The organism is Stenotrophomonas sp. 8(2023) (assembly GCF_030345295.1).
GTDB classification, from domain to species: Bacteria; Pseudomonadota; Gammaproteobacteria; order Xanthomonadales; family Xanthomonadaceae; genus Stenotrophomonas; species Stenotrophomonas muris.
The window spans coordinates 428,921-541,121 of the sequence record NZ_CP128404.1 but is presented as its reverse complement, the minus strand read 5'-3'; the positions used below and the strand labels follow the sequence as shown (position 1 = coordinate 541,121).

109 protein-coding genes and 1 pseudogene (2 of these 110 cut by a window edge) are annotated in these 112,201 nt (G+C 66.0%); 49 read left to right on the top strand and 61 right to left on the bottom strand.

Annotated elements, in window-relative coordinates; genetic code table 11:
* Positions 1–413, bottom strand: partial view of a class I SAM-dependent methyltransferase gene (locus QP609_RS02515; RefSeq protein WP_014645816.1) — the 5' portion only. 379 nt of this gene lie to the left of the window's left edge; the window shows 413 of its 792 coding nt (coding positions 1–413); its start codon is at positions 411–413; its stop codon lies beyond the left edge, outside the window.
* Entirely contained in the window at positions 410–1,339 is a 930-nt protein-coding gene (locus QP609_RS02510; protein WP_014645815.1) for a LysR family transcriptional regulator, read from the bottom strand. Before QP609_RS02510 ends, QP609_RS02515 begins: the two co-directional genes overlap by 4 nt.
* A 108-nt stretch (positions 1,340–1,447) precedes the next feature.
* On the opposite strand from QP609_RS02510, the gene QP609_RS02505 reads away from it, so the two are divergent.
* Together QP609_RS02505 and QP609_RS02500 are read left to right on the top strand one after the other, a co-directional pair.
* On the top strand, positions 1,448–2,086 hold the full coding sequence (locus QP609_RS02505) for an NAD(P)H-binding protein (RefSeq protein ID WP_032959230.1): 639 nt from the start codon (positions 1,448–1,450) through the stop codon (positions 2,084–2,086).
* Between the two features lie 91 nt (positions 2,087–2,177).
* Complete coding sequence (locus QP609_RS02500; protein WP_197621167.1) at positions 2,178–3,089, top strand: MBL fold metallo-hydrolase; 912 nt, start codon at positions 2,178–2,180, stop codon at positions 3,087–3,089.
* Between the two features lie 250 nt (positions 3,090–3,339).
* Here the strand turns inward: QP609_RS02500 and dinB are convergent, their stop codons facing one another.
* Positions 3,340–4,434, bottom strand: a complete 1,095-nt coding sequence (gene dinB / locus QP609_RS02495; protein ID WP_069118103.1) for a DNA polymerase IV — start codon at positions 4,432–4,434, stop codon at positions 3,340–3,342.
* A 191-nt stretch (positions 4,435–4,625) separates the two neighbouring features.
* On the opposite strand from dinB, the gene fabA reads away from it, so the two are divergent.
* Positions 4,626–5,141, top strand: coding sequence for a 3-hydroxyacyl-[acyl-carrier-protein] dehydratase FabA (gene fabA, locus QP609_RS02490; RefSeq protein WP_014035851.1), 516 nt, complete (start codon positions 4,626–4,628; stop codon positions 5,139–5,141).
* Positions 5,141–6,349 (top strand): beta-ketoacyl-ACP synthase I, encoded by a 1,209-nt coding sequence (gene fabB / locus QP609_RS02485; protein WP_197621166.1) that lies wholly within the window; start codon positions 5,141–5,143, stop codon positions 6,347–6,349. The genes fabA and fabB overlap by 1 nt, the downstream gene beginning before the upstream one ends.
* A 95-nt stretch (positions 6,350–6,444) precedes the next feature.
* On the opposite strand, the gene QP609_RS02480 is transcribed toward fabB, so the two are convergent.
* Genes QP609_RS02480 through QP609_RS02470 form a run of 3 tightly spaced genes read right to left on the bottom strand, consistent with a single transcriptional unit; the run spans position 6,445 to position 8,887 of the window.
* Positions 6,445–7,128 (bottom strand): HAD family phosphatase, encoded by a 684-nt coding sequence (locus QP609_RS02480; RefSeq protein WP_046428651.1) that lies wholly within the window; start codon positions 7,126–7,128, stop codon positions 6,445–6,447.
* Positions 7,125–7,826: a pseudouridine synthase gene (locus QP609_RS02475; RefSeq protein ID WP_197605658.1), complete on the bottom strand. Its 702-nt coding sequence runs from the start codon at positions 7,824–7,826 to the stop codon at positions 7,125–7,127. Before QP609_RS02475 ends, QP609_RS02480 begins: the two co-directional genes overlap by 4 nt.
* On the bottom strand, positions 7,823–8,887 hold the full coding sequence (locus QP609_RS02470) for a class I SAM-dependent methyltransferase (protein WP_197621165.1): 1,065 nt from the start codon (positions 8,885–8,887) through the stop codon (positions 7,823–7,825). The genes QP609_RS02475 and QP609_RS02470 overlap by 4 nt, the downstream gene beginning before the upstream one ends.
* A gap of 157 nt (positions 8,888–9,044) precedes the next feature.
* On the opposite strand from QP609_RS02470, the gene QP609_RS02465 reads away from it, so the two are divergent.
* On the top strand, positions 9,045–9,308 hold the full coding sequence (locus QP609_RS02465) for a hypothetical protein (RefSeq protein WP_005407925.1): 264 nt from the start codon (positions 9,045–9,047) through the stop codon (positions 9,306–9,308).
* A gap of 70 nt (positions 9,309–9,378) precedes the next feature.
* Here QP609_RS02465 and QP609_RS02460 read toward each other — a convergent pair whose 3' ends face one another.
* Together QP609_RS02460 and QP609_RS02455 are read right to left on the bottom strand one after the other, a co-directional pair.
* Positions 9,379–9,672 (bottom strand): DUF3247 family protein, encoded by a 294-nt coding sequence (locus QP609_RS02460; protein WP_049441346.1) that lies wholly within the window; start codon positions 9,670–9,672, stop codon positions 9,379–9,381.
* Between the two features lie 43 nt (positions 9,673–9,715).
* Entirely contained in the window at positions 9,716–11,704 is a 1,989-nt protein-coding gene (locus tag QP609_RS02455; protein WP_014645806.1) for an ATP-binding protein, read from the bottom strand.
* A 244-nt stretch (positions 11,705–11,948) separates the two neighbouring features.
* Here QP609_RS02455 and QP609_RS02450 point away from each other — a divergent pair, with 244 nt between their 5' ends.
* Positions 11,949–12,515, top strand: a complete 567-nt coding sequence (locus QP609_RS02450) for a DUF3016 domain-containing protein (RefSeq protein ID WP_014645805.1) — start codon at positions 11,949–11,951, stop codon at positions 12,513–12,515.
* Between the two features lie 103 nt (positions 12,516–12,618).
* Here QP609_RS02450 and alr read toward each other — a convergent pair whose 3' ends face one another.
* A complete protein-coding gene (gene alr / locus QP609_RS02445; RefSeq protein WP_014645804.1) occupies positions 12,619–13,686 on the bottom strand; it encodes an alanine racemase in 1,068 nt (355 codons plus the stop codon).
* Positions 13,665–14,969 (bottom strand): D-amino acid dehydrogenase, encoded by a 1,305-nt coding sequence (locus QP609_RS02440; RefSeq protein ID WP_032959242.1) that lies wholly within the window; start codon positions 14,967–14,969, stop codon positions 13,665–13,667. Before QP609_RS02440 ends, alr begins: the two co-directional genes overlap by 22 nt.
* 149 nt (positions 14,970–15,118) lie before the next feature.
* On the opposite strand from QP609_RS02440, the gene QP609_RS02435 reads away from it, so the two are divergent.
* Positions 15,119–15,598 carry an Lrp/AsnC ligand binding domain-containing protein gene (locus QP609_RS02435; protein ID WP_004140558.1) on the top strand — a complete coding sequence of 160 codons (480 nt, stop codon included), beginning with the start codon at positions 15,119–15,121 and terminating at the stop codon, positions 15,596–15,598.
* Between the two features lie 110 nt (positions 15,599–15,708).
* On the opposite strand, the gene QP609_RS02430 is transcribed toward QP609_RS02435, so the two are convergent.
* Both QP609_RS02430 and QP609_RS02425 read right to left on the bottom strand, forming a co-directional pair.
* Positions 15,709–15,888, bottom strand: coding sequence for a lana protein (locus QP609_RS02430; protein WP_197621164.1), 180 nt, complete (start codon positions 15,886–15,888; stop codon positions 15,709–15,711).
* A 144-nt stretch (positions 15,889–16,032) separates the two neighbouring features.
* Complete coding sequence (locus tag QP609_RS02425) at positions 16,033–16,407, bottom strand: hypothetical protein (protein ID WP_014645801.1); 375 nt, start codon at positions 16,405–16,407, stop codon at positions 16,033–16,035.
* A 140-nt stretch (positions 16,408–16,547) separates the two neighbouring features.
* Between QP609_RS02425 and msrB the strand changes: the two genes are divergently transcribed.
* The 5 genes from msrB (at position 16,548) to QP609_RS02400 (ending at position 19,790) form a co-directional block, all read left to right on the top strand.
* Positions 16,548–17,015 carry a peptide-methionine (R)-S-oxide reductase MsrB gene (gene msrB / locus QP609_RS02420; RefSeq protein ID WP_005415117.1) on the top strand — a complete coding sequence of 156 codons (468 nt, stop codon included), beginning with the start codon at positions 16,548–16,550 and terminating at the stop codon, positions 17,013–17,015.
* 91 nt (positions 17,016–17,106) lie between these two features.
* Entirely contained in the window at positions 17,107–17,961 is an 855-nt protein-coding gene (motA, locus tag QP609_RS02415) for a flagellar motor stator protein MotA (protein WP_014645799.1), read from the top strand.
* Between the two features lie 3 nt (positions 17,962–17,964).
* A complete protein-coding gene (gene motB, locus QP609_RS02410; RefSeq protein ID WP_014645798.1) occupies positions 17,965–18,915 on the top strand; it encodes a flagellar motor protein MotB in 951 nt (316 codons plus the stop codon).
* Between the two features lie 97 nt (positions 18,916–19,012).
* Complete coding sequence (locus tag QP609_RS02405) at positions 19,013–19,501, top strand: hypothetical protein (protein WP_049408290.1); 489 nt, start codon at positions 19,013–19,015, stop codon at positions 19,499–19,501.
* 13 nt (positions 19,502–19,514) lie between these two features.
* Positions 19,515–19,790, top strand: a complete 276-nt coding sequence (locus tag QP609_RS02400) for a DUF4031 domain-containing protein (RefSeq protein WP_032959248.1) — start codon at positions 19,515–19,517, stop codon at positions 19,788–19,790.
* 55 nt (positions 19,791–19,845) lie between these two features.
* Here QP609_RS02400 and QP609_RS02395 read toward each other — a convergent pair whose 3' ends face one another.
* Complete coding sequence (locus tag QP609_RS02395; protein ID WP_014645796.1) at positions 19,846–20,388, bottom strand: hypothetical protein; 543 nt, start codon at positions 20,386–20,388, stop codon at positions 19,846–19,848.
* A 90-nt stretch (positions 20,389–20,478) separates the two neighbouring features.
* On the opposite strand from QP609_RS02395, the gene QP609_RS02390 reads away from it, so the two are divergent.
* Entirely contained in the window at positions 20,479–20,727 is a 249-nt protein-coding gene (locus QP609_RS02390; RefSeq protein ID WP_005415112.1) for a DUF3297 family protein, read from the top strand.
* Positions 20,728–20,874: 147 nt separating this feature from the next.
* Here the strand turns inward: QP609_RS02390 and QP609_RS02385 are convergent, their stop codons facing one another.
* From QP609_RS02385 to QP609_RS02375, 3 genes are all read right to left on the bottom strand, one after another.
* A complete protein-coding gene (locus QP609_RS02385) occupies positions 20,875–22,524 on the bottom strand; it encodes a Na+/H+ antiporter (protein ID WP_046428622.1) in 1,650 nt (549 codons plus the stop codon).
* A 117-nt stretch (positions 22,525–22,641) separates the two neighbouring features.
* Positions 22,642–23,430: a class III extradiol ring-cleavage dioxygenase gene (locus QP609_RS02380; protein WP_197621163.1), complete on the bottom strand. Its 789-nt coding sequence runs from the start codon at positions 23,428–23,430 to the stop codon at positions 22,642–22,644.
* A gap of 31 nt (positions 23,431–23,461) precedes the next feature.
* Complete coding sequence (locus tag QP609_RS02375) at positions 23,462–23,872, bottom strand: DoxX family protein (RefSeq protein WP_046428617.1); 411 nt, start codon at positions 23,870–23,872, stop codon at positions 23,462–23,464.
* A gap of 96 nt (positions 23,873–23,968) precedes the next feature.
* Here QP609_RS02375 and QP609_RS02370 point away from each other — a divergent pair, with 96 nt between their 5' ends.
* The gene (locus tag QP609_RS02370; protein WP_197621162.1) at positions 23,969–24,850 is read left to right on the top strand and encodes a LysR family transcriptional regulator; all 882 of its coding nucleotides are present in this window, start codon (positions 23,969–23,971) and stop codon (positions 24,848–24,850) included.
* A gap of 302 nt (positions 24,851–25,152) precedes the next feature.
* Here QP609_RS02370 and QP609_RS02365 read toward each other — a convergent pair whose 3' ends face one another.
* Entirely contained in the window at positions 25,153–28,215 is a 3,063-nt protein-coding gene (locus QP609_RS02365; RefSeq protein WP_046428611.1) for an EAL domain-containing protein, read from the bottom strand.
* 176 nt (positions 28,216–28,391) lie between these two features.
* Between QP609_RS02365 and QP609_RS02360 the strand changes: the two genes are divergently transcribed.
* Entirely contained in the window at positions 28,392–30,503 is a 2,112-nt protein-coding gene (locus tag QP609_RS02360) for a M13 family metallopeptidase (RefSeq protein ID WP_032959257.1), read from the top strand.
* Positions 30,504–30,783: 280 nt separating this feature from the next.
* On the opposite strand, the gene QP609_RS02355 is transcribed toward QP609_RS02360, so the two are convergent.
* Together QP609_RS02355 and QP609_RS02350 are read right to left on the bottom strand one after the other, a co-directional pair.
* Positions 30,784–31,956 (bottom strand): MFS transporter, encoded by a 1,173-nt coding sequence (locus QP609_RS02355; RefSeq protein WP_289213856.1) that lies wholly within the window; start codon positions 31,954–31,956, stop codon positions 30,784–30,786.
* The gene (locus tag QP609_RS02350; protein ID WP_197621160.1) at positions 31,953–33,167 is read right to left on the bottom strand and encodes an MFS transporter; all 1,215 of its coding nucleotides are present in this window, start codon (positions 33,165–33,167) and stop codon (positions 31,953–31,955) included. The genes QP609_RS02355 and QP609_RS02350 overlap by 4 nt, the downstream gene beginning before the upstream one ends.
* A 133-nt stretch (positions 33,168–33,300) precedes the next feature.
* Between QP609_RS02350 and QP609_RS02345 the strand changes: the two genes are divergently transcribed.
* A complete protein-coding gene (locus QP609_RS02345) occupies positions 33,301–33,888 on the top strand; it encodes a TetR family transcriptional regulator (protein ID WP_014645786.1) in 588 nt (195 codons plus the stop codon).
* Between the two features lie 111 nt (positions 33,889–33,999).
* On the opposite strand, the gene QP609_RS02340 is transcribed toward QP609_RS02345, so the two are convergent.
* The gene (locus tag QP609_RS02340; RefSeq protein ID WP_197621159.1) at positions 34,000–34,929 is read right to left on the bottom strand and encodes an oxygenase MpaB family protein; all 930 of its coding nucleotides are present in this window, start codon (positions 34,927–34,929) and stop codon (positions 34,000–34,002) included.
* A gap of 309 nt (positions 34,930–35,238) precedes the next feature.
* Here QP609_RS02340 and QP609_RS02335 point away from each other — a divergent pair, with 309 nt between their 5' ends.
* Entirely contained in the window at positions 35,239–35,853 is a 615-nt protein-coding gene (locus tag QP609_RS02335; protein WP_014645784.1) for a hypothetical protein, read from the top strand.
* A 39-nt stretch (positions 35,854–35,892) separates the two neighbouring features.
* On the opposite strand, the gene QP609_RS02330 is transcribed toward QP609_RS02335, so the two are convergent.
* From QP609_RS02330 to QP609_RS02270, 13 genes are all read right to left on the bottom strand, one after another.
* Positions 35,893–36,237, bottom strand: a complete 345-nt coding sequence (locus tag QP609_RS02330; RefSeq protein ID WP_014645783.1) for a hypothetical protein — start codon at positions 36,235–36,237, stop codon at positions 35,893–35,895.
* Positions 36,238–36,270: 33 nt separating this feature from the next.
* On the bottom strand, positions 36,271–37,041 hold the full coding sequence (locus QP609_RS02325) for a LytTR family DNA-binding domain-containing protein (protein ID WP_014645782.1): 771 nt from the start codon (positions 37,039–37,041) through the stop codon (positions 36,271–36,273).
* Positions 37,031–38,290, bottom strand: a complete 1,260-nt coding sequence (locus tag QP609_RS02320; protein ID WP_164166971.1) for a histidine kinase — start codon at positions 38,288–38,290, stop codon at positions 37,031–37,033. The genes QP609_RS02325 and QP609_RS02320 overlap by 11 nt, the downstream gene beginning before the upstream one ends.
* Positions 38,291–38,464: 174 nt before the next feature.
* Positions 38,465–40,114, bottom strand: coding sequence for a M28 family metallopeptidase (locus tag QP609_RS02315; protein ID WP_197621158.1), 1,650 nt, complete (start codon positions 40,112–40,114; stop codon positions 38,465–38,467).
* Positions 40,115–40,357: 243 nt separating this feature from the next.
* Positions 40,358–42,007 (bottom strand): CsgG/HfaB family protein, encoded by a 1,650-nt coding sequence (locus tag QP609_RS02310; protein WP_041863036.1) that lies wholly within the window; start codon positions 42,005–42,007, stop codon positions 40,358–40,360.
* 16 nt (positions 42,008–42,023) lie between these two features.
* Positions 42,024–42,710 (bottom strand): hypothetical protein, encoded by a 687-nt coding sequence (locus tag QP609_RS02305; RefSeq protein ID WP_049408541.1) that lies wholly within the window; start codon positions 42,708–42,710, stop codon positions 42,024–42,026.
* Between the two features lie 98 nt (positions 42,711–42,808).
* A complete protein-coding gene (locus tag QP609_RS02300; RefSeq protein WP_014645777.1) occupies positions 42,809–43,909 on the bottom strand; it encodes a hypothetical protein in 1,101 nt (366 codons plus the stop codon).
* A complete protein-coding gene (locus QP609_RS02295) occupies positions 43,900–45,096 on the bottom strand; it encodes a hypothetical protein (protein WP_111205906.1) in 1,197 nt (398 codons plus the stop codon). Before QP609_RS02295 ends, QP609_RS02300 begins: the two co-directional genes overlap by 10 nt.
* A 106-nt stretch (positions 45,097–45,202) precedes the next feature.
* A complete protein-coding gene (locus QP609_RS02290; protein ID WP_197621157.1) occupies positions 45,203–46,465 on the bottom strand; it encodes a sigma-70 family RNA polymerase sigma factor in 1,263 nt (420 codons plus the stop codon).
* Between the two features lie 45 nt (positions 46,466–46,510).
* Complete coding sequence (locus tag QP609_RS02285) at positions 46,511–46,867, bottom strand: DUF1428 domain-containing protein (RefSeq protein ID WP_197621156.1); 357 nt, start codon at positions 46,865–46,867, stop codon at positions 46,511–46,513.
* Between the two features lie 23 nt (positions 46,868–46,890).
* Positions 46,891–47,301, bottom strand: a complete 411-nt coding sequence (locus QP609_RS02280; protein WP_197621155.1) for a VOC family protein — start codon at positions 47,299–47,301, stop codon at positions 46,891–46,893.
* 36 nt (positions 47,302–47,337) lie between these two features.
* On the bottom strand, positions 47,338–47,760 hold the full coding sequence (locus QP609_RS02275) for a VOC family protein (RefSeq protein ID WP_014645772.1): 423 nt from the start codon (positions 47,758–47,760) through the stop codon (positions 47,338–47,340).
* A gap of 67 nt (positions 47,761–47,827) precedes the next feature.
* Positions 47,828–48,241 carry a YciI family protein gene (locus tag QP609_RS02270; RefSeq protein ID WP_197621154.1) on the bottom strand — a complete coding sequence of 138 codons (414 nt, stop codon included), beginning with the start codon at positions 48,239–48,241 and terminating at the stop codon, positions 47,828–47,830.
* Positions 48,242–48,952: 711 nt separating this feature from the next.
* Between QP609_RS02270 and QP609_RS02265 the strand changes: the two genes are divergently transcribed.
* On the top strand, positions 48,953–49,360 hold the full coding sequence (locus QP609_RS02265; RefSeq protein ID WP_012479004.1) for a YciI family protein: 408 nt from the start codon (positions 48,953–48,955) through the stop codon (positions 49,358–49,360).
* On the opposite strand, the gene QP609_RS02260 is transcribed toward QP609_RS02265, so the two are convergent.
* Complete coding sequence (locus tag QP609_RS02260) at positions 49,338–51,419, bottom strand: NHL repeat-containing protein (RefSeq protein ID WP_041863031.1); 2,082 nt, start codon at positions 51,417–51,419, stop codon at positions 49,338–49,340. The genes QP609_RS02265 and QP609_RS02260 overlap by 23 nt on opposite strands.
* A 165-nt stretch (positions 51,420–51,584) precedes the next feature.
* Here QP609_RS02260 and QP609_RS02255 point away from each other — a divergent pair, with 165 nt between their 5' ends.
* Positions 51,585–53,105: a hypothetical protein gene (locus tag QP609_RS02255; RefSeq protein WP_289213854.1), complete on the top strand. Its 1,521-nt coding sequence runs from the start codon at positions 51,585–51,587 to the stop codon at positions 53,103–53,105.
* 97 nt (positions 53,106–53,202) lie between these two features.
* On the opposite strand, the gene QP609_RS02250 is transcribed toward QP609_RS02255, so the two are convergent.
* Both QP609_RS02250 and cycA read right to left on the bottom strand, forming a co-directional pair.
* Positions 53,203–53,979 carry a lytic transglycosylase domain-containing protein gene (locus QP609_RS02250; protein WP_289213853.1) on the bottom strand — a complete coding sequence of 259 codons (777 nt, stop codon included), beginning with the start codon at positions 53,977–53,979 and terminating at the stop codon, positions 53,203–53,205.
* A 174-nt stretch (positions 53,980–54,153) separates the two neighbouring features.
* A complete protein-coding gene (gene cycA / locus QP609_RS02245) occupies positions 54,154–55,527 on the bottom strand; it encodes a D-serine/D-alanine/glycine transporter (protein WP_197621775.1) in 1,374 nt (457 codons plus the stop codon).
* Between the two features lie 230 nt (positions 55,528–55,757).
* Between cycA and QP609_RS02240 the strand changes: the two genes are divergently transcribed.
* Positions 55,758–57,374, top strand: coding sequence for an EAL domain-containing protein (locus QP609_RS02240; protein WP_197621776.1), 1,617 nt, complete (start codon positions 55,758–55,760; stop codon positions 57,372–57,374).
* Between the two features lie 218 nt (positions 57,375–57,592).
* On the opposite strand, the gene QP609_RS02235 is transcribed toward QP609_RS02240, so the two are convergent.
* Positions 57,593–58,777 (bottom strand): MFS transporter, encoded by a 1,185-nt coding sequence (locus QP609_RS02235; RefSeq protein WP_197621777.1) that lies wholly within the window; start codon positions 58,775–58,777, stop codon positions 57,593–57,595.
* Positions 58,774–59,952, bottom strand: a complete 1,179-nt coding sequence (locus QP609_RS02230; protein WP_014645764.1) for a serine hydrolase domain-containing protein — start codon at positions 59,950–59,952, stop codon at positions 58,774–58,776. The genes QP609_RS02235 and QP609_RS02230 overlap by 4 nt, the downstream gene beginning before the upstream one ends.
* 231 nt (positions 59,953–60,183) lie before the next feature.
* Here QP609_RS02230 and QP609_RS02225 point away from each other — a divergent pair, with 231 nt between their 5' ends.
* Together QP609_RS02225 and QP609_RS02220 are read left to right on the top strand one after the other, a co-directional pair.
* On the top strand, positions 60,184–61,083 hold the full coding sequence (locus tag QP609_RS02225) for a LysR family transcriptional regulator (RefSeq protein ID WP_014645763.1): 900 nt from the start codon (positions 60,184–60,186) through the stop codon (positions 61,081–61,083).
* A 210-nt stretch (positions 61,084–61,293) separates the two neighbouring features.
* Complete coding sequence (locus QP609_RS02220; protein WP_197621778.1) at positions 61,294–62,901, top strand: ATP-binding cassette domain-containing protein; 1,608 nt, start codon at positions 61,294–61,296, stop codon at positions 62,899–62,901.
* 186 nt (positions 62,902–63,087) lie between these two features.
* Here the strand turns inward: QP609_RS02220 and QP609_RS02215 are convergent, their stop codons facing one another.
* Positions 63,088–64,413, bottom strand: a complete 1,326-nt coding sequence (locus tag QP609_RS02215; RefSeq protein ID WP_014645761.1) for a GTP-binding protein — start codon at positions 64,411–64,413, stop codon at positions 63,088–63,090.
* 69 nt (positions 64,414–64,482) lie between these two features.
* Here QP609_RS02215 and QP609_RS02210 point away from each other — a divergent pair, with 69 nt between their 5' ends.
* Entirely contained in the window at positions 64,483–64,854 is a 372-nt protein-coding gene (locus QP609_RS02210) for a MerC domain-containing protein (RefSeq protein WP_046428559.1), read from the top strand.
* 76 nt (positions 64,855–64,930) lie between these two features.
* Here QP609_RS02210 and QP609_RS02205 read toward each other — a convergent pair whose 3' ends face one another.
* The gene (locus tag QP609_RS02205; protein WP_197621779.1) at positions 64,931–65,215 is read right to left on the bottom strand and encodes a metal-sensing transcriptional repressor; all 285 of its coding nucleotides are present in this window, start codon (positions 65,213–65,215) and stop codon (positions 64,931–64,933) included.
* A gap of 48 nt (positions 65,216–65,263) precedes the next feature.
* On the opposite strand from QP609_RS02205, the gene dmeF reads away from it, so the two are divergent.
* Complete coding sequence (gene dmeF, locus QP609_RS02200; protein ID WP_032961767.1) at positions 65,264–66,223, top strand: CDF family Co(II)/Ni(II) efflux transporter DmeF; 960 nt, start codon at positions 65,264–65,266, stop codon at positions 66,221–66,223.
* Between the two features lie 85 nt (positions 66,224–66,308).
* On the opposite strand, the pseudogene QP609_RS02195 reads toward dmeF, so the two are convergent.
* Positions 66,309–66,592 (bottom strand): annotated as a pseudogene (locus QP609_RS02195) (hypothetical protein).
* 90 nt (positions 66,593–66,682) lie between these two features.
* Here QP609_RS02195 and QP609_RS02190 point away from each other — a divergent pair.
* Both QP609_RS02190 and QP609_RS02185 read left to right on the top strand, forming a co-directional pair.
* Positions 66,683–67,099: a hypothetical protein gene (locus tag QP609_RS02190; protein WP_075076834.1), complete on the top strand. Its 417-nt coding sequence runs from the start codon at positions 66,683–66,685 to the stop codon at positions 67,097–67,099.
* Positions 67,100–67,242: 143 nt separating this feature from the next.
* Positions 67,243–68,085 (top strand): MnmC family methyltransferase, encoded by an 843-nt coding sequence (locus QP609_RS02185; RefSeq protein ID WP_262088281.1) that lies wholly within the window; start codon positions 67,243–67,245, stop codon positions 68,083–68,085.
* A gap of 3 nt (positions 68,086–68,088) precedes the next feature.
* Here QP609_RS02185 and QP609_RS02180 read toward each other — a convergent pair whose 3' ends face one another.
* Positions 68,089–69,057, bottom strand: a complete 969-nt coding sequence (locus tag QP609_RS02180) for a polysaccharide deacetylase family protein (protein ID WP_197621255.1) — start codon at positions 69,055–69,057, stop codon at positions 68,089–68,091.
* A 64-nt stretch (positions 69,058–69,121) separates the two neighbouring features.
* Positions 69,122–69,766, bottom strand: a complete 645-nt coding sequence (locus tag QP609_RS02175; protein WP_100449296.1) for a hypothetical protein — start codon at positions 69,764–69,766, stop codon at positions 69,122–69,124.
* 253 nt (positions 69,767–70,019) lie between these two features.
* Between QP609_RS02175 and QP609_RS02170 the strand changes: the two genes are divergently transcribed.
* A complete protein-coding gene (locus QP609_RS02170; protein ID WP_197621256.1) occupies positions 70,020–71,282 on the top strand; it encodes a hypothetical protein in 1,263 nt (420 codons plus the stop codon).
* A gap of 231 nt (positions 71,283–71,513) precedes the next feature.
* Here QP609_RS02170 and QP609_RS02165 read toward each other — a convergent pair whose 3' ends face one another.
* Complete coding sequence (locus QP609_RS02165) at positions 71,514–72,326, bottom strand: alpha/beta hydrolase (protein WP_197621257.1); 813 nt, start codon at positions 72,324–72,326, stop codon at positions 71,514–71,516.
* Positions 72,327–72,547: 221 nt separating this feature from the next.
* On the opposite strand from QP609_RS02165, the gene QP609_RS02160 reads away from it, so the two are divergent.
* Positions 72,548–73,027, top strand: coding sequence for a nuclear transport factor 2 family protein (locus QP609_RS02160; protein WP_075076838.1), 480 nt, complete (start codon positions 72,548–72,550; stop codon positions 73,025–73,027).
* 75 nt (positions 73,028–73,102) lie between these two features.
* A complete protein-coding gene (locus QP609_RS02155) occupies positions 73,103–73,519 on the top strand; it encodes an XVIPCD domain-containing protein (RefSeq protein WP_197621258.1) in 417 nt (138 codons plus the stop codon).
* Between the two features lie 41 nt (positions 73,520–73,560).
* On the opposite strand, the gene QP609_RS02150 is transcribed toward QP609_RS02155, so the two are convergent.
* The 6 genes from QP609_RS02150 to QP609_RS02125 all read right to left on the bottom strand — a co-directional run bounded on the left by QP609_RS02150 (position 73,561) and on the right by QP609_RS02125 (position 78,834).
* Positions 73,561–74,136, bottom strand: a complete 576-nt coding sequence (locus QP609_RS02150; RefSeq protein ID WP_197621282.1) for a hypothetical protein — start codon at positions 74,134–74,136, stop codon at positions 73,561–73,563.
* A 77-nt stretch (positions 74,137–74,213) separates the two neighbouring features.
* Complete coding sequence (locus QP609_RS02145) at positions 74,214–74,786, bottom strand: hypothetical protein (RefSeq protein ID WP_197621259.1); 573 nt, start codon at positions 74,784–74,786, stop codon at positions 74,214–74,216.
* Between the two features lie 143 nt (positions 74,787–74,929).
* Entirely contained in the window at positions 74,930–76,075 is a 1,146-nt protein-coding gene (locus QP609_RS02140; RefSeq protein ID WP_197621260.1) for a YncE family protein, read from the bottom strand.
* A gap of 184 nt (positions 76,076–76,259) precedes the next feature.
* Positions 76,260–77,273: an XVIPCD domain-containing protein gene (locus QP609_RS02135; protein WP_197621261.1), complete on the bottom strand. Its 1,014-nt coding sequence runs from the start codon at positions 77,271–77,273 to the stop codon at positions 76,260–76,262.
* A 2-nt stretch (positions 77,274–77,275) separates the two neighbouring features.
* The gene (locus tag QP609_RS02130) at positions 77,276–77,911 is read right to left on the bottom strand and encodes a hypothetical protein (protein WP_197621262.1); all 636 of its coding nucleotides are present in this window, start codon (positions 77,909–77,911) and stop codon (positions 77,276–77,278) included.
* Entirely contained in the window at positions 77,908–78,834 is a 927-nt protein-coding gene (locus tag QP609_RS02125; RefSeq protein WP_197621263.1) for an XVIPCD domain-containing protein, read from the bottom strand. The genes QP609_RS02130 and QP609_RS02125 overlap by 4 nt, the downstream gene beginning before the upstream one ends.
* Before the next feature lie 326 nt (positions 78,835–79,160).
* Here QP609_RS02125 and QP609_RS02120 point away from each other — a divergent pair, with 326 nt between their 5' ends.
* The 4 genes from QP609_RS02120 to QP609_RS02105 all read left to right on the top strand — a co-directional run bounded on the left by QP609_RS02120 (position 79,161) and on the right by QP609_RS02105 (position 82,134).
* Positions 79,161–79,922 carry a hypothetical protein gene (locus QP609_RS02120; protein ID WP_289213852.1) on the top strand — a complete coding sequence of 254 codons (762 nt, stop codon included), beginning with the start codon at positions 79,161–79,163 and terminating at the stop codon, positions 79,920–79,922.
* Between the two features lie 64 nt (positions 79,923–79,986).
* Positions 79,987–80,706: a hypothetical protein gene (locus QP609_RS02115; RefSeq protein WP_197621265.1), complete on the top strand. Its 720-nt coding sequence runs from the start codon at positions 79,987–79,989 to the stop codon at positions 80,704–80,706.
* Entirely contained in the window at positions 80,703–81,368 is a 666-nt protein-coding gene (locus tag QP609_RS02110; protein WP_197621266.1) for a hypothetical protein, read from the top strand. Before QP609_RS02115 ends, QP609_RS02110 begins: the two co-directional genes overlap by 4 nt.
* Positions 81,325–82,134: an XVIPCD domain-containing protein gene (locus tag QP609_RS02105; protein WP_289213851.1), complete on the top strand. Its 810-nt coding sequence runs from the start codon at positions 81,325–81,327 to the stop codon at positions 82,132–82,134. Before QP609_RS02110 ends, QP609_RS02105 begins: the two co-directional genes overlap by 44 nt.
* 188 nt (positions 82,135–82,322) lie before the next feature.
* On the opposite strand, the gene QP609_RS02100 is transcribed toward QP609_RS02105, so the two are convergent.
* The gene (locus QP609_RS02100) at positions 82,323–82,922 is read right to left on the bottom strand and encodes a hypothetical protein (protein ID WP_197621267.1); all 600 of its coding nucleotides are present in this window, start codon (positions 82,920–82,922) and stop codon (positions 82,323–82,325) included.
* A gap of 213 nt (positions 82,923–83,135) precedes the next feature.
* Here QP609_RS02100 and QP609_RS02095 point away from each other — a divergent pair, with 213 nt between their 5' ends.
* From QP609_RS02095 to QP609_RS02085, 3 genes are all read left to right on the top strand, one after another.
* The gene (locus tag QP609_RS02095) at positions 83,136–83,351 is read left to right on the top strand and encodes a hypothetical protein (RefSeq protein ID WP_197621268.1); all 216 of its coding nucleotides are present in this window, start codon (positions 83,136–83,138) and stop codon (positions 83,349–83,351) included.
* Positions 83,352–83,836: 485 nt separating this feature from the next.
* A complete protein-coding gene (locus QP609_RS02090; RefSeq protein WP_197621284.1) occupies positions 83,837–84,205 on the top strand; it encodes a hypothetical protein in 369 nt (122 codons plus the stop codon).
* Positions 84,206–84,305: 100 nt separating this feature from the next.
* A complete protein-coding gene (locus tag QP609_RS02085) occupies positions 84,306–84,659 on the top strand; it encodes a hypothetical protein (protein ID WP_197621269.1) in 354 nt (117 codons plus the stop codon).
* Between the two features lie 155 nt (positions 84,660–84,814).
* Here the strand turns inward: QP609_RS02085 and QP609_RS02080 are convergent, their stop codons facing one another.
* A complete protein-coding gene (locus tag QP609_RS02080; protein ID WP_152983901.1) occupies positions 84,815–85,318 on the bottom strand; it encodes a hypothetical protein in 504 nt (167 codons plus the stop codon).
* A 404-nt stretch (positions 85,319–85,722) separates the two neighbouring features.
* On the opposite strand from QP609_RS02080, the gene dcm reads away from it, so the two are divergent.
* Genes dcm through QP609_RS02065 form a run of 3 tightly spaced genes read left to right on the top strand, consistent with a single transcriptional unit; the run spans position 85,723 to position 88,763 of the window.
* Positions 85,723–86,973 carry a DNA (cytosine-5-)-methyltransferase gene (dcm, locus tag QP609_RS02075; protein ID WP_057494544.1) on the top strand — a complete coding sequence of 417 codons (1,251 nt, stop codon included), beginning with the start codon at positions 85,723–85,725 and terminating at the stop codon, positions 86,971–86,973.
* 41 nt (positions 86,974–87,014) lie between these two features.
* Complete coding sequence (locus tag QP609_RS02070) at positions 87,015–87,407, top strand: very short patch repair endonuclease (protein WP_289214008.1); 393 nt, start codon at positions 87,015–87,017, stop codon at positions 87,405–87,407.
* A gap of 18 nt (positions 87,408–87,425) precedes the next feature.
* Positions 87,426–88,763, top strand: coding sequence for a type II restriction endonuclease (locus QP609_RS02065; protein WP_197621271.1), 1,338 nt, complete (start codon positions 87,426–87,428; stop codon positions 88,761–88,763).
* An 881-nt stretch (positions 88,764–89,644) separates the two neighbouring features.
* On the opposite strand, the gene QP609_RS02060 is transcribed toward QP609_RS02065, so the two are convergent.
* The 5 genes from QP609_RS02060 to aceE form a co-directional block, all read right to left on the bottom strand.
* On the bottom strand, positions 89,645–90,571 hold the full coding sequence (locus tag QP609_RS02060; protein ID WP_197621272.1) for a hypothetical protein: 927 nt from the start codon (positions 90,569–90,571) through the stop codon (positions 89,645–89,647).
* On the bottom strand, positions 90,571–92,190 hold the full coding sequence (locus QP609_RS02055) for a hypothetical protein (protein WP_197621273.1): 1,620 nt from the start codon (positions 92,188–92,190) through the stop codon (positions 90,571–90,573). The genes QP609_RS02060 and QP609_RS02055 overlap by 1 nt, the downstream gene beginning before the upstream one ends.
* Positions 92,191–92,371: 181 nt before the next feature.
* The gene (locus QP609_RS02050; RefSeq protein WP_197621274.1) at positions 92,372–93,382 is read right to left on the bottom strand and encodes a PD-(D/E)XK motif protein; all 1,011 of its coding nucleotides are present in this window, start codon (positions 93,380–93,382) and stop codon (positions 92,372–92,374) included.
* Positions 93,369–96,029 (bottom strand): Z1 domain-containing protein, encoded by a 2,661-nt coding sequence (locus tag QP609_RS02045; protein WP_197621275.1) that lies wholly within the window; start codon positions 96,027–96,029, stop codon positions 93,369–93,371. Before QP609_RS02045 ends, QP609_RS02050 begins: the two co-directional genes overlap by 14 nt.
* Positions 96,030–96,370: 341 nt before the next feature.
* Positions 96,371–99,058, bottom strand: a complete 2,688-nt coding sequence (aceE, locus tag QP609_RS02040) for a pyruvate dehydrogenase (acetyl-transferring), homodimeric type (protein WP_053494867.1) — start codon at positions 99,056–99,058, stop codon at positions 96,371–96,373.
* Positions 99,059–99,602: 544 nt separating this feature from the next.
* On the opposite strand from aceE, the gene QP609_RS02035 reads away from it, so the two are divergent.
* Together QP609_RS02035 and QP609_RS02030 are read left to right on the top strand one after the other, a co-directional pair.
* Entirely contained in the window at positions 99,603–100,163 is a 561-nt protein-coding gene (locus QP609_RS02035) for a PadR family transcriptional regulator (RefSeq protein ID WP_197621276.1), read from the top strand.
* 60 nt (positions 100,164–100,223) lie between these two features.
* Entirely contained in the window at positions 100,224–101,021 is a 798-nt protein-coding gene (locus tag QP609_RS02030) for a siderophore-interacting protein (protein WP_197621277.1), read from the top strand.
* Positions 101,022–101,182: 161 nt separating this feature from the next.
* On the opposite strand, the gene QP609_RS02025 is transcribed toward QP609_RS02030, so the two are convergent.
* Positions 101,183–102,016 carry a hypothetical protein gene (locus tag QP609_RS02025; protein WP_197575396.1) on the bottom strand — a complete coding sequence of 278 codons (834 nt, stop codon included), beginning with the start codon at positions 102,014–102,016 and terminating at the stop codon, positions 101,183–101,185.
* A gap of 208 nt (positions 102,017–102,224) precedes the next feature.
* Between QP609_RS02025 and QP609_RS02020 the strand changes: the two genes are divergently transcribed.
* Complete coding sequence (locus QP609_RS02020; RefSeq protein WP_014645734.1) at positions 102,225–102,626, top strand: hypothetical protein; 402 nt, start codon at positions 102,225–102,227, stop codon at positions 102,624–102,626.
* Between the two features lie 157 nt (positions 102,627–102,783).
* Here QP609_RS02020 and QP609_RS02015 read toward each other — a convergent pair whose 3' ends face one another.
* Both QP609_RS02015 and QP609_RS02010 read right to left on the bottom strand, forming a co-directional pair.
* Positions 102,784–103,491 (bottom strand): YceI family protein, encoded by a 708-nt coding sequence (locus QP609_RS02015; RefSeq protein ID WP_005415047.1) that lies wholly within the window; start codon positions 103,489–103,491, stop codon positions 102,784–102,786.
* A gap of 86 nt (positions 103,492–103,577) precedes the next feature.
* Entirely contained in the window at positions 103,578–104,168 is a 591-nt protein-coding gene (locus QP609_RS02010) for a malonic semialdehyde reductase (protein WP_005415046.1), read from the bottom strand.
* Between the two features lie 126 nt (positions 104,169–104,294).
* On the opposite strand from QP609_RS02010, the gene QP609_RS02005 reads away from it, so the two are divergent.
* The 6 genes from QP609_RS02005 (at position 104,295) to QP609_RS01980 (ending at position 108,216) form a co-directional block, all read left to right on the top strand.
* Complete coding sequence (locus tag QP609_RS02005; protein WP_197621278.1) at positions 104,295–105,254, top strand: mitochondrial fission ELM1 family protein; 960 nt, start codon at positions 104,295–104,297, stop codon at positions 105,252–105,254.
* A 128-nt stretch (positions 105,255–105,382) separates the two neighbouring features.
* Entirely contained in the window at positions 105,383–105,610 is a 228-nt protein-coding gene (locus QP609_RS02000; protein WP_014645731.1) for a hypothetical protein, read from the top strand.
* A 48-nt stretch (positions 105,611–105,658) separates the two neighbouring features.
* On the top strand, positions 105,659–106,510 hold the full coding sequence (locus QP609_RS01995) for a DUF2145 domain-containing protein (protein ID WP_180835706.1): 852 nt from the start codon (positions 105,659–105,661) through the stop codon (positions 106,508–106,510).
* Between the two features lie 19 nt (positions 106,511–106,529).
* Positions 106,530–107,033, top strand: coding sequence for a hypothetical protein (locus QP609_RS01990; protein ID WP_014645729.1), 504 nt, complete (start codon positions 106,530–106,532; stop codon positions 107,031–107,033).
* A 31-nt stretch (positions 107,034–107,064) separates the two neighbouring features.
* Entirely contained in the window at positions 107,065–107,580 is a 516-nt protein-coding gene (locus QP609_RS01985) for a hypothetical protein (RefSeq protein WP_014645728.1), read from the top strand.
* Positions 107,581–107,655: 75 nt separating this feature from the next.
* Positions 107,656–108,216, top strand: a complete 561-nt coding sequence (locus tag QP609_RS01980) for a queuosine precursor transporter (RefSeq protein WP_014645727.1) — start codon at positions 107,656–107,658, stop codon at positions 108,214–108,216.
* Between the two features lie 211 nt (positions 108,217–108,427).
* Here the strand turns inward: QP609_RS01980 and glnE are convergent, their stop codons facing one another.
* The gene (gene glnE, locus QP609_RS01975) at positions 108,428–111,223 is read right to left on the bottom strand and encodes a bifunctional [glutamate--ammonia ligase]-adenylyl-L-tyrosine phosphorylase/[glutamate--ammonia-ligase] adenylyltransferase (protein ID WP_197621279.1); all 2,796 of its coding nucleotides are present in this window, start codon (positions 111,221–111,223) and stop codon (positions 108,428–108,430) included.
* 386 nt (positions 111,224–111,609) lie between these two features.
* Here glnE and QP609_RS01970 point away from each other — a divergent pair, with 386 nt between their 5' ends.
* Positions 111,610–112,201: the 5' portion of an acetyl-CoA hydrolase/transferase family protein gene (locus QP609_RS01970; RefSeq protein WP_197602883.1), read on the top strand. 923 nt of this gene lie beyond the right edge of the window; the window shows 592 of its 1,515 coding nt (coding positions 1–592); its start codon is at positions 111,610–111,612; its stop codon lies beyond the right edge, outside the window.

The following is a 112,201-nucleotide window of genomic DNA, read 5'->3' as shown; positions in this document are numbered from 1 at the left end:
TACAGGTTGGAGATCGGATGGAACACCACGTCGAAGCTGTCGTTGGCGAATACGTGCAGGTCGCGCATGTCGCCCTGCACCGTGCGCAGCTGCAGGCCATCGCGCGCCGCCACGCTGCGGTCCTGTTCCAGCTGCCCGTCGGAGAGATCGAACACGGTGACGTCGGCGCCCGCAGCGGCCAGCACCGGTGCCTGCTGGCCCCCGCCCGAGGCCAGGCACAGGATGCGGCGGCCACGCACATCGCCCAGCCAGTCCAATGGCAGCGCGCGTGGGGTCAGATGCACCTGCCAGCGGCCTTCGCGCGCGGCGGCAATGGTTGAACTTTCCACCGGGCGCGACCATTCGCGCACTTCGCTGGCCTGGCGGTCCCAGGCAGCACGGTTGTGGTCGATCAAGGCCTGTCCATGGTTCATGTGTTCTCCTTGCCCGGTGGGCGCCAATCCAGATCCTGGAAGGCCGGGCTGGCGAAACACTCGGCCAGGTAGTCCAGGAATCGCCGCATGATAGCGGGCTGCTGTCGCCGTGACGCGTACACGGCATGAATGCCGAGTTCGTCCAGGCTGAATTCGGGCAGCAGTTCGATCAGCTCGCCGGTACGCAGCAGCGGCGCCACCTGGTAGGTCGGCAGCATGGCGATACCGGCACCGGCCCGCACCGCCTCCAGCAGCAGCGAGGCCTCGTTGGCGCTGATGTTGCCGCCCACCGCCACCGACAGCGAACGGCCGTCTCGGTGCAGCTGCCACAGGCTCTTGCCGACGTAGTGGTGGGTCAGGCAGTTGTGCGCGGCCAGATGCTCGGGAGCAGTCGGCGTGCCGCGTGCCTGCAGGTAGGACGGCGTCGCGCACAGCACCGAGCGGCAGGTGGCCAGCCGCCGCGCGATCAGGCTGGGATCGATCTGGCGCGCGATGCGCACGGCCAGGTCCACCCGCTCCTCCACCAGGTTCACCGTGCGGTCGACCAGCAGCAGCTCGATGCGTGCCGCCGGATGGCGCGCAACAAAGCCGGCCACCGCCCGCGCCAGGTGGCTCTGCCCGAACGACACGCTGGCAGTCACCCGCAGCGTGCCATGCGGCTCGGGATCATCGCTGGCCAGCTCGCCCTGCAGTTCCTCGCCGATCGCCAGCATCTGCCGGAAGCGCGCCAGTGCCGCCTCGCCCGGGCCGGTCAGGCTGACCCGGCGCGTGGTCCGGTGCAGCAGGCGTGCGCCCAGCCAGCCCTCGACCTCAGCCAGGTAGCGGCTGACCATCGCCCGCGACATGTCCAGCACCTCTGCCGCCGCGGTCAGGCTGCCGCGCTCGGCCACCTCGACGAACACGGTCATGGCGGTCAATCGGTCCATATGCTCGATCCATGCAACAAACAAGCGCTTTATACGCTGTTTTTCGAGCGACTGCAGCGGCCTAGAGTGGCGCCATTCCCACCCCACAGCGCCCCACGGAGTCCTGCCATGAAGATCGCCCTCGTTGGTTCCACCGGCAACATCGGCCGCCAGATCGCCCGCCACGCGCTGGCCCGCGGCCACGAACTCACCGTCATCGTGCGCAGCGCGCAGGACCTCCCGGCCGAGCTGGCCGGTGCCCATCCGGTGATCGCCTCGCTGGATGACCAGGACGCGCTGGTTGCCGCCATCGCCGGCCACGACGTGCTCGCCAGTGCCTACGGCCCGCGCCCGGGCGATGACATCGGCCGCGTCGGCGAGGTCGCCGCGCAGCTGGCGGCTGCCGCGCGCAAGGCCGGCGTGCCGCGCCTGGTGGTGGTTGGCGGTGCCGGCAGCCTGGAAGTCGCACCCGGCGTGCAGCTGGTCGACACCCCCACCTTCCCGGAGGCCTACAAGCCGTACGCGCTGGCCCACCGCGAGGCGTTCAACCGCCTGCAGGCAGTGGACGACCTGGACTGGACCTTCTTCTCGCCGGCCGCCGAAATCGGCCCGGGTGAAGAGCGCGGCCAGTACCGCGTGCAGCCCAAGGCGTTCCTGGCCGATACCAGCGGCCACAGCCGCATCAGCTACGCCGACTATGGCGCGGCGTTCGTCGCCGAACTGGAAGCGCACGCGTATCCGAAGCAGATCATCACCGCAGCGTATTGATCCACGCACGTCCCATGTAGAGCCAAGCCCGCGCTCGGCTCTACGCGAACATGCAGCCGGGCATTGGCCCGGCTCTACACAAGGAATTCCCATGCGTACCGCTGCCCTGCTGCTTCCCCTCGCCCTGGCCGCCAGCTTCACCAGTGCGCCGCTGCTGGCCGCACCGGCCACCACGGCGCCGGCGGCGGCGACGAAATCCCAGCTGCACCTGCAGGCCTTCCATCCCGGCCCGCAGGCAATGTTCTCGGTGTCCTCGGTGCTGATCGAAGGCCGCCACGACGCGATCCTGGTCAATGCGCAGTTTGGTGCCAGCGATGCGCGCAAGCTGGTCGAGCTGATCCGCGCCAGCGGCAAGGAGCTGACCACGATCTACATCAGCCACGGCGATCCGGACTACTACTTCGGCCTGGCCACCCTGCAGGACGCCTTCCCGCAGGCACGCATCGTCGCCACCGCGCAGACCGTCGCCCACATCCAGCAGACCCAGGCCGGCAAGCTGGCCTACTGGGGACCGAAGATGGGTGCCGACGTGCCCGCGCGCATCGTGCTGCCGCAGGTGCTGGATGGCGATGCCCTGCAGCTGGAAGGCCAGCGCCTGCCGCTGATCGGCCTGGATGGCCCGACCCCGGACCGCACGGTGCTGTGGGTGCCGTCGCTGCGCGCGATCGTCGGTGGCATTCCGGTGGTCGCCGGCGAGCACGTGTGGATGGCCGACACGCAGACGCCGAAGTCGCACACCGACTGGCTGCAGACCCTGCAGCGGTTGCAGGCACTGAAGCCGAAGGTGGTGGTGCCGGGGCATTACGCGCCGGGTGCCGCACTGGATGCCAGTGCGCTGCGCTTCACTGCGGACTACATCCGCGCGTTCGATGTCGAGACGGCAAAGGCCAAGGACAGTGCGGCGCTGGTGAAAGCAATGCAGTCGCGCTACCCGAAGCTGGATGGCGTCGCATCGCTGGAGCTGAGCGCGAAGGTGGCCAAGGGCGAGATGCAGTGGCCTTAAGGTAAAGGGTTGTTTTGCAGGGCTGCGCCCTGCACCTGCTCAATGCAACGGCAACAGCTGGATATCTGTGGGTTGGCGGGGTGGGTCCGATGGCAGGGGACGCCGTGAACCCGTCCATGGAGGCTTGGTCGCGGCATCCATGCCGCTCACGCCCCCGCAACCGGACCCACCTCGCCTTCGACAGATCTCGGCAATCTGCTGGGGTCGGATCCCGTTGCTGCGCAACGGGCTCTGACCCCGCCTTTGCCGATCAGAGGGATGTGGAATCGCTCGGTCCGTGCTCGAACAATTCCCCCTGCACCACGGCCTCCTTTTCGCGGAACCCACCCAGCCCGACGCCGACCAGGCGGTAACGCGTCTCCGCCGGCAGGTCGACGCGGGCGCGCAGGGCCAGTGCGATGTCGCGTAGTTCTTCCATCGATTCCGGCGGGCGCTCCGGGGTGAAGCTGCGGGTGAGGATGCGGAACTGCGCGGTCTTCAGCTTCAGCACCACGGTGTGGCCGACGCGTTCGGTCTTGCGCGTGGCATTCCAGGTCTTCTCCGCCAGCTGCACGATCGCCTCGCCCAGGTCTTCCAGCAGCAGGTCCTCGGCAAAGGTGTCCTCCGAGGAGATCGACTGCACCTGCTGGTCCGGTTCCACCGGCCGCTCGTCGATGCCGCGTGCACGGTTGTACAGGCTGCGGCCGAAACTGCCGAACGCCTCTTCCAGGTCGACCAGGGACCACTGCCGCAGGTCGCCGCAGGTGACGATGCCACGCGCGGCAAGTTTGCCTTCCATCACCTTGCCGACGCCTGGCACCCGGTTCACCGGCAGCGGCAGCAGGAAGGCGTCCACCCGCTGCGGTGGAATCACGAACTGGCCATCGGGCTTGCGCCAGTCCGAAGCGATCTTGGCCAGGAACTTGTTCGGCGCGATCCCGGCTGAAGCGGTCAGGTTCGTCTCCTCGCGGATCTGCGCACGGATGGTGCGGGCGATGTCGGTGGCCAGTTCGATGCCGCTCTTCGGCTCGGTCACGTCCAGGTAGGCCTCGTCCAGCGACAACGGCTCGACCAGGTCGGTGTGGCGCAGGAAGATCTCGCGCACCTGGCGTGACACCGCCTTGTAACGTGCAAAGTCCGGCGGCACGAAGATCGCGTCCGGACACAGGCGTTCGGCGCGCAGCGCCGGCATCGCCGAACGCACGCCGAACACGCGTGCCTCGTAGGACGCCGCACACACCACCGAGCGCGCGCCGCGCCATGCCACAACCACCGGCTTGCCGCGCAGTGACGGATCGTCGCGCTGCTCCACCGACGCGTAGAACGCGTCCATGTCGACGTGGATGATCTTGCGCAGTCGGGTCATGTCAGGCGGAAAGGGCGGGGGCGTGCCGAACGGGCCACACGCCGAAGTATGGTCGTTGCACATCAACAGGATGCGCGTATTCCATTGAAAACACTACGGTTGCGTACGGTTGAAATGTTTGATCGGCGCAGTTTCCACGGGCATCCTCGAACGCTTGTTTCCCTGTTTCCCCGCTTCCAGGATTGTGCTTCATGACCCGTCTCCACGCGTTCAACCGCGAACAGCTGCTGGCCAGCGCACGCGGTGAACTGTTCGGCACCGCCGCCGGCCGTTTGCCCAACGATCCGATGCTGATGTTCGACCGCATCACCGACATCCACGAGGACGGCGGACCGCACGGCAAGGGCATGGTACGCGCCGAGCTGGATATCCGCCCGGACCTGTGGTTCTTCGGCTGCCACTTCATCGGCGACCCGGTGATGCCCGGCTGCCTGGGCCTGGACGCCATGTGGCAGCTGACCGGCTTCTTCCTGACCTGGCTGGGTGCCCCCGGCAAGGGCCGCGCACTCGGCTGCGGCGAGGTGAAGTTCACCGGCCAGGTACTGCCGGACGCCAAGCTCGTGCGCTACGAGATCGACATCAGCCGTGTCATCAACCGCAAGCTGGTGATGGCCCAGTCGGACGCCCGCATGTACGTGGATGACCGCGAAATCTACAGCGCGCGCGACCTGCGCGTCGGCCTGTTCACTGAAACCGGGAGCTTCTGATGCGTCGCGTCGTCATCACCGGCATGGGCATCACGTCCTGCCTCGGCAATGATCTGGATACCGTTTCGGCCGCGCTGCGCGAAGGGCGCTCGGGCATCACCGCCTTGGCCGACCATGCCGAAGCGGGCCTGCGCAGCCAGGTCGGCGGTCGCGTCGACCTCGATCTGGAGGCGCTGATCGACCGCAAGCAGAAGCGCTTCATGAGCGACGCGGCGGCCTTCGCTTACCTGTCCATGCGCGATGCCATCGCCGATGCCGGGCTCAGCCCCGAGCAGGTCAGCAACCTGCGCACCGGCCTGATCGCCGGTTCCGGCGGCGGCTCCAGCGAATGGCAGATCGGCGCGGTCGACCTGCTGCGCGAACGTGGCGTGCGCAAGGTCGGCCCGTACATGGTGCCGCGCACGATGTGCTCGACGGTCTCGGCCTGCCTGGCCACGGCCTACCAGATCAAGGGCGTCAGCTACTCGCTGTCGGCCGCCTGCGCGACCTCGGCGCACTGCATCGGCGCTGCCGCGGACATGATCCGCCACGGTGCGCAGGACATCATGTTCGCCGGTGGCGGTGAAGACCTGCACTGGTCGATGAGCGTGATGTTCGATGCGATGGGCGCGCTGTCGACCAGCTTCAACGAGACCCCGGCCAGCGCCTCGCGTCCGTACGACAAGGACCGCGACGGCTTCGTCATCGCCGGTGGCGGCGGCATGCTGGTGCTGGAGGACTACGACCACGCCGTTGCGCGTGGCGCGCGCATCCATGCCGAGCTGATCGGCTACGGCGTGACCTCCGATGGCGCCGACATGGTCGCGCCGTCCGGCGAGGGCGCGGTGCGCTGCATGAAGATGGCACTGCAGGGCGTCGATCGCCCGCTGGACTACCTCAACACCCACGGCACCTCGACCCCGCTGGGCGATGTCACCGAGCTCAACGCGATCCGTGAAGTGTTCGGCGATGCGGTACCACCGCTGTCCTCGACCAAGGCGCTGTCCGGCCATTCGCTGGGCGCGGCCAGCGTGCACGAGGCGATCTACTGCCTGCTGATGATGCGCGATGGCTTCGTCGCCGGTTCGGCCAACATCGGCGAGCTGGACCCGAAGGTGGAGAGCTTCCCGATCCTGCGCGAGAGCCGCGAGCAGAAGCTGGACACGGTGATGTCCAACAGCTTCGGCTTCGGTGGCACCAACGCTGCGCTGGTGTTCGCGCGGGTGTGATTGAACAGGTGTGCCGACCAACGGTCGGCACCCACCAGAAGATGTGGAGCCGAGCCCATGCCCGGCTCAGTGCCAACCAAGGTCGGCACCCACCGCTACTTCGGCAGCAGCGGCAGCAGCAGGGCGTGCGCGTCCACCAGCGAGCCGACGATGCGGTGGCCCAGTGCGCGCAGCTCTTCATCCGGATGCACCAGGTCCGGCACCTGGATCACGGTCATGCCGGCGGCCAGTGCGGCCCGCGTGCCGGCCGGTGAATCTTCCAGCGCCAGGCAACGTTCGGGCGCCTGGCCCAGCCGCTGCGCGGCCAGCAGGTAGATATCCGGCGCCGGCTTCGGCCGCGCCACATCACCACTGGTGATCACGGCATCGAAGTACGGCAGCAGGCCTGCGGCCGCCAACTTGCGGTTGGCGCGCGGCTGCCGCGTGGTGGTCGCCACCGCACGCGGTACCGCGTGCGCCTTCAGCAGCTCCAGCAGCTCCAGGATGCCCGGCCGCAGCGGCAGCCCGGTCTGCGTGCGTGCTTCGTACAGCTCATGGCAACGTGCCGCCACCGCGTCGATCAGGCTGTCTTCGATGCCCTGCGCGCGCAGCAACGCATGCGTATCGTGGTCGCCGAGGCCGACCATGCGCAGGAACACCGCTTCCTCCAGGCCCAGCCCGAATTCGTCGGCGGCCTCGCTCCAGCAGGCCAGCGAGACCCGCTCGCTGTCGATCATCAAACCGTCCATGTCGAAGATGACGGCGTCGGGCAGGAACGGCAGCGCAGCGAAGGGGGTCATGGAGCGAACAACGTATCCAGGTCGGTGGAAGTGAGCTGCCGCCATTGCCCTTCGTCCAGCCCCTGCAGGTCCAGCCCGCCGACGCGGCTGCGGTGCAGGGCCTGCACGTGGTTGCCGGTGGCGGCGAACATGCGGCGTACCTGATGGTAGCGGCCTTCATGCAGCACCAGGCGTGCGCGACGCGCCTCCAGCACTTCGAGTTCAGCCGGCAGCAGGGGCGTCTTCTCGGACTCCAGCATCAGCGTGCCGCTGGCGAACAACGCCACTTCGTCGCCGCGCAGGTCCTCGCTCAACTCGACTTCGTAGATCTTCGGCAGCTTCGACTTCGGCGAGATGATCCGGTGCAGCAGGCCGCCATCGTCGGTCAGCAGCAGCAGGCCACTGGTCTCGCGGTCGAGGCGGCCCACCGTGGACAGCACCGGATCACGGTCGCGGAAGCGCGGCGGCAGCAGGTCGTAGATCAGGCGGCCGGTGTCCTTGGTCGAACAGGTGTAGCCGGCGGGCTTGTGCAGCGCGATCGACAGCCCCACCGGCGGGTCCAGCGGCTCGCCATCGACGCGGATCGCCTCGTGCGGCACCTGGTCATCGGCGTACAGCACCTCACCGTCGGCGTCGGTGACGCGGCCTTCGCGGAACATCCACTGCACCTGCTTGCGGCTGCCATAGCCCAGGTTGGCGATGAGCTTGACCAGCTTCACTTGCCCTTCCCCTTCACTGCTTCAACCAGCTTGAAACCGTCGCGCTCGGCGACCACGCGCACCGCACCGAAGCTGTCGTTGAGGGTGTGCTCGTACGGCAGATGGCGGTTGGCCACCACGTACAGGCGCCCGCCCGGGCGCAGCGCCTGCGCGGCCACGGCGATGAAGCGCTGGCCGATGTCCGGGCGGTCGGCACGCGACGGCGTGTGGAACGGCGGGTTGCTGATGATGACGTCGTAGCCCGGCTCGATGCCGGCGGTGACGTCGCGCCACAGGAAGCGCAGCGGCAGCGCGCGCGGCGGCGGCGCCAGGTTCAGTTCGGCCAGGGCCAGCGCACGCTGCTCGGCCTCGTACAGGTCCAGCGCGGTGATCTTCGGGCAGCGTTCCAGCAGCTCGCGCGAGAGATAGCCGTAGCCGGCGCCAAGGTCGGCGGCGCGGCCGGCCAGGTCGGCCGGCAGGTGCTCGGCCAGCAGCGCCGATGCCGGATCGATGCGGTCCCAGGCGAACACGCCCGGGCGGCTCAGGAAGCGTCCGCCCATGATCGGGCGCACCGCATCCAGCGCCGACCAGCGCTTGGCCAGGTCGGCGTCGTGCTGGCCCTGCAGCGGGGCGGTCCAGTACACGCGGCAGTGGTTCTTGGTCAGGCAGCCGCCGAGACCGGCCAGCTGCTTGAGGTCGCCTTCACCGGAGCGCGCGCCTTCGTTGTTGGACTGGCAGGCGACGATACGGCCGCCCTCGGCGACCAGCGCCAGCGCGCGGGCGAACAGCGCACGGGCTTCTTCACGCTGGCGCGGCGGCAGCACCAGCACCAGCGGGTAACGGCCCTTGCCGGCCACATCGTCCAGCTGGCCGCTGACGGTCCAGCCGGCGGCCTGCTGCAGCGGCTGCGCGAACGGGGCAAAGCTCTGTTCGCAGTGCAGCTCGCGGTTGCCGGCCGCTTCGCGCAGCGGCCAGCCATCGCGGGCACGCAGGAAAGCCACCGGGCCCTCCGGCCAGCGCAGGGCGCCTGGGGAGAACGGCAGGAGCAGGGTCTGCAGGGGGGCGTCGTCGCTGGAGGCCATCGGCGCGGGTACTTCAAGCGTGAGGGCCGTCCATTGTACCGGCTTGGCCGGGCCGGCCCCGGCAGGCCGCTTTGCGAAACCCGAACGGGGCCTTGATCCGCCAGAAACATTGAAACGTTCAGGGTAGAGGCTCCCCCGGAAACCCAGGAGAACCTGCATGCGAGCCTTGTTCGTCGGTGGCGTGGTCGACAACAGTGAAATGGACCTGGAAGGCAGCCATCCGCCCGTGCACTACCCCGAGGACACCGGCGGCGGCCACTCGCGCTACCGGCTGCACCAGGTCGGCCATGGCGCCGATGGCAGCGTGGCCTACGCCGTCTACGGGGCACCGGACCTGGCCGATGACGAGGTGGCGAGGGTTGCAGAGGAGCGGGCGTACGCACGCCGATTCGAGGCGACGCCGACCCTGTTCGAGCATTGACACACCGGTAGCGCCCGAGCCCACACTCGGGCGACGGCGCAGCCGAGCGTGGGCTCGGCTCTACATCCGATCAAGGCGCCTTGGGTGGCAGGCGGTTGATGCTGGCGATTTCATCCAGCCACACGTGGTGCTGCTGCACCGGCGTGTCGTAGTCATCCAGGCGCAACTGGCCGTTGCTGCCTTCGTCGCCGGCCTCGTTGCGGTATTGCTGCACGGTTGGCCTCACCGCCACCGTGCCGAGCAGGCGACGGCCATCGTGCAGAATCAGTTCCACCTGCGTTTCACCTTCCAGCTGCGGCAGCAGGGCTTCCAGGCGCGCGATCTGCGCCGGATCGGTATGGATACGGGGAGCTATGCGGGACATCGGCGACCTCCTGCACGCAGGGTCACCGATCGGCCGTGAATGCTCAGTGCAGCGCGCTGTCCGCGCGGGGTACCTGCACCTTGCGCACCGCAGCCACCAGCTGCGCCACCGAGTACGGCTTGGCCACGTGTTCCTGGAAACCCGACGCCAGCGCACGGCGGCGGTCATCGGCACGCGCCAGCGCGGTGACGGCGACCGCGGGCAGGGTCGTGGCATCCACGCCCATGTCCTCGCGCAGCGTGCGCACCAGGCCATAACCATCCATGCCCGGCATGCCGATGTCGGTCAGCATCACGTGGTACTGCAGATGGCCGGTGTCGGCCAGCAACGCCAGCGCCTCACCGGCCGAACTGGCCGCCGATACGCTGGCGCCCTGCTCTTCCAGCATGCGCCGCAGGTACTCCAGCACTTCCGGCTGGTCTTCCACCGCCAGCACGTGCATGCCGCGCAGCGGATACGGCTCGACGATCACCGGTTCCAGGATCGGCCCGCTGATCACTTCGCGCAGCGGGCGCCGCTCGGCATCGGGAAGGTGCTGCGGCAGGCGCACGGTGAACGTAGCGCCATGGCCGTGCCCCTCGCTGGCCGCGGCGACCGTGCCGCCATGCAGTTCGACCAGCTGCTGCACGATCGCCAGGCCCAGTCCCAGTCCACCATGGCGCCGGGTGGTGGTGCCATCGGCCTGGCGGAAGCGGCTGAACAGGTGATTGAGGAATTCGGGTGCGATGCCATCACCGGTGTCGCGCACGGTGATCTCCCAGTGGTTGCCGTCGGCCCGCAGCTGCAGGTCGATGCGGCCTTCAGCCGGGGTGAACTTGATCGCGTTCGAGAGCAGGTTCCAGAACACCTGCTGCAGGCGCGTGGCATCGCCCAGCACCAGGCTCGGCTGTTCGGGCAGCTGCAGGTGCACGTCCAGTGCCTTGCCTTCGGCCACCAGTTCCTGCGCGCCGATGGCCTCGCCCAGCACCGTGCGCAGGTCCAGCACTTCCACCTCCAGCTGCACCTTGCCCAGCAGCATGCTGCTGAGGTCCAGCATGTCCGAGATCAGCCGCTTCTGCGCACCGGCGCTGTTGGCGATCACGTTCAGGCCCTTGTACAGAGGGCTGGTGTTGTCCACGCGCTGCAGCAGCAGCTCACTCCAGCCGAGGATGGTGGTCAGCGGCGTACGCAGTTCATGCGACAGCGTGGCCAGGAACTCGTCCTTCAGCCGCGCCATGTTCTCCGCAGCGCTGCGCGCGGCACGCTCGGACTGCAGCAGTTCCTCGCGGGCCAGTTCGATCTCGCGGCGTTCGGTCACGTCCGGGCTGCTGCCGGCCAGGCCGATGAAGCGGCCCATCCGCGAGAAACGCGGGCGTGCGTTCATCTCCAGCCAACGCCACTGGCCATCGGCGCGCCGCGCACGCACCAGCGCGTGCATCGAACGCTGCGCCTTCAGCGCTTCCTGCAGTTCGTATTCGAATACCGACGCATCGTCCGGATGCACCAGGCCGCGCCAGACATCTTCCGGCACACGCGTCTCGTCGCCACCGAAGAACTCGCTGAAGGCGCTGTTGACGAAACGGGCATGGCCGCGCTCGTCGAGCACCCACACCGGCATCGGCAGGCCGTCGGCCAGCGCGCTGAAGCGCGCTTCGCTCTCGCCCAGCTCCACTTCCATCTGCTTGCGTGCAGTGATGTCGAAGAACAGGATGCCGACCTTGTCCTCGCCCGGCCGGCCCACGCGCACCGCATCGACCGCGAACGAACGACCCAGCGCACGCGCTTCCATCTCGAACTGGGCAGGACGGCCGCTGCGTGCGACCTCGCCGTAGATGCGGAACCAGTCCTGCTCATGGTTGGGTTCCAGCTCGGTCATGCGCTGTCCACGCGCATCCTTCAGCCCGGTGTGGCGCTCGAAGGCATCGTTGACCTCGAGGAAACGATAGTCGACCGCACGATCGCCCTCGAACAGCACCTGGATCACGCAGAAACCAGCGTTGATGCGCTCAAGCACGCCATGATGCAGGTCGGGTTCGGGCGCCTGCACCATCATCGGTGGGCGCTCCACGAGGGGCGGCAGTGTGGACAAGGGCGTCTGGACGGGCCGGATTGGAAGCACAGCATCTTCCAAAGCGCGTATTCACAGCGTCAAGCGCCGTCAGTCATGGTTGACGACGATGAATTGGCGGCAACCGCTCTTGTCGGTGTCGCAATCGGCCGTTGCGGTGGCTGGAAAGCGGGATCACACTCGATCTATAAATCGCATCGTCCCCGTCGATGGGACGCAGGAGACCGTCATGAACCGCTCGTTGGCCACTGCCCTGCTGCTGGCAGGCGCCCTCATGGCGGGCAGCGCGAACGCCGCGCCGCGCGCCGTCACCGATCCGGATGCGCCGCGCGCGCTGCAGGCCAATGGCCCGGTCAGCGTGAAGTGGGACGATCCAGCCGGATTCACCGAAATCCGCCAGAGCACCAACCGCTTCGAGGCCGAACGCGGCAACTGGGTGCAGCAGCTGGCCAGCTACGTGCAGACCACGGCGGCCAAGCCGCTGCAGCCCGGGCAGACCCTGGACGTGACCCTGGTCGACATCAAGCGCGCCGGCGACTACGAGCCCTGGCACGGCCCGCGCGGCAGCGACATCCGGATCATGCGCGACATCTATCCACCGCGGATCACCCTGCAGTACACGCTGAAGGACGCCAGTGGTCGCATCGTCGATGAGGGAGAAGCCAAGCTCAGCGACACCGGCTACCTGCACAACCTGGGGCTGAAGAGCGACAGCGATCCGCTGCGCTACGAGAAGCGCCTGATCGACGACTGGGTGAAGCGCGAGCTGAGCACGCGGGCTACTGCTGCACGATGATTCCGGGCAGCTCTACCCACCGGCAGGTGTCGACCTTGGTCGACACGCATTGCACGGTGCCGACCAAGGTCGGCTGCTACCAGAGCCGAGCGCGGACTCGGCTCTACACGTAGACTTTCGCCACGCGCTTGACCGCGCACGGCAGCTGGTAGGCACTCACGCCGCAGCGCGGCGCCAGTTCCGACAGCGTCGGCGCAGAACCCCACAGTTCCACCACACTGCCGATGCCGGCCTGCGCATGCGCGGTCAGGTCCACCGTCAGCATGTCCATCGACACGCGCCCGATCAGTACGCCGGGCTGGCCATCGATCAGTACCGGCGTGCCGTTGGGGGCGAACTGCGGATAACCGTCGGCGTAGCCAAGCGCGACCACGCCCACGCGGGTGCGCGCCTTGGCCACGAAGCGTGCGCCATAGCCCACCGGCTCACCGGCCTCGATCCATCGCTCGGCAATCACCTTCGACTGCATCGTCATCACCGGGCGCAGGCGCTCGGTCAGCGCGGTGTTGTCCGGCAGCGGATTGGCGCCGTACAGCATCAGGCCCGGGCGCACCCAGTCGCTGCGTACATCCGGCCAGCCCAGCAGTGCCGGCGAATTGCACACGCTGGTCTCGCCATCCAGGCCGTCGATGGCGCGCGCGAAGGTCGCCGCCTGTTCATGGGTGCGTTCGCTGTCCAGCTCGTCGGCACGCGCCAGGTGGGTCATCAGCACGATGCGCTCGACCTGCGGCAGCGCCGACAGGCGTGCATGCGCGGCGCGGAAGCTGTCCACGTCCAGGCCGAGGCGATGCATGCCGCTGTCCAGCTTCAGCCACACGGTCAGCGGGCGCGGGCTGTCGAATGCGACCAGCGCTTCCAGCTGCCACGGCGAGCCCACCGCGAACCAGAAATCGTGCTCGGCCACCAGCGCCATGTCACTGGGTTCGAAGATGCCTTCCAGCAGCAGGATCGGCGCACGGATCCCGGCCTGGCGCAGTTCCAGCGCCTCTTCGATGGTGGCCACGCCGAAACCATCAGCCTCGCCTTCCAGCGCCTGTGCACAGCGCACCGCGCCATGGCCATAGGCATCGGCCTTGATGATCGCCAGGGCCTTGCCACCGCCCAGTTCACGGGCAAGCCGGTAATTGCTGCGCAGGGCGCCCAGATCGATCAGCGCGCGGGCAGGACGCATGTGCGGTTCTCATGTTGCGGGGCGTGACCGTACTGGCCGTAGCGGAAAATATCCAGGCCTTCGGTGCTGATCTGCGGCTGGCGCGCGCTCATCAGGTCGGCCAGGTAACGGCCCGAGCCGCAGGCCATGGTCCAGCCCAGGGTGCCGTGGCCGGTGTTGAGGTACAGGTTGCGGAACGGCGTGGCGCCGATCACCGGCGTGCCGTCCGGCGTGGCCGGGCGCAGGCCTGTCCAGAACTGTGCGCGCGACAGGTCGCCGCCCTTCGGGTAGAGGTCGCTGACCACCAGCTCCAGGGTCTCGCGACGACGCTGCGACAGCGACAGGTCGAAACCGGCCACTTCGGCCATGCCACCGACGCGGATGCGGTCGTCGAAGCGGGTGACCGCCACCTTGTAGCTCTCGTCGAGGATGGTCGAGGTCGGCGCCATCGCCGGGTCGGTGATCGGCAGGGTCAGCGAATAGCCCTTCAGCGGGTACACCGGCAGGCGCATGCCCAGCGGTGCGACCAGCGCCGGCGAATAGCTGCCGAGCGCGACCACGAAGCGGTCGGCGGTTTCCCGCTTGCCGTCGATGCGCACGCCGGTGATGCGGTCGCCCTCGAACTCCAGGCCGGTGATGTCCTGGTCGAAGCGGAACTCGACGCCGGCGTCCACGCACATCTGCGCCAGGCGCCGGGTGAACAGCTGGCAGTCGCCGGTCTGGTCACGCGGCAGGCGCAGCGCGCCGACCAGGCCGTCGACATGGGCCAGGGCCGGTTCGGCCTGGATGATGCCGGCGCGGTCCAGCACCTCGTACGGCACGCCGTACTGGGCCAGGATCTCGATGTCCTGCGCGGAGGCATCCAGCTGCTGCTGGGTGCGGAACAGCTGCGTGGTGCCCAGGTCGCGGCCTTCGAACTCGATGCCGATCTGCGCGCGCAGCTCGTTCAGGCAGTCGCGGCTGTACTCGGACATGCGCACCATGCGCGCCTTGTTGATCGCGTAGCGCTCGTGGGTGCAGTTGCGCAGCATCTGCCACAGCCAGCGGTACTGGGCCAGGTCCATGCCCGGCTTGATCGCCAGCGGCGCATGCTTCTCGAACAGCCAGCCGATGGCCTTCTTCGGCACGCCCGGGGCGGCCCACGGCGAGGTGTAGCCGAACGACAGCTGGCCGGCATTGGCGAAGCTGGTTTCCAGCGCCGGGCCGGGTTGGCGGTCGATGACCGTGACTTCAAACCCGGCCTGTCGCAGGTACCAGGCACTGGTGGTGCCGATCACGCCGCTGCCGAGGACTAGAACTCGCATGGGACTTCTCCAACCCGATCATTCCCTGCACTGGAGCGTGCCGGGACCATAATTGGGGAAGTATAGACAGCCATTCCCAGTTGATTTGCCTGTTTTGAAATCAACCGGCAGGATGTTCTCGTGCAATTCATTCCCCAAGGTTGACGGCCATGGCCACCCGTACCCGCGAACTGGACAAGATCGACCGCAAGATCCTGCGCATCCTGCAGGCGGAGGGCCGTATTTCCTTCACCGAACTGGGTGAGCGGGTCGGCCTGTCGACCACCCCGTGCACCGAGCGCGTGCGCCGGCTCGAGCGCGAAGCGGTGATCACCGGCTACCACGCCCACCTGGACCCGGCGGCGGTGAAGGCCAGCCTGCTGGTATTCGTGGAGATCAGCTTGGCCTACAAGTCCGGTGACATCTTCGAAGAGTTCCGGCGCGCCGCCCTGAAGCTGCCCAATGTGCTCGAGTGCCATCTGGTCTCGGGCGACTTCGATTACCTGCTGAAGGCGCGGATCAGTGAGATGGCCTCCTACCGCAAGCTGCTCGGCAGCACCTTGCTGACACTGCCGCATGTGCGTGAATCCAAAAGCTACATCGTGATGGAAGAAGTGAAGGAAACGCTGAGCCTGCCGATTCCGGATTGAGGCGGCCGCAGGTTGGGGTCAGAGCCCGCGTTGCGGGATCCGGCCCCGGTCGGGGTCAGGCAAGGGGTCAGATCCCGCGCAGCGGACTCTGACCCCGGTCATGTCGACAGTCAGCGCTGCTGCGGATGCTTCTGCGAGCGCTGTTCCTGCTGCTTGCCACCCTTGCGCGGCTGCTGCGGTTCCATCTGTTGCTGTTGCTGCTGATGCTGCGGGTTGCGGCCCTGCGGTTCCTTGCCGGGATGACGGTTCTGCTGGTTTTTCATGATCGCGATCCAGTGGACAAAGGACATGCGGCGGCGGAATGCCGGCGCAGGGCCACGGTGGTCCCGGCACGGTTAATCGCAGGCGAAAAAGCAGTGATCGGCAGGATGTTGTTTTCGTGCGTTCAGGCCGTGCAGTGTGTGGAAGCTGCCACCCTTGCTTGGCATCCGAGGTCAGCGCTTGATCTGCTGCCCATCGCCGGCCGGCACGCTGTCGTAATAGCGGCCGGTACGCGAATCGAACACCCGGTTCGGGCCAGCCGGGCGCACGCCAGGCACGATGCGGCCATTGCGGTCATAGACCTTGTCGGCCGGCCTCGGCGCCGGGGTGGGCGCAATCCGGGCAGGACCCGTGGACCTGATCGGCTGCGCCGGCTGCGGCGACGGCAGCACCTGCGGCTGCGGGCGTGCGGCCTGCGGCGGCGGTACCACCGGCGCCGGAGCCACGGTGGTCGCGCTGCGGGTGACCGTCGGGTCGGCAGCAGGCACCTGGGCCAGCGCCAACGTGGGCAACAGGGCCATCAGCAGCAGGGGAAGGGTCGGTTTCATGGCACGCTCCGGCGTGGATCGCATTTACCTTGCGCCTGCGCCTGTGTGCCGCCCATGAACGGCCGTCACACTTGCAAGCGCGCGCCGGCACCCCCACGTTTTCCGGCATCCCCAGGCCATCGACCCCACGGAGAGCCGGCATGACTGCCTTCGACCTGACGCCCCCCACTGCCACCCAGACCGAGGCGCTGATCGCCGGCCTCAGCAGCGAAGAGCGCCGCGTGCTGCTGCAGCACGGTACCGAAGCGCCGTTCTGCGGCGTGTTCCTGGACAACAAGCGCGAGGGCGTCTACTGCTGCCGGCTGTGCGCGCTGCCGCTGTTCCGCTCCAGCACCAAGTTCGATTCCGGCACCGGCTGGCCCAGCTTCTTCGCCCCGTTCGACCCGGCGCACGTGCGCGAGATCCGCGATACCAGCCATGGCATGGTGCGCACCGAGATCACCTGCGCGCGCTGCGGCAGCCACCTCGGCCACGTGTTCCCGGATGGTCCGCCGCCCACCTACGAGCGCCACTGCCTGAACTCCGTCTCACTTTCGTTCACCGGCAATGGCGAGCCCTGGCCCGACCCGTTGCAGCGTGGCGGCGCGGAAAGCGGTGTGGCGGGCTGAAACACCCCGCTGACCGATTTCACAGAATTCCCTCTTCAGAAAACCGGGTGACGGGCCGACAAGGAGATATCCCCTCTCCTTGCGTCGCCCCATGCTCATCATCGTTGGATTCCTGGTCGTCATCATCAGCGTGATCGGGGGCTACCTCGGTGCCCACGGCCGCCTGGGTGCCCTCTGGCAGCCCTACGAGCTGGTCATCATCGGCGGTGCCGCACTGGGTGCGTTCCTGGTCGGCACCCCGGCCAAGACGGTCAAGCAGACCCTGCAGGCCATGGTCGGCGTGTTCAAGGGCCCGCGCTACAAGCAGCAGGACTACATCGATGTCCTCAGCCTGCTCTATGAACTGCTCAACAAGGCCCGCCGCGAAGGCTTCATGGCCCTGGAAGACCATGTCGAGCGGCCGGCCGAGAGCGCCCTGTTCGCCAACTACCCCAAGGTGCAGGCCGACCACCACCTGATCGACTTCATCACCGACTGCCTGCGCCTGATGATCGGCAGCAACATCGAGCCGCATGAGCTGGAGCCGCTGCTGGAGCTGGAACTGGAGAAGCACCACGCCGAGGCCATGGCGCCGTCGCAGGTGCTGACCAAGGTCGCCGACGGACTGCCCGGTTTCGGCATCGTCGCGGCGGTGCTCGGCATCGTCATCACCATGGGCTCGATCGGCGGTGACATCGTCGAGGTCGGTGGCCACGTGGCCGGCGCGCTGGTCGGTACCTTCCTGGGCATCCTGCTGGGCTACGGCTTCGTCGGCCCGATGGCGGCAGCAATGGAGGCACGCGCCGAGCAGGACAGCCGCATCTACGAATCGGTCAAGACCGCCCTGCTGGCCTGCCTGCGCGGCTACAACCCGAAGATCGCGCTGGAATTCGCCCGCAAGACGCTGCCGTCGAACGTGCGCCCGGCCTTCTCCGATTTCGAGCAGCACCTGAAGACGGTCAAGTAAACCATGGCCGAGACCAAGCCCACTGTCATCGTCCGCCGGGTCAAGAAGGCCGGCCACGCCGCCCATCATGGCGGTTCGTGGAAGGTGGCCTATGCTGACTTCGTGACCGCGATGATGGCGTTCTTCCTGGTGCTGTGGCTGATGGCCACCACCAACAAGAACGACCGTGCGGCCATTTCCGAGTACTTCCGCAACCCCAGCCCGCTGAGCGGGCAGAACGCCACGCCGGCGCCCGGCATGGCCGGCCCGGGCGGCGCAAGCACCTCGATGATCAAGCTGGGTGGTGCCACCGACATCTCGCGCGGCAGCAGCAACGATCCCTTCCAGAACCAGAAGGAAGCGGTGCCGCAGCCGGTGGACCAGCAGCAGCGCGACAAGCAGCAGCTGGAAGCGCTGATGAAGGAACTGCAGGAAGCGATCAGCAGGAGCCAGGCACTGGAGCCGTTCAAGGACCAGCTGCTGCTGGACCTGACCCCGGAAGGCCTGCGCATCCAGATCGTGGACAAGCAGAACCGGCCGATGTTCGACCTCGGCAGCGCTACGCTGAAGCCGTACACGCAACAGATCCTGCACGAGCTGGCCAACTACCTGAACCATGTGCCGAACCGGATCAGCCTGACCGGCCACACCGACATCACCGCCTATTCGGCCGCGCGCGGCTACGGCAACTGGGAGCTGAGCGCCGATCGTGCCAACGCCGCACGGCGTGCGCTGGTGGACGGTGGCCTGGAGGACAGCAAGATCACCCGCGTGGTCGGCCTGTCTTCGTCGGTGCTGTTCGACAAGGCCGACCCGCAGAACCCGATCAACCGCCGCATCAGCATCGTGGTGATGACCCAGGCCGCCGAAGCGGCCGCCCTGGCCGGTGCCGGCCCGCAGGTGGGACTGTCGGCGCCGACCGCCGACCCGGACGTGCAGGCCGCGCAAGGTGAGGCCGCGCCCGTGGCACATTGAACCGGGGTCAGATCCCTTTCCCATGGAAAGGGATCTGACCCCGCCTGCGTGCGGCCGGTACAATGGCGGTCTTTCCGTTTCCAGGTGACCCCACCCCATGTCCCAGAACTCCAAGGCCAAGCGCGACAAGCGCAAGAAGCAGCAGGCCAAGCGCCCGTTCCTCCGCCTGAATGCCCAGCAGCAGGTGCAGAACCATGCCGTGCTGACCAACGAAGACGGTCAGGTGGTAGCGGCCATCGGCCTGCAGGGCCGTGAGTGGCTGCTGGCCATCGGCGGCCAGACCATGGGCAACGCCGAAAACCCGGTGCCGATGCTGGCCATGCTCAAGCACCTGGCCAACGTGCAGGAAAAGGAAGGCCGCAAGGTCAACCTGGAGTACTCGGAACTGCTGCAGAAGCTGCTGGACACCCTGGCTGCCGAATCCGAGCAGACCGCTGACGAATACCTGGACAAGCTGGTTGCCGAGTTCGAAGGCGTCGACGCCGCTGAAGGCGAAGAAGGCGAAGCCGTCGAAGGCGACGCGGCCGAAGAAGCCGCTGCCGAGGCCGCCCCGGCCGCTGACAGCGACAGCAAGCCGCAGGCCTGAACCGGCCGCGGCGGTGACGGTCTACGTCGATGACGCGGTGCATCCCTGGCGCGGACAGCGCTGGGCGCACCTGATGGCCGACACCCTGGCCGAGCTGCACGCGATGGCGGCGCAGCTCGGCATTCCCCCGCGGGCCTTCCAGAACAAGGCCAGCGGTGCGCACTACGACGTCACTGCCGAGCTGCGCGCACAGGCAATAGCGCTCGGTGCGCGGGCGATTTCCCGGCACACCGACCGTGACCTGGTCAAAGCGGTGATTGCCAACGCCAGGGCGCAGTACCGGCCGTAGGCCGCGCCCAGCAGATCGTCCCCGCCGGGTCGTGCCCGGCGGATCGGCCCATCGCTCAGAACGGGTCGCTGCCCAGCCGGATTTCCACGTTCAGCAGCGAGCACAGCGCCAGCATCGCGTCGTCGTCGCGGGTCAGCGCCATCACGCCGGTGAAGCCGTCGCTGCCGGCATCCACGCTCCACAGCGTGTAGTTGTGCTCGCGCAGGCGGTCGAAGGCGGTGGACATCAGCTGCACGCCGTCCAGGCCCTCGGCGAAGTCCTCGTCGTCCAGGTCGCCGCCCCAGTCCAGTTGCAGGTTGAAGCGCGCCGACAGCTCGTTCACCGCCGACTGCAGCGATTCCAGGTCATCGCGCTCCACATCGAAACCGGACTGCCAGGCGATGGCGGTGAACAGCGCCGGCAGCCAGTCGCTGTCCGCTTCCAGCGGCTGCCCGTCCTCGGCCAGGTGTTCGCGCCAGCGGTTGAACTGCTGCAGGGCCAGTTCCTCGTCGCCCGGGTTGATCAGCACCAGCAGGTTCCAGACCCGTGCCTCGAAGCCATCTTCGTCGAAGTCGTGGATGTCTTCCTCGAAGTCGAAATAGTCGCTGTTGTCGGGCATGGCGGAACGTCCTCTGGGGCAGGCCCGCATTCTACGGTTTATCCTGTGCCGCTGAAGCCGGCCTTGGTGGCCGTCACTGTGAATGAAGCGATGAGCGATACCCCTCCCGACCACCTGGCGATCAATCCGGCCAGCCCCTTCCATGATGCGCAGGCGCTGGAGCGCGGCGTTGGCGTGCGTTTCAACGACGTCGAGCGCGACAACGTCGAGGAATACTCGGTCAGCGAAGGCTGGATCCGCGTGCAGGCCGGCAAGGCCCGCGACCGCCGCGGCAATCCGATGACCATCAAGGTCAAGGGCAAGGTCGAGGTGTATTTCCTGGACCAGAAGCCGGAATAACCGGCACCGGCATGTAGAGCCGAGCCCGTGCTCGGCTGCTTTTCGTTCCGGGTTCACGACGCCTGAAGCAAGCGCAGCCGAGCACGGGCTCGGCTCTACATGGCAGGGCGGAATCCGCGTCAGCGTCAGCAACGCCCGGCCCAGGCGTCATTCGCGCTTGCGCGATTCCAGCAGGTCCAGGTTGCGGATCAGGCGCCGCGAGATCTCATCGGAGATCACCCCGCGCCGGGTCAACCGGAACAGTTCCTCGCGCTCGGCATTCAGGCCCGCGCTGCGCAGCTGGCGGTAACCCAGCTCCATGCGCCGCACCTTCTCCGGGTCCACGTCGGGGCCGTCGTTGTCTTTCTCCAGGTGCCGCTGGTACAGCAGGCTCACCCGCGAGGCAGCATCGTTGTACAGCTGCACGTTCTCGGTGTTCTGGTTCATCACCAGCTGCTGGCGCATGCGTTCGACCCCGGCCAGCGCGGCCTTGGAGGACAGCTTGCGTGCCAGGTCCTCTTCCTTGCGCTCGCCCGAATCGGCTGGCAGCTGCAGGCCCTTCAGCAGCTGCGGCAGCGCCACGCTGGCGCCGACCAGCGAGAACAGGATCACCGCCGCGGCCAGGAAGATCACCAGGTCGCGCGCCGGGAACGCGCTGCCATCGGGCAGGAACAGCGGCAGGGTCAACACACCGGCCAGGGTGATCGCACCGCGCACGCCGGCCACCGAGGTCGCCACCACGATGCGCCAGTTCGGCGCCTCGCCCCGCTCCAGGCCACGGCGGCGCGCGCGCAGCAGGTTCCAGCGCAGCGACAGCCATACCCACAGCAGGCGCAGCAGGATCAGCGCCAGGTTGATCACCACCACGTATACCAGCAGCCACCATGCACTCTGGTGGCCGGACTCGTTCATGGTGGTGGTGGCGCGCTCGACGATGCCCGGCAGCTGCTCGCCCAGCAACACGAACATGATACCGTTGAAGCTGAACTGCAGCATGTTCCAGACGCCCGCGCGCTGCACGCGCATGCTGCCGGAGACACGGCCGGTCAGCTCGACGTAGCTCATCGCGATACCGGCGGCGACCGCAGCGAGGATGCCCGAGGCATGGATTTCTTCGGCGAGCAGGTAGGCCGCGAACGGAATCAGCAGGTTGACCAGCATCGCCGCACCCGGCTCTTCGCCGAAGCGGCGCCACAACCAGCGCTGGAAGGTGGACACGCCGAGGGTGACCGCCACGCCCACGGCAAGGCCGGCCACCGCCACCCACAGGAAGGTCAGCGAGGCCGTGGCCAGCGAGAAGGAGCCGGTCATCACCGCGGCCACCGCGAAACGGAAGCAGACCAGGCCGGACGCATCGTTGAGCAGCGACTCGCCTTCCAGGATGTGCATCAGGCGCTTCGGGATCGGTGCCTTGGAGGCGATCGCCCCGACCGCCACCGGGTCGGTCGGCGAGACGATGGCCGCCAGCGCGAAGCACACTGCCAGCGGCATCACCGGAATCATCCAGTGGATCAGCAGGCCGGCGCCGATCACGGTGAACACCACCAGGCCGAACGCCAGTTCGAGGATCGCGCCCTTGTCGCGGAACAGGCCCTGCTTGGGAATGCGCCAGCCGTCCAGGAACAGCAGCGGCGGCAGGAACAGCAGGAAGAACACTTCCGGCTCCAGCGCATGGCCGCGGTTGAACACGCCGGCGATCACCGCGCCCAGGCCGATCTGCACCAGCGGCAACGGCAGCGAGAACGGGAGGACGCGAACCAGGTAGCCGCTGGCGACAACGGCCACCAGCATCGCCAGGACGACTTCAATGGTATGCATGCTTCTTCCAGGAAGCGGCGCGTGGGGAGGCACGAGGGCCAGCGCCGGAAACCCGGAAAAAACTACCACATGCGGCCCTGACCGCGACGGCCGGGGCCGCCGCGCGTCAGCCCCGGCTCATGCCCCGTCGAACCGGTACAGATCCATGGCCAGGAAGCCGGCATCGATGCCGGCGTCGATGCGGCGTGCGCCGAAACCGCCCTCACCGGCCGCTCCCATCGCGAAGAACAACGGCAGCAGGTGCTCGTCGGTCGGGTGCGCACGCTCGGCGAACGGGGCCTGCCGGCGGTAATCGAACAGCGCCTGGCGGTCATCAGCGGCCAGCCGCTGCTCCACCCACTCGATGAAGGGCCGCACGTATGGCGCTTCCTTGCCGTCCTGGTAGTCGCCCCAGTCGTGCAGGTTGTGGGTGATGCTGCCCGAGCCGACCAGCAGCACGCCTTGTTCGCGCAGTGGTGCCAGCGCGCGGCCCAGCGCAAACTGATGCTCGGGGCCGAGCAGCGGCTGGATCGACACCGGCACCACCGGGATGTCGGCCTGCGGGCGCAACAGCCGCAGCGGTACCCACGCGCCGTGGTCGAGGCCACGCTGCGGGTCGATGGCCACTGGCAGGCCTGCGGCGGCGATGCGACCGGCCACTTCTTCGGCCAGTGCCGGATCACCCGGCGCCGGGTATTGCAGTTCGAACAGCGCGCGCGGGAAGCCACCAAAGTCGTGGATCGTCGGCGGCTGCGGATGTGCGCCGACCAGCGGCTGCCGGCCCAGCCAGTGCGCCGAGGCCGTCACGATGGCGCGCGGCGGCGGCAGGTCGCGCGCCAGCTCGGCCAGGCGCACACCGACCTGGCCCGGATGCAGGGCGGTCATCGGCGAACCATGGGAGATGTACAGCGAAGGCAGGCGGGACATGGAATTCTCCAGTTGCAGGATCAGGCGGCGATCAGCGCGAACGCAGGGTCCACTTGCCATCGCCGACCAGGAACAGCACCACCAGCGCCAGCGCCCAGAACGCCGGGTATTCCCAGCCGCCGCCGGCATTGGCGAAACCGAAGCCGTTGGCGCCGTGCACGGTGACGATGGTGCCCAGCAGCAGCGGCACGCCGACCAGGCCCACCCAGCGCGCATAGATGCCCAGTAGGAGCGCGACAGTGATCACCAGCTCGACGCCGAGGGTGAGGTAGCCGAGCACGCCGGGCAGGCCCAGCGACTCGAAGAATGCTGCCGTGCCGGCCGGGGTGAATACCAGCAGCTTGGTCAGCGCATGGACCAGGAACAGCACGCCCAGTGCCAGGCGCAGCAGGGTGGCGCCATACGGGGCCAGCGGCGAAACAGGAGCGGTCGTGGCGTGCATCGGAAAGCACCTTGAAGGGAGTGGGCTCAGGTTATTGCGCCTTCACGCACCGATAAATACGATCGATTGACCGTATTTATTTCAGAAGGCGCAACAATGGACACCCTTGAGGCGATGCGCGTGTTCGTGGTGGTGGTCGAGCGCAACGGCTTCAGCGCCGCCGCCCAGGCCCTGGACATGTCCACCGCCGGCGTTACCCGCCAGGTCGCCGCACTGGAAAAGCGCCTGTCCACCCGCCTGCTCCATCGCACCACGCGGCGGGTCAGCCCCACCAGCACCGGCGCCGCCTACTACGCCCAATGCGTGCGCCTGCTGGCCGAGTTCGACGCGCTGGAGGCCAGCATCGGCGCGCAGGCGCTGGAGCCCTCCGGCATGCTGCGCATCAATGCACCGGTCAGTTGGGGCATCGCCCGCCTCGGTCCACTGCTGGCCAGTTACCGCGAACGCTTTCCGCAGGTGGAACTGGACCTGGCCCTGTCCGACCGCCTGGTGGACATGGTCGAGGAAGGCTACGACGTGGCCATCCGCATCACCCGCGAGCCGGGCCCCACCCTGATCGCCCGCCGCCTGGGCGAATCGCGGGTGAGCCTGTGCGCCGCGCCGGCCTACCTGGCCGCACGCGGCGCCCCGCAGACCCCGCAGGACCTGCAGGCGCACGCGTGCCTGGGCTACAGCTACTGGGCCGCCGGTGACCACTGGCCGCTGCAGGGGCCGGGCGGCGAAGTGAAAGTAGCGGTGAACAGCCTGCTGCACGCCAACAACGGCGACGTGCTGCGTGAAGCGGCGATCGCCGGCATGGGCGTCATCCTGCAGCCCGACTTCCTGCTGGAAGACGCGCTGGCCGATGGCCGCCTGGTGCGCGTACTGCCGGAATGGGAGGCCTCGCCGATCGGCATCTTCGCGGTCTATACCAGCCGCAGCCATCTGGCACCGAAGGTGCGCAGTTTCATCGACCATCTGGTGGACACCGGGGTGTAGCCGAGTCTGGCGCTTGCCGGTAGTGCCGGCCGCTGGCCGGCAATCAGACACATCCCGGTCCTGGGCGAATGCCGGCCAGCGGCCGGCACTACCGTCATGTTTCGGTCGGGTAGTGCCGGCCGCCGGCCGGCACATACGAAACCCCGTCATGCTTCGGTCGGGTAGTGCCGGCCGCTGGCCGGCACATACGAAACCCCGTCATGCTTCGGTCGGGTAGTGCCGGCCGCTGGCCGGCACATACGAAGCCCCGTCGTGCTTCGATCGGGTAGTGCCGGCCGCTGGCCGGCACATACGAAACCCGATCAGGCGGGAACCTCATCCAGCGCGTCGATGATCTGTTCCAGCGGCGCCGGCCGCCCCAACAGGTAGCCCTGCACCTGGTCACAGCCATGCGCAGCCAGCCAGTCCAGCTGCCCCGGCGTCTCCACGCCTTCAGCGATGATGGTCAGGCCCATGCTGTGGCCCAGCGACAGCAGCGCGCGGCAGATCGAGGCATTGCGTGGATTGGTTTCCACGTCGGCGACGAAGCTGCGGTCGATCTTCAGGATGTCCAGCGGCAGGTGCTGCAGGTAGGACATGCTGGAATAGCCGGTGCCGAAATCATCCAGCGACACGCGGATGCCCTGCTCGTGCAGGCGCTGCATGGTCTGCATCGCCTGTGCCGGCTTGCGCATCAGGCTGCTCTCGGTCAGCTCCACGTGCAGCGCGCCACGGGCCAGGCCGAAATCCTGCTGGGCACGGGTGAATTCGGCCACCAGGTCGCTGTTGAAGAACTGAACCGCCGACACGTTGACCGCGATCGGCAACTCACCCCACCCGGCCTCGACCAGACGGCGCTGCGCCTTCGCCGCCGCGCGGATCACCCAGCGGCCCAGTGCCAGGATCAACCCGGTGTCCTCGCACAGCTGGATGAACTCGTTGGGCGGGATGAAGCTGCCATCGGCCTGCGGCCAGCGCAGCAGTGCCTCCAGCGCTGCCGGGCTGCCATCGCCGGCATGCCGGATCGGCTGGAAATACAGCTGGAATTCGTTGTCGATGGCGGCATGGATGCGCCCGGCCAGGCGCAGGCGGTCGGCCAGGCGCGTGGTCACGGCCGCATCGAACCAGACCACCACGTTGCCCTCGGCGCGCGCCGCATGCGCGGCCTGCGCGGCCATGCCGATCACCTGCTCGGCCGTGTGCCCGTCACCAGCGATGTGCACGGCCACGCCGATGCGCGGCTCGAACTGGTGCAGCGAGTCCTTGCCGCGCATCGGCGCCGACACGATCTGCAGCAGGTCGTCCAGCACGCGCTGGGTATCGTGCTCGGCACCGATGGCGAAGACGAAATCCTCGGCCGGCTGGAACGCCAGCGTGCCACAGCGTGCGCCCAGGCCCCCGAGCCGGGTCGCCATCGACTGCAGCACCGCATCGCCGATCTCGCGGCCCAGCGTATCGGCCACCAGCTGCAGCCCGCGCAGCTGCACGAAGGCGATGGTGTAGCCCTCCTCCTGCTCGTCCAGCTGTTCGGTCAGGGCGCGCACATTGAGCAGGCCGGTGGCCGGGTTGTGCCGTGCCTGATAGGCCAGGTCGCGCTCGTAGGCCAGCCGCTCGCTGACATCCTCGGCCAGCACCAGGCACGCGGGCTGTCCGTCGAAGTCGAGCTTGGACAGGTGTGCGCGCACCTCGAACACACTGCCGTCCTTGCGCCGGTGCAGGCGCACGGTCGCGTCGGGGGGATCGCCCACCTGCGCCCGCTGGATGGCACCACGCACTTCGTCCCAGCCTTCGCGCGGGCGGATGTCGAGGATGCTCATCGCCAGGAACTCGTCGCGGCTGTAGCCATACTGGCGCACTGCAGCGTCGTTGACCTCGATGAAGCGCAGCGTATCCGGGTCGAACACCCAGAACGGTGCAGGATTGCGGTCGAACAGCAGGCGGAAGCGGCGTTCCACTTCGCTCATCTGCTCGCGCGCCTGATAGCGTTCGCTCAGGTCGGTCAGCGCACCGATCATGCGCCGCTCGCTGTCGGCCACTTCCACCCGCTGCCCGCGCGCGCCGACCCAGCGCACCTCGCCCCCGGGCAGCACCAGGCGGAACACCTGGTCGAGCACAGCGCTGCCGGCGAAGGCCTGGTCAAAGGCCTGCTGCAGGCGCGCGGCATCATCGCGATGCACGCGCGCGAAGAAATCCGCGACCGGCAAGGCGTCGGTCTGTACCCCAAAGATCTCGCGGGCCAGCGGCGACCAGCGCAGCAGCGCGGCGTCCTCATCCACGTACCAGGTGCAGACACGCCCGACCTGGTGCGCCAGGCGCAGCTCGGCGTGGCCCGTCTTCAGTTCCTCGGCCATCGCCTGCTGGCTGCGGGTGCTGCGGCGCACGGCGTACAGCAGTACCAGCAACACCGCGATGTAGGCCAGTACGATCGCCACCGACGCCTTCAGGTACGGCCACCACGGTGCGAGTACATCTTCGTCGGCCAGGCCGACCTGCACCGCCAGCGGGCTGCGTTCGAGCGTGCTGATGGTGAGGATGCGCGGCACGCCGTCGACAACGCCGGGCATGCTGCCCAGCTCGACCACTGCCTGCGTGCCGAGCAGGTCCCGGCGCGGCAGGTCATAGCGGCGGCCCACCGTGCCATGCGGATCGGGTACGCGGGCCAGCATGTAGCCCTGGGCATCACTGATCGAGACCAATCCGTTGGGACCGACATCCAGGCCGCCGACGATGCGCTGCAGTTCGCCACAGCGCAGCCGTGCCAGCAGCCAGCGCCCATCGGCCATCGGCAGCGCCAGCGGGACCACCCAGCCCCCGTCGCTGGCACGCTGCGGCGGGCCGATGTACAGCGCGCTGCCCGAGCCGCGCCGTTGCGGATCGGTCCACAACGGCAACTGCAGGTCGCCCTTGCCGGCCGTCAATGCGCGGCCATAGCTGTCGAGCACCACGATGCTGTGCAGTTCGGCGTGCCGGCCCAGCACGCCGCCGATGGAGGCATCCAGCAAGGCCGGCGCCTGTGCCGGCACGCTGCGGAACAGTTCCGCGGCGTCGGCGGCGATGCCGGTCATGGCCCGCTCCAGGTTGCGCAGCTCCAGCGCCAGCAGGCGCTCGCTGCCCACCGCCAGCGCGCGGCTCTGCCGCTGCGCCGCTTCCAGGCGGCGGTGGTGGTCGTTGACCAGCATGAGGGCCAGACCGGTCACCAGCAGTACGCCCAGCAGCACACCGCCCCAGGTGATGGCGCGCAGCGGCCGGGCCAACGCCCGTTTCAGCGCGGGCATCGGTTGATGTTCCTTGTGCAGTCGGCTGGCTTCATGCGCGAACGAATCCTCCACGTCCCCGACCTCAACGGCCGGCGGACGCCATTCTTGACGCCTGACCCCGTCCTGCATGGCCACCTCCCCGTGTCCGCGCAGGGCTCGAGGGTCCAGCATGCACCACCCCGGTGACGGCGTGAAGATCGCATCCGCACGTTCAGCCAGATCCTGCACAGGGCGGGCCCCGCAGGGGGGCGGCCAGTGGCGCCGGAGCGGATTAGACTTGGGGTTTTCCGCTGCAAGAGAAGTCCATGTCCAAGCTGCGCCGTCCCACCCTGGCGCTGGCCATTGTTGCCAGCCTGTCCCTGGCCGCCTGTGACCGCCCGGCCGACCCGGCCGTCGGTGCCACCGCGCCGGCCGATGCCGCCCCCGCTGCGGCCAAGCCGATGCTGGGCAGTTTCGGCTTCGATGCCAGCGGCATGGACCGCAGCATCGCCGCCGGCGACGACTTCTTCGGCTTCGCCAACGGCACCTGGGTGAAGAACACCGAGATTCCGGCCGACCGCTCGCGCTTCGGCAGCTTCAATGTCATTGCCGAGAAGACCCTGGCCGACACCCGCGCCATCCTGGAAGGGGCCGCCGGCAACACCCAGGCCAGCGGCGACGACAAGCTGATCGGCGACTACTACGCCGCCTACATGGACGAAGCCGGCATCGAGCAGCACGGTCTGGCGCCGGTGCAGCCGCAGCTGAAGGCCATCGATGCGATCGCCGACAAGGCCGGGCTGGCCCGCGCACTCGGCGGCGACCTGCGCGCCGACGTCGACCTGCTCAACGCCACCAACTTCTACACCGACCGCCTGTTCGGCCTGTGGGTGTCGGTGGACATGCTGCAGCCGGATCGCACCGCGCCGTACCTGGTGCAGGGCGGCCTGGGCATGCCCGACCGCGATTTCTACCTGGGCGATGGCCGCATGGCCGAACTGCGCAAGCAGTACCAGGCCTACATCGCACAGATGCTGCAGCTGGCCGGCGTCGCCGACCCGGCCGGCAAGGCGCAGCGCATCCTCGCGCTGGAAACGAAGATCGCGCAGGCGCATGCCACCCAGGAAGAAACCAACGACGTGACCAAGGGCGCCAACCCCTGGACCCAGGCCGACTTCAATGCAAAGGCGCCGGGCCTGGACTGGAACGCCTTCCTCGATGCGGCGGCGCTGGGCAACCAGCAGGACTTCATCGTGTGGCAGCCCAAGGCCGTGGCCGGCCTGTCCAGGCTGGTCGCCACCGAGCCGCTGGACGCCTGGAAGGACTACCTGGCGTTCCACGCGCTGGACCGTGCCGCCGCCTACCTGCCGAAGAAGTTCGCCGATGCCCGCTTCGCCTTCCATGGCACCGCGCTGAGCGGCACGCCGCAGCAGAGCGACCGCTGGAAGCGCGCGGTGGACGATGCCAACCATGCCGTCGGCGAAGCGATCGGCAAGCGCTACGTCGAAAAGCACTTCGACGCCAGGACCAAGGAGCGTGCGGACGAGATGGCGAAGAACATCATCGCCGCTTTTGCCAAGCGCATCGACGCGCTGTCGTGGATGTCGCCGCAGACCAAGGCGCATGCCAAGGCCAAGGTCACGGGCCTGACCGTGGGCATGGGCTATCCGGAGAAGTGGCGCGACTACACCGGCCTGGAGATCCGCCGTGATGACCCGCTGGGCAATGCACAGCGCGCCGAGCTGTTCGAGTACCAGCGCAACATCGCCAAGCTGGGCAAGCCGGTCGACCACAGCGAGTGGGCGATGCTGCCGCAGACCATCAATGCGATGAACGTGCCGCTGGAGAACCGCCTGGTGTTCCCGGCCGCGATCCTGCAGCCGCCGTTCTTCGACGGCGCTGCCGATGACGCGGTGAACTACGGTGCGATCGGTGCGGTGATCGGCCACGAGATCAGCCACGGCTTCGACAACGCCGGCGCGCTGTTCGACGAGACCGGCAAGCTGCACAACTGGTGGACCGCCGAGGACCTGAAGCAGTTCAACGCCGCCGGTGATGCGCTGGCCGCGCAGTTCAGCAGCTACGAGCCGTTCCCCGGCGTGCACGTGAACGGCAAGCTGACCCTGGGCGAGAACATCGCCGACGTGGCTGGCCTGGGTACCGCCTACGACGCCTACCAGCTGTCGCTGCAGGGCAAGCCGGGCCAGACCCTGGAAGGCTTCAGCCCGGACCAGCGCTTCTTCCTCGGCTTCGCCCAGGCGTGGCGCAGCAAGAGCCGCGAGCAGGCGCTGCGCAATTCGCTGCTGACCGATGTGCATGCCCCGGGCCAGTTCCGCGCGCTGACCGTGCGCAACATCGACGCATGGTACCCGGCGTTCGAAGTGAAGGAAGGCCAGAAGCTGTACCTGGCCCCGGACAAGCGGGTCAAGGTGTGGTGATGTAACCGGAACGGGCGCCGCAAGGCGCCCGTTTCATTTCCGGGTAGCGGCCAACCTTCGTCGGCGCATGCCTAGTTCTGGCGGATGCCAGCCTTGGTCGGCACATACTCCGCTCTGGTGGATGCCAACCTTGGTCGGCACATACTTCGCTCTGGTGGATGCCAACCTTGGTCGGCACATACTTCGCTCTGGTGGATGCCAACCTTGGTCGGCACATACTTCGCTCTGGTGGGTGCCGACCTTGGTCGGCACGGGGTAGGAATCCACGCATGGCGTGGATCTACCTGCGGGTGATGGCAGCCATCAGCAGGGCACTCCCAGCCAACACCGCCGCAGCCCACAGATTCGCATGCAGGCCCACGCCATCCAGCAGGCGGCCACCACCCCACGCACCCATTGCGATGCCGATGTTGAATACCGCCACATACAACGCGGTGGCGATCTCCACGGCCTGCGGCACCGCCTTCATCATCCAGCTCATCAGGCCCACCGATACACCGCCATAGGCCAGACCCCACAGCAGCAGCACTGCAATACCTGCGGAGGGCGCATTTCCCACCCACAGGAACAGCAGAGGCGTCAGCAGCAGGCCCGAGGCTATCGCCAGCAGCGTGCCCCGTGGATGGCGCGCAGCCAGCGGCCCGGCGATGAAGTTGCCGGCGATGCCAGCCAGGCCGTACCCAAACAGCAGTGCACCTATCCACGACGCATCCACGCCCGATACGGACGTCAGCAGCGGCCGCACGTACGTGAAGGCGATGAAGTGCCCGGACACCAGCAGCCCGGTCAGCCACAGGCCACGCCGCAGGTTGCGCTGGCCAAGCTGCTGCACGAACTGTCGCGGCCGCACCGATGTGCTGACCGGCAACGCGGGAACCACCCGCAGATGCAGCAGCATCACCGCCGCACTGAACAACGTCATCGCCGCGAACGCGCTGCGCCAGCCCAATGCATCCCCGATCAGCGCGCCCAACGGAACGCCGAGCACCGAAGCTGCGGCCACGCCTCCGAAGATGATCGAGGTGGCCAGACCGATGCGCTGCGCAGGTACCAGGCGCGCTGCCAGCCCACCGGCAATGGTCCAGATGCCGCCCATGCAGAACCCCACCAGCACACGCGCGGCCAACAGCCAGCCGATGCCAGGTGCCAGCGCCGACGCAAGGTTGGCGACCAGCAGCAGGCCCAACAGCGCACACAGGATGCGGCGACGATCGATGCCACCGGCTGCGATCACCGCAAGCGGGGCGAACACTGCCGCCAGCAGGGCGGGCAGTGAGATCATCAGGCCGGCGGTGCCGGTGGACGCGCCGAGATCTCCGGCGATGGGAGTCAGCAGGCCGACCGGCAGCATTTCGGTGGTGACCACCGAGAACGTGGCGAGGCCGACGGCGGAGACCGCCCACCACGGATGGCGGGGCACAGACGCGGCATGCGCAGGCGATGAAGCGCTCACGGGATGATTCCTTCAGGAGATGTGGACGCGGCAGACGGGCGCAGCGCACGTTGCACGAGCAAGGCGAACAGCAGCACGCCACCGCCTGCCGCCAGCGCAACCACAAAACCGCTGCGCACGCCCGCCGCATCGACGCTCTGTCCAGACAGCGCCGCGCCCAGCGCCACGCCGATGTTGAGGCCGGCCAGCAGCCACGTCATGCCTTCGGTCAGGCGTGCTTCGGGCACGCGTTGTTCAACCAGCGACATCGCCACGATCATCGTCGGCGCGAAGAACACCCCGGCCAGCAGTACCGCAGCGGCCAGTGCCGGCAGAGTGCCGACCCACAGCAGCGGCAACGTGGTCAATGCGGTGGCCGCTGCTCCGGCCAGCAACAGGCGCGGCAGCGGCATCGGCAGCTTCAGGGCACCAAACAGCAGGCCCGCCGAGCAGCTGCCCAGCGCGTAGGCCGACAGCACCCAGCTGGCAGCTAGTGGCTGTCCGCGCAGCTCGGCCAATGCCACGCTGGTGATGTCGACGGTGCCGACGATCACGCCCATCGCCAGCATCAGCAACGCCAGCAGGCGGATCTCCGGTTGCCGCAGCAGCGAGTGCGAGGATGTTGCACCTTCGTAGTGCTGTATCGGCGGCTCGGTGCCCCGCTGCAGCACCAGTGCGGCGACGCCGGCCACCAGCAGCAGGGCGGCCGCCAGTACGCCAGCCTGTGGCCATACCGCCACCGACAATCCGACGGACAACGGTGGCCCGGCGATGAAGGTCACCTCGTCGAACACGCTCTCCAGCGAATACGCGGTCTGCAGCTGTGGTCGTCCGCGATGGGTCGCGGTCCAGCGCGCTCGCACCATCGCCGACACGCTGGGCATGCAGCCGGCCAGCATCGCCGCAACGAACAGCGTCCAGTCCGGCGCGGCCAGCAGCGTGCACGCGAGCAGCAACAGCAGACCGGCCGCACTGGCCGCAGTGGCCCATGGCAGTACCCTGCCCTGCCCGCGCCGGTCGACCCAGCGCGACACCTGCGGCGACAGCAACGCATAGGTCAGCACGAAGGTGGCCGACACCGCACCGGCCAGTGCATAGCTGCCGCGCAGCTGGGACAGCAAGGTGATGATGCCGATACCGGTCATCGGCAGCGGCAGGCGTGCCAGCAGCCCGGCCAGGGCGAGGCCGGCGGTGCCGGGGGTCGCGAACAGGTCGCGATAGGGGGTGGCCATCAGGTTCTCCAAGGCAGCGACTTGCCTGGCGCACGGGGCGCCATGACAATACATACAGGGCGTATGAATAAGAGGCTACATTCATACGCGCCGTATGTAAATAATCATGCACTATGTATGTAAGGAGCTCTGAATGGTTCGCCGCACCCGCGCCGAGATGGAAGAAACCCGCGCCACCCTCCTGGCCACCGCCCGCCGGGTGTTCAGCGAGCATGGCTATGCCGCCACCTCGATGGACGACCTGACCGCCCAGGCCGGGCTGACCCGCGGCGCGCTGTACCACCACTTCGGCGACAAGAAGGGTCTGCTGGCGGCTGTCGTCGCCCAGCTCGATGCCGAGACCGACCAGCGCCTGCAGGCGATCAGTGATGCCGCCGACGATGCCTGGGAGGGCTTCGTGCAGCGTTGCCGCGCGTACCTGGAGATGGCGCTGGAACCGGAGATCCAGCGCATCGTGCTGCGCGACGCGCGCGCGGTGCTCGGTGGCGCCTCACCGGAATCGCAGCGCCACTGCGTGCATTCGATGCAGCACCTGATCGAACATCTGGTTGCCCAGGGCGTGGTGGCGCCGGTGAATGCGCAGGCGCTGGCGTCGCTGATCTATGGCAGCCTGGCCGAGGCCGCGTTCTGGATCGCCGAGGGCGAGGATGGCGACGTGCGCCTGCGGCAGGCGACGGCGGCGCTGGAGATGCTGTTGCGCGGGTTGAAGTCGGCGGGGTAAGGCCCATCCACGCATGGCGTGGATCTACTGCGGCATCCGCTCGGGTAGAGGCCAACCTTGGTTGGCGCTCCTGCGGCACCGCGCGCAACGCGCGCCAACCAAGGTTGGCACCTACCGGGGAACGCTGGGCCACTCGCGCAGCACCGACACCGGCACGCCCATGCGCGCACAGGCGCGGCTGGCCAGGCCATCGGGCAACGCACGGCGGAACAGCGGCGCCATGCCCTGCATCAGCTTCGCCGACGCGGCGGCCTGCGCGCGCTGACGGCCACTGCGTTCAAGCATGCCTTCGGCCCAGTCCGGCAGCAGTGCCGCGCCTGCACCCAGGAACACTTCGCGCGACAGCCCCGGCACCGGTACCGGCAGGCGCACGCCGGACAGCACCTCCAGCACCTCGCGCGAGCGCTCGTCGACGCGCAGCTCCGGCTGCCGCGCACAGAAGTACGCCGCCACTTCCGCTTCGCTGCGCGGCACGTCCACCGCACCCAGTGCCTCGGCCACGCAGCGGTACTCATCGTAGTAACGGTCGGCGATGTGTGCCGGCACCTCCCGTCCGTACCGGCGGAAGCCCTGAAGGAACCCGAACGCCTCGGTCACATGCACCCAGGTCAGCAGCTGCGGATCGTCGGCGGCGTAGGGTTCGCCCTGTGCGGTCTGGCCGCGGATCTGTGCATGGATGCGGCGCACCTTGGCCACCAGCGCCTCCACCTCGCCGGTGGGCGCATAGCTGGTACCGGCAACGAACGCGGTGGTGCGACGCAGGCGACCCACCAGGTCCTGGCGGAAATTGGAGTGATCGTAGACCCCGGCCAGCGCGCGCGGATGCAGGGTCTGCAGCATCAGCGCGCACAGGCCACCGGCCAGCATCGAGGGGAACTCGGCGTGCAGGCGCCAGGTCACGCTGTCGGGTCCAAACCAACCCGGGTCACCCAGCGGCTGGTCGTAATCGATGCCGCTCTGGCCACGGGGGAAGGCCTCCAGCACCCAGCGCCGGATCGGCGCGGTGACGGGGCGGGAGAGTCGCTGCAGCAGAGCCGGCATCACAGGTCCAAGAAAGACGGAAGAACAGTCGCATCTTGCGCGGTTGGCTCCGATTCTCGGCGATCACGACCGCGGCGGCGAGTCTTCGTACTCAGCCACGGTTTCATGTGCGGCCGCAGCACATTTCACCCTGCGACATCCTGTCGCAGGCAGCGCCCTCGATGCTGCGATGCAACAACATTCACCGATTCAGGCAAAGCCCTTGCGCAGCTTGGCATTGCGCCCATTGCACGGCTCGCTGGAAGTGCTAGAACTGGAACCGCCACACCGTCCAATGCTGATCGACGCACGTTCCACAAGGAGCCAGCCATGATTGCTTTGTTCAAGGGTTTGGGAATTCTGCTTCGCGACAACGAGCTCTACAGCAGCCCGTTCGACAAACAGGTCGCGCATTGGCGCAATCTCAGCGAGCAGCAGATCCGCGATGAAGTCGCGGTGCTGGCCCAGGCCAAGTGCCAATGGCTGATCGCCTCGATCGTCGGCTGGCAGGCAGCCTCGCTGCTGATTCTTGGCCTGATCGCCAACTACCTCTGGCGCGACGACTTCCATATCACGTTCACCCGCGTGGTAGTCGTGTTCGGCTCGTGGGTGTCGATCCTGTTCGTGATCTGGTTCATGGCCAACATGTTCGATCAGCAGGCCGGTTTCGAGCGCTGGATGAAGGCGTTCAACAGTCGCGCACGCATCAGCTCCAAGGCCGACAGCGTCGAGCACGTGGCCGAGGCACTGGACCTGGCCGAGCATTACCCGGAAGTGCTCGATTACAAGCAGGCGGTCACCGCCAAGCGCGAGCTGCGCCACGAGGACATCCGCATCATGACCGAGATCGGGCGCATGAAGCAGCACTCCGAACTGGTCGGCCGCCTCAACCACGTGGGCGAGAACGAGCACCACCACGACCTGACACTACAGCCTGCCTACTGACCCTTCAGGGAAGCGGGGGGAGCCACAATGCCACCGTGATCACTCACGGTGGCATTGTTCTTTCCGATCCTCGCTGACGCACTGGGCGAAGCCCTTCGGCAGGCCCCTGAACTCCCGGGTCGTGCCGGCCGCCAACGCGAACGACCGTATCGGCGCTTTCGCACAGGCGGCATCAGGACGACAGGCCGGGTCCAGCACCAGGTAATGGCACTGGCCGCTGCGGCTGGCCATGCACTCGAAACGCGCCACGCCGTCCACTACCGTGCGCTTGCTGTACAGCGTGTCCACGCCATTGGCAGTGGTGCGGGTGATCGCGGTTTCAGTGGACTTCCGGCAACCGGCAAGCGCCAATGCGGCGAGGCCGACAAGCAGGAAAAAACGCATGCAATGCTCCTGGCGGCGGAGACTGCGGCGCGGCTACATGCCGCGGAACAGGCTCATGAACGGTTGGCTGACCACCAGCGTCTCCGTGCGCCCGCGCAGGCGCAGCACGCCGCGCCCGGTGTCGTCGCGGCTCACCGCTGCCACCGCCTTCATGTTGACGATGGTGGAGCGGTGGATCTGGCGGAAGTGCTGCGGGTCGAGCACTTCAAGCAGTTCACGTAACGGTGTGCGCAGCAGGCTTTCGCCGGCAGCGGTGACCACGGTGGTGTACTTGTTGTCGGCGCGGAAGTAGGCCACATCTTCCAGCATGATCAGCTGCGTCTCGCGGCCGTTGCTGGCGGTGATCCAGGCCAGTGGCGGGCGCTCCGCTGCGCCCTGCGACGGGCCCAGCCGCTGCAGCAGGCGCTCCAGCACGGCATCGTCCTGTCGCGTTGATGGCAGCCGCGACAGGATGCGCTCGCGGGTGGCCAGCAGGCGCTCGTCGCTGACCGGCTTCAACAGGTAGTCCATCGCGCCCTGCTCGAACGCATCGATGGCGTACTGGTCGTAGGCGGTGACGAACACTACCTGGGTGCGCGGGCTCAGCTCGGACAGCGAGCGCGCGACCTCGATGCCGCTGATGCCGGGCATGCGGATGTCGAGAAAAGCGATATCCGGCTGCGTCTCGGCCAGCTGCTCCAGTGCACTGGCACCGTCCTCGCACTCGGCCACCAGCTTCAGCTCCGGCCACAACCGGCCCAGCTGCTCCACCAGTGACTGCCGCAGCAGTTCTTCGTCTTCGGCGATCAGGGCTTCAAGCGGCATGGCTGCGCTCCTTGGGCGACTGCGGCAGGGTCATGGTCGCGGCCACGCCGCTGGGGAAGTTGGCAACGATCGCCACGCCGGCCTGCTCGCCGCAGGTCAGGCGCAGGCGCTCGCGCAGGTTCTTCAGGCCGATGCCGGTACCGCTGGTGCCCTGGCCGAAGCCCAGCCCATCGTCGGCCACGGTCACGGTCACGTGGTCATCGAAGCCGCGCGCCAGTATCCAGATCGTGCCACCGCCGGGCTTGGGTTCCAGGCCGTGCTTGATCGCGTTCTCCACCAGCGTCTGCAGTGCCATCGCCGGCAGGTGCACGCCGTGCAGTTCGTTCGGTACCTGCATTTCCACCGCCAGGCGTGCGCCCATGCGGATGCGCAGGATTTCCAGGTACGCGCGGGTGCGGTCCAGCTCCACGCCCAGCGTGGATACCGATTCGTCCACCTGCGGCAACGAGCTGCGCAGGTATTGAATGAGGTGGCCGAGCATCTGTTCGGCACGCGCCGGATCGGTGCGGGTCAGTACCTGCGCGTTGGCCAGCGTGTTGTAGAGGAAGTGCGGTTCCACCTGCGCATGCAACAGGTTCAAGCGTGCCACCGACAGTTCCTTTTCCACCTGGGTCTGTTCGGCCGCAGCCTGTTCGTCGCGGCGCTGGTCGGCGACGCGGCGGCTGATCGCACGGGTGACTGCTTCGGCGTTCTCGAAGTTGCTGCCTTCGTCGAGCGCCAGCAGGTCGGCCCACCAGCCGGCATCGGGTTCGAACAGCAGGGTCACGGTGCTGGTGCCCTGCCCCGGCGTGACCGTGGCCAGCACGCTGTTGCGCTTGATGGCCAGCCGCGCCGGCAGGTTCCAGCGCGAGGGCTGGCGGCCGTTCCAGAGGTCGACCCGGCGCACATAGGCGCGCACCTGCAGGCTGCCGGCCGAGCTTTCCACGTCTTCGACGCGCGGTAGTTCGGAAATCGCCGCCTCCACCACCGAGAAGGCGTGGCCCGCGTCCATCGGCAGTTCGATCTGGCGGCGCTGGCGGCCGGACAGGGTGGTGGCATCCAGGCGACCGGCCACCAGCCAGACCCGGCGGATGTGGGTGATGGCACTGCCCAGCGCGGAAATGATCAGGAACATCGCCAGCAGCCCGAAGATCCAGCCCGGGCCATCGTTCATGCCACTGAAGATGCCGCTCCAGACCATGCCGGCGACAACCAGCGCGGCAGCCCAGGCCAGCAGGTGGCGGATCAGGAGAGAGAGGCTGGCGAACACGGCGGCGCCTTGAGGAAGGGGGTGAGCCGAGCATAGGGCGGCCCGCCGGGCAAGCAAGCAGGCTGCGACGAAGGCCGGGAAAGTTGGGATGGAAGCCGTTATGGAAACGCCGGGCACGGCCCGGCGTTTCCGGGGGCGGCAATGCCGGCCAGCGGCCGGCACTACCGGACGCCGTTATTTGCGCTGGTCGGCGCTGGCGTCACGCACGGCGCGGAACGCCTCGTCCTTGCTCCAGTTCGGCCAATCGCGGGAATTGGCCAGCTGGTTGCCCAGCGTGTACAGCACTTCCAGGTCGCGCGCGGCACCGGCAAACACCCAGTCCGGCTGCCACTCGTCGCCCTGCTGGTGATAGCGCTTGGCGGTGTAGTCCTCGGAGGCCTTCCTGCCTGCGGCCACGCCACCGTCCACCCAGTCCTGGCCGGCCGACCAGGACAGCGCCGGCACGCCACGCTTGGCGAACGGGAAGTGGTCGGAGCGGAAGAACAGGCCCGCTTCCGGCTTCGGGTCCGGCGTGTAGCGGATATCCCAGCCCTTGGCCACGTCCTTCAGCTGGTCCAGCAGCTCGAAGCGCGCGGCACCGTAGATACCGAAGTCACGCGACGGGCCGAACGGCGCCATGCCGTCCATGTTGATCACGGCCACGGTCTTTTCCAGCGGATACAGCGGATGGGTGGCGTAGTACTCAGAACCCAGCAGGCCCTTTTCCTCGGCGGTGACCGCCAGGAACAGCAGCGAGCGCTGCGGGCGCTTCTCCTTGGCGAAGCCACGGGCCAGCTCGACCAGCGAGGCGGTGCCGCTGGCGTTGTCCAGCGCGCCGTTGAAGATGCGGTCACCGCGCGCGTCCGGCTCGCCCACGCCGATGTGGTCCCAGTGCGCGCTGTAGATGATGGTCTCGTCCGGATGGCGGCTGCCTTCCAGGCGCGCGGCCACGTTGTGAGAGGTGATCACTTCGGTCTTCACCGCGTACTTCGCGTCCAGGCTGGCGCCGGTCAGCGGCACCGGGGTGAAGTCGCGCTGCTGCGCCTTCTTCTTCAGTGCCTCGAAATCCTGCCCGGCCGAGCGGAACAGCTCCACGGCAAGGTCGCGCTGGATCCAGCCTTCCAGCAGCGGGTGGCTTTCTGCCGGGTTGTCACGCACCACGTCGAACATGGTGTTGGTGTTGGAGCCGGCCACGGTGGCCCAGCCATACGACGCCGGTGCGGTCTCGTGCACGATCAGCACGCCCTGCGCACCCTGACGGGCGCCTTCCTCGTACTTGTAGGTCCAACGGCCGTAATAGGTCATGCCCTTGCCGTCGAAATCACCCTGGCCGGTTTCGAAGTCCGGGTCGTTGATCAGCACCACGGCGATCTTGCCCTTCAGGTCCACGCCCTTGAAGTCGTCCCAGTTGCGCTCCGGTGCCTTCACGCCGTAGCCGAGAAACACCAGCGGGGCCTTGCTGATGTCGACGCTGCTGGCGCCGTTCATGGCGGCGCGCACGGCGATCTGCTTGCCCTGCTCCAGCGGCAGGGTCTTGCCGCCCTGGTGCAGCGCCAGCTGCGGTGCGCCGACGATGTCGCCCTTGCGCAGCGGCACGGCCTGGGTCCACAGGCGCTTGCCGTCCTTGAGGTCGCCGCCCGGCTGCAGGCCGGCGTCGGCAAACTGCTTGCTGAGGTAGGCGATGGTCTTTTCTTCGCCGGCGGTGGCCGGCGAGCGGCCTTCGTAGGCGTCGGAGGCCAGTTCCTTGACGTCGGCGGAGATCCGCGCGCCATCGAATTTCGGGGTGGCCGCCATCAGTGCGCTCGACACCGACAGGGCCAGTACGCCCAGTACCACTCGTTTCATTGCTCTCTCCAGCAGGGAAATCCTTCTGGAGTGTAATGGGATTCGCCAGGGCTGCGCCCTGCACCTGCCGAAACAACGGCAACAGCCGAAGCAACAGCAAAAGCTGGTTTCCTGAGGGTAGGCGGGGTCCCACTGCTGTTGGTGGGTGTCGACCTTGGTCGACACGCACGGAAACACGAAGGGGTCAGATCCTTTTCCCGCCGGAAAAGGGCTCTGACCCCATCGGTGTGTTGCTTGGGCGTGTTACCAGTTCGGGTCTTCGGCCGGGGCAGCAGCGGGCTTGGGCTTCGGCTTGGCCGCCGGGCGTGCGGCGGCGGCGGGAGCGGCCGAGGCAGTCGCACCTGCGGCGGCGGCCGGCTTGCTGCCCAGCTTCTGGCGCAGTTCGATCTGGCCCGGGCGGAAACCGCCGCGCATCGCGTCGACGCCGTCTTCGATGGTGCCGTACGAGGTCTGTGCGGCCACGCGGTCGATGCGGATGGTGCAGCACGGGTGTTCACTGCGGCCCAGTGAGCGGCCGGTCTGCGGGTCCTTCAGTTCCTCGCCCAGGCGCACGGCCTGCCAGCGCTGGCCGGCCTGCAGGGTTTCGCCACCCTGGCTCAGCACCACCTGGTCACCGTCCACAGAAACCACCGACACCGGGAACAGCGTGGTGACGATGGTGGTACCGATCTGGCCCGACAGCGATTCCATCATCGCCGCGGCCATGTTGCGGCCGTTGACCACGCGGGGCAGGGTGCTCGGGCCGGTCGAGGCCAGCTGGTGGTCGAAGCTGTCGGACATCACCACCTGGCCGGTGGTGGCGTTGATCAGGCGCAGGGTGATGCGGCCGCCACCGGAGTACGAGGTCACCTGGCGGTCGGACATGCGCAGGTTGCGCACGCTGCGCGGGTACTCGAAGCGTTCGATGGTCGGGATCAGGATCAGGTCGGTCGCCAGCTGCTGCCCAACGCGTGCGGTGTCCTGCAGGCGCACGTTGCCGCTGTTGATATGGTCGATCTCGGCCTGCAGTTCGTCGCCGAACTCGCGATCCAGCACGATGAAGCGCTGGGTCTGGGTCAGCGTGTCGGACAGGCGCGCGCGGATCGCGTCGGCCACTTCATCGGCACTCACGCGGCCATCGCCCACGGCATAGCTGCCGGCCTTGGTGCGCGGCAGCGCGACCACGATCTTCGGCTTGCCCTGCTCGTCCGGTGCACGGTACTGGGCAATCTGTGCACGCACGCGCACCTTCCAGTAGCTGCGCATGCTGCGGTGGGTCACGTCCGAATCGAACGAGCTTGCGCCACGCTTGGCATCGACGCTGACCTTCTCGTCGTAGCTCTCCTTGACGCTGGCCGAGGCTCCGCCGCCCTTGGCCGTGGCCTCGCCGGACGCGCTGGCAGAGGCCGAACCCTTGAAGCTCCAGCCTTCGTCGCTGGCGCGCACGCGCGCGATGGTTTCTTCATCCAGCTGCCGCACTTCGTCCTGCGACAGGATTTCATAGCCCAGCACCGCGCCCTGCGAGCCGGCGATCATCTGCTGGGTGAACGCGTCGGCGCGGATATCGCCGACGTGTTCGTCATCCACATCCACATGCAGGCCTGCACGCAGGCTCTGCATCTGGCTGGCCACGCGTACGCCGTTGACCTGCGCCACCGCCGACTGCAACGCCGCCAGCACCGCCAGTTCCGGGGTGCTGCCGATGCCGTCGGCCTCGCGCGCGACCTGGGTGGTGCCGCCGAAATCCGGCGTGCCACGCAGGGGCGCTGCTTCCACTGGCGCATTGCTGGCCAGTGCACTGGTTGCCTTGTCCTTGGCAGGTGCGGGCGCTTCGGCCGGGGTGTCCTGCTTGCCACAGGCTGCAAGCAGCGCGGCAGCCAGGCCCAGGCCGATCAAACGGGAGGTCGTACGCATGGGGATTCGCCTCGGATCAGTTCATCTTGTCCAGCTGGCCCAGCATCGAGTCGGCGTTGGACGGCACCTTGACCTTGCTCTTCTTGGCGAAGGTCACAGCCGACTTGGTCGAACCGTACAGGCCCTGGATGAAGCCCGGCGATTCCTTGGCCACCCATGCACCAGCGGCCAGCTTGCGGCCGACGGTAGCCATCTGGGTGGCGCCCAGGTTCTTCATGCCGGCGGTGAAGTTGCTGGCTTCGCCACCCAGCTTCTGCGCTTCGGCAGCCGAGGACAGCAGCGAGACCAGGCCTTCGGCGTAGTGCTGCTTGGATTCAGCGTTCAGCTCCGGCTGCGCGGCCTGGCGCTCGTCGATCGCGGCCTGGGCGGCTTCGCTGACCGACACCGACTTCTTCATCGCATCGACGCTGACCGAACCCGACGACAGCGCCTGGCGCTCGGCTTCCAGCAGCTGCACCTGCTCGGCCAGGCCGAAGGCACGGGCGAACGAGGTCTGGGCCTGCAGCGAGTGCGACTGCGAGCTGACGAAACGACGCACCAGCGCTTCCTGCGCGGCTTCGTCCGGGGCAGCAGCGCTGGAGGTGCTGCTGGAGGAGCCGGTGGAGCCACCGGCCAGGTCCTTCAGCTTGCCCAGGCCGGCATGGGCCGGCATCGACAGGGTGGCGGCCGCGATGGCCAGGGCAAGAGCGGTATTGCGGATCATGTGAGAGTCCTTTGGAAGAAACGGCCGCGTGCGGCACGTGGGGAATCGGTAACCCAGGGGCGATGCCGAGCGAGCTCGGCACCCAACGGGGCGGCGGATCAGCGGACCGCCTTGACGTTCAGTTCGTTGATCATCTGCTGGGCGGCCTTTTCGGCAGCCAGCTGCAGGGCATTGGTACGGGCCACGGTTTCATTCGGGCCGGTGCCGGAGAACTGCACCGGGCCGACCGACGACACGGTGCGCGGGAAACGACCGGTCACGTCCAGCACCTTGCCGGTGACAGTGACGAACACGCGGGTGTTGCCGCTGGCCGGATCGCGGTCACGCATGCCGACGTCGAGGGTGCCGACGGCGATGTACGGGATGTTGGCCGCACGGATGCCATTGGCGGTGTCGCGCAGGGTGGCCGGGGCCAGGTCGTTGCCGGTGCTGAAGTCCTTGCGGATGCGCTCGATGCTGAGCAGGCCGCGCGACTCGCCTTCCACGTACTCGGCTTCAACCACCTCGTAGCCGGCGGCGCTGAAGGCACCGGTCATCGCGGTGTTGACTTCGGCGGCGTTGGCCACCTTCCAGGTGATGTTGTCGGCGCGCGCGGTGGTGCTGCCGCCGCTGGTGACCGACACCGAACCGTTCTGGTTGATGCTGCCGTTGGTGCTGACCGAATTGCCGCGGAAGCTGTCGCCTTCACGGGTGTTCTCGCTGTAGCTGCTGCTGGCGTCGACGCGGCGGTATTCCTTGTCCTGGAACGACTGCACGGTGTCCTGCGAGCGCGCCATGAACAGGAAGGTCAGCAGCGAGCGCTGCGCAGCGGTGGCGCCGGCCACGGCCGAACCCGCATCCAGCTTGGTCTGCAGCAGGGTGGTGTTGATCTCGGCGCGGACGGTGACGCTGTAGGTCTTGGCCTTCTTGTCTTCGGTGTCCGACAGCTGTACGGCGCTGAGCACGTAGCGGTCGATCTCGCCGATGAACTCGGCGCGGCGCGCCTCGAACAGGCGCAGCTTGGCCGCACCGGTTTCGGCGATGTACGCCTCCAGGGCATTGACCTTGGCCTTGTTCAGGGCCTGGGCACGGGTATCGGCGCTCAGGCGCAGGCCGTAGCTGGCCGAGCCGGTTCCGCGCGAACTCGCGGTCTGCGCAGCGACCGGCGAGGCCACCGCCAGCGCGATGAGGATGAGCAGGATGGTACGCATCAACGACATGACTTGATCAACTCCTGGAGGGCTTGGGTCTGCTGCTGCAACGGGCGGCCGCCCGGCTTCTGTTCGTCCAGCCAGGCGCGCGAATCGGCACGCTTGGCGGCGGCGCCGGCGAAGGCGTCGAAGCCGGCCAGCAGGGTTTCGTAGCTGGCCGACCACTGGTCGACCTGCCACTGCGTGACCGGCACCACCTTGGTGGCCCCCTTGCGCAGCGGCTGTTCGAAATAGACCTTGCCCGAGAACGGCTCGCTCACCTTGGCGGTGAAGAAGGCGCCGAACAGCATCGTCTTCATCGCCGGGGTTTCCTCGATCACGCCGTTCTTCAGTGCATCGACCTGCAGCTGGATGACGTAGTCGGGTTCGGGAATCTTCAGCTGGTAGACCTTGCCGTCGGCAAAGCGGGCGGCCATCGCACCGCCGATCGCCTGGCCCGAGGCCGGCGGCAGCAGGCCAACGCCAGTGTTGGACGACAGCGTCTTGGACAGTTCGTGCGCAAGCGTGGCACGCAGCGGTGCTTCCCACTTCGGATCGGGCAGCTTGGCGCGTGCCGCGTCGGACAGGGTCACCCCGCCCACCTGCAGGCGACGCACGGCGGCATCGGGCAACCGGGCCTGCGCCAGGCTGGCCGCCAGTACCTGCGACAGGCTGGTATCGGCACCGCCGTACAGCAGATCGGCGACGATCGCGTCGATATCGTCGTTGTCCGGACGGTAGTCCTGCACGTCGATGCGCTGCAGGGTGAGCGGATAGGAGGCGATCACCTGGCGCTCGCGGAAGTCGAAGAACAACGCCTGCAGCGCCACTTCCACCAGCACCTTGTACTGGTCGCCGATCGGTTCGACCGAGACCAGCTCGCGATCCAGCGCAGCGGCCAGCACGGTGGCACTGGTGGTGCCGTCGAGCATCGCCACCGGCTGGTCGATCAGCTCCAGGTGGGCCGGTGCGCGGCGCTTGAGCGACTGTGCCAGCGTCTGGTTCAGCGGGACCAGCCCACGCCGTTCCAGCACCGCGTGCGCATGCGGGGTGGTCGCCTGCACGGCGGCGGCGTCAGCGGTATAGGCAAAACCGGCCCAATAGGCCTGCTGTGATTTGTCCGCAGCCTGCACGGCCATCGGCCATACGGCCAGGCACAGGGCACAGGCAAGCAGGCGCGCAAAAGCGCGCGATGCGCTCTTCGTCCTTGAATACATCCAACCGCTCCTCGGTCAATACGCACGGATCGCGGACGCTGATGCGTCCGCTGGGCGCGAAACATAGCCGCTCAGGCGGCCGGCGACAAGTGCTGCCTTTGTCGGCTCAGTCCGTGGAGGGCAGGCCCGCCCGTTGCCGCAGCAGTCCGCGCTCGGCCTGGTTCTGGCTGAGCCGAGCGGCCTGGCCAAAAGCGTCACGCGCATCCTGCTCACGCCCCAGTGCCTGCAGCAGCTCGCCGCGCACCACCTGCAGCGGCGCATAGTCGCGCAGGCGCGCGTCGACCAGCAGGGGCTGCAGCTGCGCCCACGCGGCGAACGGGCCTTCGCTGCGCAGGATCGCCACCACCCGGTTCAATGCCACCACCGGCGAAGGTTGCACCTGCAGCAGCTGTGCATAGAGCGCGGCGATACGCGGCCAGTCGGTCGCGTCGGCGCGCCGCGCAGCCGCATGGCAGGCCGCGATGCGCGCCTGCAGCACATACGGATCCTGGTCGCCACCGATGGCCAACGCGCGCGCCAGCACCTGCTGCCCGCGGTCGATCTGCAGCCAGTCCCAGCGCGCGCGGTTCTGCTGGTCCAGCAGCACCGGCGCGCCCTGCGCGTCCACCCGTGCCGCTGCGCGCGAAGCCTGCAGTTCCATCAGCGCCAGCAGGCCCAGTACCGGCGGCACCGGCAACCGATGCGCCAGGATGCGGGCCAGCCGCAGCGCTTCCTCGCACAGCGCCGGGCGCATCCAGTCATCACCGGCGCTGGCCGCATAGCCTTCGTTGAACACCAGATAGATCGCCTCCAGCACCGAGGCCAGGCGCTCCGGCATCGCCTCCGCGCGCGGCACTTCATAGGGCACCTGCTTCTGCGCCAGGGTGCGCTTGGCGCGCACGATGCGCTGGGCGATGGTCGGCTCCGGCTGCAGGAACGCACGCGCGATCTCGATGGTGGTCAGGCCACCGAGCAGGCGCAGGGTGAGTGCCACCCGCGCATCGGCAGGCAGCACGGGATGGCAGGCCACGAACATCAGCCGCAGCAGGTCATCGCCCAGGTCGTCCTCCAGTGCCTGGCTGTCATCCGGCGCCGGCAGTGCCGCCGGATGCAGTTCCTCGCCCCACTGCGCATGCTGCTGCGTCACCCGCTGGTGCTGGCGCAGCACATCGATGGCACGGTTGCGCGCGGTGGTCATCAGCCAGGCTCCGGGGTTGTCCGGGATACCCTGCTCCGGCCAACGCTCCAGCGCGGCCAGCCAGGTGTCCTGGGCCAGCTCCTCGGCACGGCCGACATCGCCACCGAGCAGCCGCGCCAGGCGCGCAATCAGCGCTGGCGACTCCATCCGCCAGAGGGTTTCCAGACGCTGCGTCAGTGCGGGCTCGAGCATGCGCCGATCACAGCACGCACGCCCGGCCCGCACAAGCGCCGCAGCTCACGCTTCAACAATCGGCTTGAAACCGCCCCAGAACATGCGCCGGGTATCGAACGGCATGTCCTTCAGGCCCAGCGACGCCAGCCGCGGATCGGCCATCACCTTTGCGTTGATGCGGTCGCGTGCCGCGCGCGAGCGGAACACCACGAAGGCGACGATCACCGTCTCGCCCGGTTTCGCCTTGACGGCGCGCGGGAACGAGGTGCTCTTGCCCGGTTCCACATCGTCGGCCACGCATTCCATGTACTGCAGCGCGCCATGGTCCTTCCACACCGCGCCGGCCTTGCGGGCAAGGCGGCGGTAGGCCGCCACCTTGTCCTGCGGGCACGGCAGCACGTAAGCGTCCACGTAAGCCATGCGGGTTCTCCCTGCGGCGGCCGTCAGCCCGGCTCGCCGTCCATGTGTGCGATTTCCCAGAGATGGCCGTCCAGGTCCTGGAAGCCACGCTGGTACATGAAACCGTAGTCGCGCGCGGGCTGCGGTTCACTGGCGCCGGCCGCCAGAGCCTTGTCCACCATCACGTCCACCGCCTTGCGGCTGTCCGCCGACAGGCAGGTGATCACCTCGGTCTGGCTGCGTGCGTCGGCGATCGGCTTGGTGGTGAACTGCTTGAAGAACGGCTGGGTCAGCAGCATCACGAAGATGCTCTCGCTGATCACCATGCAGGCGGCATCGCCATTGGTGAAGGTCGGGTTGAAGCTGTAGCCCAGCGCTGCGAAAAAGGTCTTGGACGCGTTCAGATCCTGCACGGGCAGGTTGACGAAGATCATCTGCGGTTGCGGTGCACTCATCGGTGAAGCTCCTTGTGGATGAAAGAAAGAGAGGAATCAGGGCTGCTTCATGCAGTTGACCATCCACGGCTTGCCATAGCGGTCGACCAGCATGCCCCAGCGGTGCGCCCAGAACGTTTCGGCGATCGGCATCTGCACCTGGCCCCCCTCGGCCAGCGCGGCAAACACGCGTTCGGCTTCTTCGATGCTGTCGACATCAACATTGATGGTGGTCGAGCCACCCTCGCCGCCGCCGGGGCCGTCGGCCGCCATCACGATGGCGTTGCCGATCTCCAGCTGGCTGTGGGCGACGTGGTCCAGGGTTTCCGGCGGCATCTCGTTGCAGCCCGGCGAGCCATCGGAGGGCGGCATGTCGCGGTATTTCATTTCCGAAGTGACCTGGCCACCGAGTGCCTTGGCGTAGAACGCCATCGCCTCGTGGGCCTGGCCGCTGAAGCCGAGGAAGGGAATCAGTCTCATGGCAATACTCCGTGATGTGGTTCAGGGCGGTAGCGCCGGGTCGTGCCCGGCGTGGAGATGAATCGGGTCAACCTTCCAGCTGTGCACGCAGACGCTGTTCCTGCTGCTGTAATTCGGGAGTGAAGGCTTCACCGAAGTCTTCAGCGGAGATCAAGGGACGCAGTTCGAGCGTGCCGCCACTGCCGAACGGCGCGCGGCTGGCCCATTCAACCGCTTCGTCCAGCGACCGCACCTCCCACAGCCAGAAGCCGGCGATCTGTTCACTGGCAGGACCGAACGGACCGGCCTCGACCTGGGGTGTCCCGCCGCCGAAGTGAATGCGACGGCCGCGCTGGGTGGCGTGCAGGCCTTCACCGGCCAGCATGATGCCGGCGGCCACCAGTTGTTCGTTGAAGGCGCCCATTTCGGACAGTTCCTGTTCGCTGGGCATGCGGCCGGCTTCGGAGTCGGCGTTGGCCTTCACGATCACCATCACTTTCATTGCGGTCTCCCGTGGGGACGCGTGGTGCGTGCCCTTCATTGGGTACAACGAACCAGGGGGCTGGGAATCGACACGTCCTCTGAAAATTATTTCTTCCGTGGAAAGCGCGCCTTCGGCGGAGGTCGGCGAACGGCGGAGCCCCTCCGTGGTGGGTTTGGGTTGGTCGCTGAAAGCTGGTTTTCTGGGAGTGGGCCGGGCGGGTGGGGTTGGCGGGGACGCCGTGAACCCATCCGTGGGGGCTTAGCCGCGGCATCCATGCCGCGGATACCCCGCCAACCCCACCCGCCCGGCCCCAGACAGATCTCTGCGGCTGCCCCACCACGGGAAAATCAAGAGAAAAGGCAAAAGCAACAGCAAAAGCAACAGCAACGGCGGTTGGCTGGCGGGCTCAGCTTTGCGAGCGAAGCGACCCGCTTTTGCTCTTGTTTGTGATTTTCCGGGGTGGACGCCGCAGGAAACTGTCCAGGGCCGGGTGGGTAGGCGGGGCGGGGGTGTCCGCGGCATGGATGCCGCGGCCAAGCCCCCATGGATGGGTTTACGGCGTCCCCCGACCCGCCTACCCACCCGGCCAAGCCCAAGCATCACGTTGTAGCGCCACCACGGAGGGGCTCCGCCGTTCGCCGTCCCCGCCGAAGGCGCGCTTCTGCGCTGCAACATGCCCACGCGCCATCCTGCGCCATCATGGGCACCCGCCCCCGCCAGGACCGTCCCATGCAGCAGTACCTGCTTCTGATCTATATCGAGCCTGCCCTGCTGCAGGCCCTGCCCATCGAAGAATTCAACGCGCTGATGCGCGACTGCCTGGCCCACGCCGACAAGCTGCAGGCCGAAGGCACGCTGCTGGCCGCGCAGAAACTGCAGCCGGTCGACACTGCACAGACCCTGCGCGTGCGTGATGGCAACAGCCGTGTTCTCGATGGCCCGTTCGCCGAAACCCGCGAACTGCTGGCCGGCTTCAACCTGATCGTCGCCCGCGACCGCGACGAAGCCATGCGCATCGCCCGCGACTTCCCGTGGGCGCGCTTCGGCAGCATCGAAGTGCGGCCGCTGGAAGACATGGACGCCGAGCGCGAACGTTGCGGCGCCCCGGCTGCGGCTATGGCAGCAGCCGTACCCTGATCTCGCGCGGGCCGACGCCTTCGTTGCCGCTGTAGTCGCGCACGCTGGCGCGCACGATGTACTCGCCCGGCGGCAGCGCCGCCGGCTGCCAGCGCCCGGTTTCCATCAGGCCGTCGCGCACGGTGTTGGTGGCCAGGTAGCGGAAACGGGTGACCGCGCTGCCATGCACGGTGATGCCGCTGTCCGGTGCGTAGGCCACGCGCACAGCTTCCTTCTGCGGCGGCATGCGGTTGAACACGATGTTCCAGCGCGGCTGCTCGTAACCCTGCAGCGGCTGCCCAGCGGCATCGAGGATCTGGTAACCGACCTGGTACATGCCCAGGCGGCGGCGCGGCAGGTTGTTGTCGACCTGGTCCCAGGCCTCGACCACGATCTGCACGCCGCGGCCCTGGCGCGCCACCATCACCACGCCATCGCTGCCGGCGGCCATCGGCTGGTCGTTGTCGTCCAGCAGGGCCACATCGGTGATGCGCGGCGCGAAGTGGTCGGCGTAGCCCTGGAAGCCCAGCGCCACCGCGTTGGTCTCGAAGCCGCCGGTACCCACCGCCAGGTGCACGTGCGCCTGGTTGTTGATGCTGCCCAGGCGGTCACCGACGTGGATGCGCATGCCGCGGCGCACGCGCATCCGCTCCAGCCTGCCCTGCTCGTCGTACAGCGCCTGCCAGCGCGCATCGTAGGGTTCGTCGCGCGGGGTGCGGCCGACCCGCATGTGGATGTACTTGAGGCGATCCACGACCAGGCCCTCGGCCTGCTCACCCAGGTTCCAGGCGGCCACCGGGCTGCTGATCTTGCCTTCGGCGATCGCCAGCACGGTCTGGCCCACATCACCGCGCACGTCGAAGCCGCCATGCAGGTGGTGGCGGCTCTCACCGGTGAAGTTGCCGCGCACCTCGCCCAGGGTGCCGACCACTTCGTGCCAGCCGTCCTGCGGTGCCAGCGGCCAACGGCCCCCGGTCTTCGGCAGCGCGGCATCGGCAGCCGGCCCGACCAGTGCCGGTGCCGGCAGGTCGCCCACCGGCAGCGGGCGCAGGCGATGCAGGCGGTAGCTGGCGGCGTCGGCCACCAGCACGCTGCCATCGGCATCCAGCGCCAATCCGCTGGGGCGGGCCAGGCGCGGCAGGCGGCCATTGCCGACCAGCGCGATCTGATGGCCCTGCGGCGTCACCTGCACGATGCGGCCATCGAGATCACCCACGTACAGCACGCCGTCATGGGTGGTGGCCAACGACAGCGGCCCATTGATCACGCCACCGGCGGCGACCACGGTGCTGACCGTACCATCGGCACCCACCCGGCGCACGGCGTTGTTGAACAGGTCGGCCACCAGCAACGCGCCCTGCGCGTCGAAGGCCAGCGCCACCGGCGTATCGAAGCGCGCAGCAGCGCCCACGCCATCGGCAAGGCCCGGCCGATCACCACCGGCCAGGGTGCGCACGCTGCCATCCGTACCGATCACCCGGATGCGATCGTTGAACGTATCGGCCACGTAAACCTGGCCCTGCGCATCCACGGCGATGCCCATCGGCGCATCGAAGCGGGCCTGCGCGGCAGGGCCGTCGGCGTGGCCCTGTTCGCCACCGGCCAGCGTGGTCACCTGGCCATCGGTGCTGATGCGGCGGATCGCATGGTTGCCGGTGTCGGCCACATACAGGTTGCCCTGCGCGTCGGCGGCAATGCCCGAAGGCGTGTTGAAACTGGCCTGCAGTGCAGGGCCATCGACACGTCCCTCGCCCTGCCCGGCCACCGTTTCAACGCGGCCATCGGGAAGGCGGCGACGGATCCGGTTGTTGTCGCCGGCATCGGTGAAATAGACGCTGCCATCGGCACTGCGCAGCAACGCGTACGGATCGGCGAAGCGTGCCTGCGCGGACGCGCCATCACGGTCACCCGGGTGGCCATCGCCGGCCAGCGGTTCGATCTGCGCGGTCCACGCCAACGGCGTCGGAGCCGGACCCGCCGGTTCAGCCAGCGTATGCAGCGGTGTCTCCCACCAGGTCGCAGCCAATGCCACTACCGTCGCCAACGCTACGCCTGCCGCCATCCATTGCCACCGTGCCATCGTGCTGCGCTGCCTGCCTGCTGTCTGAAGAGGCACCGACAATAGACGCTGCGCGTGCGATCCGCCACGGCCGATTGTGCGGCTGAACGCCAGAATTCGCTTCGTCGTGCTTGTCCTCGCTGGCTGCAGCAGGTTCAATGCGGTTCCCACGGATGGAGATTCTCCATGCCCCGCGTTCTCCCGCTCACCGCCCTGCTGCTGGCCGCATTGGCCAGCACATCCGCCACTGCTTCGATCACGGTGGCGCCGCAGAAGCCGTCAATCACCGCCGATGCGATGCATCAGGCCTATGCCACGCGCTGGGATGAGGCCATCCAGCAGTCACGCAGTGGCAACACGCTGGGCGCGCTGATCAGCATGGAACGGCTGATGGAGGATCCCCTGCTGGACGACTTCGATGCCGAGCATCGTGGCCGCGCCTCGCAGGTCGCTGGCTGGACCGCACTGATGCAGAAGAAGCCGGCCCTGGCCCGCCGCTACCTGCAGCGGGCGCAGGAGGCCCTGCCGGAGGATGCACAGATCCTGCTTACCCAGGTGTCGGTGGAACTGTCGGACAACCAGCCGGCCGCAGCCACCACCTTCCTGGTGAAGGCACTGCAGCATGCCGACGCGCCGCTGCCGGTCGATCACCACGCCATCAACTACCTGCAGTACCGCCTGCGTGACCAGCCGATGAAGCGCATGGACCTGCTGCAGGCGCTGTTTGACAACGGCTGGAAAAGTGCCGGCCTGGAACCCACCGGGCTGTGGCTGACGCTGGCCACGCTGCAGGCCGACAATGGCCGTGGCGACGGCATTCCAGCCACGCTGGCCCGCATCGACAGCCCGGCCGAGATCATCCGCCTGCGCAGCGACAAGCGCTTCGACCGTTATGTCGATCGCGGCGATGCGCGTTTCGATCCGGTGCAGGCGGCGCAGCGCCACCTCGATGAACTGCGCGTCTCCGGCCTGCTCGACCGTGCACTGGACGCGCGCATGGCCGAGTTCAGCACCACCCTGCTCATGCTGGACCGCAACGAGGAAGTGCTGTCGTTGACCGAGGGCATGGCCGGTGCCGCGAGCAACGGCGAATCACCTGCCGCCGCCGAAGCGGAATGGGTGGCCTGGCTGCTCAACAGCCGGCTCACCGCACTGCGCCGGCTGGGCCGCACCGATGAGGCACTGGCCACGGCGCAACAGGCCCAACGCATCGGCGCACTCGGCCCGGATGGTGTCGAGCACCAGATGAATGTCGGCTTCGTCTTCAGTTCGCTGGGGCGCATGCAGGACGCTGCGCAGGCAGTGAATGACATGCCGGGCCTCGCCGGCTACGGCAAGGCCGCGCAGGCGCTGCTGCAGTTCGCCGCCGCCCGCGAGCGTGGTGATGCCAAAGCGCGCGAAGCGGCGCGCACGGTGATCCTGGCCCAGCGCGAGGATGCCCGCCTGTTCCATCGCGAAATGCTGCTGGAGGAAGGCAACCTGGACGGTGCCGCCGCCGTGCTGATCGAACAGCTGCGCTCGCCCATCGAACGCGGTGAAACCCTGGCCAGCCTGCAGGACATGCGCACCTATCCGTCATTGCCGGGCGATGTGCGCATCGATGCCGCGTGGCGTGCACTCAAGCAGCGTGCCGACGTGCAGGCCGAGGTCGCCCGCGTCGGCCGCATTGAACGCTACGACCTGGTCAGCAGCTCCACCTCGCGCTGAGCAGCTTTTGTGTAGAGCCGAGCCGATGCTCGGCTGCAATTGGCGCAGCCGAGCATCGGCTCTGCTCTACAACGCCACGTGCAGGCGGCACCGTCCGCTAGCGCGCCGGCACTTCGGTGCGGATGCCCATCGCTTCGCGGTAGCGTGCGTACAGCGCCATTACCTTGTCCACGTAGGCCAGGGTTTCGGCGTAGGGCGGCACGCCCTTGTAGCGGGTGACCGCACCGATGCCCGCGTTGTAGGCGGCCGCCGCCAACGGGCGGTCGCCGTTGTAGCGGCGCAGCAGCGCGCGCATGTAGCGCGCGCCACCCTCGATCGACTGCTGCGGCGAGAACGGATCGCTCACCCCGTATTCCTGCGCGGTTTCGGGCATCAGCTGCATCACGCCCTGTGCGCCCTTGCTGGATACCGCCAGCGCGTCGAAATTGCTTTCGGCGTGGGCGATGGCACGCAGCCAGGCATCATCGACGCCGGTGGCCCTGGACGCGGCCTTGAACTGCCTGGCGTGCTGCGCCAGCTGCGGCTTGCCGACCTTGCCCAGGCCTTCGTGCGCCGGCTCGCCTGGCGGCGTGGCCACGGTGAACTTCAGGAACACCCGCGAGCCGGGCAGGTTGCGCGTGGAGTAGACCAGCGCCCCGTCCTGTTCGCGCTCGTACAGCACGCCGCTGAACACGCCCATGTTGCCCCACAGGTTCGGGGTCTGGACGGCGTTGTCGTCGATCTCCTTCGGCGTGCACCGCGATCCCGGCTCCGGCGCGGTGGCCAGGCTGACGGTGTTGCCCTGCACGCAGCGGTAGACGGTGCGCGCGGCGGCCAGCCCGGGCCACAGGCTGGGCAGCAGCAACAGCGCGAGCAGGAGGGGGCGAGGGGACATGGCGGCCGGATGATCCGGCCGTGCCCGCTAATGTTGGGTGAATGGGGGCCGGCAGGGCGGCGTCCTGCACCCGTGGTAGTGCCGGCCGCTGGCCGGCAACCTCAACAGCAACAGCCGTTTTCCTGCCGGGGTCAGATCCCGTTGCTGGGCAACGGGATCTGACCCCACTTCGGATCACTTCGCGGTCTTCCGACGCACCCAATAGCCCACGCCCAGCAGCACGAACCACGCCGGGCTGGCGATCAGCGCCTGGCGGGTGTCGCCCTGCAGGCTCAGCAGCACCAGCACGGCGGCGAAGAACACCAGGCAGGCCCAGCACATCGCGACGCCGCCGGGCATCTTGAAGATCGATGCAGCATGGCGCTCCGGATAGCGACGGCGATAGGCCATGTAGGCCACCAGGATCAGCGACCAGACGAAGATGAACAGCACCGTCGCCAGTGTCGTCACCAGGGTGAAGGCGGTCACCAGGTTGGGAATCAGGTAGATCAGCAGCGTGCCGCCCAGCAGGCACAGGCACGAGAACAGCAGGCCACGGGCCGGCACTGCGGCGCGCGACAGTTTCGACAGCCCGCGCGGAGCGTGGCCCTCTTCGGCCAGGCCGTACAGCATGCGGCTGGTGGAGAAGATGCCGCTGTTGGCCGAGGACGTGGCCGAAGTCAGCACCACGAAGTTGATCAGGCTGGCGGCGGCGGGAATGCCGGCCAGCACGAACAGCTGCACGAACGGGCTCTTGTCCGGCACCACCTGGCGCCACGGGGTGACCGCCATGATCGCGATCAGCGCCAGCACGTAGAAGATGATGATGCGCACCGGGATCGAGTTGATCGCCTTGGGCAGGTTGCGCTCGGGCTCGGCGGTTTCGGCGGCGGTGGTGCCGACCAGCTCGATGCCGACGAAGGCGAACACCGCAATCTGGAAGCCGGCGAAGAAGCCGACCAGCCCCATCGGGAACATGCCACCGTCATTCCACAGGTTCGACAGCGACGCGGTGTGGCCGCTGGGTGAGGTGAAGCCCCACGCCACCAGCCCGGCGCCAGTGATGATCAGCGCGCAGATCGCCACGATCTTGATCAGCGCGAACCAGAATTCCATTTCGCCGAACAGCTTCACCGTCACCAGGTTCAATGCCAGCAGCAGCATCACGCAGGCCAGCGCCGGTTTCCAGGCTTCAAGCCCGGGGAACCAGAACTGCGCGTAGGCGGCAATGGCGATCACATCGGCGATGGCGGTGACGATCCAGCAGAACCAGTAGGTCCATCCACAGAAGAACCCGGCCCACGGGCCGAGCAGGTCGGTGGAGAAATCGATGAAGGATTTGTACTGCAGGTTGGACAGCAGCAGTTCGCCCATCGCGCGCATCACGAAGAACAGCATCGCGCCGATGATCAGGTAGACGAAGACGATGGAGGGGCCGGCCAGGCTGATGGTCTTGCCCGATCCCATGAACAGGCCGGTGCCGATGGCACCGCCGATGGCGATCAGTTGCAGGTGGCGGTTGGACAGGCTGCGGCGCAGGTGCTCGGGGGGCGTTGCGGGCTCGGTCATGGGCGCGGGCAAAAGGGGCGGGCGAAGCATTCGACGGTAGTCCTCCGCGGCGCCGAGCGCCAGCGCCAGACGGACCTATTGCGTCAAAGCGGGCCGCTTTCACCACAATGTGACCGAATACCGTATTGATCCCATTCCGCCCGGCCCGGCGCCATGCTCAGATAGCCGCACCTGCCCAAGGACCGGCCCACCATGCGCCCTGCCCCGCCCGCCCCGCTGGAGCCCCGGCCATGAGCCGGCTGCGCGTCATCATCGGCGGCACCGCCCTGGCCCTGCTGGCCGCTGCGCTGCCGATCGCGGTCATGGCCTACGCCACCTGGGACCGCGCGATCAGCGTCGAACAGCAGCGCCTGCGCGACATCGCCGATCGCACCCTGCGCCGCTCCGACCTGTCCTACCAGGAAGCGCTGGCGGCACTGAAATCGGCCGAGGCCGGCGCCTACATACCCTGCAGCCCCGAACACATCCGGCGCATGCAGACCCTGGTGATGACCACCCCATCGATCGACCAGATGGGCTACTTCGAAGGCGGCAAGCTGCGCTGCACCTCGTGGGGTCCGTTCCTGTCCGATGTGGATCAACCCACGCCGGACCACGTCACCAGCGATGGCGCAGGCATTGCAGTGGATGTGCGCCCGGAAATCAGCGGCCGCCGCCAGGTGCTGGCGGTCCTGTATGGGTCCTACGACGCACTGGTGGACCCGCGCCGCTTCGTCGATGTCATTGCCGACCCGAACGTGCGGCTGGCGCTGGCCAGCCCCGATGGACGCCTGCTGGCCAAACAGCCCGGCCTGGATCCGGACCTGCTGCAGGCACTGCTGCGCGACCCCGGCGAAGGCCTGGATCACGCCACGCTGTTCGCCACCGCGCGCAACGAGGAATGGCTGGCCATCGCCACCACGCCGCGCACCGCGCTGGCCGCCGCCTTCCGCCAGCAGGCATGGCTGTACGTGCCGGTCGGCCTGCTGCTGGCCGCCGCCGGGGCCGGCCTGGTGATCTGGCTGTCGCGGCGCCGCCTGTCGCTGCGCGGTGAGCTGGCCACCGCCATCCGCCGCCGCGAGCTGTACCTGCATTACCAGCCGATCATCGAACTGGACACCGGCATCTGCGTCGGTGCCGAGGCGCTGGTGCGCTGGCAACGCCCGGATGGCACCCAGGTGCGGCCGGACCTGTTCATTCCGCTGGCCGAAGAGGCCGGCATGATCGCCGACGTCACCGACCTGGTGATCGAGAACGTGGTGCGCGACATGCGCGAGCTGCTGGTGGCCGACCGCAGCGCGCACATCGCGATCAACCTCGCCGCCGAAGACATCAGCAGCGGCCGCGCCCTGAAGATGATTTCCCGGCACATGGCCGGCAGCGGCATCCTGCCGCAGCAGATCTGGATGGAGGCCACCGAACGTGGCTTCCTCGACCTGGACCGCGCGCGCACCATGCTTGCCGCCGCCCGCCGCGCCGGCCACAGCGTGGCGATCGACGATTTCGGCGTCGGCTTCTCCAGCCTGCAGTACCTGCAGCAGCTGCCACTGGATGCGCTGAAGATCGACAAGTCGTTCATCGATGCGATCGGCACCGAAAGCGCCACCAGCCCGGTCACGCCGCACATCATCGACATGGCCAAGGAGCTGGGCCTGTGGGTGGTGGCCGAGGGCGTGGAAACCGAAGCGCAGCTGGCCTACCTGCACAGCCGGCATGTGGAATTCGGCCAGGGCTGGCTGTTCTCGCGGCCGCTGCCGCGTGATGAGTTCGTCGCCTTCCACCACAAGCGGCAGCAGCAGTACGGCGCTGCACGCGAGCACATGCAGAACCCGCGCAGCGTGCCGATCGAGCGTGAAGGGATCGAGTAGGACGGCCAACGGCAGAGCCCCTGGTGGTGGGTCGCGTACAGCTATCCCGGCGTTGGCCGGGACGGTCTCTGACAGGGTCCGGCGGCGGCCCTACCACGGAATCAACAGAAGAAAGCAAACGCGGGTCGCTGCACTCGGTAGATCCACGCCATGCGTGGATGGCGCGGCCCACGGTAGTGCCGGCCGCTGGCCGGCACCGCGCCAGCATTGATCGGCGCTTACGCCCACGCCTTCGGCCGTGCCAGCAACCACGCGACGGTCACCGCCAGCAACAGCAGCGGCAACCATCCCAGCTGGCTCGGGCCGCTGGCCTGCAGCAGCACGCCGCCCGCCACGCCGCCGGCCGCAATGGCCAGGTTCCAGCCGGTCACCAGCATCGACTGCGCCAGGTCCGCAGCGGCCCCGGCGCGTCGTGCCAAGGCGGTCTGGAACAGGGTCGGCACCGCGCCGAACGCCACGCCCCACAGGATCGTCGCCAGCAGCAGCGTGCTGGCCACGCCGGGCCATACCAGCAAGGCCAGCACCGGTACGATGAAGCCGATCACCGCCGCCCACACCAGCGCACGCAGGTGGCGATCCACGCCCCAACCAGCAATCCCGATGCCGGCAATCGCCGCCACGCCGAAGGCGAGCAGCAGCCGGTCCAGCCACGGGCCGGCACCCGCCTCCACCGCCAACGGTTCGATGTAGGTGTAGAGCACGTTGTGCGCCAGCACGTACAGCACCATCACCAGCAGCGCGCTGCGCACGCCCGGCATGCGCCAGACCTTGGCCAGCGACGCACGTTGACCGGCACCGGCCGCAGGCAGCGCCGGCAGTGCCCAGCGCGCGTACGCCAGCAGGCCCACGCCCAGCACGCTCATCAACGCGAACGCCCAGCGCCAGCCGACCTGCTGGCCCAGCAACGTACCGGCCGGCACGCCCAGTGACAGCGCCAACGGCGACCCCACCATCGCCACCGCGATCGCGCGCCCCTGCAGCGACGGCACCACCATGCGTGCGGCATAGCCAGCCACCAGTGACCACAGCAGGCCACCGCTCACGCCGGCCAGGAAACGCGCAGCAAGGATCAGCGCATAGCTGCTGCTCAGCGCCGTCAACGTGTTGACCACCACGAAGCCGGCGATGGCCGCCAGCAACAGCGGACGCCGCGGCAGGCGCTGGGTCAACGCTGTCATCGGCAGTGCCGCCATCACCGAGCCCAGCGCATACACGCTCACCAGCTGGCCCACCGCCGCATCACTCACGCCCAGGCTGTCGCCCATCGGTCGCAGCACGCCGGCCGGCAGGGTCTCGGTCAACAGGGTGATGAAGCCGCCGCCGGCCAGCGCCAGCAGGCCCGCCCACGGCAAGCGCGTGGCCTCACCGGCCGGGCTGGCCGCATCGATGGCGTGGCCGCTCATCGCGCAGCCTCCAGGTCCGCATAGACCGCATCGCGCAGGTCATCGACGAAGGCACCATCCATGCCTTCGTACAGGGTGTTGGTCAGCGCCACCACGCTCAGCCCACGCGCCGGATCAACAAACCAGCTGTGCCCATAAGCGCCGCCCCAGCGCCAGGTGCCTTCGCGCTGCGGCGTGCCGCTGGCAGCGGCCTCGCGCAGTACTGCAAAGCCCAGCCCGAAGCCCCAGCCGGCCGGTTCCGGCGGCCCGAATTCGCCCACCTGCGGGCTGACCATCTCTGCCGCCAGCGCGGGCGGCAGCAGGCCGGAGCGCTGCACGTCACGCAGCGCCTCCAGCACCGACATCACGTCATCGGCAGTACCCACCAGGCCGGCGCCGGCCGAAGCGAAACGGCGGGCATCGAGGGCACGCGCAAGGCTGTACTCGATGCCCACCGTTCCCTCGAACGGCGCGACCACCTCCCCTTCCTGCAGGCGATGCGGCTGCGGCGTGCCGCTCACATAGGGCGTGGCCAGCCGTGCGGCATCGCGTGTGGCGAACGCGGTATCGCGCAGGCCCAGGGGGGCAGCCAGCAAACGCTGGAACAGCACCTGCAGCGTTTCACCGGTCGCCGCTTCGGCCACTGCACCGGCCACGTCCACGCCCAACGAGTACAGCCATTGGCTGCCCGGTTCGAACAGCAGCGGCGCCTGTGCGATACGGCGCACGTTCTCGGCCAGGGACACCGGGCTGGCGTCCATGCCATCGCTGACGCCGGCCCGGGCGTACGGTCCGTGCGCATCGGCTTCCAGGAAACGGTAGCCCAGCCCGCTGCTGTGGCTGAGCAGCTGGCGCAGGCTGATCGGCGGCCGGCGGCCATCGGCCAGCGCCGGCCGGAAATCCGGCAGCCAGCGCTGCACCGGCGCATCGAGGTCGAGCACGCCCTCGGCCACCAGGCGCAGGATCACCGTGCTCAACAGCGGCTTGCTGACCGATGCCAGCCGGAACAGCTGGTCGCGCTGCATCGGCAGGGCCGACTCGCGATCGGCCTGCCCGGTCGCGCTGGCATGGCGCAGCACGCCGTGCTCGCACACCAGCACCACCGCACCGACCAGGCGCGTCGGGTGGACCTGCTGCAGCAGCCGCTGCACCGAAGGCAGCATCGGTGCAGGTTCGAGGGAAAGAGCGGCATTCATCGCGGTGATCCGTGGGGAGAGGCCCGCCACGTTAGGCAGCACGGCGCGGTGCAAAAAGCCGGTTGCGGCTCCGGGCATCATGGACCGTGGAGTCCGCAATCGGCATGATGGCCGGAACTGCAAGGCCGCAACAGCAGGCGCCCCCCACCCTGCACCACAGTGTTGCGGTAGCGGCGCCGCCCGCCGTGATCACGCCGCCCCTACCCTGCCGCTTTCATTGCCCCTACGCCGATGTCAGTCCTGGACAATCTCGCCAACCTGCAGACTTTCGTGCACGCCGCCGACACGCGCAGCTTCGTCGAGACCGGGCGCCTGCAGGGCATCTCCGCATCTGCCGCCGGCAAGTGCGTTGCCCGGCTGGAGCATGCACTGGGCGTGCGCCTGTTCCACCGCAGCACGCGCAGCATCACGCTCACCGCCGAGGGCCAGCTGTTCCTGGCGCGCTGCCGGCGCATCCTCGACGAGCGCGATGCCGCACGCACCGAGCTGGCACAACCGCACGCCACGCCCAGCGGCACGCTGCGCATCAGCCTGCCGCTGGTCGGCGATCTCACCCTGCCGTTGATGGCCGAGTTCATGGCGGCGTATCCGGACATCCGCCTCGACCTGGATTTCAGCGACCGCCTGGTCGATGTCATCGAGGAAGGCTTCGATGCGGTGCTGCGCGTCGGTGAACCCAGCGACTCGCGGATGAACGCACGCCGGCTGGGGGTGTTCCCGCGCCGTGTAATCGCCTCGCCGGGCTACCTGCAGCGCCGCGGGGTTCCGCGCACGCCGGCGGAACTGATGCAGCACACGCTGCTGCACTATCGCTTCCCCAGCACCGGCAAGCTGGAGCCGTGGCCGATCCACTGGCCCGATGACGAAGCACCGCAGGAACTTCCGGTGCACATGGTGGCCAACACCATCGAAGCGCGGGTGGCGCTGGCACTGCGTGATGTCGGCCTGGCCTTCGTGCCGGTGCACTCGGTGCGCGATGCGCTGGCCGACGGCCGCCTGGTCACCGTGCTGGAGGATCATGTGCACTCCTGCGGCACCTTCCACCTGCTGTGGCCTTCGGGCCGACACGTACTGCCGAAGCTGCGGGTGTTCATCGACTTCGTCGGCGCCCGCCTGGGTACCGTGCCGTAGATCCACGCCATGCGTGGTGCTTAAGGTCAGCCGAGCATGGCTCGGCTCTACCGCTGCACGCAGCCATTCAGCCAGTCCCGCTATACTGGCCCCTCATTCCTCCAAGAGGCTCGCGACCAATGCGCCATTGATGCCGCCGTCTTCCGATCAGACGGCCTGACTCTTCCCGCCCCTGCGCGCAGGGGAGAACCCGGCATCCATGGAGGTCGCATGACCCCGCATTCCCTCACGCTCGATCGCGTGTCGTATCGACTGGCCGACGGCCGCCCGCTGTTTTCCGATCTGACGTTTTCCTTCGATCCGGTCGCCACCGGCCTGGTCGGTGCGAATGGCGCTGGCAAGAGCGTGCTCGCACGCCTGCTCGCCGGCCGGGTGCAGCCAGAGAACGGGCAGGTACGCGGCAGCGGCCGCGTGTTCCTGTTGCCGACGCCCGGCTATCCACCCGCTGGCACGGTCGGTGAACTGGCCGGCGTTGGCGCTGAACTGGCCGCACTGCAACGCATCGAAGCCGGCAGCGTGGACGAGGCCGACTTCGCCTGCGTCGGCGACCGTTGGGACCTGCGCGAGCGCCTGCAGCAGCAATGGCAGGCGCTACGGCTGCCCGACGACCTCGATCCCGCCCAACCCGCCGCGCGCCTCAGCGGTGGCCAGGCCATGCAGGTGGCGCTGTCCGGCGCCTGGGCCAGCGGCGCTGATTGGCTGATCCTGGACGAACCCAGCAACCACCTCGATGCCCGCCATCGCCAGCAGTTGTACGAACGGTTGCAGCAGTGGCGCGGCGGCCTGCTGGTGATCAGCCATGATCGCGAACTGCTGGCGCACATGCAGCAGATCGTCGAGCTCGACGCGCGCGGGCTGCGTCGCTATGGCGGGCCGTGGCAGCACTACGCCGACGCGCGTGCCGCCGAACGCGAAGCGGCCGCGGCACAGCTCGACCACGCCCGCGCCCAGCACCGGCAGCAGCAGCGCAGTGCGCGCGAACAGCACGAACGCCAGCAGCAACGCCAGGCACGTGGCAATCGCGATGCAAAGCAGGCCAACCAGGCGCCGATCCTGCTCGGCCGACAGAAACAACGTGCAGAGGCCAGCCACGGCCGCGCACAGCAGGTACAGGCCGAGCGCCTGCAGGCCAGCGCAGACCAGCTGCGCGCTGCGGCCTCGGCGGTTCACGCCACACCGGAGCTCGCACTGTTTGCCGGTGAGGGGGAACGCGGCAGCGCACGCCTGCTGCAGGCCGAGTCGCTGGTGCTGCCGCATGGCTGCCGCGCGCCGTTGCAGCTGGACATCCGCCGCGGCCAGCGCATCGCCGTGGTTGGTGACAACGGCAGTGGCAAGTCCACGCTGTTGCGCGTGTTGGCCGGCCAGTTGCCTGCACGCAGTGGCAACGTACAACGGCATGCACCACTGGCGCTGCTCGACCAGCAGCTGCTGGGGCTCTCCGGCGAACGCAGCATTCTCGACACCGTGCAGGCTGCCAACCCGGCGGCCGATACCGGTGAACTGCGCACACGGCTGGCCCTGCTCGGGCTGGACGCGCAGCGCATCCAGCATGCAGCCCATCACCTCAGCGATGGCGAACGGGTGAAAGGCGCGCTGGCCAGCGTGCTGTATGCCGATCCCGCACCGCAGATGCTGCTGCTGGACGAGCCCGGCAATGCGCTGGATCTGGGTGCCCTGCAGGCGTTGGAAGAACTGCTGGTGGCATGGCCGGGCGCGCTGGTGATGGTCAGCCACGACCGGCACCTGCTGCAGGCATTGCGACCGACGCAGGTGTTGCAGGTGAGCACCGGGGGTTGGCAGTGGCGTGACGCCTTGTAGATCCACGCCATGCCTGGATCTCCTGCAGCAGCCGAGCATGGGCTCGGCTCTACAGGATTGGCCGCGACGGATCACATTGTAGAGTCGAGCCATGCTCGACTCCGCCATGCATCCATCCACGCATGGCATATCGACCAGGGGTAGTGCCGGCCGCTGGCCGGCAACCCATCGATCCTCAGTGCACCGTCACCGCTTCCACACCGGGAACGCCTGCGGCAACTGATGCCACAGCAGCGGGCCCGCACGCAGCTCCTGGTCGTTGAGCAGGCAGGCATCCAGTTCCGCACGTACCGCACGCTCATCCATGTGCACGCCGATCACCACCAGCTCCTGGCGGCGATCCCCCCACAACGGGTGCCACAGGCGTTGCATCGCCGAGTGCGCGGCCGCATCCGGGAAGTCTTCCGGCCCCGGCAACGGTGCGCTCCAGCAATCGGCCTGCTGCCGCGCCCAGCCCAGGTCGCTGTACGGCAGCGGCGTGGGCGGCAGCAACGGCGGCGTGTCCTCCAGCCCGGCACGCACGCGATCGCGAGCGGCGTACCAGAACCCCGCCGCCTGCGTCCGCGTCGCGGCACCTACGGTGTTCAGCTCGCCCACCCAGTCCATGCGGTTGGCCAGCCAGAACCAGCCCTTGCTGCGGATCACGCCCGGCATGCCCGACTGCAACGCGCGGGCGAAACGCGCGGGATGGAACGGTCGCCGCGAGCGGTAGACGAAACTGGCGATGCCGTACTCCTCGGTTTCCGGCGTGTGCTCGCCACGCAGCTCCTTTACCCAGCCCGGCGCACGTTGCGCACGCTCGAAGTCGAAGCGACCGGTGTCCAGCAGCTCGGCCAGCGGCACGTCACCGAAGCTGGACAGCAGCAGTTTCGCGTCGCGGTTCAGGCCACGCAGCACGGCCAGCGTGTCCTGCAGCACTTCGTCATCGGTCTGATCGACCTTGCTGACCACGATCACGTCGGCGAACTCGACCTGTTCGCACAGCAGGTCGACCACGCCGCGATCGTCATCCGGCCCAGCCTGCTGGCCACGCTCGGCCAGGCGCAGCGTCGAGCCGAAGTCGGCGAGGAACGCGCTGCCATCCACCACCGTCACCATCGTGTCCAGGCGCGCGATGTCACTCAGGCTGAAGCCCTGCTCGTCGCGCACCGCGAAGGTGGCCGCCACCGGCATCGGCTCACCGATGCCCGTCGACTCGATCAGCAGATAGTCATAGCGCCCCGCATCGGCCAGGCGCCGCACTTCCTGCAGCAGGTCATCGCGCAGCGTGCAGCAGATGCAGCCATTGCTGAACTCCACCAGCGTCTCTTCGGTGCGGCGCAGTTCGGCGCCGCCCTCGCGTACCAGCTGCGCATCGATGTTGACCTCGCTCATGTCGTTGACGATGACCGCCACACGCAGGCCCTCGCGGTTGCGCAGGATCTGGTTGAGCAGGGTGGTCTTGCCGGCCCCGAGGAAGCCGGACAGCACGGTGACAGGAAGGCGACGGTCGGCGCGGGAAACAGTGTTCATGTCGGAGCGGGTTGGCTGCGGAACGGAAATGTTACTGTATAACAATTGCTGTGCAAGGAACCTCCCCCCATGAAGTCGCCTTCTGCCGCCCTGCTTGATGCCAGCGCGGTCGCCCTGTCCAGCCTGTGCCTGCTGCACTGCCTGGCGCTGCCCCTGCTTGCCGCCGCGCTGCCGCTGTTCGGCACGTGGGCCGAAGCGGAATGGGTGCATCTGCTGTTCGTGGCCATCGCCTTGCCGCTGACCGGCTACGCGCTGTGGCGGGCAGAACGCCGTCACCCGCTGCCCGTGCTGGCCTGGGCCACCGCCGGCGCCGGGCTCGGCCTGCTGCTGGCCGGCGCGTTGGCGCTGCCCTCGCACGACTGGGAAACACCGATGACGGTCACCGGCAGCCTGCTGCTGGCCGCCACGCATATCTGGAACGCGCGACACCGCCACGGGTAGTGCCGGCCGCTGGCCGGCAACCTCATGAACGGGGAAGACAACCTGCAGTCGCCGGCCAGTGGCCGGCACTACCTGGTCATTTGCCGTAGCGGCGCAGCAGCTCGACCAGCACCTGGGCCTCGGCCGCCCGCTGCTGCGGGTCTTCGGCGCCCACCACGTGTTCCTGCAGGTGCTCGTGCAGCAGCTCCATCAGCAGGCTGTGGGCGGCACCGCGCACGGCGGCAACCTGCACCAGCACGTCCGCACAGTCGCTGGCCTCACCCTCCGGCCTGTCCAGCGCCTGCTCCAACGCCGCCACCTGGCCGCCGATGCGGCGCACCCGGGTCAGCAACTGCTTTCGATGCTTGTGTACATGAGCCATGCCGGGATCATATACCCTATGGGGGTATCCACTCCACCGCTGGCCCCCATGCACCTGGACGCCCTCGCCGCCGCCCGTCGCCACGAACACCGCTTCGACGACGGCAACCCGCTGGCCGAACGCAATACCCGCCGCGCCCTGTGGCTCACCGTCAGCATGATGGTCGTGGAGATCGTCGGCGGCTGGTGGTTCAACTCCATGGCCGTGCTCGCCGACGGCTGGCACATGAGTTCGCATGCGCTGGCGCTCGGGCTCTCGGTGTTTGCGTACCGCTGCGCACGCCGCTACGCGCACGACCCGCGCTTCGCCTTCGGCACCTGGAAGATCGAGATCCTGGCCGGCTATACCAGCGCCATCGCCCTGCTCGGCGTGGCCGCGCTGATGGCCGTGCAGTCGCTGGAGCGGCTGTGGGTACCAGCACCGATCCACTACAACGAAGCCATCGCCATCGCGGCGGTCGGGCTGGGCGTGAACCTGCTGTGTGCCTGGTGGCTGCACGACAGCCCGGGCCACGCGCATCATCACCACGGCCATGACCACGGGCATGGCCACGAACACCACGACCACGGCCATGCGCACGGTCACGACCTCAACCTGCGCTCGGCCTACGTCCACGTGCTGGCCGACGCCGCCACCTCGGTGCTGGCCATCGTCGCCCTGCTCGGCGGCAAGCTGCTTGGCCTCACCTGGCTGGACCCGGTGATGGGCCTGGTCGGCGCCGTACTGGTCACGGTGTGGGCGGTCGGCCTGCTGCGCGACAGCGGCCGCATCCTGCTCGACGCGCAGATGGACGCGCCGGTGGTGGCCGAAGTACGCGAGGTGATCGAACAGGGCCCGTGGCCGGCACGCCTGGCCGACCTGCACGTCTGGCAGGTCGGTCGCGGCAAGTACGCGGTCAGCGCCAGCGTGGTCACCAGTGACGCCACGCTGGATGCCGATACCGTGCGCAACGCCCTGGCGATCCACGAAGAACTGGTGCATGTAACGGTGGAGATCCACCGCAGCTGATTTTGTCCGACTGCCGTCGCACTTGTAGAGCCGAGCCATGCTCGGCTGCCGCAGGCCATCAGCCGAGCATGGCTCGGCTCTACAGTCAGAGCTTCAGCATCATCCGCAGCAGGTACATCAGCAGCGGCAGCGCGCTCAGCACCGCACCGCTGATGCCGATCCATGGCCAGCGCTCGCCACGCACGCGCGCGGCCACTGCCAGGCCGCCGCCCACCAAGGCCGCGCCCAGCACGCCCACGCCCAGCCCAGCGGCCATGCCATTGCCACCGGCAGCGACTGCCGCCTGCGCCGCCACGGTGCCTGCCCCCACCCCACAGCAATCCCCAGCCAACTGGCCACGCCGCACCACGGTGCCTTGCCCTGCGCCATCCGAAAACCCCTGTGTCCTTGCCGAATTTCTGTACGGGCCACGCCCGCGTGCTGCCTACACTAGCCGCACCTGCCCTGTAGGGACATCCCATGCGCACGCTCCGCCTGCTGCTGCCCGGTGCCCTCCTGCTGCTCACTGCCTGCGGCGACGATGCGCGGCTTCCCTTCTCCGCCGACCCATTGCAGGGCTGCTTCGCCACCGGCGCGCGCAAGCCCGCCGACTTCCGCATCGACAAGGAAGGCGGCCAGTACTTCGTTTCCTTCAGCCGTGGCGAGCAGTGGCAGCGCGAACCGAACGCCCTGCACAAGGCCACGTCCAGCGAGATCAGCCGCTACTTCCGCGACGACGCCGACCAGATCGACAATGCCCTGATCCGCATGTCCGGCGGCTTCGGCATCTTCCACTTCAACAAGGGCGCGACGCTGAAGGGCAAGGCCAGCGACAGCGACTACATGGCGCTGATGCTGATCGGGGCTGGGCCGGTGTATGCGGTGAAGTGCGATTGAACTGTAGAGCCGAGCCCACGCTCGGCTACGTTTGCAGTAGATCCACGCCATGCGTGGATGCAGGCATGGTGGAGCCTAGGGCGGGCTCGGCTCTACAACAGCTGCGGTACCATGCCCTCCCCCGAACCGCCCCGGTACCCGCCGTGCCCCATTACACCGGCCCCCTGCTGACCCGCGACAGCGCCGATACCCTGCGCCGTGCCCATGAAAAAGGCGCCGCCGACTGGCAGGGCTCGCTCGACCTCGGGCGCAGCCAGGACAGCGTGGTGCTCGATGCGGACGGCTTCCACTTCCGGGGCCAGCCCTATCCCTGGCCGGGCAAGCTGAAGGACCGCACGCTGTACTACTGGGATGGCGAGGACTTCGCGCCGATCTCGCGCTACAGCGGCTCGCTGATCAAGCTGGTGCCGACCGAATGGGGCGCACCGACCTTCGAGATCGACGGCATCAAGATGCTGCCGACCTCGAAGCTGTCGCCGTTCGAGGATGCACGCCGCAAGGTGGAGCTGGTCGCCCCGGCCGGCAAGGTCATCCTCGATACCTGCGGTGGCCTCGGCTACTTCGCCGCCTGTGCGCTGGAAGCCGGTGTCGGCCAGATCCGCTCGTTCGAGAAGAACACCGATGTGATGTGGCTGCGCACGCTCAACCCGTGGTCGCCGGATCCGGACTCGGCTGCCGCCGGTGGCCGCCTGCAGTTCAGCCACGGTGACGTCTCGCAGCAGATCGAACAGGTGGCCAGCACCAGTGTCGACGCGATCCTGCACGACCCGCCGCGCTTCGGCATCGCCGGCGAGCTGTACTCACAGGTGTTCTACGACCACCTCGCCCGCGTGATCCGCAAGGGCGGCCGCCTGTTCCACTACACAGGTGCGCCGAACAAGCTGACCAGCGGCCGCGACGTGCCGCGTGAAGTGGCCAAGCGCCTGGAAAAGGCCGGTTTCAAGGCCGAACTGGCGCTGGACGGCGTGCTGGCCGTCAAGCGCTGAGCCTTACTCCGAATCGACCTTGGCCAGCTTCATCACCCACGCCGGCACCTCGGGCTCGCCGGCGTAGAAGTCCTTCGGCTTGTTCTCCGCCATCGCCCAGCGGTGCAGCCAGCTCGGGCCATAGCGGCCGTTGTAGCCCTCGGCACCCCGCGCATACGCGGGGTCACGCATCGCCTCGTCCAGCGAAATGAAGCGATAGCCGCGTCGCTTTGTGGCCGCCACCAGTTCGGCGAAGGTGGCCGCGTTGAGCTCATTGGCGTGCATCAGCCACACCTGCGGCAGCGCGTACCCCAGCAGCGCCTGCGACTGTTTCTCGTAATAGTCCAGCTTGTTCAGCATGTACGGCACGTAGCCCTTGCGCAGCTGCGCCAGCGTCGCCGCTCGCGCGGGCGAGTCCGCCTGCTCGTTCATCACGTTGGCATAAGCGAACGCCCACACCCACTCACCGTTGTCCACCGTCACCGGTGCCACGCGGTAGCCATGCTGCTTGAAGAACGCATCCATCTGCACGCGCTCATCCGCGGTGCGCCCGGCACGCAGGTAAGGGTGGCGCATCCACTGCGGCACCTGCCCCTTCTCGGCCAGCAGCGGCCGCAGCACCGTCTCGCCGCGCAGGAAGTCCTGCTGGAACGCCGCCAGGCCCTTCGCATTCAGATCCATGTGCGAGTAGGTGTGGTTGCCCAGCACATAGCCCGCATCACGCCAGTCGCGCAGCATCTGCACCCGCGCCGGCTGCACCTGTCCCTCCACCTCAAGCTTGTTCTCGTTGACGAAGCCGACCACCGGCACGCCCGCCTGGTGCAGCTGGGCCATCAACGCCTCATGCCGTTCCTGCAGGTCCGGCGGCACGATCTGGTCAAGCCGTGCCCATGGCAGGTCATCGATGGTCACCGCGATACGGCGGTCCACCTCGGCGGCATGCACCGCCAGCGAACACAGCAACAACGGCAACGCACGCAGCAACAAGCGCATCGGGTCTTCCCTGGAGTGGCGAGGCGTCGACTGTAGCGCGATTGCCGCGCGCCGCCGAGCGTGCTCAGCCCGCCCGGGCCCGCGCGATCGCACGCCACAGGGCAACGCCGCCGGCCATCGCGGCCAACAACAGCACCGTCAACACCAGCGCCAGATCATCCGGATTACGCAGCAGTGGCGCGTTCACCCGCGTCAGGATGTGGAACACCACGCGCTGCGCCTGCTCCAGCGGTACATCGCCCTCCGACACAAGCTCCACCAGGCACGCCGTGGGTGACAGCCGCGCCACATTGCTCCACGCATTCTCGTACAGGTGCAGCACCCATCCGGCCAAAGCCAGTGCGCCACCGTGGAGCACCATAAGCGCCACGTTCGCCGTGCGCAGCCGATCGCGCAGCCACAGCGCACGGCTTGCGCATACCGCCATGGCCCCCAGCAAGGCCAGCACCAGGCCTACCCATGGAATCCAGCCCAGGGGTTGCCAGTCATCCAGTGCGCCCGCACGCGCCATCACCTGTTCGGCAACCTGCAATCGCGCCTGCGCGTCCGGGCCCCCACAGGCCACCGTCACCGGCTCCAGCAACAGCTCCACGCGGTAATGGAAGAAGCCGGCAGCCAGCACCACAGACAGCAGCGCGACCCACTGGAGCATCAACAGGATCGGCCCCTGCCCACAGATGCGGCGGATTCGGGAAGTGGCGGCGCTCATCGGTTCATCCATGACAGCAAAGAGCCATCCTAACCAAGCGCTTCGCACGTGTCGGCTGGCGGATGCGACAACGATGCCCATCGCAGCGTAGCAGCGCCGACCGTAAGCGATGCTACGGAGGGCGCGGAACGCTTCTTCATGGACGATGCCATGACCCTTCCGCTAAAGATGCCCTGCTTTGGGCCGATGTTTCGGTGGAGCTGCAAGCGCGGCAGCAGGTACCCACGGCATCAATACCGAAAAGGACTTCCCGATGAGCACGTCGGAATCACCCGCAAAGACCATTGGATTCATACTCAAGCTCATCAGGAAGCACGGCTGGGTCGTAGGCATAGGCAGCCTTTTGCTTCTCATCCTTCAGTTCGTGAGAATGAACTATGTGCCGCAACTAGCGATTACCGACCTCGGTGTCGTCGGTGCCTCCATGCTGGCCGTCAGCGTGATCGGTGCGGTTTATTTCTTGGTCCCGCTATTCCTCCCGGGCTATGCATTCCATCTGCTGAGCGAGGCCAGGGTCATCCGCAGACCTCAGCGTCCCGAGCTCCGGCGTCAGTACGCAACACGCCGGATAGCCGTAATGAGCGAGTGCGGTTGCTGCGGCTCGTCACTACCAGTTCAGTCGCTGACTAAACGCAGGAGGTACGTCTGGGCGCTCTCGCTGCTGGCCATCTGTGCAGGCTTCCTGCTCGCGTTCCTGACCCACGCAGTGCTTCTGTTCGGCCTGTCGGACCATCTGGTATTCGAACTTGTCTACGTCGTGGTCGCGCTGGTGCTGGCGGCGGTTCTGCTGGCAAGTGCCCAGACCCTAAAGGGGCGACGCTTCCTCAGCCACTGCGGGCTCTCATGGACAATGATTCTCACCATTGCCGCGTGGTCCATCTACGCGGTCGTGATTCCGACCGCAACGTTGCTCTACGAATTTCTGGCTCCGCCGGAGGCGCAGATCAAGCCACTGGGCATTTCAGCACTGCTTCTGCTGGTGCCCATCATCAACTGGGTGATCTATCAGTCAGGCCGAAAGAAGACGTGGAACCGCGTCGGAGGCCTCACCGTAGTCGCTATCAGCCTGCTCTTGGGGCTGGGTGCCTTCAACCATATCGCCGATCTCAGCTTTGCCGCACTCAAGCTGGGCCGCATGGAAGGCCAAACCGTCATCCTCTCCGCCAGAGGATGCGGCGTCCTCCGGGAGGCCGGCATCATCGACCAATGCCGGGTCACGACGTACGACAACGGCCTTTACAGCGCAGGGCCGGTAAGTGTGATCTCAAGGATTGGCGCGGAGGTCCTGATTGGCTGTCGGATCGCCGATACGCCGACGGAGATGCGCAGCGTCCCCATCCGCCGGGAGGATTTTGCTGGCTTCCGGCCTGCGGCATGGAGTGGCAGCTCCCAGCGGCGATCGGCACTTCCCCGAGTTGCAACTCGTGCTTGCTCGGCAGCAGTCGCTACGCCGGAAGAGGCTAGCGACTCAAGTCAGCACCCACTGACGGCAGATAAAGCACAGACTCAAAGTTAATATAGAACTGAAATAGGCCTGTCGCCGGGCCATGCTCGGCGACAACGCTCACGACCCACGCGGCAGCTTCGCCGCCCACATGTTGTCGACCAGGTTGGGATAGCGCCGCCCGTTCTCCTCAGCACGTTGCCGTGCCGCCGCCTTCTGCGCATCCGATAGCGGTTGCGACGTCTGGCCCTTGGGGTTGGGCTTCTTCCATGGGGGGGTTCTGGTCTGGCGCATGGCCGCAGCTTAGCGCTTCAGGAAGTTCAGCAGGGCCAGATTGAAGCGGTCGGCGTGGCTGGTGTTGCAGCCATGTGGCGCGCCTTCCAGGATCACCACTTCGCTGCCTTTGATGGCCTTGTGGGTACGCTGGCCGGAGCCCTCGAACGGCACGATGGCATCGCTATCACCGTGCAGGATCAGCGTCGGCACCGTGATCTTTTTCAGGTCATCCCGAAAATCAGTGGAGGCAAACGCGTGCATGCAGCCCAGTGCCGCCGTCTGGTCGGATTGATGGCACAGCGCGATCGCCGCTTGGCGCGTTTCTTCGGTCACCATCAACTGGCCATTGGCGCTGAAGAAGTCGCGGGTGAAGCCGTCGAAGAACGCCTCGCGATCCTTCTCCAATCCGCTGCGCATTTCATCGGCCTTGTCCTGGGTCAGCGGCCCCTCCGGGTTGTCGTCACTGCGCAGCAGGAACGGCGGCACCGCCGCAGCGAACACCACACTGTGCAGGCGATCCTGGCCGTGGTTGGCCACGTAGCGCGCTACCTCGCCACCGCCCATCGAGAAACCGACCAGGGTGACATCGCGCAGGTCACGTTCCTCGATCAACCCCGCCAGGTCCGCCGTCAGGGTGTCGTAGTCATAGCCCTCGCCCGGTTTGTCAGAGCGGCCGAAACCGCGCCGGTCGTAGCTGATCACGCGGTGCTGTGCATCGCGCAGGATCGCCACCTGGGTCTTCCAGGCGTCGGTAGACAGCGGCCAGCCATGGATCAGGATCACCGGGCGGCCGTCGCCACCGGTATCTTCAACATGCAGGCGGATGCGGGAAGCAGGCATGGACGCTCCTGTGGAAGGGGAGGAGTGCAGGCTAGCGGCAGCGCCCTGTGGCAGCCGTGAGGGAATCACGCCCGCCCGTGACATCGCCTGCACATGTCGCAACGCGAAGCCGCACCGGCATTTGCGGCCTTCGCACCCCGCCTTCCCGGTTTCGTCGCAGTGCCGTACCGCCGTGGTCACCGGCATGCCAGCCTGCGCAGACCATCCCCGGGAGTCTTGCCATGCTGCTGCTCACCCTGCCCTTGCTGGCCGCCGGCCTCGCCGCCGCACCGTCGCCCGTCGATGACCTGCGCGAACAGATCCGCCAGGCCGATACCCAGCTCTTTGCTGTCGCCTTCGAGGCCTGCGATGCCGACAAGGCCGCCGCGATGACCACCGAAGACATGGAGTTCTTCCATGACAAGGACGGCAAGTCGGCCAGCAACCGCGAGGATTTCCGCCGCAGCGTAGCCAACCTGTGCGACAACGCGCGCAAGGACGGCTGGCGCCTGCGGCGCGAGCTGGTGGACTCCTCGCTGCAGGTATTCCCGCTGCACGACGAGCGGGCGCTGGAAATCGGCGACCACCGCTTCCACGAGCGCGGCAAGGACGGCGTGGAGCACTGGGTCGGCCAGGCCCGTTTCATCCAGGTCTGGCGCCGCGTGGACGGGCACTGGCTGGCCGAACGGGTGATCAGCTATGACCACCGGCCGGCGGACTGACCTCTCCGGCGCCCTTCACCGGCCGGATCTATACTGGCGGGGTTGACCCCGACCCACCGCTACCGTTCGATCGCCATGGCAGAACTCACCCCCAACCACCCCGACTACGGCCTCAACCAGCAGGTCCGCCAGGGCGTGGCCGCACTGGACGCCCAGCATGGACGTCCGTTCGACCAGACCAGCGAACGCCTGACCGCCAGCCTGACTGTGCTGGCCCGCGAGCAGGGCCTGCAGCAGGTCGACCACGTGCTGGTCAGCAACGCCACGGCCCAGCACCCGGCCGGGCACAACGTCTTCGTGGTACAGGGCGACCCGGCCAATCCGGCGCACCTGCGCGCGATGATGCCGACGGCCGTGGCGGTACAGACGCCGGTGGAGCAGTCGATGCAGAAGTTGGGGCTGGCCCCGCAGCAGCCGGCCGTGGGGTTAGTGCCCGAACAGCAGGCCCGTGAGCAGGAGCAGCAGCAGAACCCGGCACACCGTCTGGGCTGAGCCGCCTCCAGCGTTGTTGGCGGAGCGGCGCAAGTCTCTGATCATTTTCCCGACAGAGGGTCCGCGTGGACCCGCAGCCGTGCCGGGTAATGCTGGAGCAAGAGGTTGGGCTGCACCGTGCGCACATCGAGACGGTAGCGGGCATCGGTTTCCATCGGCAGGGTGACGATGTTCAACCTGTATCGGCTGGCGTCCATCGATACCTGATGCGCGTAGCGCCAGTCTGCCGATGCATGCCATTCGGGGAGCGGCTGACCCAGATTGCGCGCCCTTGCCTGATGGACATCAGACGTTGCAACGTCCTGCCAGGCACCTGCGACCCAGCGCTGCAGGGACAGCTGGAAGGGGACATGAACATTGTCCATGTCAGGCCCACTGTCAGGCCCGGGAGCATGTCGCTGCACCTCAAGATCCAGCACGTAGGGTCGACCCGGATAGAAATTGCGGGCATCCGTCTCGAACTCGAACCGCACCGCTTGGCTGGGCTCGGCAAGGTTGATCGGCTTGACCAGATCCAGCGGCTCCGGTGCATCCGGTATGCGGCTGCTGCAGGCGCCGAGTGCACCCACCAGCGTGAAGATCAGGCCGGCGCGCAGCCAGCGGTGGATACCCAGCATGATGAAGACCCTTTGGCGTCCTGCCATGAAGTACCTATCCTGGCGAGCGACCAGTGGCGTCGCAACCAAGCGATTGATTACTTTCCAGCGGGTCGGGCGGCATGGATCCGAAAACGGGCCGAGTAGCCCTGCAGTGCCTCTGTCCTCTGCACCGTACGCACGTCCACGCGGTAGCGGGAGTCAATTTCCATTGGCAGAGCAACCAGGCTCAGCGTGTACTGGCCATCAGTGCCCATGTGCGGCGACGTATACCGCCATTCGCTGGATGCATGCCATTCCGGAAGCTGCTCACCGGCATTGAGCACCCCGGCTTGATAGCTGTCGTAGGTGGGAACATCCTTCCAGGCATCAGCACGCCATTGCTGCAGGGTCACCTCGAACGGGATCCGCATTGTGCCCACGTCAGGCTCGTCGGGCTTTCGCGTCTCTTGGCGCTGCAACTCCAGCTCCAGCGCATACGTGCGACCCGGGTGGAAGTTGCGGGCATTCGTCTCGAACTCGAACCGCACCGCTTGGCCAGACCGGGTCACGTTGATCGGCTTGACCAGATCCAGCGGCTCCGGTGCATCCGGTATGCGGCTGCAGGCGCCGAGTGCACCCACCAGCGTGAAGACCAGGCCGACGCGCAGCCAGCGGCGGATACCCAGCATGATTCAGATCCTTTGGCTCCCTGCCATGGGCTTCAACCCTAACGGGCAGCCTCTTGCACTGCAACCGGGCAAAGAAAAAGGCAGAGCCTGCGCCCTGCCTTCCTCATGCGACGCGCGACGGCGCGGGGCCTTGCGTCATCGCCTTACAGCTGGATGCGCGCCACGCTCTCGTCAGCGCCCTTGTCATCCTTCTCGCCGTTCTTGATGCTCACGAACAGCACGTTGTTCTTCGCATCCAGCGCCAGGCTGTTCGGGTGGGTCGGCACCGTGTAGGTGGCCACCTTCTGGTAGCTGTCACTGTTGTACGCGGTCACCGTACCCGCTTCGCGGTTGGTCACGTACAGGCGCTTGCGCGGTGCATCCAGCAGGATGCCCAGCGGGCCGGCATCGGTCGGGATGCTGGCCAGTTCCTTGCCGGTACTGCGGTCGAGCACCAGCACGCGCTGGCCCGGATGCTTGCTGACCAGGCCGCTGCTCTTGGCCTGGTAGCCACGCAGGAATTCCGAGCCCTGGTCGGTCACGAACAGGCGCTTGCCGGCGGGGTCCAGCGCGATGTTCATCGGCTGCTCGGCAGCGATCCTGTGCTGCGCCACCACCTTGTTCGAATCGGTGCCCACCACCACCAGGTCGGCCAGCAGGTTGCTGGTGTAGACGCGCTTGTTGGCCGCATCCAGCGCCAGGCCCGGCGCCTTGGCATTGCCCAGGCCGTCGATGGTGTTGATCACCTTCAGCGTGTTCGTATCGATCACGAACAGCACGCTGCTCACGTCCGGCTGGCTGCTGTGGCCGGTCACGTACAGGCGGTTGGCCGCGCTGTCGACCACCAGCTCGCGCAGGTCGTGGGTGTAGGCAGCCTTGCCGTCCTTGCCGGTCTTCTTCTCCATCAGTTGGATGGTGCCGACGGCCTTGTTCTGCGCGGTGTCGACTACGGTCACCGACAGGTCCACGGTGTTGCCCACGTACAGGCGGTTGTGGGCGTCATCCAGCACCACACCGAACGCCTTGCGCTCCAGCGGGATGCGGGTTTCCACGGCCAGCGTGGCCGGGTTCAGGCGCAGCACCTGGGCCGGGCCGGCGTCATCGCCGAAACCGCCGGAGGAGGCCACGAACACGGCGCTCTGCTTCGGGCTGTAGGCCAGCTCGTACAGGCCCTTGGCCACGGCCTGGCGCTGCACGGCGGTGGTGGCGCTGGCGGCAGGTGCGTTGTCGGCGAATGCAAAAGGCGCGCCGAGGCTGAGCGACACAGCAAGAGCCAGGGCGGCCGAACGGAAGAGAGGAGTACGGAACATGCGAGCGTCCTTGAATGGGCACGGGAAGGTGTCCTGGCTCGCTGGGCCGTACTGCGACGGCCCGACCTGCATCTGTCTGCGCGGGTGGGCTGGCTGGGGTTGCGGGGGAATGGTAGCAGGTGGGGGGGCGTGGCGTGCGCCGGCGCGGGCATGGCAGACGTTCGACCTTGGCGCTACCCGCCGGCTATGCCATCCGTGGACCGTGGCTCTGTTGCAGTTGCTGCTGTTCCTTCAGGTGCTGCACATCGCGCTGCGGCGGGTTCTGCTGCAACTGCGCCACCCGTTCGAACGAGGCCTCTACCGGTGCCTGCGCTGCAACGTCCGCCGGCATGCTGGCGCGCTGGTGTGCCGGGTCACTGCGGTCACCCTGCACGATGAACAGCTTCGGCGCGGTATCACCGCGCGGCTCACCCAGCACCACCTCGTCCACACGCGAGAACTGCTGCTCCTTCGACAGCGCGAGCAGACTGGCACTGACATTGCCGTTGCGTGCACCGAAAGCGCCGAGGTCGGCCACCTGCTGGTGGATCTGGTTGAGGCGGGCATGATCGTCGTGCGCCGGGTCTGCGGGCGTGCCGTTTGCCGCGAGGGTGCTGTTGCCGCGCCACTGCTCGCCGTTCTCGGTGAACATCCACTCGCGGAAGGTCTGCTTCGGCATCGGGTTCCACTGCACCCTGTCCAGCTCGCTGCCCTTCACCTGCTGCGGAATGGCGTTGACGGCGCGGATGTTGTCCAGGACCCTGGTGGCGCCCTCGTAGTTGGTGATCTCCCCGGCCAGCCCGACCGGGCGCAGGCCTGCGTGGTTCAGGGCACCCCAGGCGAAATCGGTGCAGGCGTTGGAGAAGAAGTCGTAGTTCATGTCGAAGCCGTGCTTCTTCGGGTCTGCCGAGAACTCGAGGATGCGGTCGTACTGCGCCTTGCTGATCTCGATCGTGCGCTCGAAGCGGGGTTTGTCGTAGACCGACACGTCCATGTCATCGACTTTGCCCCTGTTCGGCTCGTCCTTGGTGCCTGCGTGGGTGAAACCAATGCTCTCCGGCAAGGCTTCACCCGAACGGCGCAGCGACAGGAACATGTGCCCCGCGAACGAAGGCTCCAGCAGAAACCTGTTTCCCTCGGCATCACGGCCGTAGCGCGGCGTGCCGGGGGCCGCCAGATGGATGGTTACGCTGTAGCGTTCGGCATCGTCCTTGTGCATGTCTACTTTCCTAGTGATTGGTAGCCAACGATCAGTTCTGCTTTCAGGCCGTCCAGCTGGGGTCGATCCTCCACAAGGTCGACCCGCAGAACGTAGCGCCCGGGTGCAATGCCTCCGACCTGCGCCAGCTGCAGCGTGCGATAGAGCACGTCTTCAGAGTACAACCCGGCCTCGGCCAAGCTGTTGATGTCCACACTCCCCGTCGTCAGGTCTGTGACCACGCCATCATCCCCGATCTTCTGCGAGTCGCGTCCATCGCGGGTACGCTGCCAGAGCTGTACATGACGAGCCGCGCCGCCATCAATCCGCTCCAGGCGTAGCCGCGCTGGCAAACGTCCGAGAGTGATCTTCTCCGAAGCATCCAGCAGCCGTCGCGCGTCGGTATCCTGCAGCCGCAACCCAATGTTCAGGATCGGAATGGCCGGCTTCTGGGCCGCCGGCAAATCAAACGTGACCTCGGCAATCCGACCGGCCTTCTGCAACTGCACGGCCCGCGTGAACGGCACAACCGTGCGGGCCTCGGCCTGTGCGCGCGTCAGCAAGGGCGGCGCAACCTCAGGCGCTGGTGACGCACGGCATGCCGCCAGCGCACCCAGCACCGCCAGTACCACCAGCCCCCGCCGCAGTGACCGCGTCATTGCTCCTTCAACCGCAGCGAATCGGCCACATCGGTCTTGGCCGCCACCTCGGTGGCGATGCTGGCGCGGCGGTGCCCTGGGTCGTTGCGGTCGCCCTGCACGATGAAGATGCTCTCGGCGGCATGACTGCTTTTTGTCGGCCGGCTGAGCAGCACGTGGTCCACGCGCGAGAGATTGTTCTGCTTGGCCAGCACCAGCAGGCTGGCGCTGATGCGCTGGCTGGCCGCATCGAACGGGCGGCCGTGCGCGGCGTCCAGTTCGGCCACTTTCTGGATCAGCTGCGAGAACAGGCGATGGTCCGGATGTGAGGGGTCCAGCAGCGTGCCGGCCACTTCAATCGGCGTCGGCGGCGGCTCATCGCTGGCACGGTCACCCTGGCGATGGTGCTCGGCCTCGTGCTCGGGCATCGCGTTGTGGGTTTCGGCATTCAGATCGCTGCCCGGGAACGGCGCGGCAATGCACTGGATCTCTGGCAGGTTGAACAGCACCGCGAACTCGCCCAGGTTGCTGCCGCCGTCCAGCGGCGCCGGCAGCGGATGCAGGCCGGCATAATGCAGCGCCGCCCAGACGAAATCGCTGCAACGGTTGACGGTGGCCGGGCGATCCACATCGAATTCGAACTCGGCCGGTTCCTCGGCGAAATCACGCAGGCAGCCGTAGTGCTCCTCGGTGATTTCCAGGGTGCGGCTGTAGTACGGGGCCAGATGCTCGTCGGCATCGTCGTGGCGCACCTGCGCGTACTGCACGCCGGTGCGGGTTTCGCCCGGTGCCTGGCGCGGTGGTGCGAAGCCGTAGCTGTGGGCCTCGTCGCCCGCAGCGACCTGCAGGTACATGTGGCCGCGCGGCGAGATGCCCCCACTTTTCAGCGGGGTGCCGGGGGCGGCCAGATAAAGGGTTGCGGTGTAGCGTGTTGCCTGCTCCATGCCTGTTCAGCCTTGAGGGGTGCTGCGGTCCTGGGCGGATGATGGCATAGGTGGGATGGGGGACAGGTGGAGGCATAGAAGGCGTCGATCACGACTTGCTGAATATGTGAGCCAGCATGCAGTAATGGACCTTGGCGCGAGCAAGGTCCCGGCAACGACTGGAGCTTGCCTTTCCACCGATCTATAGTCGTTTCGATCATGCAAGGGAATCGCCCATGAGCAGAGCACCGGCTTGCCGGCTTGCCTCCTTCGCCCTGGTGGCCGTGTTGAGCACCACCGCCTGCGCGAAGGCCCCATCCACGGAAAAGGACCCGAACGGAACCCCCATGTCCGAAACCGCAACCAGCCCACGTACGGTGGGCGGACAGACCTACACGACGCAGCCGGTGGAAGCTCGGCTTGGCCCGCACCGCTTCATGTTCCCGGCCAACCTCTACTACAACCAGACGGGCCCCCTGGCCGATGGGGGCGTCATGCTCACGGTGTTCTGGCCGGATTTCGATGCAGCGCCCCCCGGTGACCGCCCGGTGCGCAGCACGCAGGACAGCCGGCGGCAGGTGCTGGTCGAGCTTAGGTACATTGATCGCGTTCCCATCCAGAACTATCTGGCGCGTCGGTCCAGTAGTGAAGCCACCAGCGCGCCGGGATCGCTGGAGCGAAGGGACCCGGCAGAGAACCTCGCGCTGCGCGTTGCCCAACCCGAACGCTGGGGCCTGACGCCCTATTCGATCGACCCATCGTTGATGGAAGCCTATGCAAAGGACTCGGAGGCTGCGCTGGGCAGGCCTTACGTGCACAACCCGGGTATGGAGCCAGACTGGTATGTAGCCCGCTCGGTGGAGGGCCAACTGACAACGTTCATCAGCTGCGACCCGGCAGACCGCATTCCTGACGGACTTGTCGTTCAGGGAAAGACACTTGAACGCGCCGGCGAAGGCCGGATCGCAATGTGCCGCCATTCCATCGTGGACGTGGGCGACAGCATCGCCATCGAGATGAACTATGCACGCGTCATGCTGAGCGACTGGCAACGCCTGGAAACCAGAGTGCGTGATCTTCTGAGCCGCTATCGCGCTCAATCGCAATGAATGGAGATCCCGGCGTTCTTCATCCGGGTCGTACAGTACCTTCAACACCGTCAGGGACTCACCGATGGGCATCACAACGAAGGAGGCTTCGGTTTTGCTCTCCGTCATCATGACCAGATTGCTTCGGCCGCAGCTACCTCGAGCTATGCTGCGCGCGGCTCACATTGGTGCTCTTTTCGGACTGTCAGCCATGCTCACGCTGACATCTGCATGCGCGCGATCGACGGATATGTCTGCCCTCAATGAACGTGCCGCTGCCGCAGATACGCAGCCCGCCCGCATCTCCATGGCCGAGCTGCATAAACGGATTCTCGCCTACGCGGATTCGCTCAGGTCAAGGGCGGACATCAGTCCGGACAAGTTCGGCACGGCGATCGGTGTCTCGCTCGTGCCAGACGAAAAGGTCAGCATCAGGCACATCGCCAAGGACCTGGCAACGACGAACGGCTACAACTATGGGGCGTCTTATCTGTCGGTTGAGTCGGCACGTGAGTTTCCCAACCAAGAGGTGATCTTCTATCAGCTGGGCAAGCAGCCAGTGACGGATGCTCCGAATGGCGTGTGCTACTGGGAAGCCGAAAGTGCCGGACGAGCCCTCGAAGCCCTCGGATACAGGACCGGAGGAGAAGTGCCATTTCAGGGAGGGGGCATCAGGCAGTACCGGCGCCCCATCACCGGTGGTAAGCAGTATATGGATACCAGCCTGTTGACCTATCGTTCCGATGAAGGTGATACAGCGAGAACCTGCGTCTACGCGGTCCAGTTTGGAGGAGGAGACAAATGAAGGGAATCGAATCCAGCGTCGAGCCACTATTGGCCGATCTGCGCGCAGACAAACAGCTTCCCAGTGGTGCCGAGGATGCGATCCGACGCAGCATTGCAGGCTCCCCCTACCTCAATCACCTTCTGGCAAACGCAGCCGACAGCGGGCAGATCAGCCGGATTGCCGTGTCCTATGGACATCACAATGGCGGCCACTTCCAGGATGGGTCGGATGGAAACCCGCCAACGATCTTCATCAGCGCCTCCAATTTCCAAATCGTAACGGGCACCCGGCTTGAGGAACGACTTACCGAAGTGCTGGGCCACGAGACCATGCACGGCATCCTGGCTAAGGAGCGCGCCGCAGCACTCAGGGACTTCAAGCAGACCTACAGCGAGGAACTGATCGCTTCACACGATTCCCGATCAGGCTCGGTGAACCTGACCGAGCCGGTGCGCACGCTACTGGACAAGGGGCGACAGGACGAGGCACTGGCGGAGGTCTCGGGCCTGCGGGCATTGGATAGCCGATTCAGAGCGTTGAATCCAACCTTGGATGACAACGGACTGGAGGCAATGCTTGCGTCCCGCTCGCTCTCCCGCTGCATTCGGGCAGAGGGTGCAACCAGGAGCTTGGCGGATGGTATTTCATATGATGCGCTTGCCAAGCGCCCCCAACAATGAGAGCGTCCAGCTCACCAAGGCCGTCGAGCAGTGCTTCTATGACGGCACTGGCACGCTGGGCCGGCACGGCGATTCCGACTACCGCAACTACTACGGCACCTATCCGCTATCAGTGATCGGGACGAGCCATGCCTTCCTGGCTGAAGGTCGCCAGCCCCCGGCCATCCGCATCGACCTGCATGAGCTTGGACTCGACCCGAAGCAGCTTGAGCGCAATGGCCTCGACTTTGGCAGCGCAAAGATCCTGCCTGTTGGCGACTTCGGAAAGGGCGGGTTGGGCTGGGTGGAGCTGAAGAACACCGGCAACGCACACACCATTTCGCCACCGACGCAGAGCGTTGAAGATATGCAGTCCTCGCCCACCCACTCGCTCAGTCCTGCAGATCAGGCGCTGCTGGACCAGATTCGGAGCAAGGTGGAAGCACTGGACAAGGCCAACGGCCGAACCTTCGATGACACCAGCGAGCGTATGTCTACCAGTCTGCTGGCTGCAGCCAAGGATGCCGGAATCACCCGCGCGGACCATATCGTGCTGAGCAGACAGACAGATGCCTCCCCCGCCGCACATAACATCTTTGTGGTGCAGGGTGCGATGTCCGACCCTGCTTCCCTTCGCACTCACATGGCGACTGCGGAGGCCGCCCAGCGGCCAGTGCAAGAGAGCTTGAACCAAGTTGAGGCGATTGGTGAGCGCCAAGCGCGTGAGAGGTCGGCAGAAATGCAGCATGCGCAGGAGCAGCATCGGGCTTCGGCACCATCGATGTAGCTCGCGCGCCTCTCCCTGAGTGCGACTGTGTGGCGGCACTAACCCATCTGCATGCCGCCAGACGTTCGGGCCGCCGCCTCACGTTGCAGCGTTTTCTGGTGGACTTACTCAGTCACTCGCGTGTCAAGCTGCCGACTAGGGGCCAGCCCCTTCTAAAGGACTGTAGAGACTGGTGACTGTCCATAACCCTATTTCACGTTGTAGTTGGCGACGAGAAGCTCGAAGTTGAGATGTGCAACTTCCGGGTTGCCCTGCAGGTTGGTCACCTTCAGCCGGTACTTCCCGGCCGTCAGATCCCCGGAATCGGCACGGGCCACCTCGTATTCCCTGTAGGCCAGGGACATGTCGTACTTTCCTGCGTTGACCAGACTGTCCGAATCCGCACCGACGGCGCTCCTGTACTCGTACACATCGCCCTTGGCCGGTTGATATCGGTTGCCCTGCCAGACAGCAGGCAGATCGCGATTCAATACCTGTAGCGCTATGGGCGTGTCGGTGTCGCCCTCCAGCTTCCACAGCTGCACCTTCAGGGGAATCCGGGCGTCTTCAAGGAAGGCGACATCGCCCGGTTTCATATCCGGGCGCTTGGCGGGCCCGCCGGTACGGAACCCAATCAGGAATGTGCGAGGTCTGGGATCTTTCTCCCAAGGCGGCGGCAGTTCAAAACGCGCCTCTACCGTCGCACCTGCATGGACCAGGTCCATCGGCTTGGCGACAGGGAAACCATCGCCATACGTTTGGGGTGCCTGGGCGCCACAGCCGCCCGCGAGCAGGGGCAGCAGTACCATCCATGGCCTCAGTAGCTGTCGCATCCGTTCCTAGCATTCGGGCACTCACGTGTCGGCAGTTTATACACCGCACCGGCCAGGGGACCTGAACTGGCTTCACATTGCCCCAGCGGCGGGATGGGGATTTCTGCCGGTGAACATTGCGTGGGCCAGTTCTGGTGTTAGCAGGCACGCGATGGTGCAGGCACTATTCCTGCAGTCAGGAGGGTGACAATGACCACGATAGACACCGCATGGCTGGAAGCGTTCGACAAGGAGCTTCTCTACCTGTTCGCCATCGACCATAGCGACGCCGGCAGGGATGAGTACCTGCTGGATTGCTACGCAGACCTTCCGCCGCGGGAGGCGGCGCTGGCCTTCGGCAGCGACTACGACCTGGAGCGCGACGATGCACTGTGGCCACGGCCGGGGGTGGCGCTGCAAAGTTAAGCCGTGTCGCAATCGGCCAACTTCGGATCTCAGCCATGCGGGCGGACTGTCGCTTTTGAGACCCCGATCATCTGCAAACCGTGCCTTTCAATGCGCATTCGGGCGATAACTTAACACCGGCCGAAACCACTGCACCGCAAGGGTTCTGCCACACGCTCGCCATGCAACAATGCCGTAAGCGTCAGCATTTGCGGCCTCTGCGGCCTACGGTTTCTTGGCATCTCGCAACCATGCGAGTACACCTTGGCATGCCACCGGAGAAGGGTGGCGCGGGACTCGAAAACCCGTCCATGTACCAGATGTATGCGCTTGCCAGCCGGCGCCACCGTTTGTGTGGCGCCGGCTGGCAATCCGTTCGCGTTTCCATGGCGGGCGGTGCGTGGGGATCTTCGGATCCGCCGGTCTGGTACATACCGGTTTTCGAGCCCGCACCGTCCGCCGCCTTTATCGGTGGCGTTGCTATCTGTCCTGTACGGAGCATTGCCATGAACACATCGGACTTCCGTTCCCTGCACGCGCAGTACGATCCGGACAACGCCGAACCCGAGCGCGGACCGTCCGTCGATCCCAACGCCTTCGTCGCCACGCTGCGCCGCATCGGATCTGGTGCAGCTGCGGATGGCCAGCCTTGGCCGGAACGGCATCAACTGCCTGGGCGGTGTCTTCAGTTGGCGGATGCAGATTGCGCACTAGCCGGGCTGCGTGTGGTGGCGGAGCTGATGTTGGCTGCGGAGCGGACTAGGCAGAACGGCGCGCCCGAGGAGTACTTGGGAGACCGGGTGATGGAAGGGTTGAAGATGGCGTGTGTGGCGTTGACTGCGCAGGTTGCTGAGCGGCTGCACGTGCGGGAGTAGCCCAGTTGGACCTGGCCGTATGTCGCGCGGCTGCTGGCCATCCGCGTGCCATCGGCTGACCATTCGCCTTCCAGTCCATCCCCTGTTTGCAGAGCGTCGAATGAAGCTTCTGATCTATGGCGCTGTCCTGCTGGCTGCGCTGTCTGCGGCGATCGCGAGCCGGCATGTATCCAAGGCCGACTTGGAACTGCAGACGTTTCGGAAGGTGTCCGACGCTGAATTCGCTGTCATGCGCGAGGAAGCCGTTCGACTTGTGCGCGAGGGCGTGGTGCAGGACGCGCGGTACGCGGGAGAGAGATACTTCGAGGTCAGTTGCGACGGCAAGCCCGTGATGCTGGTGGACAACTCGTTGGAGCAGCTTGTGATTGTGTTGTATGCGGGCAGGGAGATTGATGCTCCCTGCGTTGTGCCGCTCCTCTCGCATTGGTGCATGCGGCTTGTGCCGGAACCGTAGTGCGTATCGATTGTTGCAGAGGCAAGACCGCCACCGGCATACAGGATGACCTAGCGGCGTGTGCCACCAAGCTGATACCACCTTGGTGGATATCTGCATTCACGGGACCGGCTCACTTCGACAGCTTCGCAGGCGAGACGCGAAGGCTGTGCCTGTCAGATGACCTGCGTGAAAAGTGACTCTTGATCCTCTATTCCACGCGCCTCGGCTGAGAGTGCACTTCCGGCAGGAGCGAGGTGAGCGACTACCCTGCCGTCGCTGCTGATACCCAGGAACAGCACCCTTTCGTCGTACCCCTTACGGTCGATCTTTGCCACAGGCTGCAGGTGCTCCCGTGGCGCCAGGCGACAGCCTGACAGGATCCCGGAAAGCCTCACTTCGGGATATTGCGGATAGAAGATCAGCTTCGCCTCGGGAGCCCGCTCCTCTTTCGTTGTGTCCACCCAACGCAGGTTGAGATCCGATTTTTGAATGTCTCCATCGGTACCCTTCTCGCATCTCCATTGCGTAGGAAGATGATAGACAGCTTCGAGAGAGTCTCCGACGTAGATCTGCTGTTTCCTGTTGTCGTTCTCCTCAAGCGGCTTGAACACGATTGTCCTCGCACCCAGTGCCTTGAAGCGCTTGACCAATTCGCCCAACGATGAAAAAACAGCCATGTCCATCCTTCTTCAGTTCAAAGTGAATTGAAAAGCAACATCCAAGTTGCCGTATTGGTGGTTACGACCTCAACAGCGGGACCTTTAGCACTGTGTTGTACGGTGACAACTCCAGCACTCACGTCCTCTACTGCCCACAGGACCGACCTCCCGGCCGGTCGGTGCGCCACTGATGGCTGCTCCAAGACGAATCCTCAAGCAGCGATGTCGCACCGTTTGAGATCGGCAACAGCTATGGTTCGCCCCATCTCGACGAGCCGGAGATCGCTCGCACCCGCGCGGCGGCTTGGTGACCGGATCCATCAGAACGGGCCACTGAGTTGTCAAGAGCCAGCCCGCTGGACGGAACGCTTTCCCCACGGGAAGAAATTGGACATACTGTCCCCCGAATTCCCGGAGCACCCATGAACGCGTACGAACTGATCGACCTCTCCCTCCAGCGCTTCAGCCCCAAGGAGGTCGCCCAGGCACTGGGAGTTGATCCGAAAACGGTCCGCCGCTGGCAGTTGCGTGAGACCGAACCCAAGCCTTACATCGCAGATGCCATTCGCCAGCGTCTGCTGCCCTTCGGCGAACCGCCCTCGGGCGAGGGCCAGTTCCGATTCATTGATCTGTTTGCGGGCATCGGCGGCATCCGTACCGCCTTCGAGAAGCAGGGCGGCCGCTGTGTGTTCACCAGCGAGTGGGACCCGTACGCAGTCAAGACCTACAAGGCCAACTTCCACGACGGTCCCGATCACGTCTTTGCCTCGGACATCACCAAGGTCCATGAGAACGACGTGCCGGATCACGACGTGCTGCTGGCGGGGTTCCCCTGCCAGCCATTCTCCATCGCGGGCGTGTCCAAGAAGAACTCCCTCGGCCGTCCCCACGGGTTCTCCGACAAGACCCAAGGCACGCTGTTCTTCGACGTGGCACGCATCATTGACGCCAAGCGTCCTCGCGCTTTCCTTCTGGAGAACGTGAAGAATCTGATGAGCCACGACAAGGGCCGCACGTTCTCGACCATCATGGACGTGCTGAAGAACGAGCTGGGCTACCACGTGCAAGCCAAGGTCATCAACGGCAAGCACTTCGGCCCTCAGCATCGCGAGCGAATCATCATCGTAGGCTTCCGCGAAGAGACCGCATTCACTTTCGACGACCTCGAACTGCCTGACTTTGGTATTTCGCCCCGCATGGCCTCCGTTCTGCACAAGCAGGATGGCAGTGAGGGGGAGGATCAGCCCTACATCGGTGGTGCAAAGGGCAAGGTACTGGACAAGTACACGCTGTCGGACAAGCTCTGGGAGTACCTGCAGAACTATGCGACCAAGCACCGGGACAAGGGCAACGGTTTCGGCTTCGGCCTGGTGACCCCTGAAAGCACCTGCCGTACGCTCTCCGCGCGCTACTACAAGGATGGTTCGGAGATCCTCATTTCCCAAGGCCCGAAAAAGAATCCGCGCCGACTGACGCCGCGCGAATGCGCCCGTCTGATGGGCTTTGATGACAACTTCCGCATTCCAGTTTCCGATACCCGTGCCTACAAGCAGTTCGGAAACTCAGTGGTTGTGCCGGTGATCGCTGAAGTCGCCCGCATCATGCTTCCTCACCTGCTCCAGAAGGCTGATTCGGAGCCGGCAAAGCCGGTTAAGAAGAAGGCCAAGGCCTGACCTTGGTCGACAGCCTTACCCCGGAGCAGCGGTCCGCGCAGATGTCGCGGATCCGTGGTTCGAACACCAAGCTGGAGGTCCTTGTCCGCAAGGGCCTTCATGCGCGGGGACTGAGGTATCGGCTTGGTGGCGCGAAGCTGCCTGGCAGGCCGGACATCGTGCTGCCGAAGTATCGGACGGTGGTGTTCGTCCACGGGTGCTTCTGGCATGGGCATGACTGCCCACTCTATAGGTTACCTAAGACGCGACCGGAGTTCTGGGCAGATAAGATTGGCAAGAACAGAACGCGAGACCAGCGCGTTACCTCTGAGCTTGAAGCCATGGGCTGGCGGGTACTGACCGTATGGGAGTGCTCCCTGCGCGGCAAGACCGCCACTGAGCAGGCTTCATTTCTGGATCACTTGGCCGAGACCCTACATCAAACAGCACACTGAGGAAGGACTAACGTGGAGATGGATTTTCTGGAGCAGAGTTCAGACCAGTGGTCGCTGATGGAGTCCTTTGTCAATCGCAGCGGCAAGCTGTTTCTGAAAAAGCTCTCCCGCAATGATGCATCGTGGGCAAATGAGGGTGGCGGCCATCAGTACGGCTTCTATGTGCCCCGCGCCGTACGCGAGTCAGACTTCTTTCCCGAGCTTCATGCCCGGGAAGACATCCCGCATATCCTGGAAGCTGACTGCCCATCATTCTGGCCACAGACCGGCGAGGTCAGGAGCGACTCTGGTATCAAGTACTACAGCAACAAGGGCTCTGAGTGCCACTTCACGAGGATTCCCGCAGAACTGTTTGCTGGCCTCAACCCCGCATCATGGCTGCTGGGCGGGACACTTGAGGAGCCTGAAGGGGATGCGTATCACTGGTTCATGGTGATCGACTCAGCATCTACGGAAGCGGAAATGCTTGAGAGTCGCCTCGACATCCAGGCGAACTTCCACTTCGATCTTTTCGATCCATCGAAGTTCAAACGCGCCTCGGCCATCGAGTCGGACGAAGCTGCGGAACTGATCAGCGAGATCGATGCCGCGATCAAGACTGGCACCGTCGAGACGCTCGTTGCGAAGTACTCGAAACTTCCTGATCCGCTTGTGCTCGCGAATGAGGCGCGGTTGGATTTCCTTAGATCTGTGAGGTCGAAGACGTTCAACCCATGGGATATCAAAAAGCCTGGCGACGCTCTCATGCGCGTAAGCAGGGACATCGAGTTTTCAATCTACCGCCGACATGAGCTCCGCATGAGGGCAGTAGAGGTCGCCAGAATTCTAGCCCAGCATGACCGGTCTGCGACTGCGGCTGTACGCGGTTTCGCGACCTTGAACTCGATATTTCTCTCTGCAAGCCAACAGCGGAAGAGCCGTGCTGGAAAGTCATTTGAGACCCACCTGGCCGCCATGTTGCAGGCGGGGGGAGTGAGGTTCGAGGCGCAGGCAATTCTTGGCCAGCGACGCCCGGACTTCGTCCTTCCTGATCAGGCGACGGTCGCCTTGGACACGCAACGGCGACATGAAGACGCAGCCATTCTTTCGGCCAAGACGACTCTACGCGAGCGCTGGAAGCAGATCACCCACGAACGCTTCAACTGCGCAATCTTCCTGGCTACGGTAGATGACCGGGTTTCGAAGGAAGCGCTTGCGGATCTGCAGAAGGCAGAGATCATGCTGGTCGTGCCGGAGTCGTTGAAGATGAAGAGCAACGAGTCCCTCTACTATCACGACACGAACGTGATTTCCTTCCGGGAGTTCTTTGACGAAGAACTGGCTCGCAAGCGGCCGACGCTGCTTCTTGCAGGATGACCCCGCGGACGATAGCGTGCGCGGGGTACCTCATACATCAAGCACCAGAGGGGGTGCTCCATCCGGCGTAGTTCGCAGGAAAGAAGGCGTCGACTGGTACTTTCATGTTGAATACTTAGTTAAAACCTAAGAGCGAAGACCCGAAAGCATCGCGTCTCGGATTAATGACTCAAGGTATTCATCCGTTAGCCCCCCTACTTCGAGTAACGTCATCTGAATTCTGATCCTCACTATGGCGTCCCGAAGAAGCTTCTCCGAAGCGGCGGTACCCAATCCTTCTGCGAGCGTAGTCCACTCAGCGACGATGATTCTGGTAAGGCGCCAATCCGAAGAGATTGATGTTCTTTCCAAAATTGCGACCGAAGCATCCTCGGTCAGAGCCTCAAGGAGTTGCCATCGATCCGGCGATGCTTGACCTTTGTCAAGCACGACGGCGCGCAGCCAAAGCCGGCCAAGTGCATTACGCAAAATGGGACCACAGACACGCCTGGGGTTTAGAGATCCCTCAACGCCCCCCCAACGCCACCTCACATAGTGGGGAAGAAGATTCAGTCCGATCCACGTCCAAGTATCCGCCTGCAACATCTCACCAATTGGCAAGTCCGCAAGCGCAAGCTCCTTCGCAAGTGCGCGATCGACCGCTTGTCGGATTGGCAACCCGGGCTTTGGATACCCGTTGTCCCTCATTACTTCGTTGAGCGTGGCCTGAAGTTTCAGAAGGTAGGTGCTATTAACCTTGGGAAGCCCCGTCGCGGCAAATCTCTCCGTCTGCAAGTCAGGCAACGTTCTAGAGTCATGCTCCAGAACTGAAATATCAGATTCAAGCATCCGCTTCAGGAGTCCTGCACCCTTCGCTGCGGACAACTTTGGAAATCTATTACTCACGCCTTACCTCCAGCGGCTCTCCAAGGCCTACCTGCGTCAACCCACGACTGGATCAGGACTTCGAATTCACCCGGATCGTGAATTCTCATGGCCGCCACTTCTGCGCGCGTACGCCCTGAATAGATTGCCGCCAGCCAAGATGACACTTGATTCGCTGCAGAATCAGCAATGAGAACGGCTGATTCAAAATCCCCTTCCTGAGATAGAGAGAAGGATATAACCTGCCTAATGATGGCCTCTTCAAAATAGCTAACCGCATGACTATCCCCTTTATCCAAGGCCTGGACAAAGCCGGGGTAGTCTCCATTCACGTAGACACAGACCGCCTGTTCAAAATCAAGCTCCAGGGCGTCTGCTACCTGCACGTGAATCAAACCGCGATCGTGCTTTCCGATCCCGAGATTCCTGAAAGAGACCACTTCTATAGGAAGCCGTCTTCGTCCTCCCTCCAACTTGCTAGACCATGAATCTTGCCAAACTCTCGAGCCAGCAATGCTTGCAGACAAGCCACTAGGAGCTAAGCCGGCCGCATCCACCACTACGCTTATGTGAACAACGACATCAAGTGAGAGCTTGGAACTATCAGGCTCAATGATGATCTCGACTTCCCTTTCGCCTTGCTTGAGGATCTCCCTTTTCGCAACTGTGGAGAACATTCCACGCGCTGTTTCTACGCGCGCCACGATAGATAGTTGCGCGCCACGCCCAAGGCCGAGCAGATCAACCATCCCCTCCACATCAACGCTAAATACTCGTCGCAACGAGAAGCCCAAGGAGGAGTCCCAAGCGGGAAATGCGCCCTTGTCGGGAATGACTACTGAGTCGTGACCGGAACGTCGAAGCTCCCAGCCTTGTAATGGATAGACCGTGACAGCATTCTGATCCAAGGTAATGAAAGGAGGAATTGCTCGGGTACGTCGCATTAGAGCTTCCTTTCGACAATCAAAGACGCAGCAATAGAATAGTCGCCGTTAAACTCGACTTCGAGCAAATAATCCCCATCCGGGCCAATTGTGACACTACAGCCTTCGGAGAAGGATCCACTTGGCAGTGTCCACCCCCTGACTTCCGGGAGACGATAGTCTGCAGGAACATCATCTGCAGAGGCCCCCTCAATTGCGACGTCTGCGCGAACAAAAACCGGGCCTGGGAACGAGCTTCCTGTGGAGAAGACAGCGACCCGAGCAGATCCATCGAGCTTGAGGTGTAGAAATCTTAGTGATCTGATCCTCGCGCCCCCAGGTTTGCCGCCAGCACCGCCAACTGCGGGCTCCGCATCAGCGCTGCTGCCATCTCCTTGGAGAAAGTTCTCCGAGAATCGATCAGCGATCCCAGCAAGCGAGGCCTTTGATGGCTCACCCGACTCTGACCTAAGATTTGCACCGTACAGTTCTTTAACTTTCTCAGGAATCCGTCGGCGGCGAGTTACTCGTACAAGCGAGGCATTTTGCCCGATGAGTCTATCGGGTATCCAATCATCATGCGCGGGCGGCTCAGATGACGCAAATATCTGAGATATTGCCGGCGTGTCATCACAGAGAAAGACACCAGCCCATTCTTTACTGCCCACAGTCTCAGGAAATTCGTCGTATCGAACGACAAGTTCACTGGCTCGCATTAGAGCCACGTGACGAACACCGCGGTCAAATACCCTCTCCGGACGGACGTCTTCATCGCATCCGAGTAGTACGCGTGGCGATTGATCTGCAAACGCAATGTGTCCGGCTATCTGATGTGGCTTTATTGTTCCCAGCGGAAAGGCGCCCTTTGCGAGACTCCTGGACCGAGCTCTCACGAGTGCCGTCGCAAAAAGACCATATACCGGGTGTCTTGCTGGGTCTGGCAACGGGATGGGCTCCCCATCCAGCTCGACCTCGATCACCATTGATGGCACGCCCTTAGTCTTCACCAACTTTGGCCATAAGTTGTGAATAACTATGTCAGTGATTACCCGAGCAGTGTCTTTCGCGGGTAGTTCCGGCCAAGGGATCAGTACAGAGGTTCCGCTATCCGAAGCCTCGCGATCAAGCATTCCCAAAGCGCGGGCCAAGGATGCAGCACGAGATCCTACAACCGGCGCGACACGGCCGGATTCCGCAACCCGCCCCCAGAAGTGCCTCCCGGTGAATCTCTCTTTCCCTTTCCTTGTTGAGCGCTCATAGGACGATCCAATTCTCGCAGCCATGAACCTCCGCTCTTTCGAACCATCATCGGTCAGAGAATCGACAACAATGGCCCTTGCAGCGCCGGCCAGGTAGAGGGATGAGCGTCCATATCCGTACGTTCCGCCATCACCACTGTCAAAGTGTGCCGAACCGATGTCAAAGAAGAATCGGACGAACTTACTCTTAGACTTCTGTGGATCGGTATCACCGCAGAGCCCGGTTGTTCCGAAATCGCAAATTTCGAGAACCTTTATGGGCCCGACTTCTTTCAGGCACTGCTCGAGCGCACTAGTACCAACTGGCTCGTTTGTTGTCTCATCCCCTGCGTCGAAAAGCCGCCTTAATACACCACTTTGCTGCGTCGTCAGTGTACGCACGCGGACAAGCATGCGAGGGACACGGTCACTACCGGAAACAACAGAGCTGCGAGCATCCCAGATGTTTTGTCCCGCCTCACGAATTACCAAGGTCAAGGGATCAAATGGTGGTCGACCAAGAAGATTGGCGATTCCTTCGCCTTGGAGGCTTCCGGTCGGGCCCACTCGTTCAGATAGCCTTTCAAGCATCATCTCCCCCTACAAGCGAAACCACAACCGGAAGCCATTCACGCTGACACTGCACGGATGATCCCAAGTCCAGTTTATAGGTCACGTCCGATACCCCTGATACATTCGCATCGCCCCTTAGCGAATCCCGGGAAAGGCGAGGGAAGTTCTCGTCAACTACGTAGGTAAAGGCGCTTTGACAAACCATTTGGGTATTGTCTCTCAGGACGGACTCCCCATAGCTCGAAATCCGCGATTCAAATTCCGTTGAGAGGTCACCCGGCAGCAACCCCCGAATTTCCTCTACAAGCTTCAGCACGCTTATAGGGCCGGACTCGACCTGTTCCAGTTTAATTACTCTAAGGAATAGCTCCCCACCGTCCGGCGGGTCAAGTTGATCCCAGTCGGAAATATGGATCACATTATTCTTGGATTCTGCTCGTCGAGATGTCTTGACCTCGAGCGCAAGCGAGCCATTGCGGAAATCGTGACGCTCTCGTCTCCCGCCCCCCCAGAATCTAATAGATTGCCTGCGGGCCATGACGAGATCTCTAAGAACCATCAACTCACCGACAAGGCCGGTTATCACCCGGGAATTCGACTCGAATCCTAGGACAAGCCCCTCGAACTCCTGCCGACTGTTCAACACAGCCTCGGACAAAGAGAGGCTCTCTGCCTTATCAAACAGGAGAAGGATGAACGACGTGAAGGCCGCATCACACGCGCGATCAACACACCATATGTGCAGAGCCCTAACGGACACATGGCCATTCAAGAAGTTCTGAACAGAAATTCTGAGCGCGCCTCCACCATCGGCACTACTCTGGGGAATTCCGAGCGCCTCTCCAGGGGAAAGGGGCAGTAGAACCCCCTTGTTGCCCTCACTATCGAGCGTAACTTCAGCTGGACGGCTTTCACCTTGTATTGAGGATGAGCGAAAGTCTGATCGGTCACATGATGACTGAGAAATCAGTGCCCATGCTGCTTTAAGTCTTCCCTCCCGGTCCGCATCAGCGCGCTGCATCGATCAACTCCTCTGGGATTGCATCTTCCCCAGTGAATTCCTCTGTCTGCGCGTCCTCTGCTTGGAGGTCAGCCTGGACGTATTCCTTACCCGCTCCAGGTCTCCCGGTGAAGACCAAGCCAACACCAAGCAGATCTGCATCAGCCTCCATGTCCTCGCGCTGGCTGCTGTCTGCAGTTGAGTTTTTGGCGATTGGATAGAGCAGGAGCAACGGACGCATCTTATTCTTCTCACGATGCATCTTAACTTCATCCCAACTCAGGCTCGCCATGTTTGCGATCGCCCCATCCATATCGACCAACAGATCACGTCGAGACATGAGTGCTTTGATGAATGCCACATCGCCGGAGTCCTTCAGTGGGGATCGATTCACCGTCCTGACGCTTCCCAAAGCTCCCATCGGTCTGTCGCTAAGTGGACCGCTCCCACTTCCAACAACAGCTACATTCCACCGCTCAAGGGCCGAGCTTTTTGAGTTCACAGAGTCGATGTAGGAAATGATCGAATTACTGCTAAGGAGACGACCCGGCTCAAAGCAGTACCGGCCTATGAACTGCTTGATCTCCGCTACCTCGACCCCCTCCCGAACGATCGATGACCCAGACGTTCTCACATTCACTGCCTCAGGGAAAAGGGCTTCAGCACTCCTCCAGTTGGCGAGCATCACGGGGCTGTTCTTTCTTGACAGCCTTATCGTCTGGAGGTGTTGGCCTTCATAGCCGATCTCAGCGGTCTTGGAATTTCGCATTTTTGAACGAGCAGTGATGGCCAAACCTGGAATCTTCCTAATTCTCACTGCGAATTGCATCGGAGTTATGTTCTCTTCTTCATACCGCAGAACATCTCGCCTAATTTCTTCCTCTACTGTTGCCAAGTTGAAGAAAGCTTCTCTGACGTCGTCTTCCATCCAGATCCGAGGAAGGTCAGCAAACCCCTTCCGATATCCAAACCATCTCCCCATCTGCATAAGGGTATCGTATTGGCTTGAGGTGCGCATAAAGTAGCTAACAATCAACCCATTAAGCGTGAGGCCGCGAGCCAGGACATTACCACCGATAACCAGATATCGACGTGCCGGCTCTGAGTAATCGATCCTATCGGTGCTACTCCAATTTTCGACCTTCACGGAGATCGACCCGACAACAGAGCTCAACCTATCGACGATCTGACTGAAATTTATCTCAGTCAAACCAAAATCAGAAGCGTCAACGCGGGAACATTCGTCATTCCACAGTTTGTTGAGTTCCTTAATCGTATTGGCGTCATTTGACGACAACTTCGCTCTCAACTCGGCGAGATACGGCTCAACGGCCATTCTCGTAGAACGGTGCACGCTATTGAGCATTGAAGTGTGGACGAGCATCGTACTGTGCTCCTCATCCTGACCTCTTACCTCCCTTGCAGCCACCGTCATGACAAAGTAATTAATCGCATCTGCAAGCGATTTTGTTACCTCGAACCTGAAGTCGGAAACCTTTCTGGATGATGGCCTCAAGAACTGTGCTTCGTCTTCTGGAACGATTCGAATCATGTCGTAACCAGTTTCCCCCCCAGCATCCTCCCCCTCCAGAGCTTCACGCCCGAAGAGCTCTGCAGCTCCGAAGTATGCGCGCGGGCGACTGAGAGGATAAATAAAGTCTCGCGGATACAAGTCTTCCGTATCGTTTGGATTGATCAACACATTTGCGAAGGGAGTCGCGGTGTAACCCACATAGGTCACACGGGGAAGCAACTCGACGATTTCACGAATGAGTTTGTTTGTCGCGGAGATTGCGCTCTGCAGCTGCGCAGAGTTCACACTGGCCTGATCGCACTCGTCATCAATGATGAGGAATGGAGTACTCTCAAGGATGCTTTTCGGAGTCGCTTTGAGCTTGTTTTTGAATCGACGTAGGATGTTGGCGTTCTTTTTCATGACCGCAAGATGATTTCGCGATCCATCCAGCGGGAATCCTCCGGCAGCCGTGTCCCTGAAGTCTCCTTTCTCCAAGCGCCCATCCTTTGTCATATCGGCTTGAGTCCAGCGGTACCATCGATCTTGCTGCCCACTCTCGATCAGATCGCCATCCAAACGAATCTGCGTTTGATTTCGCAGGGTGTCAGTCAATCCCGATAGCACCACGAAAAACTTGTACGGCGTATCTGCTGATTTTGCGATTACGCCCGCCATATTGCCGGTTTTTCCGCTCTGAACATGGCCGATGGCGAGGCCTCTGCAGTCAAATGTCGTTTTGCCGGGATTCTCCAATAGAGACACAACCGCGGTGCTGTCCTCATCGACAGAACGTATCTCTTCCTCCGATCGCCCAAGTGACTTTAGCCTCTGCTTCAGCGCAGTCCAGATGGTCGCATCGTCGCCTGGACCGCCGTACCAGTCGGCTCTTCCCTGCTTAACGGCTTGCTTGCGCCAGTAAGATATCTGTTCCTGCCGCTCCAAGATCCGGAGGCGCGCGAGATCGATAAGAACTACCTGCTCTGCAACTACTTGAGGATACCTTCCGAGCCTAGCAGTGATGTCTTCGGTAGCAGAGGACACAGCTTCTGCCAGTGTCCGGCCCCGCATCATTAGGCCGAGAAGATCTCGCTCTGCAGCGTCGATCCCCGGGTCATCCTTTTCAATCGCGCCACTTCCAGTGCCTTCTTCCATGCTCGCAACCCCCTTTAGTTGTCACAACGATTCTGTCCAACCAACCGATTGATTGTTTCAGTTACCTGAATTTCATTCAATCCTATGTTTGAGTCGAGTGTTCCATAATGTTCCATGGAAATCATGGGACCTGCTCCAACGGAACAGGGTCGAAGGTAAGCCACGCAACTCAGACACCTAGGCACTCTCGAGAGATGACGAGTCAAGCCCGTGAGTGCGGCCAGAGTTGATTGTTGGAGAGGCTGTCAAACGTCTATCCGGACGATTCAAGGCATCTAGTCCTAAAAAGACGAAAGGCGGCCAGTGGCCGCCTTTCGAATAATCCCACTAAGCCTTATCCATCAAACCCCAACAGGATTAGCCTTCTCCGGATCAATCTTGTACTGCTTGATCGCCCGGGCCACATCCTTCGCGGTCATCTTCCCTTCCTTCGCCAGCGCCGCAATCGCGGCATGCGCGATGTAGTAGCGATCCACCTCAAAGAACCGGCGCAGGTTCGCACGCGTATCCGAACGGCCGAAACCATCCGTACCCAACACCGTGTAAGACATCGGCACGAACGCGCGGATCTGGTCCGCATACGCACGCACGTAGTCGGTGGCGGCGATCGCCGGGCCCTGGCGGCCTTCCAGCAGCTCGGTCACGTAGGCCTTGCGCTGTTCACCTTCCGGATGCAGGCGGTTGGCACGTTCCACGTCGAAACCATCGCGACGCAGTTCGTTGAAGCTCGGGCAGCTCCAGATGTCAGCGGTCACGCCGAAGTCCTTGTCCAGCAGCTCGGCTGCGGCAATGGCTTCGCGCAGGATGGTGCCCGAACCCAGCAGCTGCACACGCAGCTCGCCCTTCTTCGGCTTGCCGGCGTCGGTCAGCAGGTACATGCCCTTGACGATGCCTTCGGCCGCGCCTTCCGGCATTTCCGGGTGGGTGTAGTTCTCGTTCATCAGGGTGACGTAGTAGTACTCGTCCACCTGGTCTTCCATCATGCGCTTGGTGCCGTGCTGCAGGATCACCGTCACTTCGAAGCCGAAGGTCGGGTCGTAGCTGCGCACGTTCGGGATGCCACCGGCCACCAGATGGCTGAAGCCATCTTCGTGCTGCAGGCCTTCACCGTTCAGCGTGGTGCGGCCGGCGGTGCCACCCAGCAGGAAGCCGCGGGTACGCATGTCGGCAGCCTGCCAGGCGATGTCGCCCACGCGCTGGAAGCCGAACATCGAGTAGTAGATGTAGAACGGCAGCATCGGCACGTTGCTGACCGAGTAGCTGGTACCGGCGGCCATCCACGAGCTGATCGCACCCGGCTCGCTGATGCCCTGCTGCAGCACCTGCCCGCTCTGGTCTTCGCGGTAGAACATCAGCTGGTCGGCATCGACCGGCTTGTACTTCTGGCCGAACGGCGCGTAGATGCCGATCTGGCGGAACAGGCCTTCCATACCGAAGGTACGGGCTTCGTCGGCCACGATCGGCACGATGTGCGGGCCCAGTTCCTTGTCGCGCAGGGTGATGTTCAGGCTCTGCACGAACGCCATGGTGGTGGAGTAGCTGCGCTCGCCGCTGCTCTTCAGCAGGCGTTCGTACGCTTCCAGCTTCGGCGCCACGAAGGTCTTGTCGGCCTTGCGGCGGCGCTGCGGCAGGTAACCGCCCAGCGCGGCCCGGCGTTCCTGCAGGTACTGCACTTCCGGCGAATCCGCGCCCGGGTGGTAGAACGGCACCTGGCCGTCGGCCAGCTGCGCGTCGGTCACCGGAATGTTGAAGCGGTCGCGGAAGTGGCGCACCGCTTCGTCGTCCAGCTTCTTGGTCTGGTGGGTCGGGTTCAGTGCCTCACCGGCGCTGCCCATGCCGTAACCCTTCACGGTCTTGGCCAGGATGACGGTCGGCATGCCCTTGGTGTTCACGGCCTGGTGGTAGGCGGCGTACACCTTGTGCGGGTCGTGGCCACCACGGTTCAGGCGCCAGATGTCGTCGTCGCTCAGGCCGGCGACCATCGCAGCGGTTTCCGGGTACTTGCCGAAGAAATGCTCGCGGGTATACGCGCCGCCGAAGGCCTTGCAGTTCTGGTATTCGCCGTCGACGGTTTCCATCATCAGCTTCTTCAGGACGCCGTTGGTGTCCTTGGCCAGCAGGGCATCCCAGTAGCCGCCCCACAGCAGCTTGATCACGTTCCAGCCGCCGCCACGGAACACGCCTTCCAGTTCCTGGATGATCTTGCCGTTGCCGCGCACCGGGCCGTCCAGGCGCTGCAGGTTGCAGTTCACCACGAAGATCAGGTTGTCCAGGCCTTCACGGCCGGCCAGCGCGATGGCACCCAGGGTTTCCGGCTCGTCGCTCTCGCCGTCGCCGATGAAGCACCACACCTTGCGGTCGGACTTCTCGATCAGGCCACGGTTTTCCAGGTAGCGCATGAACTGCGCCTGGTAGATGGCGGCCAGCGGGCCCAGGCCCATCGACACGGTCGGGGTCTGCCAGTAGTCCGGCATCAGCCACGGGTGCGGGTACGAGGACAGGCCACCGCCGTCCACTTCCATGCGGAACTTGTCCAGCTGCTCTTCGCTGATGCGGCCTTCCAGGAAGGAACGCGCGTAGATGCCCGGGGCGCTGTGGCCCTGGATGAACAGCAGGTCGCCCGGGTGGTTCTCGCTCGGGGCGCGCCAGAAGTGGTTGAAGCCTACGTCGTACAGGGTGGCGCCGGAGGCGAACGAGGCGATGTGGCCGCCCAGGTCACCCGGCTTGCGGTTGGCGCGGACCACGGTGGCCATCGCGTTCCAGCGGATGATCGAACGGATGCGCCATTCCAGCTCGGCGTTGCCCGGGCTCTTGGCCTCGAACTGCGGTTCGATGGTATTGACGTATTCGGTGGTGGGAGAGAACGGCAGGTAGGCGCCCGAACGACGGGTCAGTTCCACCATGCCTTCCAGCAGCTGATGCGCGCGCTCGGAGCCCTCGACATCAATAACGGCCTTCAACGACTCGATCCACTCCTGGGTTTCCACAGGATTCGGGTCGTTGTTCAGCACCTCGTTCAACCAGTTCATTAGCGCTCCCATAACCGCACGCACGCGCGCGACTGTTGTATAGATTTCTAGACCGCAAAGTGTAGCGCACCAAGGGCTTTCGTCACTTGGCTACGCAGGCGTATGGATGCAACCGGCCAGTGTCCGCAAGGGGCTTGCCGGGCCCGCTGACGGCCCTGCGGCGGGCCTTGGTGGCTGCGCGGGCTGTCGCTTGCGGGCCGCTGCGCCCATGTGCAGGACGCAGTGTTACCGCTGCCGATGACGGTTGTAGGGCAACTCCGGCACCGCTGTAGGGGCGGTTCGGGCAACGGTACTGAACCGGCGACAACATGTCGCATCTGCCTCTGGATCGGTACCGGCTGCGGGTCCAGCATGGGCCGCGAGTGAGGGGCCTGGCGGCCCTGCTCCCTTCCACGGTTCGCCGGGGCGCCCTGCAAGGGGCGCCCCTTTTGCTGTGCACGCGGCCGCCCGTGGCCCAAAACGGTCCTGCTTGTGGCCGGATCGATGATTGCCGGCTTCGATATATCGATATATCGTTTGCACACTCGTTTACCGATATATCGAAATGAGCCGCCCCGCTTCCCCCAGAGCCCGTTCCACCGATCCGGCGGTGCCCCGCCGCAACGGCCAGCCACGCGTGCTGAGCCGCGGCGACCTGCGCCTGCTGGTGCTGGCCCTGATCGGCGAGCAGCCGCGCCATGGCTACGAGCTGATGCAGCTGATCAGCAACCAGTTCATGCAGGCTTACACGCCCAGCGCCGGCACCATGTACCCGCTGCTGGCCAGCTTCGAGCAGGCCGGCTGGATCGAGGCCGAGGAAGTGGATGGGAAGCGGATCTTCCGCATCACCGCTGCCGGCGAGTTCGAGCTGAAGGTGCAGCGCACCCAGGTGCGTCTGGCGCAACGGCGAGCCTTCGACCGTGCCCGCGAGATCACCAAGGCCTCGCTGCCGCCGCCGCTGGCCACTGCCCTGCGCGAGTTCAAGCGGGCGCTGGTGCATCACCACGGCCGCTGGGCCGAGGGCGAGGCGGAAGAAGTGGCGGCGCTGCTGACGCGGGCGTCGGCCCTGCTCAACGGTACCGCCGGTAGCGAGAGCCCACCGTTTTCAACGACCCAGCCAGACTGAATCCAGCCAGGTCCTCCCCCATGCCGCGCGCCCCCGCGCGACACCTTTACAGGTATCCCCATGACCGAACACAACAATACGCGCCTGCGCCTGGATGTGCGCTTCCGTGAACTGACCGTGCTGCGCACCGAAGAGGTCACCCCGCACATGCGCCGCGTGGTGCTGGGTGGCGACGATCTGGCCGGCTTCGATTCGCCCGGTGCCGACGACCACATCAAGCTGTTCTTCCCCAATGCCAGCGGCGAGATGGTGCTGCCGGTGCTGACCGCCGAAGGCCGCAGCTACCCGGCCGACAAGGAGCCCTCGCCGTCGCGCGACTACACCCCGCGCTGGTGGGACCACGAAACCGGCGAGCTGGCCATCGACTTCGTGCTGCACGACCAGGGTATTGCCGGGCCGTGGGCCGAGCGCGCGCAGCCGGGCGACACGCTGGTGATCGGCGGCCCACGTGGCTCGTTCGTGGTGGCCGACACCTACGACGCCTACGTGCTGATCGGCGATGAAACCGCGCTGCCGGCCATCGCCCGCTGGCTGGACGTGCTGCCGGACGCTGCCGAGGTGCAGGCCTTCATTGAAGTGCGCGACGAGGCCGAACGCCAGGACCTGCCGCAGTACGAGAACGTGCGCATCCACTGGCTGGAGCGCAACGGCTTCCCGGCGGCCAGCAGCACGCTGCTGGAAGACATGCTGACCGACTTCGAGGCCCCGGACGGCGATGTCTTCTACTGGATCGCCACCGAATCGCGCCGCGCGCGGATGATGCGCAAGTTCATCGAAGGCCACCTGGGCGTGCCGCGCGACTGGATCCGCTCGACCGGCTACTGGAAGGCCCACCAGGACGAAACCGACGGCGATTGACCGGCTCGGGGTCAGATCCCTTTTCCTGTGGAAAAGGGATCTGACCCCATGCACCAGAACCTGCCTGGTGGGTGCGGACCGTTGGTCCGCACGCCCTTGACTGTGTAGAGCCGAGCCCACGCTCGGCTGCTCTCCGCTCGGCCACCGATGGACCCATCGCGCTACGCGCGATGAGCCGAGCATGGGCTCGGCTCTACAGGAGGGACCGCGACCGGCGGCTTGGCCACCTGCCCCGTCCACCCGAACCGCTGCGCGGCCCAGATCTCCAGCGCCACCAGCAGCGCGATGACCAGCAGCGGCAGCAGCAGCCCGAAGTACACGCCGGGCATCATGCCGTTGATCTGCGCCTTCACCAGCCGCAGCACGCCACGGGTGTGCAGCAGCTCATCCACATGCATGGTCAGCGCCTCACGCACCACCTTGGGTTCCAGCCCGACCGTGCCGGCCTTGTCCACCAGCGTGTCTTCCACCATGCCGCGCAGCAGGCCTTCGCGCACCTTGCCGATCACCCAGCCGGTGCCGCGTGCCAACGGGCCATTGCCAAGACGATCAAGGCCGGGCAACGGATGTTCGCTGAGGTAGGCCGAGGCAATGGTGTCGGCCACATCGCCCACCGTGCCCTGGCTGCGCAATGCCTCGCGCATGCGCGGGTCGTCCAGCGAGTCGGTGAAGCCTTCGCTCCAGCCTTCCACCAGGGTCTGAAGGTGCGGCTGGAAATGATCGAGCTGCTTGAACAGCGCGCGGTGCGCACCGGCGGTGAAGCCCAGCTGCAGCCCGAAGAAGGCCGTGGCCAGCGGCAGCAGCACCACGTAGCTGGCCAGCAGCCAGTGATGCCAGCGCTTGCGCCGCTGCAACCAACCCCGGCGGTGCAGCCAGCGCCAGCCGAGGATGCCCAGCACCAGGCCAAGCAGCGTACCGAGCACACTGCCGCCCAGCAGATCGAGCACGCTCAGGCCCGACCAGAATTCGTTCAACCAGTACTGCGCGTCCTGCATGGGTCTTCCTTCCGTGGGTGATACAACAGCCATTGTAGAGCCGAGCCCACGCTCGGCTGCTCTCCGCTCCGCCATCGGAAAACCCTCGCGCTGCGCGCGATGAGCCGAGCGTGGGCTCGGCTCTACACGGATTCCGACACCCGGTTCAACGCATCAGCCGCCAAGCAATGCGACAATCGCGCTCCTTTCCTGCAGCAACGAGGCCCACATGGCCAAACTGACCCTGGCCAGCGTGGATGCGCTGCGTACCCGCTTTGCCGATGACGCCGCCTGCGATGCGGCACTGGCCGCGTTCGCCGACACCGCCGTGCTGCGCGCGCCGCTGCGCGAGCTGGTGGCGGCACAACACCGCTACCTGCAGGCCGAATTCGAAGTGGCCCAGGTGGCCGACGTGCTGCGCCGCGACCAGAAGTACGCGCCGGTGGGCCGGCCTTCGATCAACATCGTGCAGCTGCGCAAGCAGCAGGCCGCGACCAAGCAGGCGGCGCTGATCGCACGCCAGGTGGTGGCGCAGGCCGCGCAGACGTTCGTGCGGGTGAGCGGGCTGGCGGTGAAGGCCAAGCAGAGTCCGAGCGAAGCGTGCGTGGCATGGTTGGGCGCGTTGCGCTGAGGGCGCGTACCCGGTAGTGGCCAACCTTGGTTGGCCTGCGGAGTGCCCATGTGCCAACCAAGGTTGGCATCTACCAACGCGCGTTCCCCCGCACCCAAAAAGAAGGCCCGCTTTTCAGCGGGCCTTCTGCCTTCTCACGACGAGTGAGCGGGGTGCATCAAGCGGCCGGCTTTTCGCCGGTGGCTTCGGTGGTGATGCGGATCTTCACTTCATCGCTGACGTTCGGGGCGTAGGCGCCGACGCCGAAATCGCTGCGCTTCAGGGTGGTGGTGGCATCGAAGCCGGCGGCCGGAACCTTGGCCATCGGGTGCTCGCCGCCGCCGTTGACGGTGACATCCAGGGTGACCGGCTTGGTGATGCCCTTGATGGTCAGGTCGCCGGTAACGGTCAGCTTGTTGGTGCCGGCCGCTTCCACCTTGGTGCTCTTGAAGGTGGCATCGGCGAACTTGGCGGCGTCGAAGAAGTCGGCGCTCTTCAGGTGCTCGTCGAACTTGGCGGTGAAGCTGTTCAGGCCGCTCAGCGGCAGCTTCACTTCCACGGTGGACTTGGTCACGTCTTCGGCGTTGTACACCAGGGTGCCTTCGACGTTGCCGAAGTGCGCGCTCGGGTTGGAGAAGCCGAAGTGGCTCCACTGCGCCAGCACGTCGGTGTGGCTCGGGTCCAGCTTGTAGGTGCCCGAGGCGATCTTGATCGCTTCAGCGGCCGGCGCAGCAGCGGCGGCATCAGCAGCCGGGGTGGCGGCCTGCTCGGTGGTGGCCGGGGCGGCGGCATCGGCGGCCGGGGCAGCGGTGTCGGCCGGCTTGGAGCAGGCGGCGATGGCCAGGGTCAGGGCCAGCGGCAGCAGCAGTTTACGGGTGGCGCTCATCTGAGGAACTCTCCGGATCGTAGGGTGGGTACACGGTGCAGCAAGAGCCCGCCGCACGACGGCGGGCCCGAAACCGATACAGCGACTTACGCGATGCGCGCCGCTTCGTCGAACGACAGGCGCGGCAGGCGCGGGAACAGGCCCGCCGGGTCACCGTAACCCAGGTTGACCAGGAAATTCGACTTGATGGAGGTGCCGGCGAAGAAGGCTTCGTCGACCTTGGCCGGGTCGAAGCCGGACATCGGGCCGGCATCCAGGCCCAGCGCGCGCGCGGCCAGGATCAGGTAGGCGCCCTGCAGGCTGCCGTTGCGGATGGCGGCTTCATGGCGGCCTTCCTGCGGGCCGTCGAACCAGGCCTTGGCATCGGTGTGCGGGAACAGGTACGGCAGCTTCTCGTGGAAGTCCAGGTCGAAACCGATGATGACGGTGACCGGCGCCGCCATGGTCTTGGCCAGGTTGCCTTCGGACAGCGCCGGGGCCAGCTTGTCCTTGGCTTCCTTCGAGGTGACGAAGACGAAGCGGGCCGGCGTGGTGTTGGCCGCGGTGGGACCCCACTTCACCAGGTCGTACAGTTCCTTCAGCAGGCTCTCGGGGACCGGCTTGTCGAGGAAGGCGTTCTGGGTGCGGGCCGTGCGGAACAGCTGATCGAGGGCGGCGGCGTCGAGCGCGTGGGACATCGGTGGATCTCCAGGGCGGCGAAAGGAAGTCAGTGCCCGCGGGCGGCGCGGGGCGAATCGACGAGCCGCAGTGTAGAGTGTCGCGACTGTTGCAACACCCAGCAGGACTGAAACGAATTAATGCCAATGGTGAAACGATCGAGCGCGCCCTGGACGGTCACTGACGGCCGTGCGGGCAATGTCCGCCAGGCGGTCGCGCTGGCCTCGGCACTGCGCCAGGGCACCCACCGACCGCTGCTGCTGCAACCGCGCGCGCCCTGGCGCTGGCTGTCGCCGCGGCGCCTGCCCGGCGATGTGAACGGCTACGGCGAGGCCTTCGCGACGCTGGCTGCCGACGCCCCGGCGCTGGCGATCGGCTGTGGCCGCCAGGCCGCTGGCGCCCTGCGCGTGCTGCGCGCACGCGGCAGCCAGGTGGTGCAGATCCTCGACCCGCGCATCGGCGCGCGCCACTGGGACGTGGTGGTGGTGCCCGAACACGACACCCTGCGCGGCAGCAACGTGCTCACCCTGCTCGGCAGCCTCAACCCGGTGGACGATGACTGGCTGGCCTGGGGCCGCGCTGCGTTCGCCGGCTTCAGCACCCTGCCCGGCCCGCGCACCGCACTGCTGGTCGGTGGGCCGACGCCGCTGGCGCCTTGGAACGAGACGGCGATGGTCGGCGTGTTCCAGGCGCTGGCCGAGCAGATCCGCAGCGAAGGCGGCAGCCTGCTGGCCACCACCTCGCGACGCACCCCACCGGCGTTGGCGGAGATCCTGCGCGCGAAATTCGCCGACCTGCCGCACGTGATCTGGGGCGATGGCGGCGACGGTACCAATCCCTATGGCGGACTGCTCGGCTGGGCCAACCGCGTGGTGGTCTCGCCCGATTCGGTGAACCTGCTCTCGGAGGCGTGCGCCACGCGCATGCCGGTGATGGTGGCGCTGGCCGACACAGCGCAGGGCCGCCTGGCGCGCTTCCAGCAGCAGCTGCGCGAACGTGGGCGGTTGCAGGCGCACTGGCTGGACTGGCAGTACGACCGCATCGAGCCGCTGCGCGAAACCGCGCGGGTGGCGGCGGAAGTGAAACAGCGCCTGGCACTGGGGTAGTGCCGGCCGCTGGCCGGCAATCCTGGGCGCCTGGCATCGCGGTAATGCCGGGTGCGCAGCGTTTTCTGAACATTTCGATCCGGCACCACGGTTACAGTCCAAGGCCCCCCGTTGGACTGAACTTCTTCATGCGTACCCTGCTCCTGCTGCCCCTGGCCCTGCTCGCCGCGTGTTCCACCGCGCCCACCGAGCTGGATCCGATCTCGTATCAATGCCAGCAGCAGCTGGACGCGTACCGCGAACAACCGGCGCTGCGCGATCCGAAGGGCCAGCGCCCGCCACTGCCGGTGGCTCCCATCAGTGACGCCTGCGACAAGGAGCTCAAGCGCAAGGGCGTGGATCGCCCGCTGCGCTGAGCAGCGTATGATCGGCGCGCGGGCCTGCCCGCCGTTGAAGGTACCGACATGGATCGTTTTTCCCGCCTGCACCGCGCCGCGCTGCTGATCGCCAGCCTGCTGGCGACCGCACCGGCCTGGGCCAACAGCACCGAATGCCGCGAGCGCTCCCCCAGCGTGGCGTCGCAGGCGGCGATGCTGGACGTGGCCTGGACCACCGCCGAACGCCTGGACGCGCTGCCCGATGTGGACGTGGTGGTGGCCGCGCGCGGTGGCCAGGACCTGAGCCGCTATGGCCTGCGCCACAGCCACCTGGCCTTCCTGCTGCGCGAGGACGACGGCCGCTGGCGCGCGATGCACCTGCTCAACCGCTGCAAGACCGACAGCTCGCAGCTGTACCACGAGGGCCTCGGCAACTTCGTCGGCGAGAGCGGCGGCCATACCGACCTGCGCATCGGCGTGCCGTCGGCACCGTTGCGTGCCGCACTGCGCGCGATGCTGGTGTCGCCCTCGATCCAGCCCAAGGCGCTGCACGAAACCAAGTACAACGTGGTCGCCTACCCGTTCGCCACCGACTATCAGAACTCCAACCAGTGGGTGCTGGAGGTGCTGGCGGCGGCGATGGCGCAGGCCGAAGGCGCGCCGGCCATCGTCAAGCGCGAACAGGCACAGCAGTGGCTGCGCCAGCAGAAGTACCAGCCCAGCGTGCTGCATATCGGCCTGGGCAAGCGCGTGGGTGCGCGCCTGTTCGTGGCCAACGCCACCACCACCGACCATCCGGCCGGCGAACGCATCTCCGGCAACTATTCGGTGGTGACGGTGGAATCGGTGTTCGACTTCCTGCACCAGCGCAGCCAGCTGCAGCAGGAACTGGTGATCCCCCATGTGCCGGTGGCCGGTGCCACCGCCGCCTCGCCCTGAATCCCGCAAGGAGAACGACATGCGTCTGCTGCACAACTCCCTGGTATCGATGCTGATCGTCACCGCGCTGGCCTGGTCATCGGCCGCCCATGCCGAACGCCGCATCGTGATCATCCATGACCCGGGCCCGCAGGGACCGAGCCTGGAAATGTCCACGCAGATGGTGGCCTCGGCCCGCGCCGCCGCGGCGAAGGAAGCCCAGGATGCCGCCGATGCCGGCCAGCCGCTGGCCCGCCCGCAGCAGATCAAGCTGCCGCAGATGGAGGTGAGCGCGATTGCCACTACCGTCGACGGCCGCCGCGAAGTGCTGCTGCGCGATGCCAACGATCCGCAGAACACCGCGTCGATGCAGTACCCGCGCGGCGTTGGCGACCCGGCCGTGCAGTTCACCGTGGGCCAGACCGTGAACTTCGAGCCGACGGGCAATGACCAGGGCTGGCAGTTGAAGGACAACCAGGGCCGTGCGCTGGAATACCTGCCCGAGGCTACCGGCCCGCGCGACATCTTCGATACCCGGCGCTGAGCCGCCGCCCCACGCTGACCAGGAGGTCTCCATGTTCCGTTGCCTGCGCGTTCCCACCACTGCATTGCTGCTCTCAGCGCTGCTGGTGCCCACCGTCCATGCCGGCGCCGCGCCGCAGTTGAACAGCAGCGAGGCCAGCGTGATCGTGACCTCGTTCGTGGTGCTGTCGCTGCCGATGGCGGCCTCGATGGGCCTGTCCGAACTGTCCAAGGCGCCGTTCAAGGCCAGCGAACGCAATGCCAGGGCGACCCGCACCAAGGCGGTGCCGCTGCCGCCAATGGAAGTGAAGAAGGTGGAGACCACGCCCACGGGCGAACGCCAGGTGCAGTTGCAGGTACCGGACAAGGCCGACCACACCGCCACCCTGCGCTGGCCGGTGCAGCCGCCGGGCGAGAACCCGACTGCAGCCTTCGTGGTCGGGCAACGGGTGCATTTCGACCCCACCGAGGCCGGTGCCGGCTGGAACGTGAAGAGCGCGCAGGGCCAGACCCTGGCCTATGTGCCGACGGCCTATGCCGCCGGTGATGTGATGAGTGAAGCGCTGTAAAGCTGAACGACCGGTTTTGGCTTTGCCGCAGGCCGGGCGGATAATGGGCGATCCCCTTTGTCCCCCTGGCTCGCCATGTCCGTGCGTCCTGCCCCTCTGTTTGCCCCGCTGACCCCGCGCGCCCTGGTGCTGGCGGTACTGGCCATGGGTGCAGTGGTGCTGCTGTCCAACGTGCTGGTGCAGTACCCGATCAACGACTGGCTGACCTGGGGCGCCTTCAGCTATCCGGTCGCGTTCCTGGTCAGCAACCTGATCAACCGCCGCTTCGGCCCGGGCCCGGCGCGCCGCGTGGCGTGGATCGGCTTCGCGGTGGCGGTGCTGCTGTCGATCTGGGTGGCCACCCCGCGCATCGCCATTGCCTCGTGCTCGGCGTTCATCGTGGCCCAGCTGCTGGACATCACCGTGTTCGACCGCCTGCGCCGCGGCAGCTGGTGGCGCGCACCGATGGTGGCCACCACCTGCAGCGCGACGGTGGACACCACCCTTTTCTGGTCGATCGCGTTTGCCGGTTCCACCTTGCCGTGGGTGAGCTGGGCCGCCGGCGACCTGGCAGTGAAGCTGGCGATCGGTGTCTGCCTGCTGGCCCCGTTCCGCGCGTTGTTGTGGAAGATGGCGCCGTTGCGCGCCACCAGCTGACCGCCATTGATCCGGTGGGTGCCGACCGTTGGTCGACACGCCCTGCAGAACTCATCGCTGCCGACAGATTGTGCCGACCAACGGTCGGCACCTACCAGGAGCGGGCCACCGCAGGGCCATTGATCCGGTAGTCGCCAACCTTGGTTGGCGCTTGGCATTCATGCCAACCAAGGTTGGCATCTACCAACTGCAGTCCTCCGCCATCCGGCACTCAGGCGAACGGCAGCTCTGCCGCTCTGCACGCCGCCGTAATCGCTGCACACGCCTCTTCAATCGCCGGCGTGGTCGGGGCCAGCCGCGGGCGGCGGTCCAGCGTGCAGGCCAGGCCCACGTCCAACAGCGTGGCGTGCGCGCCATGCAGCGCCTGCGCAGTGGCATCGGGCAGGAAACCATCACCAGCCAACGCATTGATCAACGACGGCGTATCGCGCGGCTGCAGCAACGCCACGTGCCGCGCACTGCGCGCAAGCACACCGGTCTGCAGCAGGAATTCCAGGTCCACCACGCCGCCCGCACCCTGCTTCAGGTCCAGCCGTGCGGCGTCGCTGCGGTCCAGTTCGGTGCGCATGCGGCCGCGCATCTTCAGCACGTCGGCATACAGCACACCCATGTCGCGCTCACGCCCCAGCGTCTGTGCACGCACCTGCTCGAAATCGGCCAGCAGGCTGGCATCGCCGGCCACGCCACGCGCGCGCACCAGCGCCTGGTGTTCCCAGGTCCACGCACGTTCGCGCTGGTACTCGGTGTAGCTGGCCAGCGAAGACACCAGCGACCCCTTGCCGCCATCCGGGCGCAGGCGCACGTCGATGTCGTACAGGCGGCCGGCGGCGGTGACCGCACCGAGCAGCGCCATCACCTTCTGCGCCAGCCGCGCATACCAGCGCCCCGGCTCCAGCGGACGCGCGCCGTCGCTGGCTTCCACGCCGGCCGGGTTGTCGTGCAGGAATACCAGGTCCAGGTCGGAACCGAAGCCCAGTTCAAGCCCGCCGAGGCTGCCGTAGCCGATGATCGCGAAACGTCCACCGGGAATCCCTCCGTGCGCGGCGCGCATGTCCGCCTCGGCCATCGCCAGCACGGTGACCACCACCGCCTGCGCCAGTTCGGCCAGTTGCCGCGTGCTGTCCACCGCGCCCTGGCGGCCGTCCAGCGTGGCCATCGCCATGCGGAAACTGAGCGCCAGCCGCGTCTCGTTGAGCCAGCGCAGTGCCGATTCGGGATCTTCCACCGCCAGCACCTGCTGGCACTCGGCCAGCATGCCGGCCGCATCGGGCATCGGCCCGGACACGCGCACATCCAGCAGTTCATCCAGCAGCAGCGGATACGCGACCAGCCGCTCAGCCAGCAGCGCGCTGCGTGCCAGCACATCGACCAGACGCGCCAACGCGCTCGGTTGTTCATCCAACAGCGCGAGATAGCTGGTCCGGCGCAGGACCGCCTGCAGCAGGCCGAGCACGCGCTTGAGCGCGGCATCGGGCTGCGGCGAACGCGTGGCCGCATGCAGCAACGCGGGCAGTACGCGATCCAGCCGCGCACGCGCCGCATCGGACAATGACTTCACGCCGGTGCCCTGGGCGAAATCGCGCAGCGACTGGTCTGCGCCATTGGCATCGAGGAAACCGGCTTCGGCCAGCAACGGCGCGTTGCTGCCCTCGGGCAGGCTGCGCCAGTAGTTGGCCAGCGCGTCGGGCGCGGCCTGGCCCCTGCGCGGGGCCAGCAGCGCGGCGAATTCGGTGCTGACCCGCTGCTGCTGTTCGGCCAGTGCCGCGCGCAGTACCTCCCAATCCGGGTAGCCGAGGCCGATGGCGATGCGCGCGCGGTCCAGCGCGTCGCTGGGCAGCACGTGGGTCTGCGCGTCGCGCAGCATCTGCAGGCGGTTCTCCAACCGGCGCAGGAACAGGTAGGCCTCGCGCAGCGCAGCGCCATCGGCGGGCGCAATCTGTCCGGCGGCCACCAGCGCGTCCAGTGCCACCAGCAGGCGGCGCTCGCGCAGCGCGGGCTCGCGGCCACCGCGGATCAGCTGCAGCGCCTGGCACAGGAACTCGATTTCGCGGATGCCACCGGCGCCGCGCTTGATGTCTTCGTGCAGCTCGCGGCGCGCGACTTCGGCGGTGATCGCCGCCTTCATCTCACGCAGGCCGTCGAGTGCGGTGAAATCCAGGTAGCGGCGGTATACGAACGGGCGCAGGGTCTGCAACCACGCTTCGCCGGCGTCGATATCGCCGGCCACCGCGCGCGCCTTCAGCCACGCATAGCGCTCCCAGTCGCGGCCTTCGCGCTGGAAGTACTGATCCATCGCCGCGAACGACAGCGCGACGCGACCGGCGCTGCCGAACGGGCGCAGGCGCAGGTCGACGCGGTGGCTGAAGCCATCGACCGTGGTTTCGTCCAGCAGCTTGGCCAGGCGCTGGCCGAGGCGGGCGAAATACTCCTCGGCGGCCAGCGCGCGCGGACCGTCGGATTCGCCGCCCTGCGGGTACGCATAGACCAGGTCGATATCGGAACTGAAGTTGAGCTCGCCACCGCCGAGCTTGCCCAGGCCGAATACCACCAGCTGTTGGGGGACGCCTGCGCCATCACGAACCACGCCGTGCCGCTGTGCGAATTCCTGCTGCAGGGCGTCCAGCGCCAGCCGCAGGCAATCCTCGGCCAGAGTGGTGGCGCCAGCCAGGGTCTGCGCCACGTCGTCCAGCCCGGCCAGGTCACGCCAGATCAGCCGCGTGGACATCGCGGTGCGCCAGCGCCGCAGCTGTGCCGGCCAGTCGCTGGGTTGCAGCGGATCGAGCACCGGCGCCGGGATCGGCGGGCAGTCGGGGGCGGCCAGCTGCGCCAGCAGCGCCGGTTGCCGCACCAGGGTGTCCAGCGCGAAGTCGCTGGCCACCGCCAGCCGGGTCAGCAGCGGCAGCAGCTCGGCAGGAACAGGCTCGGGCAGGACCTGGGCCAGGCGCGCCAGGGCGCGTTCGACAAGGGGCTGCAGGGTGGCGGGCAGGTCAGCGGTGGCGAGGGTCATGCGCTGATTCTCGCGGGGTCGGATCCCTTTGCCAACGGCGAAGGGCTCTGACCCCGAGGTGCCGCCGGTTGATGCCGCTGCTGGGGTCAGAGCCTTTTGCCCTTGGCAAAAGGATCCGACCCCGAAGGGGTGCCGCGCATTCATTCTGGGCGGCAGGCAATAAAAAAGCCCGCTTGCAGCGAACTGCCAGCGGGCTCTGCTCCCTCCCCCACGTCGGGATGCAGGGCCATCGTGCGGGCTGCGAAAGCACTTTGCACGCTGCACTGCAAAACAAAACCGGTGGGTATGGGTGACCCCGGTGGGGAAAAGCCATTCCACGAAGGTAGAACCCCCCGTACGGATGAGGATGGCCGATAATCGGCCTTCCCCCCAGAAACACTGTCGTCATGTCTGTTGATCGCATCGCCAACGCGCGTCTTCGTGACCGCGTGGTCTCCGCCGAGGCCGCAGCCGCGCTGATCCAGCCCGGTGAAACCGTGGCCATGAGCGGCTTCACCGGCTCCGGGTATCCCAAGGCCGTTCCCGTCGAACTGGCCCGCCGCATCGAAGCGGTGCACGCCCAGGGCCAGCCCTTCCAGATCAAGCTGATGACCGGTGCCTCCACCGCGCCGGAACTCGATGGCGCGCTGGCCAAGGCCGATGGCATCGCCATGCGCATGCCGTTCCAGAGCGATCCGGATGCGCGCAACCGCATCAACGAGGGCAAGCTGGATTACATCGATATCCACCTCAGCCACGTCGCCCAGCACGTGTGGTTCGGCTTCTACGGCGAGATCGATACCGCCGTGATCGAAGTCTCGGCCATCCGCGAAGATGGCTCGCTGGTGCCCTCCACCTCGGTCGGCAATAACAAGACCTGGCTGGACCTGGCCAAGAAGGTGATCGTCGAGGTCAACGAATGGCAGCCGGCCGGCGTCGACGGCATGCACGACATCTACTACGGCACCGCGCTGCCACCGCACCGCAAGCCGATTCCGC

Bases quoted from the DNA above. Each gene is read 5' to 3' on its own strand.
- QP609_RS02510 (WP_014645815.1), bottom strand. From the start codon at position 1,339: ATGGACCGATTGACCGCCATGACCGTGTTCGTCGAGGTGGCCGAGCGC.
- QP609_RS02505 (WP_032959230.1), top strand. From the start codon at position 1,448: ATGAAGATCGCCCTCGTTGGTTCCACCGGCAACATCGGCCGCCAGATC.
- QP609_RS02500 (WP_197621167.1), top strand. From the start codon at position 2,178: ATGCGTACCGCTGCCCTGCTGCTTCCCCTCGCCCTGGCCGCCAGCTTC.
- dinB (WP_069118103.1), bottom strand. From the start codon at position 4,434: ATGACCCGACTGCGCAAGATCATCCACGTCGACATGGACGCGTTCTAC.
- fabA (WP_014035851.1), top strand. From the start codon at position 4,626: ATGACCCGTCTCCACGCGTTCAACCGCGAACAGCTGCTGGCCAGCGCA.
- fabB (WP_197621166.1), top strand. From the start codon at position 5,141: ATGCGTCGCGTCGTCATCACCGGCATGGGCATCACGTCCTGCCTCGGC.
- QP609_RS02480 (WP_046428651.1), bottom strand. From the start codon at position 7,128: ATGACCCCCTTCGCTGCGCTGCCGTTCCTGCCCGACGCCGTCATCTTC.
- QP609_RS02470 (WP_197621165.1), bottom strand. From the start codon at position 8,887: ATGGCCTCCAGCGACGACGCCCCCCTGCAGACCCTGCTCCTGCCGTTC.
- QP609_RS02465 (WP_005407925.1), top strand. From the start codon at position 9,045: ATGCGAGCCTTGTTCGTCGGTGGCGTGGTCGACAACAGTGAAATGGAC.
- QP609_RS02460 (WP_049441346.1), bottom strand. From the start codon at position 9,672: ATGTCCCGCATAGCTCCCCGTATCCATACCGATCCGGCGCAGATCGCG.
- QP609_RS02455 (WP_014645806.1), bottom strand. From the start codon at position 11,704: ATGATGGTGCAGGCGCCCGAACCCGACCTGCATCATGGCGTGCTTGAG.
- QP609_RS02450 (WP_014645805.1), top strand. From the start codon at position 11,949: ATGAACCGCTCGTTGGCCACTGCCCTGCTGCTGGCAGGCGCCCTCATG.
- alr (WP_014645804.1), bottom strand. From the start codon at position 13,686: ATGCGTCCTGCCCGCGCGCTGATCGATCTGGGCGCCCTGCGCAGCAAT.
- QP609_RS02440 (WP_032959242.1), bottom strand. From the start codon at position 14,969: ATGCGAGTTCTAGTCCTCGGCAGCGGCGTGATCGGCACCACCAGTGCC.
- QP609_RS02435 (WP_004140558.1), top strand. From the start codon at position 15,119: ATGGCCACCCGTACCCGCGAACTGGACAAGATCGACCGCAAGATCCTG.
- QP609_RS02430 (WP_197621164.1), bottom strand. From the start codon at position 15,888: ATGTCCTTTGTCCACTGGATCGCGATCATGAAAAACCAGCAGAACCGT.
- QP609_RS02425 (WP_014645801.1), bottom strand. From the start codon at position 16,407: ATGAAACCGACCCTTCCCCTGCTGCTGATGGCCCTGTTGCCCACGTTG.
- msrB (WP_005415117.1), top strand. From the start codon at position 16,548: ATGACTGCCTTCGACCTGACGCCCCCCACTGCCACCCAGACCGAGGCG.
- motA (WP_014645799.1), top strand. From the start codon at position 17,107: ATGCTCATCATCGTTGGATTCCTGGTCGTCATCATCAGCGTGATCGGG.
- motB (WP_014645798.1), top strand. From the start codon at position 17,965: ATGGCCGAGACCAAGCCCACTGTCATCGTCCGCCGGGTCAAGAAGGCC.
- QP609_RS02405 (WP_049408290.1), top strand. From the start codon at position 19,013: ATGTCCCAGAACTCCAAGGCCAAGCGCGACAAGCGCAAGAAGCAGCAG.
- QP609_RS02395 (WP_014645796.1), bottom strand. From the start codon at position 20,388: ATGCCCGACAACAGCGACTATTTCGACTTCGAGGAAGACATCCACGAC.
- QP609_RS02390 (WP_005415112.1), top strand. From the start codon at position 20,479: ATGAGCGATACCCCTCCCGACCACCTGGCGATCAATCCGGCCAGCCCC.
- QP609_RS02385 (WP_046428622.1), bottom strand. From the start codon at position 22,524: ATGCATACCATTGAAGTCGTCCTGGCGATGCTGGTGGCCGTTGTCGCC.
- QP609_RS02380 (WP_197621163.1), bottom strand. From the start codon at position 23,430: ATGTCCCGCCTGCCTTCGCTGTACATCTCCCATGGTTCGCCGATGACC.
- QP609_RS02375 (WP_046428617.1), bottom strand. From the start codon at position 23,872: ATGCACGCCACGACCGCTCCTGTTTCGCCGCTGGCCCCGTATGGCGCC.
- QP609_RS02370 (WP_197621162.1), top strand. From the start codon at position 23,969: ATGGACACCCTTGAGGCGATGCGCGTGTTCGTGGTGGTGGTCGAGCGC.
- QP609_RS02365 (WP_046428611.1), bottom strand. From the start codon at position 28,215: ATGCAGGACGGGGTCAGGCGTCAAGAATGGCGTCCGCCGGCCGTTGAG.
- QP609_RS02360 (WP_032959257.1), top strand. From the start codon at position 28,392: ATGTCCAAGCTGCGCCGTCCCACCCTGGCGCTGGCCATTGTTGCCAGC.
- QP609_RS02350 (WP_197621160.1), bottom strand. From the start codon at position 33,167: ATGGCCACCCCCTATCGCGACCTGTTCGCGACCCCCGGCACCGCCGGC.
- QP609_RS02345 (WP_014645786.1), top strand. From the start codon at position 33,301: ATGGTTCGCCGCACCCGCGCCGAGATGGAAGAAACCCGCGCCACCCTC.
- QP609_RS02340 (WP_197621159.1), bottom strand. From the start codon at position 34,929: ATGCCGGCTCTGCTGCAGCGACTCTCCCGCCCCGTCACCGCGCCGATC.
- QP609_RS02335 (WP_014645784.1), top strand. From the start codon at position 35,239: ATGATTGCTTTGTTCAAGGGTTTGGGAATTCTGCTTCGCGACAACGAG.
- QP609_RS02330 (WP_014645783.1), bottom strand. From the start codon at position 36,237: ATGCGTTTTTTCCTGCTTGTCGGCCTCGCCGCATTGGCGCTTGCCGGT.
- QP609_RS02325 (WP_014645782.1), bottom strand. From the start codon at position 37,041: ATGCCGCTTGAAGCCCTGATCGCCGAAGACGAAGAACTGCTGCGGCAG.
- QP609_RS02315 (WP_197621158.1), bottom strand. From the start codon at position 40,114: ATGAAACGAGTGGTACTGGGCGTACTGGCCCTGTCGGTGTCGAGCGCA.
- QP609_RS02310 (WP_041863036.1), bottom strand. From the start codon at position 42,007: ATGCGTACGACCTCCCGTTTGATCGGCCTGGGCCTGGCTGCCGCGCTG.
- QP609_RS02305 (WP_049408541.1), bottom strand. From the start codon at position 42,710: ATGATCCGCAATACCGCTCTTGCCCTGGCCATCGCGGCCGCCACCCTG.
- QP609_RS02300 (WP_014645777.1), bottom strand. From the start codon at position 43,909: ATGTCGTTGATGCGTACCATCCTGCTCATCCTCATCGCGCTGGCGGTG.
- QP609_RS02295 (WP_111205906.1), bottom strand. From the start codon at position 45,096: ATGTATTCAAGGACGAAGAGCGCATCGCGCGCTTTTGCGCGCCTGCTT.
- QP609_RS02290 (WP_197621157.1), bottom strand. From the start codon at position 46,465: ATGCTCGAGCCCGCACTGACGCAGCGTCTGGAAACCCTCTGGCGGATG.
- QP609_RS02285 (WP_197621156.1), bottom strand. From the start codon at position 46,867: ATGGCTTACGTGGACGCTTACGTGCTGCCGTGCCCGCAGGACAAGGTG.
- QP609_RS02280 (WP_197621155.1), bottom strand. From the start codon at position 47,301: ATGAGTGCACCGCAACCGCAGATGATCTTCGTCAACCTGCCCGTGCAG.
- QP609_RS02275 (WP_014645772.1), bottom strand. From the start codon at position 47,760: ATGAGACTGATTCCCTTCCTCGGCTTCAGCGGCCAGGCCCACGAGGCG.
- QP609_RS02270 (WP_197621154.1), bottom strand. From the start codon at position 48,241: ATGAAAGTGATGGTGATCGTGAAGGCCAACGCCGACTCCGAAGCCGGC.
- QP609_RS02265 (WP_012479004.1), top strand. From the start codon at position 48,953: ATGCAGCAGTACCTGCTTCTGATCTATATCGAGCCTGCCCTGCTGCAG.
- QP609_RS02260 (WP_041863031.1), bottom strand. From the start codon at position 51,419: ATGGCACGGTGGCAATGGATGGCGGCAGGCGTAGCGTTGGCGACGGTA.
- QP609_RS02255 (WP_289213854.1), top strand. From the start codon at position 51,585: ATGCCCCGCGTTCTCCCGCTCACCGCCCTGCTGCTGGCCGCATTGGCC.
- QP609_RS02250 (WP_289213853.1), bottom strand. From the start codon at position 53,979: ATGTCCCCTCGCCCCCTCCTGCTCGCGCTGTTGCTGCTGCCCAGCCTG.
- cycA (WP_197621775.1), bottom strand. From the start codon at position 55,527: ATGACCGAGCCCGCAACGCCCCCCGAGCACCTGCGCCGCAGCCTGTCC.
- QP609_RS02240 (WP_197621776.1), top strand. From the start codon at position 55,758: ATGAGCCGGCTGCGCGTCATCATCGGCGGCACCGCCCTGGCCCTGCTG.
- QP609_RS02235 (WP_197621777.1), bottom strand. From the start codon at position 58,777: ATGAGCGGCCACGCCATCGATGCGGCCAGCCCGGCCGGTGAGGCCACG.
- QP609_RS02230 (WP_014645764.1), bottom strand. From the start codon at position 59,952: ATGAATGCCGCTCTTTCCCTCGAACCTGCACCGATGCTGCCTTCGGTG.
- QP609_RS02225 (WP_014645763.1), top strand. From the start codon at position 60,184: ATGTCAGTCCTGGACAATCTCGCCAACCTGCAGACTTTCGTGCACGCC.
- QP609_RS02220 (WP_197621778.1), top strand. From the start codon at position 61,294: ATGACCCCGCATTCCCTCACGCTCGATCGCGTGTCGTATCGACTGGCC.
- QP609_RS02215 (WP_014645761.1), bottom strand. From the start codon at position 64,413: ATGAACACTGTTTCCCGCGCCGACCGTCGCCTTCCTGTCACCGTGCTG.
- QP609_RS02210 (WP_046428559.1), top strand. From the start codon at position 64,483: ATGAAGTCGCCTTCTGCCGCCCTGCTTGATGCCAGCGCGGTCGCCCTG.
- QP609_RS02205 (WP_197621779.1), bottom strand. From the start codon at position 65,215: ATGGCTCATGTACACAAGCATCGAAAGCAGTTGCTGACCCGGGTGCGC.
- dmeF (WP_032961767.1), top strand. From the start codon at position 65,264: ATGCACCTGGACGCCCTCGCCGCCGCCCGTCGCCACGAACACCGCTTC.
- QP609_RS02190 (WP_075076834.1), top strand. From the start codon at position 66,683: ATGCGCACGCTCCGCCTGCTGCTGCCCGGTGCCCTCCTGCTGCTCACT.
- QP609_RS02180 (WP_197621255.1), bottom strand. From the start codon at position 69,057: ATGCGCTTGTTGCTGCGTGCGTTGCCGTTGTTGCTGTGTTCGCTGGCG.
- QP609_RS02175 (WP_100449296.1), bottom strand. From the start codon at position 69,766: ATGAGCGCCGCCACTTCCCGAATCCGCCGCATCTGTGGGCAGGGGCCG.
- QP609_RS02170 (WP_197621256.1), top strand. From the start codon at position 70,020: ATGAGCACGTCGGAATCACCCGCAAAGACCATTGGATTCATACTCAAG.
- QP609_RS02165 (WP_197621257.1), bottom strand. From the start codon at position 72,326: ATGCCTGCTTCCCGCATCCGCCTGCATGTTGAAGATACCGGTGGCGAC.
- QP609_RS02160 (WP_075076838.1), top strand. From the start codon at position 72,548: ATGCTGCTGCTCACCCTGCCCTTGCTGGCCGCCGGCCTCGCCGCCGCA.
- QP609_RS02155 (WP_197621258.1), top strand. From the start codon at position 73,103: ATGGCAGAACTCACCCCCAACCACCCCGACTACGGCCTCAACCAGCAG.
- QP609_RS02150 (WP_197621282.1), bottom strand. From the start codon at position 74,136: ATGCTGGGTATCCACCGCTGGCTGCGCGCCGGCCTGATCTTCACGCTG.
- QP609_RS02145 (WP_197621259.1), bottom strand. From the start codon at position 74,786: ATGCTGGGTATCCGCCGCTGGCTGCGCGTCGGCCTGGTCTTCACGCTG.
- QP609_RS02140 (WP_197621260.1), bottom strand. From the start codon at position 76,075: ATGTTCCGTACTCCTCTCTTCCGTTCGGCCGCCCTGGCTCTTGCTGTG.
- QP609_RS02135 (WP_197621261.1), bottom strand. From the start codon at position 77,273: ATGCACAAGGACGATGCCGAACGCTACAGCGTAACCATCCATCTGGCG.
- QP609_RS02130 (WP_197621262.1), bottom strand. From the start codon at position 77,911: ATGACGCGGTCACTGCGGCGGGGGCTGGTGGTACTGGCGGTGCTGGGT.
- QP609_RS02125 (WP_197621263.1), bottom strand. From the start codon at position 78,834: ATGGAGCAGGCAACACGCTACACCGCAACCCTTTATCTGGCCGCCCCC.
- QP609_RS02120 (WP_289213852.1), top strand. From the start codon at position 79,161: ATGTCCGAAACCGCAACCAGCCCACGTACGGTGGGCGGACAGACCTAC.
- QP609_RS02115 (WP_197621265.1), top strand. From the start codon at position 79,987: ATGGGCATCACAACGAAGGAGGCTTCGGTTTTGCTCTCCGTCATCATG.
- QP609_RS02110 (WP_197621266.1), top strand. From the start codon at position 80,703: ATGAAGGGAATCGAATCCAGCGTCGAGCCACTATTGGCCGATCTGCGC.
- QP609_RS02105 (WP_289213851.1), top strand. From the start codon at position 81,325: ATGGTATTTCATATGATGCGCTTGCCAAGCGCCCCCAACAATGAGAGC.
- QP609_RS02100 (WP_197621267.1), bottom strand. From the start codon at position 82,922: ATGGTACTGCTGCCCCTGCTCGCGGGCGGCTGTGGCGCCCAGGCACCC.
- QP609_RS02095 (WP_197621268.1), top strand. From the start codon at position 83,136: ATGACCACGATAGACACCGCATGGCTGGAAGCGTTCGACAAGGAGCTT.
- QP609_RS02090 (WP_197621284.1), top strand. From the start codon at position 83,837: ATGAACACATCGGACTTCCGTTCCCTGCACGCGCAGTACGATCCGGAC.
- QP609_RS02085 (WP_197621269.1), top strand. From the start codon at position 84,306: ATGAAGCTTCTGATCTATGGCGCTGTCCTGCTGGCTGCGCTGTCTGCG.
- QP609_RS02080 (WP_152983901.1), bottom strand. From the start codon at position 85,318: ATGGCTGTTTTTTCATCGTTGGGCGAATTGGTCAAGCGCTTCAAGGCA.
- dcm (WP_057494544.1), top strand. From the start codon at position 85,723: ATGAACGCGTACGAACTGATCGACCTCTCCCTCCAGCGCTTCAGCCCC.
- QP609_RS02070 (WP_289214008.1), top strand. From the start codon at position 87,015: ATGTCGCGGATCCGTGGTTCGAACACCAAGCTGGAGGTCCTTGTCCGC.
- QP609_RS02065 (WP_197621271.1), top strand. From the start codon at position 87,426: ATGGATTTTCTGGAGCAGAGTTCAGACCAGTGGTCGCTGATGGAGTCC.
- QP609_RS02060 (WP_197621272.1), bottom strand. From the start codon at position 90,571: ATGCGACGTACCCGAGCAATTCCTCCTTTCATTACCTTGGATCAGAAT.
- QP609_RS02050 (WP_197621274.1), bottom strand. From the start codon at position 93,382: ATGCAGCGCGCTGATGCGGACCGGGAGGGAAGACTTAAAGCAGCATGG.
- QP609_RS02045 (WP_197621275.1), bottom strand. From the start codon at position 96,029: ATGGAAGAAGGCACTGGAAGTGGCGCGATTGAAAAGGATGACCCGGGG.
- aceE (WP_053494867.1), bottom strand. From the start codon at position 99,058: ATGAACTGGTTGAACGAGGTGCTGAACAACGACCCGAATCCTGTGGAA.
- QP609_RS02035 (WP_197621276.1), top strand. From the start codon at position 99,603: ATGAGCCGCCCCGCTTCCCCCAGAGCCCGTTCCACCGATCCGGCGGTG.
- QP609_RS02030 (WP_197621277.1), top strand. From the start codon at position 100,224: ATGACCGAACACAACAATACGCGCCTGCGCCTGGATGTGCGCTTCCGT.
- QP609_RS02025 (WP_197575396.1), bottom strand. From the start codon at position 102,016: ATGCAGGACGCGCAGTACTGGTTGAACGAATTCTGGTCGGGCCTGAGC.
- QP609_RS02020 (WP_014645734.1), top strand. From the start codon at position 102,225: ATGGCCAAACTGACCCTGGCCAGCGTGGATGCGCTGCGTACCCGCTTT.
- QP609_RS02015 (WP_005415047.1), bottom strand. From the start codon at position 103,491: ATGAGCGCCACCCGTAAACTGCTGCTGCCGCTGGCCCTGACCCTGGCC.
- QP609_RS02010 (WP_005415046.1), bottom strand. From the start codon at position 104,168: ATGTCCCACGCGCTCGACGCCGCCGCCCTCGATCAGCTGTTCCGCACG.
- QP609_RS02005 (WP_197621278.1), top strand. From the start codon at position 104,295: ATGGTGAAACGATCGAGCGCGCCCTGGACGGTCACTGACGGCCGTGCG.
- QP609_RS02000 (WP_014645731.1), top strand. From the start codon at position 105,383: ATGCGTACCCTGCTCCTGCTGCCCCTGGCCCTGCTCGCCGCGTGTTCC.
- QP609_RS01995 (WP_180835706.1), top strand. From the start codon at position 105,659: ATGGATCGTTTTTCCCGCCTGCACCGCGCCGCGCTGCTGATCGCCAGC.
- QP609_RS01990 (WP_014645729.1), top strand. From the start codon at position 106,530: ATGCGTCTGCTGCACAACTCCCTGGTATCGATGCTGATCGTCACCGCG.
- QP609_RS01985 (WP_014645728.1), top strand. From the start codon at position 107,065: ATGTTCCGTTGCCTGCGCGTTCCCACCACTGCATTGCTGCTCTCAGCG.
- QP609_RS01980 (WP_014645727.1), top strand. From the start codon at position 107,656: ATGTCCGTGCGTCCTGCCCCTCTGTTTGCCCCGCTGACCCCGCGCGCC.
- glnE (WP_197621279.1), bottom strand. From the start codon at position 111,223: ATGACCCTCGCCACCGCTGACCTGCCCGCCACCCTGCAGCCCCTTGTC.